The 83,476-nt window shown below is 42.2% G+C and carries 73 protein-coding genes, 1 tRNA gene and 2 pseudogenes; 35 read left to right on the top strand and 41 right to left on the bottom strand.

The features are described 5' to 3' along the window. From ACTCNA_RS02785 to ACTCNA_RS02765, 5 genes are all read left to right on the top strand, one after another. The coding region (locus tag ACTCNA_RS02785; protein ID WP_462946373.1) for a hypothetical protein at window positions 1–186 on the top strand (186 nt) is incomplete at its 5' end. Window positions 187–319: 133 nt separating this feature from the next. Further along, entirely contained in the window at window positions 320–1,774 is a 1,455-nt protein-coding gene (locus ACTCNA_RS02780; RefSeq protein WP_462946372.1) for a M1 family metallopeptidase, read from the top strand. 51 nt (window positions 1,775–1,825) lie between these two features. After that, entirely contained in the window at window positions 1,826–2,245 is a 420-nt protein-coding gene (locus ACTCNA_RS02775) for a T9SS type A sorting domain-containing protein (protein ID WP_462946371.1), read from the top strand. Window positions 2,246–2,350: 105 nt separating this feature from the next. Further along, window positions 2,351–2,752, top strand: coding sequence for a nickel-responsive transcriptional regulator NikR (gene nikR, locus ACTCNA_RS02770; protein ID WP_462946370.1), 402 nt, complete (start codon window positions 2,351–2,353; stop codon window positions 2,750–2,752). Window positions 2,753–2,830: 78 nt separating this feature from the next. Further along, window positions 2,831–4,654 carry a TonB-dependent receptor gene (locus ACTCNA_RS02765; RefSeq protein WP_462946369.1) on the top strand — a complete coding sequence of 608 codons (1,824 nt, stop codon included), beginning with the start codon at window positions 2,831–2,833 and terminating at the stop codon, window positions 4,652–4,654. A gap of 3 nt (window positions 4,655–4,657) precedes the next feature. On the opposite strand, the gene porK (ACTCNA_RS02760) is transcribed toward ACTCNA_RS02765, so the two are convergent. The 8 genes from porK (ACTCNA_RS02760) to topA form a co-directional block, all read right to left on the bottom strand. Continuing rightward, a complete protein-coding gene (gene porK / locus ACTCNA_RS02760) occupies window positions 4,658–6,010 on the bottom strand; it encodes a T9SS ring complex lipoprotein PorK/GldK (RefSeq protein ID WP_462946368.1) in 1,353 nt (450 codons plus the stop codon). Between the two features lie 112 nt (window positions 6,011–6,122). After that, complete coding sequence (gene porN / locus ACTCNA_RS02755; RefSeq protein WP_462946367.1) at window positions 6,123–6,974, bottom strand: type IX secretion system ring subunit PorN/GldN; 852 nt, start codon at window positions 6,972–6,974, stop codon at window positions 6,123–6,125. 2 nt (window positions 6,975–6,976) lie between these two features. After that, complete coding sequence (gene porM, locus ACTCNA_RS02750; RefSeq protein WP_462946366.1) at window positions 6,977–8,587, bottom strand: type IX secretion system motor protein PorM/GldM; 1,611 nt, start codon at window positions 8,585–8,587, stop codon at window positions 6,977–6,979. A 17-nt stretch (window positions 8,588–8,604) separates the two neighbouring features. Next, entirely contained in the window at window positions 8,605–9,579 is a 975-nt protein-coding gene (gene porL, locus ACTCNA_RS02745; protein ID WP_462946365.1) for a type IX secretion system motor protein PorL/GldL, read from the bottom strand. Window positions 9,580–9,602: 23 nt separating this feature from the next. Next, a complete protein-coding gene (porK, locus tag ACTCNA_RS02740) occupies window positions 9,603–10,943 on the bottom strand; it encodes a T9SS ring complex lipoprotein PorK/GldK (protein ID WP_462946364.1) in 1,341 nt (446 codons plus the stop codon). Window positions 10,944–10,965: 22 nt separating this feature from the next. Next, on the bottom strand, window positions 10,966–11,910 hold the full coding sequence (locus ACTCNA_RS02735; RefSeq protein ID WP_462946363.1) for a PorP/SprF family type IX secretion system membrane protein: 945 nt from the start codon (window positions 11,908–11,910) through the stop codon (window positions 10,966–10,968). Window positions 11,911–12,027: 117 nt separating this feature from the next. Further along, window positions 12,028–13,185, bottom strand: coding sequence for an arginase family protein (locus ACTCNA_RS02730; protein ID WP_462946362.1), 1,158 nt, complete (start codon window positions 13,183–13,185; stop codon window positions 12,028–12,030). Between the two features lie 55 nt (window positions 13,186–13,240). Next, entirely contained in the window at window positions 13,241–15,580 is a 2,340-nt protein-coding gene (gene topA, locus ACTCNA_RS02725) for a type I DNA topoisomerase (protein ID WP_462946361.1), read from the bottom strand. A 211-nt stretch (window positions 15,581–15,791) separates the two neighbouring features. Between topA and ACTCNA_RS02720 the strand changes: the two genes are divergently transcribed. Continuing rightward, window positions 15,792–18,170, top strand: coding sequence for a penicillin-binding protein 1A (locus ACTCNA_RS02720; protein WP_462946360.1), 2,379 nt, complete (start codon window positions 15,792–15,794; stop codon window positions 18,168–18,170). A 2-nt stretch (window positions 18,171–18,172) separates the two neighbouring features. Here ACTCNA_RS02720 and ACTCNA_RS02715 read toward each other — a convergent pair whose 3' ends face one another. Then, the gene (locus ACTCNA_RS02715; RefSeq protein ID WP_462946359.1) at window positions 18,173–18,691 is read right to left on the bottom strand and encodes a nitroreductase family protein; all 519 of its coding nucleotides are present in this window, start codon (window positions 18,689–18,691) and stop codon (window positions 18,173–18,175) included. 72 nt (window positions 18,692–18,763) lie between these two features. Between ACTCNA_RS02715 and ACTCNA_RS02710 the strand changes: the two genes are divergently transcribed. Continuing rightward, the gene (locus tag ACTCNA_RS02710) at window positions 18,764–19,834 is read left to right on the top strand and encodes an amidohydrolase family protein (RefSeq protein ID WP_462946358.1); all 1,071 of its coding nucleotides are present in this window, start codon (window positions 18,764–18,766) and stop codon (window positions 19,832–19,834) included. Window positions 19,835–20,341: 507 nt separating this feature from the next. On the opposite strand, the gene ACTCNA_RS02705 is transcribed toward ACTCNA_RS02710, so the two are convergent. From ACTCNA_RS02705 to ACTCNA_RS02685, 5 genes are all read right to left on the bottom strand, one after another. Next, on the bottom strand, window positions 20,342–21,460 hold the full coding sequence (locus ACTCNA_RS02705; RefSeq protein WP_462946357.1) for a helicase-related protein: 1,119 nt from the start codon (window positions 21,458–21,460) through the stop codon (window positions 20,342–20,344). Between the two features lie 303 nt (window positions 21,461–21,763). After that, entirely contained in the window at window positions 21,764–24,352 is a 2,589-nt protein-coding gene (locus ACTCNA_RS02700; RefSeq protein ID WP_462946356.1) for a beta-mannosidase, read from the bottom strand. A gap of 114 nt (window positions 24,353–24,466) precedes the next feature. Beyond that, on the bottom strand, window positions 24,467–24,655 hold the full coding sequence (locus tag ACTCNA_RS02695) for a YgaP family membrane protein (RefSeq protein WP_462946355.1): 189 nt from the start codon (window positions 24,653–24,655) through the stop codon (window positions 24,467–24,469). A 54-nt stretch (window positions 24,656–24,709) separates the two neighbouring features. After that, window positions 24,710–25,138, bottom strand: a complete 429-nt coding sequence (locus ACTCNA_RS02690) for a C-GCAxxG-C-C family protein (protein ID WP_462946354.1) — start codon at window positions 25,136–25,138, stop codon at window positions 24,710–24,712. Window positions 25,139–25,269: 131 nt separating this feature from the next. Continuing rightward, window positions 25,270–26,466, bottom strand: coding sequence for a phosphoglycerate kinase (locus ACTCNA_RS02685; protein ID WP_462946353.1), 1,197 nt, complete (start codon window positions 26,464–26,466; stop codon window positions 25,270–25,272). Between the two features lie 224 nt (window positions 26,467–26,690). Here ACTCNA_RS02685 and ACTCNA_RS02680 point away from each other — a divergent pair, with 224 nt between their 5' ends. The 5 genes from ACTCNA_RS02680 (at window position 26,691) to ACTCNA_RS02660 (ending at window position 30,852) form a co-directional block, all read left to right on the top strand. After that, entirely contained in the window at window positions 26,691–27,815 is a 1,125-nt protein-coding gene (locus tag ACTCNA_RS02680; protein WP_462946352.1) for a DNA polymerase III subunit, read from the top strand. A gap of 149 nt (window positions 27,816–27,964) precedes the next feature. Continuing rightward, on the top strand, window positions 27,965–29,110 hold the full coding sequence (locus tag ACTCNA_RS02675) for a PSP1 domain-containing protein (RefSeq protein WP_462946351.1): 1,146 nt from the start codon (window positions 27,965–27,967) through the stop codon (window positions 29,108–29,110). Between the two features lie 16 nt (window positions 29,111–29,126). Next, complete coding sequence (locus ACTCNA_RS02670; RefSeq protein WP_462946350.1) at window positions 29,127–29,600, top strand: gliding motility lipoprotein GldH; 474 nt, start codon at window positions 29,127–29,129, stop codon at window positions 29,598–29,600. A gap of 51 nt (window positions 29,601–29,651) precedes the next feature. Next, on the top strand, window positions 29,652–30,398 hold the full coding sequence (gene trmB / locus ACTCNA_RS02665) for a tRNA (guanosine(46)-N7)-methyltransferase TrmB (protein WP_462946349.1): 747 nt from the start codon (window positions 29,652–29,654) through the stop codon (window positions 30,396–30,398). A gap of 124 nt (window positions 30,399–30,522) precedes the next feature. After that, window positions 30,523–30,852, top strand: coding sequence for an MGMT family protein (locus tag ACTCNA_RS02660; RefSeq protein WP_462946348.1), 330 nt, complete (start codon window positions 30,523–30,525; stop codon window positions 30,850–30,852). Window positions 30,853–30,990: 138 nt separating this feature from the next. On the opposite strand, the pseudogene ACTCNA_RS02655 reads toward ACTCNA_RS02660, so the two are convergent. The 5 genes and pseudogenes from ACTCNA_RS02655 to ACTCNA_RS02635 all read right to left on the bottom strand — a co-directional run. Next, window positions 30,991–31,044 (bottom strand): annotated as a pseudogene (locus ACTCNA_RS02655) (VOC family protein); the annotation flags it as partial. A 196-nt stretch (window positions 31,045–31,240) separates the two neighbouring features. Then, a complete protein-coding gene (locus tag ACTCNA_RS02650; RefSeq protein ID WP_462946347.1) occupies window positions 31,241–32,599 on the bottom strand; it encodes a Gfo/Idh/MocA family protein in 1,359 nt (452 codons plus the stop codon). Between the two features lie 41 nt (window positions 32,600–32,640). After that, window positions 32,641–34,176, bottom strand: coding sequence for an SUMF1/EgtB/PvdO family nonheme iron enzyme (locus ACTCNA_RS02645; protein ID WP_462946346.1), 1,536 nt, complete (start codon window positions 34,174–34,176; stop codon window positions 32,641–32,643). A gap of 349 nt (window positions 34,177–34,525) precedes the next feature. Next, the gene (locus tag ACTCNA_RS02640) at window positions 34,526–35,383 is read right to left on the bottom strand and encodes a hypothetical protein (protein ID WP_462946345.1); all 858 of its coding nucleotides are present in this window, start codon (window positions 35,381–35,383) and stop codon (window positions 34,526–34,528) included. Window positions 35,384–35,559: 176 nt separating this feature from the next. Then, a tRNA-Pro gene (locus ACTCNA_RS02635) sits at window positions 35,560–35,633 on the bottom strand. A gap of 248 nt (window positions 35,634–35,881) precedes the next feature. Between ACTCNA_RS02635 and ACTCNA_RS02630 the strand changes: the two genes are divergently transcribed. From ACTCNA_RS02630 to ACTCNA_RS02595, 8 genes are all read left to right on the top strand, one after another. Next, complete coding sequence (locus ACTCNA_RS02630) at window positions 35,882–36,220, top strand: NifB/NifX family molybdenum-iron cluster-binding protein (protein ID WP_462946344.1); 339 nt, start codon at window positions 35,882–35,884, stop codon at window positions 36,218–36,220. Between the two features lie 31 nt (window positions 36,221–36,251). Then, window positions 36,252–36,593 carry a NifB/NifX family molybdenum-iron cluster-binding protein gene (locus tag ACTCNA_RS02625; protein ID WP_462946343.1) on the top strand — a complete coding sequence of 114 codons (342 nt, stop codon included), beginning with the start codon at window positions 36,252–36,254 and terminating at the stop codon, window positions 36,591–36,593. A gap of 68 nt (window positions 36,594–36,661) precedes the next feature. Then, on the top strand, window positions 36,662–37,531 hold the full coding sequence (locus ACTCNA_RS02620; RefSeq protein WP_462946342.1) for a P-loop NTPase: 870 nt from the start codon (window positions 36,662–36,664) through the stop codon (window positions 37,529–37,531). After that, entirely contained in the window at window positions 37,528–38,427 is a 900-nt protein-coding gene (locus ACTCNA_RS02615; RefSeq protein ID WP_462946341.1) for an ATP-binding protein, read from the top strand. Before ACTCNA_RS02620 ends, ACTCNA_RS02615 begins: the two co-directional genes overlap by 4 nt. 9 nt (window positions 38,428–38,436) lie before the next feature. Next, the gene (locus ACTCNA_RS02610; RefSeq protein WP_462946340.1) at window positions 38,437–39,657 is read left to right on the top strand and encodes an MFS transporter; all 1,221 of its coding nucleotides are present in this window, start codon (window positions 38,437–38,439) and stop codon (window positions 39,655–39,657) included. Then, the gene (locus ACTCNA_RS02605) at window positions 39,654–40,436 is read left to right on the top strand and encodes an MBL fold metallo-hydrolase (protein WP_462946339.1); all 783 of its coding nucleotides are present in this window, start codon (window positions 39,654–39,656) and stop codon (window positions 40,434–40,436) included. The genes ACTCNA_RS02610 and ACTCNA_RS02605 overlap by 4 nt, the downstream gene beginning before the upstream one ends. 53 nt (window positions 40,437–40,489) lie before the next feature. Continuing rightward, complete coding sequence (locus ACTCNA_RS02600) at window positions 40,490–40,798, top strand: type II toxin-antitoxin system RelE/ParE family toxin (protein WP_462946338.1); 309 nt, start codon at window positions 40,490–40,492, stop codon at window positions 40,796–40,798. A 14-nt stretch (window positions 40,799–40,812) separates the two neighbouring features. Continuing rightward, window positions 40,813–41,115 carry a HigA family addiction module antitoxin gene (locus ACTCNA_RS02595; RefSeq protein WP_462946337.1) on the top strand — a complete coding sequence of 101 codons (303 nt, stop codon included), beginning with the start codon at window positions 40,813–40,815 and terminating at the stop codon, window positions 41,113–41,115. Window positions 41,116–41,130: 15 nt separating this feature from the next. On the opposite strand, the gene ACTCNA_RS02590 is transcribed toward ACTCNA_RS02595, so the two are convergent. From ACTCNA_RS02590 to ACTCNA_RS02580, 3 genes are all read right to left on the bottom strand, one after another. Beyond that, a complete protein-coding gene (locus ACTCNA_RS02590; RefSeq protein WP_462946336.1) occupies window positions 41,131–41,901 on the bottom strand; it encodes an amidohydrolase in 771 nt (256 codons plus the stop codon). Window positions 41,902–42,080: 179 nt separating this feature from the next. Next, window positions 42,081–42,731 carry an alcohol dehydrogenase catalytic domain-containing protein gene (locus ACTCNA_RS02585; protein WP_462946375.1) on the bottom strand — a complete coding sequence of 217 codons (651 nt, stop codon included), beginning with the start codon at window positions 42,729–42,731 and terminating at the stop codon, window positions 42,081–42,083. A gap of 345 nt (window positions 42,732–43,076) precedes the next feature. Then, a complete protein-coding gene (locus tag ACTCNA_RS02580; protein ID WP_462946335.1) occupies window positions 43,077–44,420 on the bottom strand; it encodes a sodium:solute symporter family protein in 1,344 nt (447 codons plus the stop codon). A gap of 80 nt (window positions 44,421–44,500) precedes the next feature. Here ACTCNA_RS02580 and ACTCNA_RS02575 point away from each other — a divergent pair, with 80 nt between their 5' ends. The 6 genes and pseudogenes from ACTCNA_RS02575 (at window position 44,501) to ACTCNA_RS02550 (ending at window position 51,808) form a co-directional block, all read left to right on the top strand. Further along, entirely contained in the window at window positions 44,501–46,609 is a 2,109-nt protein-coding gene (locus tag ACTCNA_RS02575; RefSeq protein WP_462946334.1) for a S9 family peptidase, read from the top strand. 103 nt (window positions 46,610–46,712) lie between these two features. Beyond that, on the top strand, window positions 46,713–48,056 hold the full coding sequence (locus ACTCNA_RS02570; protein WP_462946333.1) for a 3-keto-disaccharide hydrolase: 1,344 nt from the start codon (window positions 46,713–46,715) through the stop codon (window positions 48,054–48,056). Between the two features lie 3 nt (window positions 48,057–48,059). After that, on the top strand, window positions 48,060–48,899 hold the full coding sequence (locus ACTCNA_RS02565) for a TIM barrel protein (protein WP_462946332.1): 840 nt from the start codon (window positions 48,060–48,062) through the stop codon (window positions 48,897–48,899). Window positions 48,900–49,099: 200 nt separating this feature from the next. Then, window positions 49,100–50,443: a Gfo/Idh/MocA family protein gene (locus ACTCNA_RS02560; protein ID WP_462946331.1), complete on the top strand. Its 1,344-nt coding sequence runs from the start codon at window positions 49,100–49,102 to the stop codon at window positions 50,441–50,443. Window positions 50,444–50,795: 352 nt separating this feature from the next. Further along, window positions 50,796–51,386, top strand: a pseudogene (locus ACTCNA_RS02555) (DUF1016 N-terminal domain-containing protein). Further along, the gene (locus ACTCNA_RS02550) at window positions 51,290–51,808 is read left to right on the top strand and encodes a PDDEXK nuclease domain-containing protein (RefSeq protein ID WP_462946374.1); all 519 of its coding nucleotides are present in this window, start codon (window positions 51,290–51,292) and stop codon (window positions 51,806–51,808) included. The pseudogene ACTCNA_RS02555 and the gene ACTCNA_RS02550 overlap by 97 nt, the downstream one beginning before the upstream one ends. 336 nt (window positions 51,809–52,144) lie before the next feature. Here the strand turns inward: ACTCNA_RS02550 and ACTCNA_RS02545 are convergent, their stop codons facing one another. The 3 genes from ACTCNA_RS02545 to ACTCNA_RS02535 form a co-directional block, all read right to left on the bottom strand. After that, complete coding sequence (locus tag ACTCNA_RS02545) at window positions 52,145–53,449, bottom strand: DUF3472 domain-containing protein (RefSeq protein ID WP_462946330.1); 1,305 nt, start codon at window positions 53,447–53,449, stop codon at window positions 52,145–52,147. A 1-nt stretch (window position 53,450) separates the two neighbouring features. After that, window positions 53,451–54,632: a glycosyltransferase family 2 protein gene (locus ACTCNA_RS02540; RefSeq protein WP_462946329.1), complete on the bottom strand. Its 1,182-nt coding sequence runs from the start codon at window positions 54,630–54,632 to the stop codon at window positions 53,451–53,453. 88 nt (window positions 54,633–54,720) lie between these two features. Beyond that, the gene (locus ACTCNA_RS02535; protein ID WP_462946328.1) at window positions 54,721–55,326 is read right to left on the bottom strand and encodes an OmpH/Skp family outer membrane protein; all 606 of its coding nucleotides are present in this window, start codon (window positions 55,324–55,326) and stop codon (window positions 54,721–54,723) included. Window positions 55,327–55,549: 223 nt separating this feature from the next. Here ACTCNA_RS02535 and ACTCNA_RS02530 point away from each other — a divergent pair, with 223 nt between their 5' ends. Further along, on the top strand, window positions 55,550–56,461 hold the full coding sequence (locus ACTCNA_RS02530) for a proline dehydrogenase family protein (protein ID WP_462946327.1): 912 nt from the start codon (window positions 55,550–55,552) through the stop codon (window positions 56,459–56,461). A gap of 57 nt (window positions 56,462–56,518) precedes the next feature. On the opposite strand, the gene ACTCNA_RS02525 is transcribed toward ACTCNA_RS02530, so the two are convergent. Further along, window positions 56,519–57,088, bottom strand: a complete 570-nt coding sequence (locus tag ACTCNA_RS02525) for a nitroreductase family protein (protein ID WP_462946326.1) — start codon at window positions 57,086–57,088, stop codon at window positions 56,519–56,521. A gap of 291 nt (window positions 57,089–57,379) precedes the next feature. Here ACTCNA_RS02525 and ACTCNA_RS02520 point away from each other — a divergent pair, with 291 nt between their 5' ends. After that, window positions 57,380–58,375: a GntR family transcriptional regulator gene (locus tag ACTCNA_RS02520; protein WP_462946325.1), complete on the top strand. Its 996-nt coding sequence runs from the start codon at window positions 57,380–57,382 to the stop codon at window positions 58,373–58,375. Between the two features lie 64 nt (window positions 58,376–58,439). Here the strand turns inward: ACTCNA_RS02520 and ACTCNA_RS02515 are convergent, their stop codons facing one another. The 5 genes from ACTCNA_RS02515 to ACTCNA_RS02495 form a co-directional block, all read right to left on the bottom strand. Then, complete coding sequence (locus ACTCNA_RS02515; RefSeq protein ID WP_462946324.1) at window positions 58,440–59,192, bottom strand: transposase; 753 nt, start codon at window positions 59,190–59,192, stop codon at window positions 58,440–58,442. Between the two features lie 190 nt (window positions 59,193–59,382). Continuing rightward, a complete protein-coding gene (locus ACTCNA_RS02510) occupies window positions 59,383–60,570 on the bottom strand; it encodes a hypothetical protein (RefSeq protein ID WP_462946323.1) in 1,188 nt (395 codons plus the stop codon). A gap of 104 nt (window positions 60,571–60,674) precedes the next feature. Continuing rightward, window positions 60,675–61,580 carry a hypothetical protein gene (locus tag ACTCNA_RS02505; protein ID WP_462946322.1) on the bottom strand — a complete coding sequence of 302 codons (906 nt, stop codon included), beginning with the start codon at window positions 61,578–61,580 and terminating at the stop codon, window positions 60,675–60,677. Window positions 61,581–61,888: 308 nt separating this feature from the next. Next, a complete protein-coding gene (locus tag ACTCNA_RS02500; protein WP_462946321.1) occupies window positions 61,889–63,109 on the bottom strand; it encodes an SIR2 family protein in 1,221 nt (406 codons plus the stop codon). 9 nt (window positions 63,110–63,118) lie between these two features. Then, window positions 63,119–63,505, bottom strand: coding sequence for a hypothetical protein (locus ACTCNA_RS02495; RefSeq protein ID WP_462946320.1), 387 nt, complete (start codon window positions 63,503–63,505; stop codon window positions 63,119–63,121). Between the two features lie 276 nt (window positions 63,506–63,781). Here ACTCNA_RS02495 and ACTCNA_RS02490 point away from each other — a divergent pair, with 276 nt between their 5' ends. From ACTCNA_RS02490 to xylE, 3 genes are all read left to right on the top strand, one after another. Continuing rightward, on the top strand, window positions 63,782–65,269 hold the full coding sequence (locus tag ACTCNA_RS02490) for a xylulokinase (protein ID WP_462946319.1): 1,488 nt from the start codon (window positions 63,782–63,784) through the stop codon (window positions 65,267–65,269). 143 nt (window positions 65,270–65,412) lie between these two features. After that, window positions 65,413–66,741 (top strand): xylose isomerase, encoded by a 1,329-nt coding sequence (xylA, locus tag ACTCNA_RS02485; protein WP_462946318.1) that lies wholly within the window; start codon window positions 65,413–65,415, stop codon window positions 66,739–66,741. 10 nt (window positions 66,742–66,751) lie between these two features. Continuing rightward, window positions 66,752–68,140: a D-xylose transporter XylE gene (gene xylE / locus ACTCNA_RS02480; RefSeq protein WP_462946317.1), complete on the top strand. Its 1,389-nt coding sequence runs from the start codon at window positions 66,752–66,754 to the stop codon at window positions 68,138–68,140. 52 nt (window positions 68,141–68,192) lie between these two features. On the opposite strand, the gene ACTCNA_RS02475 is transcribed toward xylE, so the two are convergent. Then, a complete protein-coding gene (locus ACTCNA_RS02475; RefSeq protein WP_462946316.1) occupies window positions 68,193–68,774 on the bottom strand; it encodes a superoxide dismutase in 582 nt (193 codons plus the stop codon). A 559-nt stretch (window positions 68,775–69,333) separates the two neighbouring features. Here ACTCNA_RS02475 and ACTCNA_RS02470 point away from each other — a divergent pair. The 4 genes from ACTCNA_RS02470 to ACTCNA_RS02455 all read left to right on the top strand — a co-directional run bounded on the left by ACTCNA_RS02470 (window position 69,334) and on the right by ACTCNA_RS02455 (window position 74,762). Beyond that, window positions 69,334–71,007 (top strand): substrate-binding domain-containing protein, encoded by a 1,674-nt coding sequence (locus ACTCNA_RS02470; RefSeq protein WP_462946315.1) that lies wholly within the window; start codon window positions 69,334–69,336, stop codon window positions 71,005–71,007. 101 nt (window positions 71,008–71,108) lie between these two features. Further along, a complete protein-coding gene (locus tag ACTCNA_RS02465) occupies window positions 71,109–72,791 on the top strand; it encodes a sensor histidine kinase (RefSeq protein ID WP_462946314.1) in 1,683 nt (560 codons plus the stop codon). Further along, window positions 72,791–74,140, top strand: a complete 1,350-nt coding sequence (locus ACTCNA_RS02460; RefSeq protein WP_462946313.1) for a sigma-54-dependent transcriptional regulator — start codon at window positions 72,791–72,793, stop codon at window positions 74,138–74,140. The genes ACTCNA_RS02465 and ACTCNA_RS02460 overlap by 1 nt, the downstream gene beginning before the upstream one ends. A gap of 70 nt (window positions 74,141–74,210) precedes the next feature. Beyond that, window positions 74,211–74,762 carry an archaemetzincin family Zn-dependent metalloprotease gene (locus ACTCNA_RS02455; protein ID WP_462946312.1) on the top strand — a complete coding sequence of 184 codons (552 nt, stop codon included), beginning with the start codon at window positions 74,211–74,213 and terminating at the stop codon, window positions 74,760–74,762. Here the strand turns inward: ACTCNA_RS02455 and ACTCNA_RS02450 are convergent. From ACTCNA_RS02450 to ACTCNA_RS02410, 9 genes are all read right to left on the bottom strand, one after another. Next, window positions 74,757–74,987 carry a hypothetical protein gene (locus ACTCNA_RS02450; protein WP_462946311.1) on the bottom strand — a complete coding sequence of 77 codons (231 nt, stop codon included), beginning with the start codon at window positions 74,985–74,987 and terminating at the stop codon, window positions 74,757–74,759. The two genes, ACTCNA_RS02455 and ACTCNA_RS02450, sit on opposite strands and share 6 nt — an antisense overlap. Before the next feature lie 125 nt (window positions 74,988–75,112). Next, complete coding sequence (gene rocD, locus ACTCNA_RS02445; protein ID WP_462946310.1) at window positions 75,113–76,336, bottom strand: ornithine--oxo-acid transaminase; 1,224 nt, start codon at window positions 76,334–76,336, stop codon at window positions 75,113–75,115. Window positions 76,337–76,439: 103 nt separating this feature from the next. After that, window positions 76,440–78,503, bottom strand: coding sequence for a BatA domain-containing protein (locus ACTCNA_RS02440; RefSeq protein WP_462946309.1), 2,064 nt, complete (start codon window positions 78,501–78,503; stop codon window positions 76,440–76,442). An 18-nt stretch (window positions 78,504–78,521) separates the two neighbouring features. Then, complete coding sequence (locus ACTCNA_RS02435; RefSeq protein ID WP_462946308.1) at window positions 78,522–79,502, bottom strand: isoaspartyl peptidase/L-asparaginase family protein; 981 nt, start codon at window positions 79,500–79,502, stop codon at window positions 78,522–78,524. Window positions 79,503–79,633: 131 nt separating this feature from the next. Beyond that, window positions 79,634–80,284 carry a PAQR family membrane homeostasis protein TrhA gene (gene trhA, locus ACTCNA_RS02430; RefSeq protein WP_462946307.1) on the bottom strand — a complete coding sequence of 217 codons (651 nt, stop codon included), beginning with the start codon at window positions 80,282–80,284 and terminating at the stop codon, window positions 79,634–79,636. Window positions 80,285–80,451: 167 nt separating this feature from the next. Beyond that, entirely contained in the window at window positions 80,452–80,973 is a 522-nt protein-coding gene (locus ACTCNA_RS02425) for a VOC family protein (RefSeq protein ID WP_462946306.1), read from the bottom strand. 393 nt (window positions 80,974–81,366) lie between these two features. Further along, window positions 81,367–82,233, bottom strand: coding sequence for a glycine betaine ABC transporter substrate-binding protein (locus ACTCNA_RS02420; RefSeq protein WP_462946305.1), 867 nt, complete (start codon window positions 82,231–82,233; stop codon window positions 81,367–81,369). 26 nt (window positions 82,234–82,259) lie between these two features. After that, window positions 82,260–83,123, bottom strand: coding sequence for an ABC transporter permease (locus ACTCNA_RS02415; RefSeq protein WP_462946304.1), 864 nt, complete (start codon window positions 83,121–83,123; stop codon window positions 82,260–82,262). Window position 83,124: 1 nt separating this feature from the next. Next, the coding region (locus ACTCNA_RS02410) for a CBS domain-containing protein (protein WP_462946303.1) at window positions 83,125–83,476 on the bottom strand (352 nt) is incomplete at its 5' end.

The following is an 83,476-nucleotide window of genomic DNA, read 5'->3' as shown; positions in this document are numbered from 1 at the left end:
AAAAATTCCCTTTGCCGTTTCTGCCCCGCAGGAGCGGTTTTTTTTACCACCCTGGTACAAAACTCAACCCAAATACGCCGTTTTCCCATCCTCCGTTTTTTTAAAGCTTCGGTAACGCCTCCGGTGGTGGTACCAATCATGCTGCTTATTGCCTTTAATGATTTCCGCTTTAATTCATCTACATAAATTTTACTTTATTGATATTCTGAACCTTATACTTCAAAATTTATACCGTTGGTCTATTTCGGCTAAATCCTGAGATTTTGGCAGCAAGTTGTCATACCTGACAAGAAGAACCAAAAAACCGTATATTTGATATATGATTCGCGTTGCAATTTTCTGGATTTCCTTATTACTAACTGCCGGGGTTTCCGCCCAGGAACCCGATCCGTTTTTCATTGAAAGAAAGGCAAGGGCTGAACAGGATATTTATCTGAAAAAAACTGTTTTTGCCGAACCGGAAAGTTATGCTGATTACGATTTGATTTACCAGCGAATGGAGTGGGAAGTCGATCCTGCTGTTTCCTTTATTCGCGGGGAAATTACCTCTCATTTTGTAAGTCAGCAAACAAATCTTACTGAAATTGAATTCGATTTGCATGCTGAAATGATAGTCGATTCCATTACCCAAAAAGGACAACCCATTGGTTTTTCACGCAGCCAAAACAAAATTAACGTTCAGCTGAATGAAACGCTCAGCAAAGGACAAACCGACTCGCTCTCCGTTTTTTACCAGGGCGAACCACCGTCCACCGGTTTTGGTTCGTTTACCATTGACACCCATAACCAAACGCCTGTACTCTGGACACTTTCTGAGCCCTACGGTGCCATGGAATGGTGGCCATGCAAACAATCGCTTGCTGATAAAATTGATTCAATCGATGTGATTGTCACCACCCCTGAACCCTACCGAACTGCGAGTAACGGCATTTTGGTTTCTGAAAATGTTATCGACGGAAAACGGACCATGCACTGGAAACACCGTTACCCCATTGCCACCTATCTGGTGGCCATCGCAGTTACCAATTATGCTGATTATTCCGATTTCCTGGAAACTGAAAATGGCAGTGAAATTGAAATCCTGAATTTTGTTTATCCTGAAAACGAAACAAAAGCCAAAAGCGAAACGCCTGTCACTGCTGATATAATGGCACTTTTTAATGAATTAATCGGTGAATATCCTTTCGCCAATGAAAAATATGGTCATGCCCAGTTTGGCTGGGGAGGCGGAATGGAACACCAAACCATGAGTTTTATGGGCAATTTTGGTTTCGAGCTGGTCGCGCATGAACTGGCACACCAGTGGTTTGGCAATTACATTACCCTGGGCAGCTGGCAGGATATCTGGTTAAACGAAGGATTTGCCACCTATCTTTCGGGCCTGGCTTACGAAAATATGCTCGATGGAGTTTGGTGGCCAAGTTGGAAAAGGCTGAACCACGATCGCATTACCAGCGAGCCCGGGGGAAGTGTTTTTGTTGAAGACACCACAAGCGTTTCACGAATTTTCAGCAGCAGGCTCTCCTACTCAAAAGGCGCTTACTTACTCCACATGTTGCGCTGGGTATTGGGCGACGAACCATTTTTCAATGCCATGCGGAACTATTTTAACGACCCCGAAGTAACAAATGGTTTTGCCCGCACCAATCAATTGATCAAACATTTTGAAACTGCCGGCGATACTATCTTCTTCGAGTTTTTCAACGACTGGTTTTATGGTGAAGGATTTCCGGTTTACTCGGTTGAATTTTCACAAACCGATGCCCAAAATTAAAAAATTACCCTGTCGCAAACCCCTTCACACAATTCGGTAGATTTTTTTGAAATGCCTGTTCCTGTAAGGGTTTACAACACCCAAAAAACAGATTCAGCCGATTTCAGGTTAATGCATACAGAAAACAACCAGCATTTTCTGGTTCAGCCTGATTTTATCGTTTCAGAAATTAAAATCGATCCGGATTACTGGCTGATTTCTCAAACCGCCGAGATTGTAGAGGTGCAACTAACCGAAAATCCGGGAACAACTATTGTTTTCCCAAATCCGTTTGAGAATGAAGTTTCAATAATTATGAAAGGGAACCAGTCAATGGTTAAAACCAGTTTATTTAGCACCGGTGGTAAATTACTTCAACAATTCAGCGAAAATCAAACCACCCTCGATTTCTCTCATCTCCCGGATGGAATTTATATCCTGAAAATAGAGACCTCGGAAAAAACAACGGAACGTAAAATTGTAAAATACTGAATCCGATTACTTTGCAATTTAGATTCTGAAGAATTTCCATCCTCCCTTTTTTCTTTTAATATTTTTTTTTATTTTCGTAACACGCATTTTAAATAAAGTAACACCATGTCAGTTACACGTTTTGGAGTTTCTCTCGACGAAGATTTGCTAAAAGCGTTGGATGAATACGTTTCAGAAAATCTTTTTGCCAACCGGTCGCAGGCCATTCGCCACCTGATTGAAAAAAACCTGGTGGAAAAAAAATGGAAATGTGATAACATTGTGGCGGGAGCTGTAGTTTTGGTATTTAACCACGACAAAACTGATATTCTTAAAAAATCGTCAGACATTCAATTTGATCACAAAAAATATATTCTTTCCACTCAGGGTTTTTACCTGAACGAAGAAAACTACCTCCAGATTATTGCAGTAAAAGGTCCCTCGAAAAAACTCACTGAAATTTCCGACAAGCTAATAACTATCAGAGGAATACAGCATGGTAAACTCGTAATGAGCAAAGCAGGATAAAATTTTTTTATAATAATAGTAACACAAAAAAACAAAACAGTAACACCAATTCAAGAAATTTTAAAAATTCAAATCGAAATGAAGAAATTATTCCTGTTTATATTGATTGTATTTCCGGCACTGCTTTCCGCACAGTTATCACTGAAGGACACCATTGAGATTGAAGAAGTTGTGGTTACCGGCACACCGGTTAAGATAAATAAAAATAATGTACCAATGGCCGTTTCGGTTGTCAGCCGTGCGCAAATTGAAGAAACCGACGAATCGGCGTTGCTGCCTGTTTTAAACGGGAAAGTACCCGGTCTTTTTGTAACCGAACGTGGAGTTACAGGGTTTGGCGTTGCTGCCGGTTCTGCCGGCCAGATTTCCATCCGGGGAATTGGCGGGAATCCCACAACCGGCGTGCTCATACTCATCGACGGACATCCTCAGTTTATGGGAATTATGGGCCACCCGCTGCCCGATTCATACGTGGCTTCTGATGTTGAGCGCGTGGAAGTAATCCGGGGCCCGGCTTCTATTTTGTACGGTTCAAATGCCATGGGAGGTGTCATCAATATTATCACAAAAAAACAAACCCGCGAAGGAATTCACGGAAATGCGCGTTTTACTTATGGCTCTTTTAACACCCAAAAATATATGGGTTCAGCGGGCTTCAAAAAAGATAAATTCAGTGCTTTTATATCGGCTAACCACGATAATACCAATGGCCACCGTGAGCACTCTGAATTCAAAATAAACAACGGTTACGCAAAGCTCGGCTACCAGTTAAACGAACACATAAATTTTACAACTGATTTCAGCCTGGCCGACTTTGAAGCTGCCGATCCCGGTCCTGATACTCTCAATGCATCTGCCGGAGAAAAAATTGACATTACCCGCGGATACTGGGCACTCACCATGCAAAATGAATGGGAAAAAATCTCCGGCTCCTTAAAATTATTTTACAACTTCGGGGAACACAATATTACCGATGGGTTTCATTCCAACGACCATAATTACGGTGTCAACTTTTATGAATCGCTGAAATTATTTGATGGTAACAATATTACTTTGGGCGTGGATTATATGAATTACGGCGGCAAAGCAGAAAACCTGAAAGCCATGAACGGCAACGGAATTGTTTTTGCCGACACCACCATCAACGAATCAGGTGTTTATGGTTTTATCCAGCAAACACTGGCTGAAAAACTCACGCTCAATGCCGGTTTGCGGTATCAGAATCATTCGGTTTACGGCAGCCAATGGATTCCGTCGGCAGGATTTGCCTGGCAGCTCGAAGAATCAACCACCTGGAAAGGCAGCGTTTCAAAAGGATTTCGCAGCCCGACCATGCGCGAATTGTTTTTATGGGGCCCCAACCCGGAGCTCAATCCTGAAACCATAATGAACTATGAAACAGGTATCTCAAAATCATTTTTTGATAACATGGTAAATACAGAAATAACTTTTTTTATAGTTGAGGGCGACAACCTGATTGTAACGGTTCCCATGCAGGGCTTGAAAAATGCCGGTGAGGTGGAAAACAAAGGAGTTGAATTTTCGGCAAATGCACGCCCAACCAGTAAGCTGAAAATTGAAACCACTTACAGCTACATGAATATGAAAAACCCGGTTTTTGCCACTCCGGAACATAACTTTTTTGTAAGTGCGCATTACCGCTGGAAAAAATTTCAACTCATGGGAAGCCTTCAGCAAATTGCCAACCTCGACAACGATCCTTCACCAAATGTAAACAAGGTTAATTATACACTCCTGAAAGCAAAAGCGGTTTATAATATTACACCGAACCTGAGGTGGTATGTTAGTGGTGAGAATTTACTGAACCAGAATTACCAGGTCAATCGCTATTACACCATGCCCGGAGCAACTGTGTTTTCAGGATTAGGAGTTAACTTTTAAAAATCAACGGTTTTGCAATTCATTTCTGAAAGATGACCTTACACAGCGGAATCCGATGTAAGATTTTGCTGTATCCTGATATTCGTATGTGCGGGTAGAAGTTCGAATAAAGTATGCAATATCTTTCCACGAACCACCCCTGATAACTTTGCGTTTCATCACGGGTGGATCATCGGGGCGGGCATGGTACTGAAGTTCCGGATTAAAATCGCTGACTACATCATACGCTGCCTCATAAAATGCGGTACTGGTCCATTCGGCCACATTACCGGCCATATCATAAAGTCCGTAATTATTGGGATCGAACGTACCAACCTGCATTGCAGTTGTGGTTGTGGGACTATCGGCAACATAATTGCCCCTCAGAGGTTTAAAATTGGCCACAAAACAGCCGTTCACATTTCGGGTGTAATAACTCCCCCATGGATAAACCGTATTGTTTAAACCGCCGCGGGCAGCCATTTCCCATTCAGCCTCGGTAGGCAACCGGTAATCGTGCGCAGGTGCTTCATTTAACCTGCTGCTAAACACTTTTTTCAGGTCAGTCCGCCACCTGCTAAAAGCATTTGCCTGTTTCCAGGTAACTCCCACAACAGGATAATTATCGAAAGCCACGTGCGAAAAATATTTCATCGTGAATGGGTCGTTGTAGGTGTACGTAAAATCACGTATCCAGCAGAGCGTATCGGGATATACAGGAACCATTTCGTGCATTAAAAAAGAGCTGCGGTTGGCAACCGGAACAGTTTCACCTCCTGGTGTCAGAACTGTACCCTCATAACTTTCACTTTCAAAATTATAACTGTTTTCCCGCCGTGCTGCCTGTTTGTAATCAACCCAGTAATATTCATAAATCAATTTTCGGGGATCGACTTCTTTCCTGAAGGCAATCCGTTCCTCTTCAGGAATGTATAATTCATCCATTGCCAGTTGATAATCAGGATCGTCCCATTCAATTTCTTCCTGCCAGTCAATAACAGGTTCATCGAGTGGAATGCCGTCGGGGCCTTCGGTAATCATAAAATCAGTGTAAGTCTGGCCGAGTAATTTCCGGGCAATGGAGTCGCGCACCCAGTAAACAAACTGGCGGTATTCATTATTGGTAATTTCAGTATCGTCCATCCAGAAAGATTCAACCGAAACTCTTTTTGATTTTTCAGCAATACCGCTCAATTCCTCATCGGATGGCCCCATAACAAATGAACCACGCTGGACATACACCATTCCGTAGGGTGAAGGCTCGAACCAGCTATTGGATTTTCGTTCGCCTCCGGGCAGGTACTGAACAATTTCATTCCGGCAAGAACTGAAAAGCAAGCCACTGGCCAAAATAATATAAACTATTGCTTTTCTCATTCTTTTCAATATTGCTGGAAGATTTTACTTTTTACAAGTTACGGCTGGTAAAAATTACCTGAGTTAAAAAAGGCCTTATGAAACCATAAGGCCAGGACTTAATTTTTTCATTTTAATATTCCCAAAGATCTTGCTCAAAGTTGAAAATTTCTTCTTCAATCTTTTTCGATTCGAGCATGGCTTCTTTCCCGCTCAGGTAGGCACTTATATCGCGGTTATTATACACGTTCGATTCTTTTACCACATAGCTGTTAAAGAAACGTTTGATGAAAAGCTCGTCAAACGACATGGACTGGGCCTCGTTGTATGGATTAAATGCAACATTATTAGCCAGCAGTTTTCTGGCTTCCGGGTAATATACCCAAAATACCTTTTGGCGCTGCAATTGTCCGTTCTCATCGCCCTCTCTTGTAAATTCGCGAATGGGACAAATGCCAATTATGCGTACCTTAAGGGCAGAGGCTTGTTTATCGAAATACCACTCCTCCTTAATCATGTACTGCTTAATATCGCCAGGCCGGATTTCTCCCTGGATGGTAACGGTTTCTCTTTCGCCGGTGTCAAAATCAATTCTCTCCTCTGTTGTTTCTTCGGCACCAAAAGATTCCTGTACCTGTTCATAAGTCATCGGCACTTTAAAATCGTCGTCGAGGCGGGCATCGTAAGGTGTAATCTGCCCGTTTTGAATCCCGTCCAATAGTAACGAAATCAAATTCTTCCTGCCACCCATTTCTTCGGTAGGATAATAGAGGGTCTGATTCATTTTCTCGCGTAAATCAACAACCCTCCAGATTGTTTTCGACCAAAACACATCTGCTTCGCGTACTGACGGCAAAGGCATTGGCCTTTTCTCCGAAATGTCGTTTGTATTGTATGCCCCGTTTACTATCTGGGCATTAACTGTATTTTCTGCAAATACTAAGCTGAAAATTAATGCTCCTATGTAACCAATACTCTTTTTCATTTTTATCGTATTTTTAAAGGAATTGGATCAAGATCGCGAGTTTCGCCATTGTCCCCAACTGCTCTGATATTACCAATATATACTACCTCTTCAGGATTTAACCTTCTGAATTGTTCTTTTTGATCTTCTGTAAAACGATTTGAATTTGACTCCCAGCGATTAACGTAGCCACCCGGACCAGGCACTTCAACTGTAAACTGTGTGATGGTATATTGAAAATCAAAATCAAAATCTTCCAAAACTGCCATTACACCTTGTTCTACCAGCAATCTTTCTTTTCGTATTGTACCTCCTGACTGACCGGCAACCTGTGCAACGGGGTCGGGAACTCTTTTCACGCGCCACTGGCTGGAACCAACTAACCTTCTTTCTCCGCCAATATTGGAATAAACCGACACGACAGTGTTTCTGCCCTGTTCGTCGAGTTCATCCGGGCGTACAATATATTCGTTGCCACTTTTAACTACTGTTCCGTTTGTCATTTGCACTTCCAGGTTCTCCTGGGGTATTCCTCCACCGCCAACATCAAACGGGTTATCGAGGCCGCGGTAAAATACATTCATTCGTGTGGCCGACATAGTGACACTGGGACGTGTAACCTGATATTCCTGCGAGAAAGGATAATTTCTCACAATACCGGCGGGTGTTTTGTACTTAATAACACCACTCCAGCTAAAAACGCCAGGTTCATTGGCTTCCACACGGTAGGTTGCTTTTCCGTCCTGAACATTTACCGGCCGGTTGTTAATTAATATCTCGGGTTGCTGGGTGGTATCTTCAGCAGCCAGAAAAACTTCAGCTACATATTCTTCGCCTTGCAATACAATATTTGAATTTGGAATTACCCGTGCCCCCAGTTTGTTGAATTTAAACGACCCGGCATCAATCTGTGAAAATAAATAGTTGATAAGGTTTGCCTCGGTATTTTTTACATCAATCTGAATTTTGGAAAGCAAAGTAAGAATAGCCACCAGTGGTTTATTCAGAAAACGTTCGCTTTCCCACGATTTTCTTTCGCCGCCTTCTCTTAAGTTAACCGGTGGATCGGAAGTGTCGAGTGCACTTTCAACAGTATTTATCAGTTCGGTATCGGTCTCCTCAATAAGGGCAACCATGTTACCTCTGTACTCATTAATTTTTTCTTTTAAAATCTCGGCATTCCCTTGGGTTATTAAAAATTCTGAAGGCGAATTCAAATCATCTTCTTTTTTCAGGATTAAAGTATCGCCACTTTCGGTAACCAGGTAAAAATCATTTTCTCGCAAGGGGCTCTCGTCAGATACCGGGATAGCTCCGGAATCTCTGACTAAATCCTCTTTCAGTTTTGAAAGGTATAAATACATTTGGGAAGTCAGCATTTTCACACTGTCCGCCTTATCTTTCCACTCTTTCACTTTGGTTTCATTTTCAGCATATGCCTGTTCGAAAGAAGCATATACCTGTGCATTTTTCATGTCCACTGTTTCCAGGGTCTGGATAAGGCTTGAATCCACTACCTGGAATGCATCGAGCACCTCGGCCGCAACGTTGAGTGCCAACATTGCAGTGAGGACAATGTACATCATGTTTATCATTTTTTGCCGCGGTGTTTCCGGACAATTTTTTGCACCCATAGTATAACTTCTATATGTTATTTCTTATAACTCATAGCACCCAGCATATTACCATAAATGGTATTCAGTGCTTCCAGGTTTTTATTCAACTTTTCTGCATTCTCTTTATACTTCTCGAGTTCGGAAACCGAAGAGGATAGTATTTCATTCATTTGAGACAGATCTTTGGTGAATTTATGACTGGCTTCAAACTGGCTCTTTGTCCCTTGCAATTGGTTCTCAAAGTTCTCGTTTAAGGCACTTATATTTTGGTTCAGTTTTTCAAGGTTGTTGTAATATTGTTTCGATCCCTCTCCAATATTTTTTATTTCGTTTGAGAATGTAACAGTTGCTCCATTTACAGTTTCAGCAATCTTTTTCCCTGTTTCTGAAAGCTGTGCCGAAAATTCCTCACTGCCTTTTTGCAGTGTATCAATTGTTCCTTTGCCTGTTTCCGAAAATTGTTGCGATGCAGCGGTGTAGGAGTCAACTAATTTATTCACCGATTCATTAATTGAGTCGTTGGCACGTTTATTAATTTCGGCCAGTGAATTCATTGACTCGGAGGCCGAACTCAGGTTTTTAACATACATATCGGTGGCCAGTGTTGCCGAGGAAATATCGCTGATGCCCCGTGCAGCAGCTGACAGTTCAGATAAACTCTTTCCAACTTTGTCGAGGAGTTCGGGAGATAAATCTGAAGATGCAAGCAACTGGTTGAACCCTCCTTTACTATTGTTCTGGTTCAACTCATCCATATCCATCATTTCGTATTCTTCGCGCAATTCAGGATAAACTTTCCCCCAGTCGGGCATCTCAAGTGGCGGTTCAAAAGCTGACAAAAAGAAAATTAAGGCTTCAGTTATAAGCCCGATAGTAAGAAATAAGCCGGAGTATTCCCAGTGCTGGAGTTTGAACAGTGCTCCAAGCATTACAACAGATGCACCCCATCCATAAACATAGCCCATGAATGTTTTCCAGCGTTTTGTTTTGAAAATCTCACCTAGATTCATATTGCAGTGATAAAAGTTAGTTGCTAATTAAATTCTTCTCCAAAAGTTGACCGTACACATCTAAATCCAACGTATGACTTTGTAGTGTCCTGGTATTCGAAACTGCGCGTAGAAACCTGAGTAAAGTAAGCAATGTCTTTCCATGAGCCTCCTCGTACAACTTTGCGTTTCATCACAGGCGGATCGTCTGGCCTTGCATTGTAGGTAAAAGTCGGGTTTAAATCGCTGTAATAGTTATAACCCGCTTCGTCGTATGCTGTTTCGGTCCATTCAGCCACGTTGCCCGCCATGTCGTATATTCCGTATTCATTGGGTTCGTAGCTTCCAACTTTCATGGTTGAAATTCCGCCGTCCTCAACATAATTGCCTCGCAACGGCTTAAAGTTGGCAAGAAAAACCCCGTCTTCGTCACGGGTATAGTAGCCTCCCCACGGGTACATCGAAAAATCTTTTCCGCCACGGGCTGCATATTCCCATTCTACTTCTGTGGGCAAACGGTAAGCCTGAACAGTGGGCTCTCTTTTTGAGGTTAAATAGTCGGTATGAATTTTAGTTCTCCAGTTGCTGAAAGCCATTGCTTGTTTCCAGGTAACACCAACCACCGGATAATCGTCGAAACCGGGATGCCAGAAATACCGTGTGGCCCAGGGTTCGTTGTATGAATAGGTAAAATCCCTTATCCACGCAAGTGTATCGGGATAAACGTGTACCCTGTCATTCAAAATAAAGTCTGAACGGTTTTCAATGGGCCGCAGTTCCCCTTCGCTGTCGTAAACATTTCCCTCGTAGCTTTGGGTTTCGTAATTATAGCTGTTGGAGCGTTTGGCTGCCTGCTGAAGATCTATCCACCAGTACTCATAAACAAGTTTTCGACTGTCAATTTCTTTTTTTCCAAAAAACCGTTCATTTTCCGGAACATATAAATCCTGCATTGCCATCTGGAAATCAGGATCGCTCCAGTCAATTTTTTCATCCCAGTTAATCCGTGGCGGATCAATAGGCGTTCCGTTCCGGTCTTCGGTAATCAGGAATTCGGGGTACTGATCCCCCAGCATCCGGCGTGCTATTGAGTCCCTGACCCAATGGACAAACTGACGGTATTCGTTGTTTGTAATTTCGGTATCGTCCATCCAGAACGCTTCCTGCGAAACTGTTTTGGTTGGAATACCCGACATTGCGGGATCCTGATCGCTGGGACCAATATTGAAACTTCCCCGCCGGACGTAAACCATTCCGTAAGGTTGAGATTCATTCCACTTTGGTCTCTCCTGCACTCCCATCAGCTCTCCGTTTCCCGATTGGTTACAGGAGGAAAAACCGATAATTGTGAAGAGTACAATTGCAATAAAAAGAAATTTTTTCATAGCTCAATATATATGGCTTTCTTTACAAAAATCTAATACTTTTATATTTTTTACTCCGACTGCGCTCCAGATCAATCGAATAGCTGACAAAGATTTCGTGTGATGCGAAACCTTCGTAACCGATTGCCGAAGTAACCAGATCGAACGAATATCCTACTTTTAGTCCATTTTCCATTTCAATCCCCATCAACAATGCCACAGCATCGTTTACACGATAGCTTAGTCCACCCCAAAAACGATCGTCGTAAACAAGGTTTGTATTTAAATCCAGCTGCCAGCCTGCCAGGTCTGATTTAAACATGAACGACGGGCGTAACTCAAATAACGGATCGGCTAATTTAATATTGTATCCGCCGGTTAAATAATAGTGCCTTGCCATAAACGTAACTGCCTGTTCATCGAACTTAATAACAGCCTGGTTTAAATGGGTAACCGACACTCCTAAATAATAGTTATTTGCCGACAAATACAAACCAGCTCCAAAGTCGAATGCCATTTGACTAACATCTCCCTGTGGTATTCCCGGATCGGAACCCGGCTGGGTGTATAAATCATCTTCAGGCACTTCCCATTCCCCGTTCAAACTTTTATTGAATAATCCCAGAGACAACCCAATTCCCAATGTTCCCATGCTCAAATCAGCTTTGTATGCATAATTGGCATTTATCATGGTATTATTTTCATTTCCCAATTGGTCACTAACAATATTTAAACCCAAACCACTTGGTGTGCCAAACAAATTCACGGCTCCATCAACACTGAAAACGAGTGTTTTGGGCGCGCCTGTCATACCTTCCCACTGATAACGGTTTAATATGATTCCACTTATAACATCTTCTGCTCCAGCATATCCCGGGTTTACGCCCAATTTATAATGCATATTGTTGGTAAACTGTGGATCTTGCTGGCCCATAGCCGCTAAATTAACTAATATCAGCAAATATAGTAAAGAAAATATTTTTTTCATACTCCTCAATGGATGCGGCATAAACAATTTCTCAATCCATGCTAAAGAAATAAAAAATTGTTGTTTGTAACAAACTTCATTTAACATTGGTATGCAAAGAACGGATTCATTATTTTATTATTTTGATAAACCATCCATTTTTTGAACGTACCGGAGCCATTTATGAGGTATTTCGTTGGCTGCAGCCTGGCGATAATCTTCTTCTGAACAGGCAAAAAGATGCGTTTCGCCCGCTACTGAATTCACTTCAAACCACCATCTTTTGGTTGCAGGCTCGTTAAAAAAAACCAGTGGTTGATCCAAATCGTCAATTTCAACTTTATAAACTACACTGTTATCAGCAGGTTGTAAATTTTCGTCATTTCGGGTGGTGCAACCTTCCAGAAAATACCAAATAATTTCGGCAGCCAGTTTTACGGTAATCAAGTTATTGTCTGAAGCCGGGTTGAGTTCAAACACACCGAAATTTTTCAGCCGTTCGCTCATCCCTGCATAACGGGCCAGCTGGCAGGCTTCCTCACCTCTCAAGCCGTTTGGGTTTGTCTGTGTTGCGGCTGGTGCTTCGGTGTATTTTATTGCGCCCACATCAAATGACAAAACATCGGTATTGCGCATTAAAGGTTCCGATTGAAAAAAATTCTCGCGCAGTTGCCCTAACCTCAGGTGTTCTGTTAAGCCGGGAGTTTTTTCAATCAGTTTTTGCCCCACCAGGTGATTTTGATAAGCAATGAGGTTGAATTGAAAAAGCTTTGGCAGATTTTTAAATACCCGTGTTAAATAGTTCGATGAATGGAATGCCTCTACTCCTTTTTTAATGTCGAGCATTGCATCGACAGCCGAAAGCGAGAAAAAACGATTATTGACAAAAGCATCGCAAACCCCCACTGTTAAATCCTGGCTGCCCCCAATTATAACCGAAACAATGTTCATTTCAGCAAAGTACTCCACCACATCGCGTATGGCGAGCAGCGTTCCTTTCAGGCTGCCCGTTGGTTTCAGGTTTCCCAGGTCGGCAATGTTCAGGTTGGAGTTTAACGCTGCCAAACGGTACAATTCCTGCCGAACCAAATTGGGAGTTGATGATGGTGCCGGATTATATTCTCCGTTGAAGACCGGCACACCAAACAAAACAACTTTTGCACTCGAAATAGTTGAAGCAGTAAGTTTAGTGGTGAAAGATTCGACAGATGCGCCCAGCGAATATTTTCCCAATGATTTGTCATTTGCGTCAAAACGCGAAAAATCAACAGGATCGAAATAATCGAAAACTTCCATTCATGAAAAATTTAGGCAAAAATAAGGCAAATGTTGAATCATCTGCCTTTTTGTTCTATTTCTTTTTCCTTCTCCTTCCCGATTTTGGGGCCGGTGCTTCTTCAATTATTTTTTTGCAATCTTCGAGCGATAAATCTTCAGCCTTCAGTTTCTTCGGAATTTTGTAATTCTTCTTTTTGAAAGAAATGTAAGGCCCCCATCTTCCGTTCAAAACTCTAAGCTCAGATTCTTCATCAAAAGTTTTAATAATTGCTTTCCGGTCCTTTTCGCGTTTGGCCTCAATTAATTCAATCGCCTTGTCGAGTTCAACCGTGTATGGATCGTTCTCTTTGCCGAGTGAAACAAACTTATTGTCGTGCCGCACATAAGGGCCAAAACGACCAATATTTACGGTAACTTTTTTGTCTTCGTATTCGCCCAGTTCGCGTGGCAGTTTAAATAAATCGAGGGCATCCTCCAGTGTGATTGTTTCAAGATGCTGCCCGTTGCGGAGGCTGGCAAATTGCGGCTTTTCGTCGTTGGTTTCGGAAGAGGCTTCACCAAGCTGGGCTACCGGGCCGTAGCGGCCAATTTTAACCGAAACCTGTTTGCCGGTTTTTGGGTCGGTCCCCAGCACGCGTTCGCCTTTTGAGCGGCCGGAATTTTCCAGCACATCTTCAACTATTTTGTGAAACGGCTTGTAGAATCTATCGATCATTTCATTCCAAACCTTCTCCCCTTCAGCAATATCATCAAAATCTTTTTCTACACTGGCCGTGAAGTTGTAGTCCATTATTTGTTTGAAATTCTCCATTAAAAAATCGGTAACCACCATTCCCACATCGGTTGGGAAGAGTTTCGATTTTTCGGCTCCGGTAATTTCCGTTCTCTTTTTTTCTGAAATTTTATCGTGGTTCAACGTAATAACATTAAACTCGCGCTCCGTTCCCGGGCGATCTTCTTTTACAACATAATTACGATTTTGAATAGTTGTAATGGTAGGTGCATAAGTTGACGGGCGGCCAATTCCGAGCTCCTCGAGGCGTTTCACCAGCGAAGCCTCTGTATAGCGTGGAGGTTTTTGTGAGAAACGCTGCATTGCAATAATCTCGGCCATGCGCAATGCATCATTGGCTTTCAGCGGAGGAATAATATCCTGGGCCGGTCCGCTGTTCCCGTTTTCATCATCGGTCGATTCCATGTACACTTTCAGGAAACCGTCGAAAATCAGCACCTCGCCGGTTGCTACAAATTTTTCGGGTGCAGTGGAAACATTGATGTTTACTGTTGTTTTTTCCAGTTTGGCATCGGCCATTTGCGAAGCAATTGTTCTTTTCCAAATCAGTTCGTACAAGCGCCTTTCCTGGTTCGACCCCTCAACAGTTTCATTGCTCATGTAGGTTGGCCGGATGGCTTCGTGCGCTTCCTGTGCCCCCTTCGATTTGGTTTGGTATTTCCTGATTTTCAGGTAATCTTCGCCGTGTAAATCAAGAATTTTTTGTTTGGCTGTATTAATGGCCATGTTCGACAGGTTCACCGAATCGGTACGCATGTAAGTAATTTTACCTCCTTCGTAAAGGCGTTGCGCCACAGCCATGGTTTGCGAAACCGAAAAACCCAGTTTACGGCTGGCTTCCTGCTGAAGCGTGGAAGTTGTAAACGGCTGTGAAGGTGAACGTTTGGTTGGTTTTTTGGTTACGTTGCTGACCGAAAATTCAGCCGACTGGCATTTTTTCAGAAAGTCGAGGGCTTCATCTTTTTCTGAAAACCTTTTTGAAAGTTCGGCTTTTAGTTCGGAGGTATTCCCATTTTCATCGCTGACCAGAAATTTCCCGGTAACACGATAATTCGATTCACTTTTAAATTTGATAATTTCCCGTTCGCGATCCACAATCAACCGGACAGCCACCGATTGCACCCTGCCGGCCGAAAGTGAGGGTTTCACTTTTTTCCACAATACCGGCGAAACCTCAAAACCTACAATGCGGTCGAGTACCCGGCGTGCCTGCTGGGCATTCACCAGGTTATCATCTATCGACCGTGGATTTTTAATGGCTTCCTGGATGGCTTCTTTGGTAATTTCATGAAAAACAATGCGTTTTGTATTTGAAGGATCAAGTTTCAACACTTCCTTCAGGTGCCAGGCAATGGCTTCTCCCTCGCGGTCTTCATCGGATGCGAGCCATACTGTTTCAGCATCTTTGGCCAGTTTCTTCAACTCGGTTACAACCTTCTTTTTATCAGGAGTAACAACATATTTGGGTTGATAATTTTTTTCCAAATCAATCCCAAAGTCTTTCTTTTCCAGGTCGCGTATATGGCCCATGCAGGATGTAACATGGTACCCTTTTCCTAAAAATTTCTCAATTGTTTTTGCTTTTGCAGGTGACTCGACAATGACAAGGTTTTCTTGCATAAATATATGTTCCTTTCTAAAAAAATTTCTGCAAATTAAAGAAAATGAATCGCTAAGTTCAAAATTTATTTTGTTTATTTATTTCTACCCAATTGATAATGATTAATTTATTTTCTTAAAATAAAAATATTTATCCCCGTTGTTGCGTTTAAAAAATTGGAGCCACACCAGAATGATTTATATTTGTCGGATTATTAATTCACATGAATTTATGACTGAAGAAAAAAATAATAATTATAAAAAATACATTGTCGGGTTTTGGTCAATTATCTTAACCGGAATTCTTGCCCTGGTTATAATTTTTGTTTCTATTGCAAAAGGCTGGATGGGTTTTATGCCCTCTTTTGAGGAACTTGAAAACCCGCCAAATATCCTGGCTTCAGAAATATATTCATCAGACGGAAAGATTCTCGATAAATATTTCCTTCGCGAAAACAGGACTTTTGTTGGTTACGAGAACCTGCCGCAACACTTGATTGATGCCTTAATTGCCACCGAAGATGTAAGGTTTTACCGCCACTCGGGTATCGACCTGCGGGGTTTGGCCAGGGTTGTTAAAGGACTTATAACCGGTGATACCAGTTCTGGCGGTGGAAGTACCATTAGTCAGCAACTGGCCAAAAATCTTTTCCCGCGCACCAGTTTTGACAGTTTCCGGGAACTTGTTTTCAGGAAATTTAAGGAATGGGTAATTGCCGTAAAACTGGAACGCAGCTACACCAAAGAAGAGATTATAATGATGTACCTCAACAAGTACGATTTCCTGAACCATGCAGTTGGAATAAAATCGGCAGCCAATGTATATTTCAGCATTCCTCCCGATTCACTTCAGCTACACCAGGCAGCCATGCTGGTGGGCATGGCAAAAAATTCGTCGCTCTACAATCCTGTCCGCCGCCCCGAACTGGTAAAACAACGCCGTAACGTAGTGCTCAACCAAATGGAAAAGTACGGCTTTATTACAAAAACGGTACGAGATTCAGTGAAGCAACTCCCCCTGGATCTCGACTACCAGAAAGTGGATTACCGAATTGGGCCAGCCCCGTATTTCAGGGAGTACCTGAGGCTTACACTTACCGCCAACAAACCCGAGCGAAGTGATTACGCATCGTGGCAAACCCAGCAATTTATTGAAGATTCCGTTGAATGGCAAACCAATCCGTTGTACGGTTGGTGCAACAAAAATATTAAACCCGATGGAAATAACTACAACTTATATTCAGATGGATTAAAAATTTACGCCACCATTGATTCGCGGATGCAGAAATACGCGGTTGAGTCAGTAAGACAACATCTGAAAAATGATCTCCAGCCCGAATTTGACGGAAGTATTAAATACCTCGACAATCCGCCATTCGCGAACAACATGACCAGCGAACAGGTCGAAAACCTCCTGAACAGGGAAATAAGGCGCAGTGAACGTTTCCGGGTATTGAACGAGCAGGGGAAAAATTTCAGGGAGATAAAGGAGAATTTCAAACAGCCGGTTGAAATGACTGTTTTCTCCTGGGAAGGAGAGATCGATACGCTCATGTCACCGCTCGATTCCATCAAATGGTACCTGCGCTATTTTCGTTCGTCGTTTATGGCCATGGAACCCCACAGCGGGCAGGTAAAAGCATACGTGGGCGGCCCCAACTACAAACATTTTATGTACGACATGGTAAAGGGCGGGAAACGCCAGGTTGGATCCACCGTAAAACCATTCCTTTATACACTTGCCATGCAAAATGGCCTCACCCCGTGTACAAAAGTTCCGTATGTAAGCCAGCAATTCCAGATGCCCGACGGTACAATCTGGGAACCCAAAGATTCTGAATATGACGAAGAAAACGAAGGTAAACTGGTAACATTAAAATGGGGGCTGGCACAGTCGCGCAATAAAATTTCGGCGTGGGTGATGAAACAGTTCACCCCGCAGGCTGTAGTAGATGTGATGGAGCGCATGGGCATTTACAGCCCCATCGATCCGGTACCTTCTTTGTTTTTGGGAACTTCGGATATCACATTATATGAAATGGTTGGGGCTTTTAATACCTATGCCAACCAGGGCGTTTATGTGAAACCCTACTTTGTTACGCGAATTGAAGACCAGCACGGAAATGTCATTGCTACATTCCAGCCCGAACGCAGGGAAGCCATTGACGAACAGACAGCCTACCTGATGATTAACCTGTTGCAGGGAGTAATTGATGAAGGAACCGGAATTCGGTTACGTATTTCAAACCTGTTTCGTGAAAGGGTAACGGAGGACTACGGAAGTTTCACCATGCCCATTGCCGGGAAAACGGGGACCACACAAAACCATTCCGACGGATGGTTTATGGGAATAACTCCGAAACTGACTGCTGGAGTGTGGACCGGAGCCGACCTGCGAAGCATCCATTTCCGTACCATTGCCTCCGGCCAGGGAGCCAACATGGCCCTACCCATTTGGGGATACTTTTTCAAAAAAGTGCTGGCCGATGAGTCGCTGGGATTCACCGAAGACATGGAATTTGAGAAACCCGAGAATTTCAATATCAACCTCGATTGCGACGATAATATCCAGGAAAAACGGGAGCCTTCGGATTACAATGATTTCTTTTAATCTTAAAACCTGTTCATCCTTATTTTCTCAAACTGCAGCTCCTCAAACGGTTTCCCCGCGCGTTGCTGGTCAGGGTAACCAATTGCAACTATGCTCAACACCCTGTAATTTTCAGGCATTCCCAGTAATTTCTGAATGTGTTTTTCAGATGAAAGTTCTCCAGAATGCATCCGGTTACGGATTTGAATCCAGCAACTGCCCAATTCCAGTGACTGTGCGGTGAGCTGCAACAAAATGGATGCGATGGAGCAATCTTCAATCCACACATCGTTTTTGGTTTCGTCGGCGCACACCACAATGGCAAGCGGGGCTGTTTTCAATGGCATAATTCCGTGCGGCTTGCATTCTTTCAACCGGCCAATAGTTTCCTTGTCGTCCACAAAAATGAATTCCCACGGATTGATATTTTTTGATGAAGGTGAACGAAGCGCAGCCTCTTTCAAAATGTCGAGCTTTTCTTGCTCAATGGGTTGTTCGGTGTATTTCCGGATGCTCCGGCGATTGCGCAAAATGTCTATCATTGTTTTGTTTTGATTGTGATGATTTCAAATAAAAGAAATTTTTCTAACTTCAAAATCTCAATTAATCCTGATATGATGAAAATTAAAGTATTATTACTCTTCGCCCTCCCAATTGCGCTGTTTTCATGCCAAAACAATTACTATTCGATGGACGATTTTGAAAAGGTAAAAAAAATCGATGCCCATTTTCATATTTACACCAACGAACCGGCTTCACTGGAACAGGCCCAAAAAGACAATTTCAGCCTGCTGGCTATTAACACGTTTTCTGGCGGTTGCGAACGGGTGGTGGAAGCTCATCACTGGTTGAAAGCACAGAAACAACAGCACCCGGACATAATTGAATTTTCAGCCACTTTTTGCCTCGACGGCTGGGACGAACCGGGCTGGACAGAAAACACCATTGCGTGGATTGACCGTTGCATAGACGATGGTGCCATTGCCGTGAAAGTGTGGAAGAATATCGGAATGGAATTCCGCGATGAAGACAGTGTTCTGATTATGATTGACCATCCCCAATTTGATCCGGTTTTTCAACACCTTGCCGATAACAATATTCCGCTGGTCGGTCATTTGGGCGAACCCAAAAACTGCTGGCTCCCGCTCGATGAAATGACCACGAAAAACGACAGTAATTATTTCGCCAACAATCCCCAATACCACATGTACAAACATCCGGAATATCCATCGTACGAAGAGCAAATGGCGGCCCGCGACCGGATGCTTGAAAAAAATTCGGACCTCACATTTATCGGGTGCCACCTGGCCAGCCTCGAGTGGAGCGTGGATGAAATGGCGGCGTTTCTCGACCGCTTTCCAAATGCTGCCATGGACATGGCCGCCCGCATGGGACAACTGTTTTACCAAACCCGTGAAGACCGTGAAAAGGTGCGCAACTTTTTTATCGACTACCAGGACCGCATACTTTATGGCACCGACATTATCGACCGCGGCGGAAACCCGGAAGCATTGCAGCAACGGATGCACGAAACCTGGCTCAACGACTGGGAATACCTTGCAACCGATAATACGATGACCAGCAATTTAATCTATGGCGAATTTCGCGGACTGAAACTCCCGAAAGAGGTAATAGGCAAAATTTATTTTGAGAATTGTAAGAAGTGGTATGATACTAACTGGTAAAATGAAAGGCCATACAACTCAACTAATGCAAAAGCATAAAAGAGACAGATTAATTCAATCTATTGCATTAGCCGTACATCGATTATTCCTCCTTTAACCGGATTTTACTTTAACAAAGCTCAGTCATTCAGTGAGATAAGCTGATATTTTTTCGATTTTGTTGCTACAAATGTTTTTCCAAGTCTGTTTTTTTCATATTGAAAAGTTTTAAAACCTGTTCCTGTAGCTCGTTGAGTCCTGTTATTTTAATGCTTTCGACATTTCTCCCTAAATTTAATTTTACCAGTTTAATATCCTTGAGTTCCTCTAATATGTCAGAAAATGGCAGCTTACTTTTTGTTTTTTTCGTTCCATGTTACCAGGAAAGGGAAGATTTTGTCTTCCATCTCTTTGACAATGGCGTAAGAAAACATGGAAAGCAACACATGCCCGGAGGTTTGGACTTCGTTTTGGTGATAGACCGGGCGTACCTGGATATTATTGCTTTTAAAATCGCGGAATGCATGTTCAACATGCTGTAAATTTTTGTCCTTCCAAATTGTAGCGGATTTTCATCCCCCTGTCTCCCACAAAAATAACCTGGCTGACTTGTCCAACGCGGAATTTTCCGATGCGTTTGTATTGCCTGATATGGTTTTTGTAGGCATCTTTGATGAGGTTCCCGCGGTATTCGTTATAACGGGTTGTATCAATGTCGTTCAAAAGGTTTTTAATGAACAGGGTAAACCTTTTGGCAGTTGGCGGGCATTCCAGTTTTTCCACAGCATCGAAAAAATTTATTTCCTGTGATTTCCCGGTTGTATTGAGGTAAAACTTTTTGAGCTTGCCGGGCCTGAAAAAAGTGATTAATTCGTTTTTTTCGAGTTCCGGCTTTTTCATACCCGAGCGGGTTTTTTTAGGCAACCGTTTGATTTTCTCGAATAAATCGGGATTGCCGTCACGTAACTCCCGCATCATTTCGAGGTATTTCAGTTCGGATGTTTCTTCTTCCTCACCGGAATAGGCTTTTTTACTGTTCAAGGTATTGAATAGTTCCTGGCTTCCGATTTCTTCGCCTTCGGTTAAATATTTGGCATCTTCCCCCATAATGTAATGAAACATTTGCAGCTTATTGGTAATGTTGTTTTCCAACCCCAAATGTCTGTCGGAATGTGAAGTTGGGAAGAAATTAAAAATAAAGATGTTTTTATACTTCGAACCTAACCTGTTTACATGGCCTACGCGTTGCAAAACTCTTGTTGGGTTCCAGGGCAAGTCGTAATTAATTAAAACATTGGAGCGGTGCAGGTTTATTCCTTCTGCCAGAATATCGGTGGTAATCAGGTATTTTATATCGTCCTGATGGTCGATACTATTCGGGTCGAAATTATCTTTTATCATTTCGCGTGTGATTTTTGGGTCTTCATGAATTGGTTCCCAAAGGATGTCCACCTTTTTTAATAAAGCTAAATCGTACTTTAAATCGTCAATAAACCGGGAACCATTGAAAGAGCCAAAGTTATCAGAGATATATTTCTGAGCCTTTTCATCTTCTACCAATTGTTCCAGGGTTTCCAGGTCGTCATTTGCCAGCAAGTCATATACATTCGTTTTTTTACTGATGTAAACCGTCCCCTGGTTGTACATTTCAATAAACTTTTTGTAGGAATTGATAAAACGCTTTATGCTTCGTTTGAATGCATAAAAACTGCTCTCCAACCTTTAATCCATTTTTCCAAAGTATAATATTACAGCAAAATTAACACTTTCCAAAACCTCTTGCAATACTTTAATTTAGGGGGACACTCCTTATTCACAATAAAAAATTGGGTGCTGTTTTTGAAGCAGGCACCCATTTTCTTTTATCCGTCAAGCGGTTCCAACCGCTATACGGGTTGCTGGTGAGAAGGGAACCGTTCTCTCCAAAAAGAACGGTTCCTTTTTCACTTTTTAAAACGCATCATCCAGTGTGCGCACGGTCAACACCTCGTTGAGTTGTTGTTCAGAAATTTCGGTTTCGAGATGAATGGTTCTGGTTTCACCGGGCAACATGTCGAAATAATTATCCGAGAAAAATCCCTCCTCGCTACCCAGCCGGAAGTAAACATTTTTGGCCAGTTTGTCGGTGCTCACTTCAATGTCAAATCCGTTATCGGCTTGCGAAACGGTGTATTCCACGTTGGGTTCCGGCACGTTCAGCTCTTTAAAGGGCCGGAAAAAGAAGGTATTTTTCGAAATGGTTTCGTTGTTTTCAACCAGCTCGGCTGAGAGCAACAGTTCGCGTGTATTTTTGCCATAGAGGAATTCCCGGTAGTTTTCATTGAAATAGTCGCTGCTGGAGTTGGCAGGAAGTTCAACCAGTGAGGCTTTTTCCCAGATTACGCGGCCACTGAAATCCATCAGTTTTAAAATAAGCTGTGCATTTACATTTTCGAGCCGGTCGTTTACAATGCCCACTTTCAGTTTCAAATCATCGATATAAGGGCTGACCAAAACGGGTTCAAAACCTTTTTTCACGTAATATTGCAGTGCTTTCCACTTCTGGTAATAATCGGTTGAACTCCACGAAGCTACCGGCCACACATCATTCAACTGCCAGTAAAGGCTGCCCATGGTAAACGGCATGGCGCGGCGGTGACCTTCCAACCCAAACTTGATTCCTTCGGCCTGCAACACGTGATTTACATACAAGAACGATTCAAAATCTTTGGGCTGCTTGTATTCTTTCAGCATGTAATATTCAATGGTTTCATTTCCGATGGACGAACGCTGGTGCGATTTCATCACCTCCGAGTAGATATCGTAATCCTGTGGTTCAGCATATTTTTCCACCGTGTTCATTTCGGGGAACGACTGGAACCCGTACTCGCTCATGAACCGTGCAAGGTGAGTGGCGTAGGTTTCAAAGGGTTCTTTGCCCCACCAAACGCCCCAGTAGTGTTCGTCGCCGTTTACCAGGTCGGCCTGGACTCCTAATCCTGAGGAAGGGCTTGATCCCCAGTAACTGCGTTGCGGGTCGAGCTCTTCAACTACTTCGGGCAGTGTTTCATGGAAAATATCGACATAAGCCTGCCACACTTTTTCGGGGACATCTTCGCCCTGTCTTTCGGCAATTCCTTTCCAGCCCCAGGTGTTCCAGGCAGTTAGAATTTCGTTATTTCCACACCACAAAGCAATGCTCGGGTGGTTGCGCAGCCGCTTTACATTGTCGATGGCTTCCTGCCGGATATTTTCCAGGAATGGTTCGTCGTTGGGGAACATCGCACAGGCAAACATAAAATCCTGCCAAACCAGGATGCCGTTTTCGTCGCACAGGTCGTAAAAAATATCTTCTTCGTAAACACCGCCACCCCAAACACGCAACATGTTCATGTTCGATTTTTTGGCGGTTTCAATCATTGTGCGGTAATTTTCGTCGGTAACCCGTGGCAAAAACATATCGTTTGGAATGATGTTGGCACCTTTCATAAATACAGGGTGACCGTTTAGTTTGAAATAGAACGAAGTGCCGTGTTCGTCTTCTTCGCGCACCAGTTCGAGCGTGCGAATTCCGATCCGGGTATCTTCAGAAAATGTTCGCTGACCAATTTTCATTTTCCCGGTGATGTTATACAAATGCGCTTCTCCCAAACCGTTTGTCCACCACAATTCAGGGTTTTCAATTTCAAAATCCACAGAGTATTTATTCACGCCTTCCTCTAACTGAACTTTATTGCTGGCAAGCGTTGTTCCGTCGTTCAAAACCGAAAGTGTGGCCTTGTCATTTCCTCCAGCTTCCACTTCAAAAACAGCGGTGAACGTGGCTTTTTCATCAGAAACTTCGTGCTGCACAATTTGCAGGTTTTCAATTCGGGCTTCGTCCCAGGCTTTTAACAGAACCGGTCGCCAGATTCCGCTGGTCACCAGTCGTGGCCCCCAGTCCCAGCCGTAATGGTACCCTGCTTTGCGGGTGTAAATGCTCACACGTTTATTGCCTTCCACCTGGCCACGTTCGGCCTGGTCGTTTTCGGCTCCGGGGTAAACAAATTCGTTGGCATCGTACTTTTCCAGACCAATTTTTATGGGCGATTTAAACAAAATCCGCAGCTCGTTTTCGCCTTCGTTAAGCACCTCTTTTACATCCACCTGCCACTCGCGAAACATGTTGTTGGCAGCCAATATCTGTTCATCGTTTAAAAATACATCGGCGTACGTGTCGAGTCCTTTAAAATCGAGCTCCACACGGTCGCGGTTGAGCATATTCTTATCGGCTGTAAACGTGGTTTTGTACTCCCAGTCTTCTTTGTCAATCCACTGAAGATCGAGCTCATTCAACCGATAATACGGATCATCGATAACATTATTTGCCATCAAGTCTGTATGTACCGTTCCGGGAACAGTTGCGTCCATCCACTCTGTTTCACTCGCCTGGCGAAACTTCCACCCCTCACTGATTTCTTTCTGAACCATCAGGTTGGCATCTTTTTCTTCCTGCCGGCAGCCCCATGAATTTATCAGGGCAAGTGCCATACTTACTAACAAACCTTTTTTTATTGACATTTTTCGATTTTTTTGAGGTGCTAAATTTCGAAAAACATCTTCATATATCAAACAGTTCCACAAAAAAAGCGGCAAGGGTTCAGTTCCTGCCGCTTTCTTTTGTTTCATTATGAACTACTTTTCTTTTTTTGCTGTTGAAATATTGAATGGCATGTACAGCAAACAACATTTAAACAAACCGGTTGCAATGAGCGGGATTCCAAGTAGCCCCCACCAGCTGTTAAATACTACCCCAACTATGGCAATTATTAAACCTAAAATAATTCTGATTAACCTGTCAACCGGACCTACATTACATTTCATATACTATTGATTTTTTTGATTCTAATCTGTTGAACGTAAATTTTCAGTATAGGTTTAGAATTCATCTTGCAAAATATCGCATGCTGTTTTGATAAATGCTGTACACTTCGTTTGAAAAACCGCATCCTCATGAGCCGCTGAAGCTCCTTCCGGCGTTGAAATATCGTACCCCGTAAGTTTTTTGCAGATGAGTGAACCATGCTCCTGTTTAAATTTTTCGTTGAATCGCTGAATGGCTTGTTTTGTACGGGCTTTTGCTGCGGGATCGCTGGAATCGTGTCCGTGCTTCATGCCGATAACCATGTACGAACCGGTAACGGCACCGCAGGTTTCGGCACAGGCCATACCACCTCCAAAACCGCTGGAAATTTTCAGGGCTGTTTTTTCATCGAGCCCCACCTCTTCGGCAAACAGACTAAAAACAGTTTGCGCGCAGTTGTACCGGGAGAATTGCTTTTCTACTAAATCTGCTTTTCGAGTCATTTTTTTGTTTTAAAGGTAATGGAATTTTTTGATGCAAAAAGCCCGGAATCCTTAAATTCCGGGCTTCAATTATATCGTGTCCTCTTTTTTCTTTAAGTCTCCCCCTGGTGAGATTTAGAGGGGCTGGGCTTTTATTCTCCTCTCACAGCAGCAACACCCGGAAGTGTTTTTCCTTCTAAGTATTCGAGCAATGCACCGCCGGCAGTTGAGATGTACGACATTCCGCCGGCCATGTTAAATTTATTGACACATGCCACTGAGTCGCCACCGCCAACCAACGAGAAAGCACCTTTTTCTGTGGCTGTTACAATGGCTTCGCCCACTGCTTTGGAACCTTCTGCAAATTTGTCCATTTCGAACACACCCACCGGGCCGTTCCAAAGGATGGTAGCCGAGTTTTCAATAACTTCTTTAAATTTGGCAATGCTGTTGGGGCCGACATCCAGTCCCTGCCATCCTTCCGGAATTTCGTTGGCCTGCATAATTTTGGTATTGGCATTTTCATCAAAAGCATCGGCAGCCAGCACATCGGTAGCCATAATCAGGTTCACCCCTTTTTCTTTGGCCATTTTTTCAATGTTTTTAGCCGTTTCCAGGTAGTCGGTTTCACAAATTGAATCGCCTACTTCGCCACCGTTGGCTTTCACAAAAGTGTAGGTCATTCCGCCACCCAAAATCAGGTTGTCCACTTTGCTGAGCAGGTTTTCGATGATGGTAATTTTCGACGATACTTTGGCACCGCCCATAATAGCAGTCAGCGGGCGTTTGGGTTCTTTCACCACTTTGTCGAGGCTTTTTACTTCGCTCTCGATGAGGTAGCCGAACATTTTGTCGTTGGGGAAGAATTTGGCGATAACTGCTGTTGAAGCGTGCGCGCGGTGAGCGGTACCAAAAGCATCATTCACCCAGCAGTCGCCGTTTTCGGCCAGTTCTTTGGCAAAATCTTCATCACCTTTGGTTTCACCAGCATGGAAACGCAGGTTTTCCAGCATCAGCACTTCGCCCGGTTTCAGTTCACCGGCCATTTTTTTCACTTCGTCGCCAATGCAATCAGGAGCCATTTTTACTGTAGCACCATCAAGCAGTTTCGAAAGGTGATCAACCAGGTGACGCAATGAAAATTTATCTTCCGGCCCGTTTTTCGGACGCCCGAGGTGCGACATAATCAGCGGAGAACCGCCGCCTTCAATTACTTTCCGGATTGTAGGGAGCGCTTTCTGCATGCGGGTATCGTCGGTGATTTCAAATTTATCATTTAAAGGCACGTTGAAATCAACGCGAATCAATGCCTTCTTTCCTGAAAAATCGTAGTTGTGAATTGTTTGCATAGTATTCTATTTTTTTGGTTTTCTAAAAGTAATCAAATATAAAAAATTAATTCCGCAAGATACAGTCTCGTTTTCAACCATCTGATAATTTAATGTTCGGGTAAAATAAAAGCGCCCAAATTCATCATCAATTTACAGTCCTGAAATTTTCGGATCGTAAAATTACTTTGAAATTTAAGAAATGGAAGTTCGATTATCAATTGCAGAAAGCTTATTTTTGGTGAATGTTTTTCAAAGATGTAATCGGTCAGGAAGAAATTAAAAAGCGTTTGATCCGCTCGGTAAAAGAGGAACGGATAAGCCATGCACAACTGTTTACCGGCCCCGAGGGAACCGGGAAACTGGCTTTGGCTCTGGCATTTGCACAGTATGTTTCGTGCCGTAACCGCGGCGAAACCGATTCGTGTGGGGAATGCCCGTCATGCCGCAAATACCAAAAAATGGCGCACCCCGATTTGCATTTTGTGTTCCCGGTTTTTCCCACCAAAGAATTCAAAAAACCGGTGAGCGACGATTTTTTGCCCCGTTGGCGCGAAATGGTTAAAAAAAATCCCTATTTCACACTTAGCCAGTGGCTGGGATTCATAGAAAATGAAAATGCGCAGGGATTGATTTACGAGCGGGAGAGTGATTCCATCATGCGGAAACTGAACCTGAAATCATTCGAATCGGAATATAAAGTGATGATTATTTGGCTGCCCGAAAAAATGCATCAGGCCTGCTCCAACAAATTGCTGAAATTAATTGAAGAGCCACCCAACAAAACACTTTTCCTGCTGGTTTCCGAAGATGAAGAATCCGTAATTACAACTATCCGCTCGCGGGCACAGTTGTTAAAAGTTCCGTTTATCGATAAAGACTCGATGAAAAGCGCGCTTGAAAAAATAGAGGGAATCGATAAAGAACAAATACCCGAGGCCGTGCACCTGGCCAGCGGAAATTACATCAAGGCGCTGGAATACCTGAACCCGGACGAAGACACGCAGTTTTATTTCACCAAATTTCAGGAGATGATGCGTTTTGCCTACAAACGGGAGGTGAAGGAGCTGGTGGATTGGGCCGAGGAAATGAGCCGCATTGGCCGCGACCGCCAAAAATCGTTCTTCAGTTTTGCACTGCGGCTGGTACGCGAATATTTTGTGATGAACATGAAAAAGCCCGGCCTGGTTTACCTGAACAACAAAGAAAAAAACTGGGGAAAAAATTTCGCGCCTTTCATTAACGAACGAAACATCGTTCCGTTTGCCAAAGAATTCGAACTGGGCATCAAACACATATCCATGAACGGAAATGCCCGCATTATTTTTCTCGATACCGCGCTGAGGATGGTGCGGTTAATCAAAAGGTAATTCAGCACATCATGCACCTTTTTTATAATCAATTTAAAAAGAATCGTTTTCAACCTTAAATTGGTATTAATCATTATTTTTGTGAAATGTAATGCTGTTATTATGCTGTATATTTTTTAAAATTAACACATTACCCAGAACTGATTTTTATGGCAAACGTGGATTTGATAGAAAGGGGAGTATGCAAAAAACATCGGGATAACTGTGCGAAACTGCACGTTACCGATTGGATGAAAGATGTGGTGAGTACCGGCAATACCGATGATATTGTTGAAGTACGTTTTAAAAATACCCGCAAAGATTTTTACAGGAATGTAAATAATTTAAAACTCGAAGCAGGCGATATAGTGGCTGTTGAAGCCAACCCCGGACACGATATAGGCATTGTTTCGCTTACCGGTGAGCTGGTGAGCGAGCAGATGAAAAAGCACAAGGTGACTACCGTTAACGGCGAGCTGCGGAAAGTGTACCGCAAAGCCAAACCGCAGGACATCGACAAATGGAAAGAAGCCATCTCGCTGGAATACGAAACCATGATTGAATCGCGGAAGATTGCCTCCGATTTAAAACTGGACATGAAAATTGGCGATGTGGAATACCAGGGCGATCGCACCAAAGCCATTTTTTATTACATCGCCGACGGGCGGGTCGATTTCAGGCAGCTCATAAAAATCCTGGCCGAAACTTTTCATATCCGGATTGAAATGAAGCAAATCGGGGCACGCCAGGAAGCCGGACGGATTGGCGGAGTGGGGCCCTGCGGGCGCGAACTTTGCTGCGCCACCTGGATTTGCAACTTCGTATCGGTAACTACAAATGCCGCCCGCTATCAGGATATCTCGCTCAACCCGCAAAAACTGGCCGGGCAGTGTGGAAAGCTGAAATGCTGCCTCAACTTTGAAGTGGATACCTATATGGATGCACAGAAAGATTTTCCTCCCACCAATATTCCGCTCGAAACGGAGTTTGCTACCTTCGAATTTATTAAAGCAGATATTTTTAAAAGAATTTTCTGGTACTGCCAAAAAGACGATACTCCTTCAACCCTGATTGCCTTGCCGGTTGAAAAAGTGAAACGGGTTATAAAAATGAACCGAAACGGGAAAAAGCCCGAAAAGCTTATTTCTGAAACACTGGAAGTGTCGAAACAAAAAGACGAGATTTTTCACAACACGGTAGGTGAAGAAGATCTCGATCGTTTTAACCGGCCTAAAAAGAAATTGCGTAAAAAGAAAAAGCGCAATTACAACAAAAATAAAAACCAGAACAGGAACCGGAAACCCCGAAAACGTTAAACAAAATTGAACGGCCATGTATAAATTTCTTATTCGTTTTTTTGTATTCGTTTTTGCAGCAGCGGCGGGCATTTCGTGCGACCAGACGCAGGTTTTCGGTAAATATAACGCCATACCTGATGCACAGTGGCACAAAGATTCGCTGGTTGTTTTTACCATTCCGGTAACCGACACGCTGCAAAACCACAATTTGCTGGTAAATGTGCGAAACGAAACAACATACAATTACAGCAACCTCTGGCTCTTCGTGGAGATTGTCCAGCCCGATGGTGAAACGATGAAAGATACGTTTCAAATAGTGTTGGCCGAACCTTCAGGGAAATGGCTGGGCGACGGAATCGGGAAATTGAAAACACGTCAGGCTATTTTCCGGCGAAATGTTTATTTCCCGGTGTCGGGCGAATACACTGTGAAGATTCAGCATGGCATGCGTGAAGAGACTCTCCGCGGAATTCACGATGTGGGGTTCAGTGTTGAAAAAGTGAATTAAACCACCAGGCGGGTAATTTTTTAAGTAAAATAGTAAAAAGAGTATCGAGTTGTGAGCAAAAACAAGCTGGCAAAGTTTGAAGAGATGAAAACCTTTGAACATGTTGTTCAGGCTCCGTATAATGCTGTCGGGCATAACGATTTTCATCTGAAAGGGGAATGGGCGAGCCGATTCTTTAAAAATGAAAATCCCATTGTTTTGGAGCTGGGCTGCGGCAAAGGAGAATACACCGTGGAGATGGCCGGACGGTTCCCGGGGATAAATTTCATCGGTGTCGATATTAAAGGGGCGCGGCTGTGGAAAGGTGCCAAAATTGCCTTGCAAAAAGAGTTGAAAAACGTGGCGTTCCTGCGTACCAACATCGAAATTATCGGTCAGTTTTTCGGTCCCGGCGAGGTGGAAGAAATCTGGCTCACTTTTCCTGATCCGCAAATGAAAAAAAGCAGGAAGCGGCTCACTTCCGCCTTCTTTTTAAATAAGTACAAAAGTTTTCTGAAGAAAGGTGGCATCATCCACCTGAAAACCGACAGCAATTTTCAGTTTACCTATACCCGTGAGCTTGCGTGCAAAAATAATTTTGAAATTCTGGCTGAAACCGATAGCCTTTATGAATCGGACATTCAGAACGAAACATTGCAGATAAAAACATTTTACGAAAAGCAGTGGCTGAGCCGCGGGATAACCATAAAATACCTGGCTTTTCAGTTAAATAATGCCGGGCTCGAAGAACCGGAAATCGCAATAGAAAAGGATGAATACCGGAGCTTTGGGAGAAGTGCGAGGGAAATGAATGAGTGAAAATTACAAACAGCAAGCACCAAAAATCAAATAAATTTCAAACATCAGTGCGGTTTGAACAATTGAAATTTATGGCTTGGAATTTATTGGTAATTTGGGATTTGGTAATTGGTATTTCAATAATATGAGCGATTTTTTTGAAAAAGTTTACGAAGTGGTGAAGTTGATTCCTCCCGGGCGTGTAACTTCCTATGGCACCATTGCCAAGTATTTAGGAACGGGCGGCGCGGCGCGCATGGTGGGGTGGGCCATGAATGCTTCCCACACCCATGCTGATTATGTACCAGCCCACCGGGTGGTCAACCGCAACGGCCTGCTTACCGGCAAACGCCATTTCGACACTCCCGATGCCATGAAGGAACTGCTCGAAAACGAAGGTGTGAAAGTAAAAAACGACAAAATCGTTGACTTTAAAACCCACTTCTGGGATCCGATGCAGGAGTTGCGAGATTGACTTTGCTTTTTGTTTTTTAAAATTACCCTCTCCCGCTGACAGTAATTTATCAATCTCGAACTTTTTCATTTGCATTAACGCCTCAACAACAGCCTGCCCTTTTTCAGGGTCGTTTATGAGTTTTTGCAAAACGGCCGGAATGATTTGCCACGAAACGCCGTATCTGTCTTTCAACCAGCTGCATTGCTCCCTGGATTTAACTTAAGTATATTCGTTTTTGCTGCTCGTTTAAAATTGGCAAAACATCACATCAAGCTTCTCAAGTAATTTATTATCATCTTCCATTCTGTAAAGATAGCAAACAAATATTAAGCCGTCAATTTATTTCATAACACACCCTAAGTTCAGGTAACCCTGAACTTACCCGAAATTAAAATATCTGATACAATTATCTGTCCTCTGATCCCGGTACAGGTACTTTTGCTTTTTCGATGTAGCCAATGTCGCCCATAATGTAAGTATCCGGTCCGAGTTTCAGGTCGGAGTTCATCATTTCTTCAAAGGTTACTTCTTTTCCGGTATATGCTGAAACCCTTCCCATTATTGCTGCCATAGTTGAAAGGGCAGTCTGTTCGGCATAATTCATCGCAATGTCTTCGCGGATGGCAGTAACAAGGTCGATGTGTTCCTGCACATAAGGGCTGGTTTCATGATCTTCGAAAGTGGCAATATCATTGCCCTGGTCATCAAAGATGCGGGCTGTACCTCCCTGCGACGATGTGGCCATTGCTTTTGTTCCGTGGAAAAGTTCGTAAACACCATTTGAACAACCGTTTATCTGGCGGCAGGTGCTAAGTATTTTTCTTCCGTCGTCGAGTACAAAATCAACGGCAAAGTTATCGTACTGGTCGCCGGTTACCCTGCGTTGCCTTGAACCGAAGCCCAATGCTTTAACCGGGTATTTACCCATGTACCAGTGTGCAACATCGATGTTGTGAACGTGCTGTTCAACAATGTGGTCGCCCGATAACCAACACCAGTTTACCCAATCGCGAATCATCCATTCCATTTCGCTCCAGTCGGGATTGTTGTTACGGTACCAAAGTTGCCCGCCGTTCCAGTAAACATCAGCCGATACTATGTTTCCAATAGCATTATTTTCAAGTTCTTTCAGCAGATTAATGTATTTGTGCTGGTGGCGGCGTTGAGTTCCGGTAACTACTTTCAGCCCTTGCGAGTCGGCCATTTTTGATGCAGAAATTACCTGGCGAATACCAACCGGGTCAACAGCAACAGGTTTTTCCATGAAAACGTGTTTCCTTGCTTTCACGGCAGCTTCGAACTGCTCAGGGCGGAATTTTGGTGGAGTGGCGAGGATGATAACATCAACACCGGCATCGATTACTTTTTCGTAAGCATCGAAACCTACAAAACATTTTTCATCCGGCACTTCAACACCTTTTTGTTCTTTCAGTTTGTTTTGAAGGTCGTCAACACGATCCTGAAAAACATCGCCCAATGCTACCACTGTGAGGTTTGGCCCGGCATCGAGGAAATTCATGGCAGCACCCGATCCACGGCCACCGCAACCAATTACACCAGCTTTCAGTTCCTTTCCTTCCGGGGCGGTTTGCCTCAGCGGAGGATAAACAATTTCGTGTGGCTGCCAATCGTAGTTACCACCACCTGATGAAGAACCTCCTCCTGATGAACAAGAAGACAAAGTTCCAACTCCCATAGCTCCGGCAGCACCTACTGCGGCTGCTCCGGCTAAAAATTTACGTCTCGAAAAATTATTTTCACTCATAACAGATATGTTTTTAGTTGACTTTAGGATTTTAAAAATAGTTATTTTTTTCCGGTTTTCTCATCAAATTCGCAAACAACTCTAAAACTTATATAATTACAGTCGGATAGCCACCATATACTTTTTGGCATTTGCGGGTCGGTTTTCAGCCATTCTTCGGTTTTTGTATAATCACGTGCAGCGCTCCTGACTTCACCTACAGGGCTTCTGAACGATCCACCCCTGATAACCCGCTCTTCACCCGAAGATGGGCCTTTCGGATTTATCGCTCCATCAGTAATATTTTCGTAAGCATTTTCAGCATACCAGTCGGAACAATATTCGGCTGCATTACCGAGCATGTTTTTGAGTCCGTACGGATTGGGCTCAACCAAATCGGGCTCTTCGGTTTTTCCTGCGCTGTTTCCAGCGTAAACTACATAATTATTAATAATGTCGCTTTCTTTTCCGAAGAGTTTTCCGAAGAAACCTTTTTGGGAAAAGTCTTTGGGTTCTCCTTCAAAGAAGAAAGGTGTTTCTGTTCCTCCCCTTGCCGCGTATTCCCATTCGGCTTCTGTGGGCAGTCGATATGTTTTCCCCGTAACTGCTGATAACCATTTGCAATAAGTTTCGGCTGCATGGTAAGTCATAGTTATGGCAGGCCGTTTGCCCAATCCCCAGTTTTGGTCGGGTTGGCCGTAGGGAGGAGTAGGTCCTGAAATGGCATCCACTCCGTCATCTTCAGTACGTGAGCCTTCGGTATCGGTTGAGCGGCCTTCTGCAGCAGTGGCTTCGTAAAATGCGAGGAACTCATCCCATGTAACTTCTACTTCGGCCATAAAAAACGGACTAATTTCCACTTCTTTCTGTGGCCCTTCGTCGGGGTCCCGCATTTGTTCTTCTTCGGGGCTGCCAATTTTAAATGAACCACCCGGAATGGCTTTCATGTTGAAAGCGATAGTTGTGTTTGGTACTGTTTCGGTAAAATTTTCATGTTGGATGACCTGGGCCGGTTCGGTGAATACTTCAAGGTTTTCGCCGCCCGTGCTTCCAAATTCTACATTTTTGGCATGCAGCGCATTGGGATCGTAGTGGCCGACATGCAGGTGGCAGTTGATGCAGCGTAATTCGTCTTCTTTTTGAGAATAGTAAAGGTGGGCATCCTGTCCTTCTTTTGTTAAAGTGAGCGGGAATAAATTCTGATGGCAATGCGTGCACGATTCTTTAAACACATGGTGCTGGGCATATTCAAGTGTCGATTTTTGTTCCCAGTTAAAATCAGCGCTGTCTTTAAAAACTACCCCGTAAATATCTCTTGCGCCAGCTATCATCTTTTCTTTCAGGTAACCTTCTCCTTTGGGAGGAAGGTGGCAGTCAACGCATCGTGCCTGAAAGCCCGACGGGTTATCGTAGTGTGTAGATAATTTCCATGAGTCGAAAACATGCGGGTGAACATGGCACACCTCGCACGATTCGTTGGTGGAGGTATATTCCAGTGCCTTATTGGTGTAAATGGTAAATAGCAATCCAATTACAAATCCTGCAAAAAGTACAAGCAGCAGCTTCTTCCTTAAGTATTTCCCCCGTTTCTTCAGCATTCTTAAATGGTTTTGTAAATTACAGGCTGTATAATTTCATCAAAAATCCCAAAAATAATAATTTCCTGAAGTATTGATGAATGATCGCTGTTTTAAAAGCTTATTTAGAACCAATCAAATCTCATCATGGCAATGTAGTTGCCACTTTTATTAACCTTTTGACGTTGTATCTAACAATTCTACCCAACGAATAAAGTGAATTTTTTTGTGCTGTAAAACATATTTTTTTAATCCAACTTTAATAACCAGAAAAATAATGATTACGATTTACAGCATAAGTTTTCAAGAACAAATTTTAATGCTACCAAAAATTTCAATTAAACAAATGAAACTTCAAACAGGTATTGAACTATTTGACACCAACACATACATAATTCTTAAAAACGCTCATTCGCAACAGCCCGGTCAGCAAATTATACAGAGCAAATAACTCCAGCGAAAAAGGCAGGTAACCCAAGTATCCTGCAAGGGGCATTTCAAAAATTTTGGGCTGGTTCAAATAAGGCAGTTCGTAGGTCCATTGGGGCCATGAATAGTAATTCCACAATTCCCAGAAAAAACCACATATCACCACACCAATCCAGAGATTCCAAACCGGCCGCCAGTTGCCGCTTTTCGTATAGTGAAGCAAGGTTTTAAACCCCAACCAGTAATTTACCGGTCCAACAATAAAATAGACCGATATCCAGACAAAAGGAAAAAATATCCGCGGGCATGCCACGAACAAAAACAGCATAACCCACCCGGAAATAAAAAAGAACAGGGGCAGATTTTTACCGGTTTTCCAGCGGAGTTTGTTTAAAGCCAGAAGCCGGAAGGTTGACACAAGTTCCGCTGTAACAAATACGGCTGGCAGCACAGTACTGAAATTCAGCGATGCATACAACGCATACGCAACATCACTAAAATATTCACGGCCGGTGTAATGCCAGTTTTGCAGCACGGTGTTGAAAAGTTCGAACAACCACCAGAGCGGTATTGAAAATACAAACAGTAGAAGAAACCCTGTTTTACTTCTGCTCACCAGCGAAGTTCCTTTTCGCATAAAAACAAGTCCGTCAACCGCGAGGATGTAACCCAGCCACAGCGGGAAAAATGCAAGGTGTGTTCGTAACCCCTCCAAATACCAATTTAAAAACCAGAATATGACTGCCAGTAAAAACCCCAGCCATCCGTGGAGCGGATAATTTCTTTGCCTGTTCCTCATAACAGGAAAAATACAAAAAATTCAGGATTTATTTTTACTGAAGCTCAAAAACAATATCCGGAATAACCTGTGCACACCGGGATCCGATAAAACGAGTTGATTAACTCAAAGCACTCTCCTGTCGGGCAACAAAAAAAGGATTAAACTGTATATCAACAATTTAACCCTTTAAAAAGTCGGGGTAGCCGGATTTGAACCGACGACCTCTTCGTCCCGAACGAAGCGCGCTACCGGGCTGCGCTATACCCCGCTGCAAACGCCGCAGCTTCAGCAATGGTGTTTTTTAATGCGCTGCAAATTTAACCTTTTTTATACAAATTGAAAGTTTTCAAAAAACAAAAAAGTAATTTTGGGAAAACAATCTTCATAATCAAATAAAACAACCACACAAAATAAACATTTGTTCTTTTAATCATTTGCTTATTATAAACATTATTTCTATTTTAGCGCCATAATAATTTGATTCAGTAACGCTTAAAAATTAACAATAATAGTCATATGAAAATCGCAATTACATCAGAAAAAAAGGACCTGAGATCGAAATTTGATTTACGGTTTGGGCGTGCCGCATGGTTTTGTATTTACGATACCGAAAACGGTGAAGCCATTTTTACAGAAAATGAAAATAAAGAAGCCAACGGCGGAGCAGGCACCAAAACGGCCGAAAAAATGGCCGAACTAAACGTAAGCCAAATTATCTCCGGAGATTTTGGTCCCAAGGCAAAAGCACTGCTCGAAAAGTTTAAAATTCAAATGGTTATCCTCGATGAAGGGAATAAAACCATCAATGAAATTATTGAACTACTCAAAAACAAAAGCACAATAACTTCAAATTAAAAATTCAAAATATCAAATAAATTTTACATTCATGAAGAAAAAAATTGCCGTACCAGTTAACGACAACTCTGTCCTTGATGCCCATTTCGGGCATTGCAAATTTTTTGTTTTGGCCGAAACGAACGGAGAAGAAATTACTTCGGAAGAAATTGTTCAACCACCACCTCACGAACCCGGAGTGTTACCTGCGTGGCTGGCCGAAAAGGGTGTAACCGATGTACTGGCAGGCGGAATGGGCAACCGTGCTATTCAGCTATTCAACCAAAACGGAATTAACGTTTTTGTAGGTGCCCCCCAACTGGAAGCCAGGGAACTTATTTCAGGTTTTCTGAACAACTCCATCCAATTCTCGGCCAATTACTGCGACCACTAAAAACCGGTTCACTAAACAACTTCAACAAACTAACCATTTGTAACCGGAACAATGCAAGAGATAAAAAAATGAAAATAGCAGTTGCAAGTGGAAAGGGAGGCACCGGAAAAACAACCGTTTCGGTAAACCTCTTCTATTTTATTTCGAAAGAATGGGACAGCAATGTCAGGCTGGTTGATTGCGACGTGGAAGAACCCAACGATGTCCTCTTTTTTAACAACCCGGCCATTCAAAGCCGGGAAGAAGTTTACCATCTCATTCCTGAAATTGATACCGAAAAATGCACCTTTTGCAAGAAATGCCAGGAATGGTGCGAGTTTAACGCCATTACAATAGTTCTCAAACTCAATTTTGCAGAAGTAGATGCAAGCCTCTGCCACTCGTGTGGAGCATGCAGCGTAGCCTGCGAATTTGATGCAATTACCGAAATTGAAAAACCTCTGGGAACAATCACCGGTTACCAAACTGGTTTTGGAAAAGGATTAACCGAAGGATGCCTGAATGTGGGATCGTCGATGCAAACCATGCTGATTAAAAAATTGAAAAGCAGTGTTGATGATAAAGATTACCTTACCATTTTGGATGCACCGCCCGGAACAAGCTGTCCTGTGGTGGAAACCGTTGCCGATGCCGATTACATTATCCTGGTTACCGAGCCAACTCCCTTCGGGCTGCACGACCTGAAAATCACCGTTGAACTGCTGGCCGATCTCCAAAAACCGTTTGGGGTTATTGTAAACAAAGCAGGACTGGGAAATCGCGATGTATATGCATTCCTCGAAGAAAACAACATTGAACTATTGGGTGAAATTCCGTTCGACAGGAATTTTGCCGTGAGCTACTCGTCGGGCGATTTACTCCAAAATATCCCCGATAAAACAACCCGGGTTTTCCGTGAAATCATTCAAAAAATAAAAAGGAAGGAGGTGGTAAAATGAGAGAAATTACTATCCTCAGCGGAAAAGGCGGAGCCGGGAAAACCAGTGTGGCAGCAGCTTTCGCCTCGCTGGCAAAAAATGTGGTGTTTTGCGACAACGACGTGGATGCCGCCGACCTGCACCTCATCCTTCATCCGGAAATTAAAGAAACGCATGAATTCGACAGCGGGACCATTGCAAAAATAAATCCTGAAAGCTGTACCAATTGCGGGTTATGCGAAGAACACTGCCGTTTTGATGCCATTCACCCCAACACAAACGGCATGCCCGAAGTAAACCCGTTTCAGTGCGAAGGATGCAGGTTATGCGAGCGTATTTGCCCGGTTGATGCTATTACTTCGGTCCAAAATAACAACAACCACTGGTTTGTATCCGGCACACGATTTGGCCCCATGGTACACGCCCGAATGGGTGCCGGTGAGGAAAACTCGGGCAGGCTGGTAACAGAAATCCGCAAAAAAGCCAAAGAAATTGCAACGGACAAAAAAGCCGGAGTTATTATCAGTGATGGCCCGCCGGGAATTGGCTGCCCCGCCATTGCATCGGTTACCGGAACCGATATGGTTTTGCTCGTGGTTGAACCTTCACGCTCGGGCATGCACGATGCAAAAAGATTATACGAACTGGTAAAATCCTTCAACATTCCTGTGGTTGCTTTAATCAATAAATTCGACATCAACCTTGAAATTACAGCCGAAATCGGGGTCTTCCTGGATGAAAACAATATCCCGTTGCTCGGCAAAATTCCATTCGACCCGCAACTGGTTGAATCGATGGTAAAAGAACAAACCATTGTGGAATTTTCACCGGACAGCGATATGAGCCGGGAATTTGGAGTGATTTGGCAAAAAATAAATGAAATCAAAAAAAATGATGACCTTTGTTGCAATCAATAAAAGTAACAAATGGGGCTACCCAAAAAAATATCGAACCACAACTTTCGCTCGTTTTTGTGGCATGCGGCATTTCTGGCCATGGCCAAAAATTTTATGGATGTTGACACAGTGATTCCGGCCATGCTGGTTGAAGCCGGTGGAGGTGCAATCCATATTGGAATCATGACGGCCATTATGCTTGGTGGCGCGCAGTTTACCCAACTGTTTTTTGCCCCGTGGCTGAGCAACAAAACCTACAAAAAAAATTACCTGCTTTTTGGCATTAACACCCGTGTGTTTGCGCTGGCCGGACTTGGCGCAATGCTTTTTTTCCTGCAAAGCAGCACGTCGGGATTCATGCTTGGGTTGATGTTTCTTTTCATCACCCTTTTTTCGTTTACCGGGGCCTTTGCCAACATCAGCTATTTCGATATTCTTGGAAAATCAATCAATCCTGAAAAACGAAAAATATTCTTTTCCACACGGCAGATTATTTCAGGAGTAATTGTTCTGGGAGCGGCATTTCTGGCACGTAAAGTGCTTGTCATTCGTGACTTTCCGGTGAATTATTCCTTCATGTTTTTTATTGGAGCCACGCTGCTTCTAATTGCATCTCTGGGATTCTGGAACCTGAAAGAGACCGTTCCTTCCACGCTGAAAATTTCGAGTTTGAAAGGTTTTATCCACGTGCTGAAAAGCGAAATAAAAAACAATAAAAAACTGATTTGGTTTCTCGGTTTCATTAATACACAAGGAATCGCTGTTTCATTTTTGCCTTTTGTGGTGCTTTATGCCAAAGAGATTTTTGCTGCAAAAAGTACCGACACCGGAACTTTTCTGTTGTTTAAAGTCATCGGAATAGTTTTTATCAGCGCGCTGGTATTGATGGGCGCTAAAAAACTAAAGTACAACCTGCTGCTATACAGTAATGTGGGCTTGTCACTGATACTCGGAATGATGCCACTTTTTATCACTGATATTTCGTGGCTGAAATACATTTTTGTGATGGGGGGCCTGGTTTATGCGCTCTACACCATGACCATGAATGGCCTGCTGCTCGAGATTTCGGGCAACGAAACCCGCGCACTTTACACTGGCTTTGCCGGGGCCGGAAATATTCTGCCGGCACTTTTCCCGCTTGTTGCCGGAACCATTATCGAACTACTCGGGTTTCAGGCCTTTTTTGTGCTGTTTATAATTATTATTTCTCTCGCTGCTTTTTTCATTTTTAAAATCGACTGTAAACGATGAAAATTACAATTTTAACAGAAAACGCTGCAGGAGGAAAACTTCTTGCTGAACACGGCATCTCCTATTTTATTGAGATTGACGATCAAAAAATACTGTTCGACACCGGGCATTCCGATGTATTTTTGAAAAATGCCCGGCAGCTGGGAATTGATATCGAAAATGAAGTTGAAAAAGTGGTGTTGAGCCATGGACACTGGGATCATGGCGACGGGCTTAAACACCTGCAAAACAAAACACTCATCACCCACCCCGGTGCTTTCGCCCACCGGTTTCGAAAGCGCGATTTGTTGCCCGTAGGATTATCGATTGGCAAAAAAACGCTGCAAAAAAATTTCAGCATAACAGAATCACGCGGCCCACTTCAAATTACTGATCACCTGTGGTATTTGGGAGAAATCCCCCGAAATAATGATTTTGAAGCACAATCCACTTCTTTTGTGGATGATTTTCAGCACGATGATTTTATCCCCGACGACTCGGCACTGGCAGCAGTTGTGAAAAACCGGTTGATTGTAATTACTGGCTGCTCGCACTCCGGCATCTGCAACATTACAGCGTATGCAAAAAAAGTAACCGGCATTTCGGATGTAAGGGCAGTTCTCGGCGGATTTCACCTGAAACAAAACGACGAGCAGACACGCAAAACCATCGAATATTTCAAAAATGAAAAGGTGGATGAAATTTACCCGTCGCATTGTACCGAGCTGCCTGCACTGGCGGCATTTCACGCAGCATTTGGAAACCCGCAACTCAAAACCGGGATGGTGCTGGAATTATAGGGACCGGCGAATTTCTGCAAACTTCTTGTTTTGTTAAAACAAAATAGTTATGTTTGACGTTAGTAACGCAACAAATAAGCATGATTGTTTCTTTTGCATCAAAGGATACTGAAAAAATATGGTTTGGTCAAAAAGTAAAAGGCTTACCAATTGAAATTCAGCAAACAGGAAGAAGAAAGTTGCGTATGATAAACAATGCGCAAAATTTAAACGATTTAAGAATTCCACCATCTAACCGGCTGGAAAAATTAAAAGGGAATCAAAATGACTTTTTCAGTATCCGAATAAACAAACAATGGAGAATTGTTTTTCGATGGCAGAACAATAATGCTTATGGTGTTCATATAACAGATTATCATTAAAATGGAGAATTGAAATGGAAAAACTGACAAATATTCACCCGGGAGAAATTCTGCTTGAAGAGTTTCTGCTCCCTATGGAAATATCAGCTTACAGGCTTTCAAAAGACACACAAATTCCACAAACTCGTATTTCTCAAATCATAAAAGGGAAACGCAGAATTACTGCCGATACAGCACTGAGATTGAGCTCTTATTTTGGTAATTCGGCTAAATTTTGGTTGGGGTTGCAGGATGACTATGACCTTGAAGAAGAAATAAATAATAAAGAGGAGCTATTTTTATCAATAAAAAATAATGCCCCACAGCAAGTTGAATAACATAAAAACCATTTATCAATTATTCATTCCAAATTCATCCCTGTCATTCAGCACCGGAAATTTTTCCCTGAATTTATGAAGTTCATCCAGCGAAATCTCGAAAGAAGTCACCTGCTCGCTGTCGCCCAGAAAACGGGCTTTTCCTTTGGCATCGATTAATACAGAATCTCCCAGGTAATCCAGTCCGGCCCCGTCCGTTCCAACGCGGTTTACACCAATGCAGTACGCCTGGTTTTCAATGGCACGGGCCTGCAGCAACGTTTTCCAAACCTCGTGGCGTGGTGCCGGCCAGTTGGCCACGTAAATGAGCGCATCGTAATTTTCGGTATTGCGGCTCCACACCGGAAATCGCAAATCGTAACAAACCAGCGGACAAAACCGCCAGCCTTTGTACTCCACGATTAGTTTTTCAGAACCTGCCGAATAGTGCCGGTTTTCTTCGCCCATTGTAAACAGGTGGCGCTTGTCGTAAATTTCGATTTTGCCATTGGGAAAAACCCACACCAGACGATTAAAAACTTTTTCGTTGTCTTCAATTATCAGGCTGCCGGTTACAGCACTATCTTTTTCGCGGGCCAGTTTTTTCATCCACTGCACAGCAGGACCATCCATACTTTCTTTTAGTTTTCCTGGATACATGGAAAATCCGGTGGAAAACATTTCAGGCAAAACAACCAGATCGGTTTTGTCAACCGCCGCAAGTATTTCCGAATACTTTTCGAGGTTAGCCTGTGGCTGTTCCCAAATAATGTCGGGCTGAACGAGTGTGATAGTTAGTGTTTCCATGATTACAATGCTTCAGTTAAAAATAAACTCCAAAAAACAATAATCAAATTACAATTAAATTCCAAAAATCAATCAGCAAATTACAATCAAATTCCAATAACTCAAATGCAAAACTCCAAAGATGTTGAATTTCATTTGTTTAAAAATTGGTGCTTATTTGGAAATTGAAATTTTGAGATTTAAAATTCATTTATCACTGTCAAGCCCAAATTTTCAAACTTATCCATATTCATCAACGCCTGCGGAGCTTCGGCAAGCGAAATGTTTTTGCCCACCAGTTGCTGCGGTTTCAGTTTGCCGGAGCGAATCATTGCAAATATTTCATCGTAGCGAAATGCCTGCATGCCGTGGCTGCCAATTATTTCCAGTTCATTGGCCACCACCTGGTCCATCGGCACTTTCGGGTGTTTGTGGTCGCCGGTCATAAGCCCCACCTGAATATGTTTTCCGCGTTTGCGGAGGCAGGCCACCGAGTTGAAACAGGTTTCCTGGCTGCCCAGCGCATCGAGCGAAACATGGGCACCACGGCCGGTAACTTTTTTAATTTCCACATATTCGGCAAACGAGCCCCAAGCTGTGAATCCCGGCTGAAACTGGTTGTCGCACACCTGCTGATTACCCGGCAGGCACTCCGGACGATGCCCGCAGCCGCCCACAAACGGAACGGTAACCCGGTCGCCGTACTTCCAGTTTTGGATGCCCTGACCAACTTCCACCACAACACCTGCCAGCTCGTGCCCCGGAACATGTGGAAGCGCAATGTCAGGATCGTGGCCCATCCAGCCATGCCAGTCGCTGCGGCACAAACCGGTGGCTTCCACCTTTACAATTACACAGCCTTCCGATATTTTTGGGTCGGGGACTTCTCGAACTTCTCCACTGGCCCCTGAAACTGTTCGTAATAAACGGCTTTCACTTTAATGATCTAAATCGTTAGCTATTAAAAATATGCTAAATTATCCTCATGGATTTTGAGATATAGAAATATAAAAGGTACAAAAAAAAGTTACTGGCAAATAATACTCTCTGAATTACGGGTTAATCTGATTTAGCCCGGATTATTCACAAATAATCCTCCCGAAGCCTCGGGACGACTAAGATTCAGTAATCCCGAATTCTCGGGACAACTTCATCTAAGTCGGGATTAACCTGAACTTTATTCATATTTTCAAAATTTATGAATAGTTCAAGTTAGAATATTTTGTCCGTAATGGAATAAATAGTAAAATTCCATTCACAATAAAAGCTGTAATAATCACAATATTTCCAATCAACGGGTCTCCCCAGACATTGATAATTTTCCCGGTGAGTGCTACAAAACCACCCGCCAGGATTGCCGCTGTTAATTGTGGTTTTACCACTTTTAGCTTCAGCAGGCCGGCCAGCATGGGCGCTACAAAAGCCCCGGAGAAAAACGTGAGCGCCAGCAGCAGTGATTGCAAAATGGAGGTCACAAAAAGTGCCACAACAATGCTTAATCCTCCCAAAACAACAATCAATATCCGCGTTAATTTCAGCGAACTTCTTTTATCCGGGTTGCCCGAAATTAGTTCGCTCAAAATCAGCGATGAGGTGAGCAGCGTCGTGTCGGCCGACGACATAACAGCCGAAAGCAGCGCGGCGAGAAACAGGCCGTAAAACCAGCCGGGCAGCAATGTGTGTGCAAATGCCAGGATCTCTTTCTCGCCTGATTCGCCCGAATAAATTCCCAAATAAGTCAGCAAAAAGGAAATGGGTAATAAAATGAATGCCACTGTCAAAATACTTCGTGTGGCTGTTTTTTCATTTTTGGCACAAAACACACGCGAATAAATATCGGGTCCCACCACAAATGTAACCGAATAGGTAAGCATTAGGATAATTAAATCGAGCACCGAAAACGAGGCATTAAAAAGCGAACTGAAATGAAGGGTTTCAAAAGTGCCGGCACCGTTTTTTTGCAGCGAAACAAAGGTGAGTGCCGACAGTCCGAACACAATTAAAACGGACTGCAGTGTATCGGTTTTCAGGATACTCATCTGACCGCCAATCAGTGTGTACAAAATAAAAACAGCCCCGGAAATAATGGCCGCCTGGTTGTAGCTGATCACATCCAGACCGGCAATGATTTTGGCCGCGGCAATAATCTGGGCAGCTACAATTCCAAGCCATGCCACCGGAATAATCACTGCGGAAATTGTTTCGGCCCTTTTCCCAAAAAAATGCCCCAGTAATTCAGGTAGCGTGTATTTCCCATAACGGCGCACGTATTTTGCCAGCGGGGTCAGCACAAACAAACCGAGCGCGGCACAAAACAAAAACCACAACGCCGGCCAGCCTGTTTGCTGGCTCAGTTCAATGGTTCCCAAAATGGCAGAACCTCCCAGAATAGTGGCGAGCAGACTTCCCGAAACCGGGAGCCAGCCTGCATTTTTGCCTGCCACGTAATAATCCGACGGGCTTTTTATTTTGAAAGCCGAATAAACGCCAATCAGCAAAATGAGTATGAAATAGATAATTATGATAGTTACCGGCTGCATATCGTTATCATTTTGAATGGGCAAATATCGGAATTTCTAAAGCAATATTGTATTTTAGCTACCAAATTGAAAATCTAATCATGAAACGAATCATTTTTCCGCTTGCTGCGATATTGTTAATTTTGGCCTCTTGTAATTCAAAAAACGAAGTTGTGCCACCAGTTGCGAAAAAAATTCCAAAAGAACTAACCACGCACGGTCATACCCGGGTTGACAATTATTACTGGATGAACCAGCGCGAGAATCCCGAAGTGATTTCGCACCTCGAAGCAGAAAATGCTTACAAAAAGGCGGTGATGAAACACACCGAAACATTGCAGGATGAGCTGTTCGACGAAATTAAATCGAAAATTAAGCAGGAAGATGAATCAGTTCCCTACAAAAAGAACGGTTTTTTTTATTACACCCGCACGGTTCCTGAAACAGAATACTATTTGGTGTGCCGTAAAAAAGGTTCGCTCGATGCCGAGGAGCAGGTGATGCTGGATGTGAACAAAATGGCCGAAGGTCACGAATATTATCAGTTGGGCGGTTCTTCTGTCAGCCCAAACAACAAATTGCTGGCGTTTGGCGTGGATACAGTCAGCCGCCGCAAATACACCGTTCATTTTAAAAACCTGGAAACGGGTGAAATTCTGGAAGATGCCATTCCGATGACCACCGGCGGAGCGGTGTGGGCCAACGACAACAAAACCGTTTATTATGTATTGAAAGACGATGTGACGTTGCGATCGGAACGAATCATGAAACACGTGTTGGGGACTCCCGTGGAAGACGACGAGGAAGTTTTTTACGAAGACGATGAGACGTTTTCTACCTTCATTTACAAAACCAAGTCGCAAAAATATTTGATTATCGGCAGCGAGAGCACATTAACTTCGGAATACCGTTTCCTGGATGCGGATAATCCCGAAGGCGAATTCAAAATTATACAGCCACGCACCCGCGAGCTGGAATATTCGGTGGATCATTTTGGCGATTACTTTTACATTCGCACCAACCTCGATGCACTTAATTTCCGGTTGATGAAAACGCCGGTAACAGCCACCGAAAAAGAGAACTGGGAAGAAGTGATTCCGCATCGCGAAGATGTGTATTTCTCCGATTTCGAAATTTTCCGCGATTACCTCGTGGTTTCCGAACGGAAAGAGGGACTTACCGAACTGCGGGTAATGCCGTGGGAAAACGGCGATGAATATTACATTGAATTCGATGAGGAAGTGTACACCGTGCGCCCCAATGTGAACCTCGAGTTCAATACAAATGAATTGCGTTTCAGTTACACCTCGCTCACTACGCCCAACTCCATTTTCGATTTCAACATGAAAACCCGCGAACGCAAGTTGCTGAAAGAGGAAGAAATTCTGGGCGGTTTCGACAAAAATGATTACGTCACCAAACGGATTTACGCGCCTGCCCGCGATGGGGAAAAAATTCCCATGTCGCTGGTTTACAAAAAAGGCCTGGAAAAAAATGGAGAAAATCCGGCGCTGATTTATGGTTACGGTTCCTACGGTTACACCATCGATCCTACTTTCCGGCTTTCCATCTTGCCCCTGCTCGACCGTGGTTTTGTGTATGCCATTGCGCACATCCGCGGCGGACAAATCAACGGGCGCAAATGGTACGAAGACGGGAAACTGCTGAACAAAATGAACACCTTCACCGATTTCAACGACTGCGCCCAGTACCTGATCAGTGAAGATTACACCAGCGAAGAGAAACTGTTTGCCAAAGGCGGAAGTGCCGGCGGTTTGCTAATGGGTGCCTGCATGAACATGCGTCCCGACCTTTATAAAGGTATCATAGCCAACGTGCCGTTTGTGGATGTGGTGACGACCATGCTCGACGAAACCATTCCGCTCACTACCAGCGAATACGACGAATGGGGAAATCCGAATATTGAAAAATTCTACTACTACATGCTTTCCTATTCTCCGTATGATAATGTGGAAGCCAAAGATTATCCGGCGCTGCTGGTTACCACCGGTTTGCACGATTCACAGGTGCAGTATTGGGAGCCGGCAAAATGGGTGGCCAAACTTCGCGAATTGAAAACCGACGACAATCTCTTAATTTTCCACATCAACATGGATTACGGGCATGGCGGGGCTTCAGGAAGGTTCCAGTGGATAAGAGATACCGCACTTGAATATGCGTTTATTTTTGATCAGTTGAAATTAAAATAAAATTCTGTTGTGCAACATCGTTATTCACGTCAAAAAATAATTATTTTTGTAATCACCGTGTTCGTACACGGCATTTTCAATCCTGTAACTAAATTGTAATAAAATGAACAAATTTATTTTTTTTATCGCGGCACTATTTGTTTTCGGTGCATGTGCCACAAAAAACGACGATGGTTGGACTGAACTTTTTAACGGAAAAGATTTATCGGGCTGGAAACAGCTAAATGGCGAGGCAAAATACGAAGTGGTGGACGGAATGATTGTGGGAACTACCGTTTTAAATACGCCAAATTCTTTTCTTGCTACAGAAAAAAACTATTCCGATTTTATTTTTGAAGTGGATTTGCTGGTGGAAGAAAACATGAATTCCGGCATCCAGTTCAGGAGCGAAAGCAAACCTGATTACATGAATGGACGTGTTCACGGTTACCAGTGTGAAGTAGATCCATCAGACCGTGCGTGGAGCGCCGGTATTTACGACGAAGCCCGCCGTGGTTGGTTGTATCCGCTTAGTTTGAATCCTGAAGCTCAGCCGGCTTTGAAAACGGGAGAGTGGAACCACTACCGAATCGAGTGCATTGGAAATAATATTAAAACCTGGCTCAATGGTGTGCCGGCTGCTCACCTGATTGATGATATGACAAAAGAGGGTTTTATTGCTTTGCAGGTTCATGGAATTGGAGACAACGAGGAAAAAGTAGGTCATCAGATAAAATGGAAAAATATTCGAATTAAAACTGAAAACCTGGAGCCTTCTCCAAGTGAAGGCATCTACGTGGTAAATCTGGTTCCGAATACATTGGCCGATGCTGAAAAAGAAAAAGGTTTCAAATTGCTGTTTGATGGTAATTCAACCGATAATTTTAAAAGTGTAAACGGCGATGATTTTCCTTCGAAAGGTTGGAAGGTTGAAGATGGAGTGCTGACAGTTGTTGGGAGCGGTGGCGATCCGGACAAAAAAGGTGGCGATATTGAAACACGTGAAAAGTTTGGCCCGTTTGAGCTGAAATTTGATTTTAACTTTACTGAAGGTGCCAACAGCGGAATAAAATACGGATTGGGCAACAACGGACCGACAATTGGCCTGGAGTACCAAATTCTGGACGATGAAAATCATCCCGATGCCAAAAACGGAATCGATGGAAACCGCACACTGGCTTCATTGTACGATTTAATCCCTGCCGAAAAACAAGGCCGTTTTGTAAAAGGACCTGGCGAATGGAACCGCGGTCGCATTGTTCTTTATCCCGATAACAGGGCAGAACACTGGCTCAACGGTCGGAAAGTGGTTGAATTTACACGTGGAAGCGAAAAATTTAATGAACTGGTTGAAGCCAGTAAATTTGCCGGTAAAGAAGGTTTTGGAATGGCCGAAGAAACTCCAATTCTTATCCAGGATCATAACGACACAGTTCATTTTAGAAGTCTTAAAATAAGGGAGTTATAAACCATGACTAACAGAAGAAATTTTTTAAAAGCTGCCGGAATTGGTTTGGCAGCAGCAACGGTGCCCGGGCTGGCAAATGCCACCGTTCCAGGAGCAACTGGCAAAAAAAATAAGTTTGATTTTCAGTTGGGAGTTGCATCCTACTCGCTTCGGAATTTCAATCGTGAGCAGGCTCTTGACATGACGGTGCGTTGCGGAGTCGATCGTATCTGTTTTAAAAGTATGCACCTTCCGCTCGACTCGGATCAAGCTGAAATTAAAAAAGCAGTTGCCGATTGCAAAGAAAAAGGAGTTACACTTTATGGCGGAGGCGTGATTTACATGAAAAACAAAGAGCAGGTCGATCAGGCTTTTGAATACGCCAAAACCGCCGGAATGGACATTATTGTCGGAGTTCCGAACCACGATTTGCTCAATTATGTGGAAGAAAAAGTGAAAGAATACGACATCAAACTCGCTATTCATAACCATGGGCCGGGCGATGAGTTGTATCCGAGCGCCGAAAGCGCTTACAATCTTATCAAAAATCGCGACGAGCGTATGGGATTGTGCATCGACATCGGCCATACAAAACGCATTGATCGCGATCCCGAGCAGGATGTGAAAGATTTTTCTGACCGTGTTTTTGACATTCATATTAAAGATGTAACAGCCGCCAAACCCGAAGGGAAAACCTGTATCATTGGCAGGGGTGTCATCGATTTTCAGTCATTCCTGAAAGCTGTGGATGAACTGGGCTACAAAGGAACACTCGCGCTTGAATATGAAGCCGACGGAAATGATCCGCTTCCCGGAATGATGGAATCGTTTGGCTACACCAAAGGGGTGCTGACTATGTTGTAAGGGATTAAAAGTATGATTATAAAAATGTATACGAATTTATAACCTTCAATATTTAGGTATTTTACTGTAGTGCTTTGCAGGCAGATGAAATATAAAACTCACCCTGATACGTCTTGCGACGTATCGTCCCTCTCTTCTTGAAGAGAGGGAAAAGAGGGAGAGTTAAAATCATTAAAATTGAAAATCTAAAACAGAAAAATATGAGTTCAAACAGAAGAGATTTTATACGAAAAGTAACAGCTGGTGCCGCCGGAGTTGCAGTGGGTGGTTCGGCAATGGGGATGTCGGCAAAAAGTTACAGTAAAATTATTGGAGCCAACGACCGGATAAATGTTGCAATTGTTGGATTGGGAAGACGACTGGGAGCTTATTACGCTCCGGTAAGCCGGAAAGAAAGCAACGTGGAACTGGCTTACCTTTGCGATGTCATGAAAAGCCAGCGCGAAAAGGCTGCCCGCAAATTTTCGGAATACATTGATTATAAACCAAAACTGGAAAACGATATCCGGAACGTAATTGATGATCCGGACGTTGATGCCATTTTCAACGCCACGCCCGACCACTGGCACACACCCGGCTCGGTGATGGCCATAAAAGGCGGTAAACATGTATATGTTGAGAAGCCATGCAGCCACAACATGTTCGAAAATGAAATCCTGGTTGAAGCCGGGAAAAAATACAACAGAGTGGTGCAGATGGGTAACCAGCAGCGTTCGTCGGGCCACACCAACGAGATTATAAATGAGATTCATAACGGCGTAATCGGTACGCCCTACAAGGCTGTGGCATTTTATACCAACCGCCGCGGAGAAGTTCCGGTTCAGAAAAGAGTTCCGGTGCCCAATGGACTCGACTGGAATCTGTTCCAGGGACCGGCACCGCGCCGCGAATACACCGAGGAAACATGGGACTACAACTGGCACTGGTATGGCTGGGATTACGGAACAGCAGAGTCAGGAAATAACGGAACGCACGAACTGGATGTTGCACGTTGGGCACTTCAGGTTGATTTTCCGATGCACGTGGATGTGGAAGCCGCAAAACGTCATTTCATGAACGACGGATGGGAAATGTACGACACCATGTACGCCACGTTTAAATTTGCCGGCGATAAAGTCATCAACTGGGATGGTAAAAGCCGCAATGCCTACGACACGTATGGCGGAGGCCGCGGAACAATTATCTACGGAAGCGAAGGGGCTGTTTTTGTGGATCGTGGAAAATATATTCTGTACGACCGCGAAGGCAAAAAAGTAAAAGACAGCGAATCGTCATCCAACGAAGCCGGAACGGCACTTGGCGGTGGTGGCGACATGACCACAACCCACGTAATGAACTTCTTCGACGGAATACGTGGCAAGGCTAAACTTACTGCGCCCATAGACGATGCCAGCGTCAGCATGGCCATGGTACACTATTCCAACATTGCCTACCGCATTGGCAAAGGATTCGATATTGACGAACGGAACGGCCGCATGTTCGACCGCCATGCCATGAAACTGTGGAGCCGCGAGTACGAACCGGGCTGGAAACCTACTGTTTAATTTCTGAATAAAACAGATTCATGATTAATATTTCCCCGGTTGATTTCAGCCGGGGAATTTTTTTATTACTTGCTTATTTAACCAAAGTTGTCTAAATTTAACCCTGAACATCAACCGAAAACCATTGAAAGAAACACCCGCCATAGAATTTCAAAATGAATTTGCCGGATTCCCGGAAAATCTCACCGCGGTTGGGCGGTATTTCCAGGAAAATTTACGATCAGTAAAGCCACCTAAATATGAACATATCCTGCAACCAGTTGGGGGGTGGAATTGGAAAATAGGAACAGATAAATAAGTTAACGCCAAGCTTGAAAATCAGGCAATACACAAAATAACTATCTTTACATTTATGAAAAAAGATATACAAAAAAATCAAAATAACCTGATTGACAACATTAAAGAAATTATTTTCTCCGCAAGAAAATCAGTAGCAATCAATGTAAATAATGAGTTAATTACAGCGTACTGGAATATTGGAAAAATAATTATCGAGAATGAAAAGGTTAATAACATTGACAATTCATCATCAAGACAAATAATCCTTGAATTATCCAAATAATTAACCGAGGAGATTGGAAAAGGATTTTCAAGGTCGAATCTTTTCAATATGAGAAAGTTTTACATGGAATACCCCGATGTCCAGACAGTGTCTGGACAATTAACTTGGTCTCATATATGTGAACTCCTGATTATCGAAGATTCGCAAAAGAGAGGATTCTACGAAAAAGAAACAATCAACTCATCTTGGTCAGTCCGAGAGTTAAAAAGACAAATTGATAGTTCTCTTTATGAAAGACTACTTCTTTCAAAGGGAGAAACCAACAAAAAGGAACTTTTGGAACTATCTCAAAAAGGGCAACAAATATTAAAACCTCAAGACATTGTAAAAATCCTTATGTTTTTGAATTTCTTGGAGTACCGGAACAAAAACCAATTTTAGAAAAGGAATTAGAGAAAAAATTAATCCGGCATATAGAAGACTTTTTATTAGAGCTCGGCAGAGGGTTTATGTTTGTTGGTTCACAACAAAGAGTAACAATTAACAACACACATTACTATGTAGATATGGTTTTCTACAATAAAATTCTTCGTTGTTATATTTTGATTGAGTTAAAAACCACCAAACTACAAATAAATCATGCCGGACAATTAAACACGTATTTGAATTATTTCAAAGCAGAGGTCAATGACAAAGATGACAATCCGCCTATCGGTATAATTCTATGTGCAGAGAAAGACGAAATTGCAGCAGAATATATTCTGGAAGGGTTAGAAAATAATGTATTTGCCTCAAAATTTACATACGTTTTACCCGACAAAGACGAACTTATTAGAGAATTAGAAAATGTAATAAAAGAATAAAAGCCGAGAGTTAACAATGTGTAAATTTAATCGCGGGCATGGCACTGATATTCAACCATTTAAACCGCTTCAATCTCGGTGTTTTAGGACAGTGAATCAGCCCGAAAACCGCACCTAAACTTACACGTAACCGTTGCTGATAATCTGAATAAAATCTTCCAATTTGCAAATTAAAACCACTAACTTTCTGTAAATTTCGAAAAAATATGAAAAAATCGAGAAGGGAATTCATAAAGAAATTGGCCATAGGCACTGCCGGAATTACCATAAACCCTGAAGGCTCGAAACCTTCAAGGTTTAAATAATTGACACCGAAGTAATTTGAACTAATTCTATTTATGGTAATTTGCTGAAATCGATTTCGGGTGCTTCATTACTTTTTTCCCTTTCAAAAAACGAATCGATGGGCGTTGTTTCGTTGAAGAAACCGCAGTTTTTCAGGAAAAAAGAGCTGTTTTCGGCACCTCCGGCATAATCGAGCCGGTTCCCTTTTCGAGCCGTGTTATCGGCTGTAAATTTCGCTTTTGTGATTTCAGTCCACTGGTTACTTGCGTCGTAAAACCACTGACTTGAGTAGTGACCTTTGCGTTCCATGTTTCCGGTATCAGGAATGAAATTTTCGAGGAAGGAGTGCAGCCGTGTTAAATGGGTATCGGTTTTTGGCCTTCTGAAGCTGGCAATCAACCGCCATTCATTTTCTTCGGGAGCAAAAAACCAGGCAGTGAAATCGGTTTCCCCGTTTCCGGTCGGTACACCTTTCAGCAAAAACCGGTACGTGTTTCCGGCTTTCCAGTTGTAACGCAGAAAACTTTGTCCGCCCGAGCCTTCATTCCCGAACTCGCCGGTGTAAACGTCTTTCCCTTTTTTCAGCAATACGATTCTGTCCTCTTCGGGAATTTCTTCCGGGTTGTCGGTTTGAAAAGGGCTCCAGACCGAAAACAGGATTCTGCGTTCGGTGGGCGAGTTTACCTGCATACCAAAGTATCCCTGGCCAAATCCGCAAGCCATAAAATACGAACCCATCACATCGTTATTTTCAGGCACAGTCACTTCATTGTAAAAATACCGTATGTTCTCTGCATTCCCGGGCAGCTGGTAGTTCAGGTGAACCGACGGGCCGCGGCGCCCCCAGTAGAATTCGTCTTTCACAAAATGAACCTGGCCCTGAGTGGCTTCGCCACCAATTAAAAACGACTCAATTTCGGGGAAGGTTGCTGCTGTTTTTTCAACGCCTTCAATTTCAATGAAATGATAACCGGGTTCATCAATCCCGAAGGTGCCAATGGCAATGGTATCGGCAAAATTATTTTCAACTATACTGTTTTTAGAAAATTTGCCGCACGAAACCTTTATGGTTGATGGCCCTCCGGGTGAGCGGGCAACCATCCCGAGGTGGAGTTTTCCGGTATTTTCTACCCTGAAATAGGTACGGATTTTTACATTTTCATCCGACCAGTTTTGAATACCTTCCGGATGAATCACTTCCTGGTTTTTCGATGAATTGTCAATCACCCAGCTGTTACCGGATGGGAGAATTGAATAGGAATAGCTGGTTTTTTCCGCTGTCTGCGATCCGGTTTCACAGTTGGCAAACAGTGTGGTAATTAAAAATAGTGTGGCGAATAAATTAAGTGTTTTCATTTTATCGAGATTTTTTAAGTTTTTCAATTTGTTCGTCGAGACTGGCTTTTGAATAGAATTGGTCGTGGCTGAAATTCAGAAATTTTAAAATTTTAAATGCATTGAATTTCTGAAAGAAACGGGTTTGAAATGATTTAAGCGAAGAGCAGTTTTGGTTTAGATCCTTAATATCTTCCCGGAAATTATCCTCAATTAAAAAATTGCCAACTGGTAGCGGGAGTTTCATCAGGAAAAGTTTGTAGTCTTGTTTTTCTACCAGGAAGAGTTGGTCCTTTACATCAAAAAAATCCTTCAAATCACCGAAGGCTTCAAAGTTGTAGGTTTGCGTGAGATCTTCTTTTCCTTCCATCCATTTTCGAAGAATGGGGCCCGTGCCAAATGGTACGCGGTTCGAGAGCCGGGCCGAAGGAAAAACCCTGGTTGTGTTGATTTGGCCAACCGGGCCGATTTGAGCCAGGTTTTGCAGGAAGTAAAAGTCTTCGCCTGCCTGCCTGCGGTTCATCCCGCCGCGTTTTACATACGCACCGGCAGTGACCGCGAAAGCAGAACCCACAGTAAACATGGGGTAAGGGTAACCGGTGTATTCCAGTGCTTTTTTATAGTACTCCATGTATTTTTCGTACAACCTGATTCCTTTAAGGTGTTTCCCGGTTAATTCTGCAGTTTGGTGCTCAAAGGCAATGGTTGCGCCGGGAACTTCAGGATGGCTGTCAAAATAATTTTCAATTTCAACGAGGTAATTGTTTTGCACCAGTGTATCGGCATCGAGCGAAACGAGAATTCCATCCGGTTTGTTAACTTCATTGAAGCGTCTTACGGCTTCGTCCATCCCACTTTTGCGTGCAAGGCCGGCACCGGCCCACTTCTTTTTCAGTTCAACCGGGCCAACAGTAAAAAAGGAAATTTTTTCGGTATCGTTTTCAGGAACCCACTCATCAATTTGTTGTTTTGTTTGTGCATTGAATTTCCGGATTTCTTCGGGTGCTGTTTCAGCATGATTGATGAGCACGATGACTTCAACATTTGATTTTGGGGGTTTGCAATTTTTCAACGAATTGAGCGTATCCAGTATTTGAGGTTCGCGGAAACACGGGATAACAATGCTAATGCCGGTTTTATCGGTAGGGGATTGCTGGATTAATGCTTTGTTGTTATTTTTTTTCAGGTACCGGCTGGCAAACATACTTTTTAATTTTTTTTTGAAGCTTGCAATTTCCGCAAAAAAAATCCGGGTATTGATCCCGGATTAATTACGATATCTTTCTGTAAAATTAATCTTCCTGTTCGCCTGAGTAGCGTTCATTTAGTGCCTTCAGTACTTCGGCTGTAAGGTTGTTTGCTTCATTTCCTATCAAAATTTCGGCACCGTTAAAAATATAGTCGTATTTTTTATTTTGGTTGTATTCTTCGAGGTAACCCAGCAAACTGTCTAAAATTTGCTCGTTGTTGGCAGCCTGAATTTCAGAAAGCTTTGCAGACAGTTCTTGGTCGAGCTGCATAATTTCCTGCTCTTTGCCTACCAGGCGGTCGCGTTCCTGAATGGCCCTTTGCTCGGTCAGGAAACCTCCGCGTTGCAGTTTTTCCTGAAATGCAGCGGCCTCTTTCTCAAACGTCTCCCGTTTTGTACCGTATTCCGAATTGTAAGCTTCCTGTTTTTTGGTGAATTCATCGTGCAGGTCTTGTGCCAGGTCGTAATTCAAAATTATTGAATCGGCTTTTACATAAGCAATTTTCAGTGATTCTCCACTCTGTTCTGCGGCCAGTTCTTGCTTAACAGCTTCTTTTACCGGTTCGTTTTTACCCGTAAAATACAAAATGTACAAAACGGCCACTGCAACCAACGACACAATTCCAATTATTGAAGATGTTCCTTTCATTATCTGTCAGCTTTATTTGTTTTTAAAACGCAACAAAGTTAATTTTTTCGGTTAAAAGCAACAGCGGTAACTGCTATTTTTTTCTTGACCTAAAAAGCAGTTTATATTTAATAAAACCTGTGTTAAATCATAACCCGGCACTGATAAACATCATTGAAATAGACATAATACAAATTGTATTTTTACCATAATAAATCAATGATGTTGAACTTTAAAGCTAAAAATGTTGAATAAACTAATTGCTAACGTTTTGCCCTACATGCCCGAAAAGTTGGTTTGGGTATTTTCGAAAAGATATATTGCAGGTGAAACAATTGAGGAAGGTGTTCTTGGTTCCAGGTTGCTCAACCAGCAAAATATTGATGTAACAGTCGATTTGCTGGGCGAATTTATCCAAACAATGGAAGAAGCCCTCGAAAATAAAAACAAATACCTGGAGATAATTGAGCGCTTTGCATCTGAGGAAATTACCGGCCATTTTTCGTTGAAACCTACCATGTTCGGCCTTTTAATCGATAAAGAGGCCTGCTACAGGTATATCCGGGAAATTGTGGCACTTGCCAGTCAAAAAGGAACATTTGTGCGTATTGATATGGAAGATTCGCAGTGTGTTGATCTGGAACTGGAGCTTTTCAGGAAACTATATCCTGAATTTCCTGCCCATGTGGGGTTGGTAGTACAAGCCTACCTGCGCCGCACTTTAGATGATTTGAAGGAACTGAATAAGTTGAATTCGGCTGAAAATCCACTGAATTTCAGGCTGTGCAAGGGAATTTATATTGAGCCTGAAAAAATTGCCTACAAAAATTTCAATGAAGTACAGCAGCATTATTTGGAAGACTTGGAGTTTATGTTCGAAAATAAAATGTACGCTGCCATTGCAACGCACGATAAATATTTGGTAGATAAATCACTTGAATTGATTGAGAAGTTCAATGTTGACAAAAGTATGTACGAATTTCAGATGCTTTACGGGGTAACACCCGATTTGCGGCAGTCAATCATCGATCAGGGGCTCCGCATGCGGGTGTATGTTCCGTTCGGAAAACAATGGTTTAACTACTGCACACGCAGGCTGAAGGAGAATCCGAAAATTGCTCAGCATATTATAAAAGCTCTTTTTGTGAGAGGGTGATTTTAAGGTTAAACAACTAGTAAAAGGATGGCGCGAGCCATCCTTTTTTCGATCCAATCATTTTCTGATAATCAATTCATCCAGTGGCCGTTTGGGTACATGGTGTACCTCATTTTTATCGCGCCAGTACTTAATTTTGTTATCCTTAGCCGTTTCCAGCTCTACTTTTTCAGCTGGTTTCCCGAGGGCAATCACCCATAAAATTTCAAGGGTATCGGGCAGTTTGAAGATTTTAGCCACTTTGCTCTTGCTTACCGTGCCAATAATACAGCCGCCAAAACCGTCTTCCACCGCACCGAGCAGGATGCTTTGAATAGCAATTCCGTCATCGCAGTGCACTCCATCAGCCAGCGATTTGTCTTTCAAAACGGCAATATAAGCCACCGGTTGTTCGCCTTCTGCCGGGCCGTTCCAATCTTTTAAATAACCGGCCCAGCCAAGGTGCGGAAATATGAGTTTATTGATTTTTTCGTCGGTGCTGAAGGCAAATTTTAAAGGCTGCAGGTTTCGTGCGCTTGGCGAAAAACGGGCCAGCTCTATCCATTTTTCAATTTTATCGGGGCTTATTTTAACAGTGGAATCAAACCGGCGGTAGCTGCGGTTTTTCATTATAAGGTCGCGTATCATTTTTTATTGTTTATTTGTTTTGTGAGTTAAAGTTACAAATTGATTTTTGAAATCAGGGAATAACCATTATTTTTAAACTGAAAAAGGATAAGGGAAAGTTACCTGAAAATAAGAAGTAATGCTGACCAAACTTAACCACTCTGAAATGGTAACTGCCTTATCCTTTCTCTTTTAACGCCACTTTCATTAATCTATTGTTTTGCCTGGGGCAAATGTCTGTTAATTCATATTAATTTTTAGTTTTGTAGAACAGAACAGAACAGTTGGTGTTCTGGCATTTTAATATTTATTATGACAAATTTTAACTTCAAAATCGACGACAACTCCAACGTCCTGAAATTTCAGCAGTTGGTTGATACCATTGTGGATTCCATCAGCCGGAACCAGTTGAAAGAAGGCGATATGTTGCCGTCGGTTAACCAGATAATGAAAGAGAGCCGCCTCTCGCGCGATACTGTTTTTAAAGCCTATGCCGAATTGAAAAGGCGGGGAGTGGTGGAATCGGTTCCTAACCGTGGTTACTTTGTCACTCAAAAAATTACAAAGGTTTTTCTGTTTCTCGATACGTTTAAGGCCTACAAAGAGGTTTTGTACGGTTCGTTTCTGAAACACCTTTCCAAAAATATCAGTGTCGATTTACATTTTCACCATTATAATATTGGCGTTTTTGAAAAAATTATTTTTGAAAGCCTGGGAAAATACAGCAAGTACATTATCATGAATTTTGACCATGAAAAAATACCTGGTATTATTCACAAAATTCCGGATGAACAGTTGCTTGTCATCGACTGGAAAATACATGCCAAAAGTGAGCAATCGGCTGTTTATCAGAATTTTGGCGAGCCTGTTTACACCTGCCTGCAACAAAATCTGGAGCGCATAAAAAAATACAAACATTTTACCTTTTTTTATCCCCCCTTCACTTATCATCCAAAGGTAGCCATCAATTATTTCAAAAAATTCTGTACTGAAAATAAAATAGAACATTCAGTTGTTTTTGAACCGGAACAGTTTATTGTAAAAGAAGGTGGTTTGTATTTGCTGGTTAGCGACCGCACCCTGGCATGGTTTCTCGACCAGTGTGCCGACAAGGGATTTGAACCGGGACACGAAGCCGGCGTAATTTCATACAATGAAACACCCATGAAGAAATATGTGAAAAACGGCATTTCGGTTATTTCAACCGATTTTGAACTGATGGGCCAGAAAGCCGCCGAATTTGTCACTTCAGGAAATGCCGTGCAATTTGAGGTACCAACAACGTTGAAGTTGCGTTCCTCACTTTAAGAACAAAGGAACCGTTCTTTTCTTTCAGAGAACGGTTCCCTAAGACTTTCCTTGGTTTTATCAGCTATTCAAGTATAATTTCTGTTCGCTCCTCGTGCAATACATTGTGGTAATTCAAAAATTCCTTTTTCCCTCCAAATAATTCAAGGACAAAATCCCTTGCCATGCTGGTTTTTCCTTTTCTGTTTATCGCTTTAAAAGAACTGTATTTGTATTGTCTGAAGTTATCTATAATTCCATGCTTTTCAGGATTATAATGGGTATAGAATATCGCATATTCCAGGTAATCCTGATTTTCTATGAGAAGACGTTTGTATTTTGGATCGAAAAGATTCCCAACCCTGTTTTCCTGATTGTTGATTGCCATGGCGTAAGTAATAAACAGCCGTTTAAATTGGTTCGAAACTATTTTGCCGATTTCTGTTTCATTAGTTAATAAGGAACCGTTCTCGGGAAGAAAAGAACGGTTCCCTTCGTTCTCTCGGACGCTGTTTTGAGAAGAAATGGAACCGTTCTCTTTTTTGAAAGAACGGTTCCCTCGGTCGTGTAGAGCAACGGAACCATTCTTTTTAGAGAGAACGGTTCCCTTGTTCTTCAAATGTATTTCATCCCTCACTTTTATTATCAAATGAAAATGGTTGGGCATTAACGAATAAGCAAGAAAATGAACATATTCATTCAAAAAATCCTTCAATAATTTGAGAAAGTAATCGTAATTTTTGGGCAGGTAGAAAATATTCTGGCGGTTTGCTCCCCTGTTAAAAATGTGGTAATAATTTCCTCCCAAAATGGGTGTTACGGTTTTTATCGAAGGCATTTTTTATTTTAAAGGTAGAAAATATTTTCCGGAATCGGAGCAAAGGAACCGTTCTTTGAAAGAAAAGAACGGTTCCCTCTCAGAGCAGCGTAAAGGAACCGTTCTTTGAAAGAAAAGAACGGTTCCCTCTCAGAGCAGCGTAAAGGAACCGTTCTCTTTGGAAAGAACGGTTCCCTCAGAGCAATTTCGATCACGAGAAACCGATTTCATTGTATAGTTGAAAAATATTTTCTTTTCCAATTTCATTTTCGATGGCGGTGTAGAAATTTTTGTTATTCAGAAAAAAATATTCATGAAGATGAGATGCATATTTTGCCATTTTCTCAACAGTCCAGTTAAGTTTTCTTAAACATGTAATACCATCAATTACTTCGTAAAAATCTTCAATCGGATTGTGAACGAGGTGGCCCCACTCCAGTTTATGATTATACTTTTCAATAAAACCGAACGACCAGGGTAACCCTTCATTACTGCTTAAGCTTAAATTCCATCCGTCTTTTCCGTATTTTTCACCTTTCCAGTTCCACTCATTCTTATATTTTTCAATCAACTCAATACTCCACGGAATTTTAGTGTTGCCTGACATTTCTATAAAATGCCAGCGGTCTGAAAAGTGATTGAAAAATTCCTCGGACCAGGGTAAATGTTCGTTTTCCGATAATTCAAGCCAGTCAAGTTTGTCTGCGTATTTTTCAATAAATACTATAGTGAAATCTTCTTTATAAAAGGAAACCAGCTCATAATCCAGCGAAGTAAAGCTTTTCAGGAGAGGCAAAAATTTATCACTTACTAATTTTGGATTTGAACTCATCAACCTAAAATTCCACGAATCACGAAATTTATTAATCAGTTGTTTTGTGAATGGCAAAGCCGGATTACCGCTTAATGTTGACCAATTTAACAAGGTGGCAAAACCATCCAACAACTCCTCCGACCAGGGTATATTTTGGTTATCGGAAAGTCCTTCCCAATCCCAGAATTTGCGAAACTGGAACAAGTTTTCTTCAGTAAACTTAGCATTGCTTCTGCTCACATCAGACCAATCTATTTCATCGCTATGTTTTTTCAGATACTCATCTTTCCAAATAAATGCAGGATTATCAGACACTTCTTTCCACGAAATAAACGATTCATATTTTGGAGTTATCGTTTCCCATGGCACCGATTTGTTGACAGAAAAAACTGACCAATCCAATCCTTTTTCCAGTTTTTCAATCAGCTCAGGAGTCCAGTTTATTTCATGATTGAACGAAATATAATCAAAATTAGATTTTCGTTTGGCCAGTAAGAACAACTCCTCTGGGATGAATGAGTAGTATTTTTCTATGAGAGTTGTAATAGGTAGTCGATTTGAAATAGTTAAATAGTATTTACTCATAAAACAACTATTTTGAAGGGCTATTCTTTATTTAATTTTCCTTGGTTTTAAGTTTGTTTTTCGCAATGAATTGATGTAGATATAATGCAATAATTTTTCGACGATTATCTACCCAATAAAAAATCATTGTATTGCTCATCGTCATCAAAGGCATCTCTATCAGAAAATTGTTCAAAATCACTATATTGTTGGCTTCGATAAAACAGTAAATCTTCATATTTACTATCTAAGTCCTTGCAATAATAATAATCTTTTAAAACAAGTTGTTTCCATTTATCTATATCTTCCACCATAACCTTATCTATTCCAAAACTTTCATTATATTTTAATCTGTAATAATTAGAATCTTGCAAGATTATTTCTTTTTTAATTGTATATCCGTTTTTATCAATTGACCACGAATTTGAATAACCCTGTCGAGAACAATATACAATTGAATTTAGAACAAAGTTTTCCCAAACTAAAATATTCTTTAAGTGAGGGTTATAAAATAGAATTTTTTTCTCAATGTCGCCATACTCAATTTTTATTGAATTGTTTTCAGCGAATTTTTTTATATCCATTAAGTTTTGAGTATTGTTAACCGCTAAAACAAATTGATGAATCTCAAAAACAGGAATAATCTCATATTTGATAGAGTTATCATCAATCGTAATACGGAAATAACAATTAAATTTCATTTGAAAATCTAAAATTAATTTTAAAATAGGTTCGCTCTTTTTTAAAATAATACTTTTACCTTCATCTTTAACAAACTCGTATGCTTCTTTTATGGGTATTGAAATTATTAGCGTATTAGAGGCAACCTCAATACTATAATTTTCATACCTGATAGTTTTAACATTTTTAATCATTTCATTCAAATAACTAAATCTTTCTATAGCAATTCCAACATTATAAAATGTTAACTTTTCCTTTAAAAGGTGACCTTTATGAAAAAAAAAATCTTTGTACTTTTGATTGTAATAATCAAAATCATTAATCAAATTTTCAATTCCTACATGTATCATTTTAAATGTTTTTTAATTATTAATTTTCTTATTATCGATATTTATATAGGTTCAAGATTCTTAAAATAAACATAAAGCAGTTTCCATTCTAATTCATTTTGTGCCTCTCAGTAACTATGCTACTTCAGTTTTTTCCTTTATTAAAGTGATTTTCGTGATCAATTAAACTTAAAAAAAACTTTTCAGTCTTTCTTTAAAACAGTCTTCAACTATCTCGTCTTCTACTCTTTATACATCCTATAAAATAAACTTATTAGCAATCTGAAGGGAATTTTCAGTTTTGGCAATTCCTTGGTTTTTTATTAAGTCTAATGATTTATTTTTGCTTTTTGTTTCCATTTATTTGGTAAAAAAATATCTATAATGTCTTTTCTGCTTAACAGTGATTTAAATCCATTCCCGAAAAGAAAGTGTGATGCAGTAGGTGCTTTTATTAACTTTTCAGGACAAAAATCCCATCTATAAAATCCTAACCCCAATTTGCTCATCTTTTCCCATAGCTTAACAAATTGATCCTCTGTTTTCCAATAATCTATTATGAGTATTTTTAAATTTCCATTCTTTTCTTTTATGACTTCTTTTATTGCTTGATTGATATGTATATCTGAAAAAGAATAACCAACAATGATTAAAAAATCACTACGAAAGCAATCATTGTAAAATGCATTATAATATTGTTGGTGCGGTGAGAACAAAATCCTGGAACTTTTATTCATGCCGGTTAAAATACTTGATCGTAATAATATTTCTCCGGTTTGACTTATCTGTTCCTGGTAAACTTCAGGCATAGTAAATTTACTGTCAGTTTCATTAAATATTCTTTTCCCTTCATGGTTAAAATGAATAGATCCGTGTAGATTGTAATAACAGTTTCTTAACCGGAGATTGTTAATTTTTAAAGAATCAAGTTCTGGCTTTTTTACTCTGTCAGTTGAAAATCCCTCAAAAAATTTCAATCTTGTTGATAGAAGAGGAAGTCTGTCGTAATTTGTTGTATAAAAACGTAACCAGGGGTTTTTACAGGCAATAAGAAAGTTTTTAAAAGATTTATTTAATTCTTCAAAATTTTCTATGTTTTGTTCATATTCAGAGATTTTTTCAGCAATTAGTTTTATGTAATGATCATAAATTCTTTTTAAATAACCAGCACGAGTACTAAAACAATTTACTACATCATCTTCTGTTGGGTAAAAATACCCATTTTCTTTTTTTATGTAGATGTTTTCAAAGTCAAATAATTTGTTCTCAAAAGTATCATCCAATTTGGTAAAAACGGAATTGCTCAATTGAATTTTACTTTCCCTTTTATCGATATAATTGTAAATGGATTCAACTAAATTAATTATGTGTTCGAAGTTAATATCATAATTGTTTTTTTCTTGTAATAAATCGAAAAGACAGTTGCCTACTGGAGTTCCATCTTTCGTTTTAAAAGTTTCATCAATTTTCAACATGTTAGTCAGTTCATTTGTAGTTGGAGCATTCCAATCTAAAACTGCACCTGCCCCGGTTAGAAGAGTAGTTATCATAGTTAAGTATTATTTATTGATTGTTATACGGGAATTAAACTGAAAAAATTCATCCTTAACTCCAAAACTTATGGGAAAATCCTTTGACTCCCATCCGAACCAACTTTCATTTAGTTCTGATTTTTCAACCTTTTTTTCTGAATTCTGATTAATTATTTCAATCAATCCTTTTGAGAATTCATGAAAAACTGACAAATCAGATAATTCAGGCGAACTACTTATGTAAATATCAATACCATCCTCCTTGCTTTCAATTGTAAAATTAACACGATATTTATCCATGAAAGTATCGGTAGGTCTTTTAAAATAATCTTTTCCAGATTTATTATTTGATTCTAATATCTTTTGCAAATCAAATCCGTATGTTTTCAGATAATCAAAAATAATTTTTTTCATATTTTCAGGTTTTAAAATTCCCAATTTACAAAACCAATCCCACAAAATAAATCATTGTTGAAAAAACGATGGTGTATTGTTGGCTTGGTGATGAAAACAAAAGTGGAAGTAAGCACCAAAGGAACCGTTCTCTGAAAGAAAAGAACGGTTCCTTTAAGAGAACATGTTTTATAACATTTTTTTGTATTTTGAATCCATGTAATTTGCAGCTACTTTTGGTACCATACCAGAACAGAACAGTTCAATTTGAAATAGTAACCTAAATCATTATAAAACATGTACCTACTTGGATTTGATGTGGGAAGTTCTTCCGTAAAAGTGTCGCTTTTAAATGGTGAAACAGGAAAATGCGAGGCTACTTCTTTCCATCCGAAAGAAGAAATGAAAATTACTGCTCAACAACCCGACTGGGCAGAACAAGACCCCGAATTATGGTGGAAAAACCTGAAACTGGCCCTGGCCGATGTGTTGAAAGAGTCGCAGGTGAACCCTAATGATATTGAATCCATAGGTATTTCGTACCAGATGCACGGGCTCGTGATGGTGGATAAAATCAAACAGGTGATTCGGCCGTCGATTATCTGGTGCGACAGCCGTGCGGCATCCATTGGCGACAAAGCTTTTGAAGAAATTGGCGGAGAACGCTGTTTGTCGAGCCTGCTGAATTCACCCGGTAACTTTACTGCATCGAAACTGAAATGGGTGAAAGACAACGAGCCGCAATTGTTTGAAAAAGTCTGGAAAATAATGCTTCCCGGCGATTACATTGCCATGAAGCTCACCGGCGAAGCTCAGACTACAATTGGTGGATTGTCGGAAGGAATAATGTGGGATTTTCAGAAGAATAGCCTGGCGAAGATGCTTTTCGAAAACTATGGTTTTTCAGAAGATATCATCCCTGATATTGTCCCCACGTTTGCCAGCCAGGGACAACTTACAAAAGAAGTTGCGGCAGAATTGGGTCTTTCTGCAAAAACGAAAGTCAGCTACCGTGCCGGCGATCAGCCCAATAATGCACTGTCGCTGAATGTGCTGAATCCGGGAGAAATTGCCGCTACTGCCGGTACATCGGGTGTGGTTTACGGGGTGAGCGACGAGGTGAAATATGATCCGCAATCACGGGTAAATACATTTGCCCATGTAAACTACAGCAAAGATGATCCGCGCCTCGGCGTGCTGCTTTGCATCAACGGTACCGGTATTCTGAATGCCTGGCTGAAACGTCAGGTGGGGGACAGTTTATCGTACGAAGCGATGAACGAACTGGCTGCAAAGGTTCCGGCCGGTTCAAAAGGTGTAACAATTCTGCCTTTTGGAAACGGGGCCGAGCGCGTGCTGAACAACAAAAATATAGGATCGGTTTTCAGCGGAATAAATTTTAATATTCATGATAAAAGCCACCTGTTGCGTGCTGCGCAGGAAGGCATTGTTTTCTCGTTTAAATACGGTATGGATATTATGCAGGGGATTGGAATCAACGCTTCTGTTATTCGCGCAGGAAAAGCCAATATGTTTTTGAGCCCTGTATTCAGGGATACGTTGGCTGGTGTAACCGGTGCAACCATCGAATTATACAATACCGATGGTTCGGTAGGAGCTGCCCGCGGAGCCGGAATTGGCTCGGGATATTATGCATCGCCTGCTGAAGCATTTTCAAACCTCACCAAACTGGAAACGGTTGAGCCTGACAATTCGAAGAAACAGGAATATGAAGATGCTTATAAGAAATGGGCATATCAATTAAATAAAGGATTAAAAAAATAAGCTGAAATTTAAACGCTAAAGCTATTTTTTTATCGGAAAAAATCTAACACCCGGCTTAAGCCGGGTGCAAAAAAAAATCTATGGAAACAGGCTTTAGCCATTAAAAATTAAAAGTTTTTATTCATTCATAAAAATTATACAAGATGGAAGTATTAAAAGGAAACAAAGAGTATTTTCCGGGCATTGGCCAGATAAAATACGAAGGCCCGGATTCAAGAAACCCGCTGGCTTTTAGATGGTACGATGAAAACAGGGTAGTTGGCGGAAAAACACTGAAAGAACACCTGCGGTTTGCGGTTGCCTACTGGCATACTTTCTGCGGAACCGGCGAAGATCCATTTGGACCCGGTGCACAGGTATTTCCGTGGGACGGTGCTTCCAATCCGTTGGATGCAGCCAAAGAACGCATGGATGCTGCTTTTGAATTCATCACAAAAATTACCATCCCGCATTACTGTTTTCACGATGTGGACATGGCCGGCGGCGAAGGTTCGGTTTTCGATGTAGAGAAACGGCTCGGAAAAATGGTGGAAATTGCCAAACAAAAACAGGCTGCTTCGGGGGTGAAGCTGCTTTGGGGAACGGCCAATGTTTTTTCTGACCCACGCTACATGAACGGGGCTGCTACCAATCCCGATTTCAATGTGCTTACAAACGTGGCTGCACAAATAAAAAATGCCATTGACGCAACCATTGAACTGGGCGGCACCAATTACGTATTTTGGGGCGGTCGCGAAGGTTACATGACTTTGCACAACACCGATACCAAACGCGAAATTGAACACCTGGCCAAGATGCTTTCAATGGCCCGCGATTATGGCCGCAAGCAAGGATTTAAAGGTACATTTTTGGTCGAACCCAAACCCATGGAGCCAACAAAACATCAGTACGATTATGATGCGCAGACAGTAATTGGCTTTTTGCGTCATTATGGTCTCGATAAAGATTTTAAACTGAACGTGGAAGTAAACCATGCCACACTTGCGGGCCATACTTTTGCGCACGACCTGCGTATGGCTGCCGATGCAGGACTGCTCGGTTCAATCGATGCCAACAAAGGCGACTACCAGAACGGTTGGGATACCGATGAGTTTCCAACCAATGTGTACGAAGTTACCGAAGCCATGATGGAAATCATACAGGCGGGTGGTTTCACCAACGGAGGTATTAATTTCGATGCAAAAACACGCCGGAATTCTACCGACATGGATGACATTTTTATAGCACATATTTCAGGAATGGATGTTTTTGCACGCGCCCTGATTATCGCCGATAAAATATTGAATGAATCGGACTACCTGGAAATGCGCAAAAAACGTTATGCTTCGTTTGACGGTGGCAGAGGTGCCGATTTTGAGGCCGGTAAACTCACCCTGGAAGATCTGCATGAAATGGCCAAAGAAGTTGGTGAACCCGAACGTATCAGTGGAAAACAGGAGCTGCTCGAGCAGATGATTAACTGGTATATTTAATTTGTTTTAAATGAAGAATAACCGGTTATATATCATCGCAATTACATTTGTAGCTACCCTCGGCGGGTTACTTTTTGGATACGACACGGCTGTAATATCCGGTGCTGAAAAATCAATTCAGGCCTACCTGGTCGAAAGTCAGGGGCTTAGTTCCCTGATACACGGCCTGACCACATCGAGTGCCCTCATTGGTTGTATTATCGGCGGCCTTTTGTCGGGCGTTCTGGCATCTGCTTTAGGAAGAAAAAAAACACTTTTGATTGCAGCCTTCTTGTTTTTTCTTTCGGCAATGGGCTCCGGTTACCCGGAGTTTATCTTCTTCGAAAAAGGAGAACCTTCAATCGGGCTGTTGCTCATGTTTAACTTTTACCGGGTTATCGGCGGAATCGGAGTCGGCCTGGCATCGGCAGTAAGTCCCATGTATATTGGCGAAATGGCTCCTGCCCATATTCGCGGACAATTGGTTTCGCTCAACCAGTTCGCCATTATTTTTGGTATGCTGGTGGTTTATTTTGTGAACTGGGGAATTGCCAACGGGCAAACGCTCGAATGGATTAATACCATTGGCTGGCGGCGAATGTTCCTTTCGGAAACAATCCCTGCGGGTTTGTTCGGTATCCTGTTGTTTTTTGTGCCGGAAACGCCACGCTATTTGTCGCTTGCCAACCGCGACGACAAGGCACTGGAGATTCTGACACGAATCAACGGAACAGAAAAGGCAAAACTGATTATGGCTGATATCAAAAGCAGCCTAAGCCACCACTCATCACCAAAGCTGTTCTCTTTCGGAAAGAAAATAATTGTGATTGGTATTTTGCTTTCCGTTTTTCAGCAGTTTGTTGGTATTAACGTAGCGTTGTATTATGCCCCGCGTATTTTCGAAAGTATGGGGGCTGCAAAAGACGCTTCGCTGTTGCAAACTGTGATAATGGGACTGGTGAATGTGATTTTTACGGTGGTAGCCATTTTCACGGTGGATAAATGGGGGCGCAAACCCTTGCTTATTGTGGGTTCGGCTGGTATGGCAATAGGTATGTTTGCCATTTCCGCACTGGCATTCATGAAAATCATCGGAATAGGCACTCTTGTGTTTATTATCATCTACACCGCTTCTTTTATGATGTCGTGGGGGCCGATTACCTGGGTGTTGATTTCTGAAATATTCCCCAATAAAATCAGGGGAAAGGCAGTGGCTATTGCTGTTGCAGCGCAATGGGCGGCCAACTATTTTATCTCCTCCACTTATCCTGCTATGATGGAATTTAGTGGAGGTTTCACCTACGGATTTTACGGGCTGATGAGTATTATATCGCTCATTTTCGTTTGGAAAATGGTACCCGAAACAAAAGGGAAAACATTGGAAGAAATGGAAGAACTTTGGGATAAGCCGAAAGATTAACAGCATGAAAAAACCGGAATTTCAATTTGAAACTCCGGTTTTTTTCACTGTTTTATTTTGAATAACGTTCTGAAATTACTTTCCAGTCAATAATTTTCCAGAAATCCTCGATATATTTCGGACGCGCATTTTGTTTGTCGAGGTAATAGGCATGTTCCCACACGTCGCAGGTAAGCAGTGGGGTTTTGCCGTCACGAAGTGGATTCCCGGCATTGGCCGTTTGCACGATTTCGAGCTCACCGTTTTGGTTTTTTACCAGCCAGGCCCAGCCCGATCCAAACAACGTGGCTGCTGCATTCGAGAACTCTTCTTTAAATTTTTCAAAGGAGCCAAACTTTGCTTCAATAGCCTTTTTTAGTTCGTCTTTGGGCTCTTTGCAGCCGTCAGGACTAAACTGGAAGAAGTAAAACGTGTGGTTCCAAACCTGGGCACCATTATTGAAAATCCCGCCTTCAGCTTTTTTGATGATTTCTTCAAGCGACGCATTTTCAAAGGGTGTTCCTTCGGAGAGAGCATTTACTTTGGTAACATAAGCCTGGTGGTGCTTGCCATAATGGAATTCTATGGTTTTTTCACTAATGTAAGGTTCCAGGGCATTTTTGCTGTAGGGTAATTTTGGTAATTCAAATGACATAATTTTTTAGTTTAAAAGTGAATAATTGTTTTTTGTTTTTCATCATGTTTAAACGTTTTGTTAGTTAAAAAGATTAGCTTTTCAGGTAATTTTAATTGAGTTTAAATAAACAGTGCTCAGTTGAAATTTCAAATGTTTTATTTCACTCACTAATTTATATTGCTTTGTTAATCAGTTTAATTGGTGGTGGCAGGTTGGAAATGAATATTTTATTTCTGCTGTTTATCCTGGGTAATCTGCCTGTTAACTGTATTTTATCTTTTTGCCGAACCTCATATTTTGCTTAATTTTCCAAAATAGTGTTGAAATTTTATACAGTTGTATAAAAATTAAACAGCGAGCTTAACTGATTGTAAGTCAGTGTTCAGATTCTTTAATGAAACTATGTGTAAATAATTTCAACAGTTTTCATTGATTAATTATTAAATTATTTTTAGTTAATCATCTTAAGGTTAGTGTTTTGTGTTAGTTTTTCCCTTTGGTATTATAATTGGATTAGCGGTATTGAATAGTTTTTTTAAAACTAATTCATTTTTTTGAAGAATTAAAAATTAGTGCCATGAAGAATAAAAATATTTTATACGCCTGCTTGCTAATAGTGCTTTTATTTGGCCCAACAGGTATAACTGCTCAAAATACCGCTGAAAATAAAGTTTCGGTATTGACAACTTCTGATTTAAATACCCTTTCCAAAACATTAATTGAAGAATATTCAAAAGTAAATACGGACGTAACTTTTCAAATTGAGTCAGCACCTGGAAGTGATTTTGAAGAGTTGATGAACAAGGAATTTGATTTGGGCTTTACTTCAGGTAAGGCAAGCAAGGAAGTGGATCAGTCCTTTTTAAAACTGTTAATTGGTCGCGAAATAGTTGTTCCTGTAATTAATGCTCAAAATCCTTATTTTGATGAAATTGAGAGACAAGGTATTTCAGCGACAAAATTAAATGCAATTTTAACTGGCAATGAACCAAGCGACTGGGGCACTTTGTTGAAAAACAACGAAACTAATTCTACTCCGGTTTTTGTTGCTAATGAAGTTTCGGTATTTGACGCAGTGGCTTTTTTTACCGACGTAAAACCTTCCGTTTTTCAGGAATTGACAGCACAGCCGGCCAGCGAGCTGATTAAAATTGTTCAGGGTGATAAATTTGCCATCGGTTTTTGCCGGCTGACTGATGTCCTGAATTCAGAGAAAGATGGACTAATTGCCGGCATCCGGCTTTTACCAATCGACCGGAATGGCAATAATGCGATTGATTTCACCGAGAAGATTTATGGCAGCCTCAGCGATTTCAGGCGCGGAGTGTGGATTGGCAAACATCCGGGTGAACTTGTCAGCAATATTTACACCATTATGCCTGCCGTTCACCAAAACGAAAACGTTACTGATTTTGTGAGCTGGGTATTAACCGGCGGACAACAGTTTCTTGAAAATTCAGGTTACACAGAGTTGGTTACTAACGAGAAGCCTGCGAAACTTAATAAATTACAACCCCAACAGCTTGCTGTTGAGCCGGTTGATGAACACAAAGCCAATAACAGGGTAACACTGTTCATTATCGCTTTTTTTGCCGGGATCGGATTGCTTATATTTATTCCGCCTTTGTTGAGTGCTGGTGTGGAAGAAGGTATGAGAACTGCCCCAGTAAAAATGCAGGGGCCACTGACAGAAAGCTCTCTCCAGGTGCCGGAAGGATTGTACTTTGACAAAACGCACACCTGGGTGTACATGGAAAGAGATGGAACCGTCAGATTGGGAATTGACGACTTTCTGCAGCATGTTACCGGAGCATTCACGCGCATAAAAATGAAAAATCCGGGAGAGAGAATTAAAAAGAACGATCCGGTAATGACATTGATTCAAAATGGCAAACAGATTGTGCTGTATGCACCTGTTTCGGGCACCATCCGGCAGATGAACGAATCGCTCGTCGGCGAACCGTCGGCAGTGAACAGCTCGCCGTTTAAAGAGGGGTGGGTTTATGCCATTGAACCTGCCAACTGGCTGCGCGAAATTAAGTTTTTAAAAATGGCACAGGATTACAGGGAGTGGATAAAAGGTGAGTTTACCCGGCTCAGGGATTTTTTTGCCGAATCGGTACACTCAAATTTAACCGGCCATGTAATTTACCAGGATGGAGGAGAATTTTCCGATGCCGTTTTACAAGACCTCTCTCCTGAAGTTTGGGAAGATTTCCAGAAGCATTTTATTGATGCTTCAAAACTATAATGGAATTGAAAGATAAATGGTGATTGGTACCGGAACTTCTGCTGTCTGATTTTTTGAGAGAGAGTGAAGTTCTGTTGATATGTGTATATAAGTAATCAGAAATGACAAAATCGAAAAAGACGAACCAAAAACGAAATAAGTTAAAGTCATTTGCATACAAATATTTGCGGTTTAAATCGTCGATATACGCGCGTGTGATTTACACAATCACCATTTTATCGTTTATACTTTACTTTGCGTATGGTGCAATTTTTAATTCGGTTTACGGCGAATATCTCGACACGATAATCAGGCAGCGTGGCAACGATATCGGTTCCATTATTGAGGGTTCGCTGTATTATTCCATGCTGAAAAACGACAACGATGCCCTTCAAAGCACCCTCGATATTATCAATAATATGTCGGGTGTCGATGAGGTAAATCTTTATGACCAGGATAACGATCTGGTTTATACTTCAGTTTATTCCGATACGCTTGTACACAGCGACCCGGATTGCAAGAGCTGCCACACTGATTTCAATGAAATGTTTCCGTACACCGAAAAAACGTACCGGATTATTGATTTTGAAACGGCCTGCAACATGAGTGTAACGAACCAGGGGCACCGGCAGCTGTTCATTCGTTCGCCTATTTTAAACGAACCCTCGTGTTACACCGCTGCCTGCCATGCCCACAGCCCGGATGAAGAAGAGCTAGGCTCGCTCATTATAAAAGTTCCGCTGCACTCACTGGATTCGGCCGTTTCAAAATCGTCAACCGAATTTTTTCTTTTGGCTGCTTTGGCTACTTTTCTTTTGGTTACTTTTTTAATTCTGTTTACCAACCGAAAAATTCGCAAACCGCTGAGCGCCATTATAACAGCCAGCGAAGCCGTGGCCAGTGGAGACCGTAAGCGCCGTCTGGAAATTAGACCCAACCTGCTCGACGATATGAAAATGGTTTCCATGGCATTCAACACCATGCTCGATAACCTCGATTCCGCCAATAAAGAACTCGAAAACTGGTCGCACCAGTTGGAATACAAAGTACAGAAGAAATCTGAAGAACTTTCTGAAATTCAGAATGAACTAATTCATATTGAACGTATTGCCTCGTTGGGAAAACTTTCGTCGTCGGTTGCACACGAGCTGAATAATCCGCTTTCTAGCATTTTAACCTACATTAAACTGATTTCGAAAAAAGTAAACCGGCTCAATTTGAATCCCGATTTATCCGGTTCGTTGCTTAAGCATTTAAAGGTTGTTGAGGCCGAAACAAAAAGATGTGGCGAAATTGTGAAAGGTTTGATGGATTTCTCGCGGAAAGACCAGGAGGATTTTTCAAATAACCACATGCACAATATTTTGAAGGAAACCTATGAGTTGATTGAACACCAGATGAAAATGAAAAATATCAACTTTTACACGGAACTGGCTGCCGGAAATGATTTGGTTTACTGCAACGAAAACCAGATGAAGCAGATTTACCTGGCCCTGCTTGTAAACGCCTCGGAAGCAGTGGACGAAAACGGGGAAATACTTATAAAAACGAGCAACCCCGACGAGGAGCACCTTAAAGTTGATATTGTTGATAATGGGGTGGGAATCTCGCCCGAGGATATTTCACACATTTTCCAGCCATTTTTCTCGGCCAAAAGGCAATCGAGCGGAATTGGCCTCGGCCTGGCCATCGTTCACGGAATTGTGCAAAGCCACAAAGGAAAAGTGGATGTTGAGTCGGAACAGGGAAAAGGAACAACGATGTCGGTAATTTTACCGCTGGCAAAAAAATTAAAAATTGAATAATGACAAACGCAATTTCACTTTTAATTGTTGATGACGAGGAATCGGTCAGAGATTCACTCTACAATTGGTTTATTGAAGATGGTTTTAATGTGAAGTGTGCCGAAAATGCAAAGGAAGCACTTACCATGCTCGAATCGGAAAACTTTGACATTATTTTGGCCGATATTAAAATGCCCGGCATGGACGGGCTGGAAATGCACCGGCGCATTAAAACACTGAGCCCCGAAGCCATTGTAATTATTATGACTGCTTTTGCATCGGTTGAAACAGCTGTTCAGGCGTTGAAGGACGGAGCCTACGATTATATTACAAAACCCTTCGACCCGGACGACCTGTCTCATTTAATCCGGAATGCAGCCACACAAATTGAGCAAAAGGCCGAGGCTGAAAATTTCAAAAATAAGGAAACGAACCTGGAAAACATCGAGGATATTGTGGGCAACAGCCAGCCAATGATGCAGGTGCTAAAAGAGGTGGAGAATGTTTCCCAGTCCAACTCATCGGTGATTATTACCGGCGAAAGCGGAACCGGGAAAGAACTAATTGCCAGGGCCATTCACTCCAATTCGTCGCGTAAGTTTTTCCCGCTGGTGACGGTGCATTGCGGTGCATTATCAGAAGATTTGCTTGAAAGCGAACTGTTTGGACACGAAAAAGGGGCGTTCACCGGTGCCATGTTCAACCGCAAAGGACGCTTTGAAATTGCTGACGGCGGAACAATTTTCCTGGACGAAATAGCCACCATTTCAGGGAAAATGCAGATCGAACTGCTGCGGGTTCTCGAAACCAAAAAATTTGTGCGCGTTGGCGGTAATAAGGAAATCAAGTCTGACTTCAGGGTAATTTGTGCCACCAACAGGGATTTGAAAAAGATGGTGGAGCAGGGGACTTTCAGGGAAGACCTCTACTATCGCCTGAATGTGGTCAATATTAACATTCCTCCATTGCGCGAACGGCCCGGTGACATTTCGCTGCTGGTAAACTATTTCATTAAAAAATACTGTACCAACATGAGCCGCGATCTCATTTCCATTGAACCTGCTGCCATGAAACGGCTGGAACAGTACGACTTTCCGGGAAATGTGCGCGAGCTGGAAAATATGATTGAACGCGCCATTGTGGTTGGTAACGGAAAAGAAATCAGGATCAAAGACCTGCCCATGAAAGCGAATGCGCCGGTTGATTCTTCCGAAAGCCTTTCGGAACTGGAAAGGAAACACATTTTGCAAACGCTCAATAAATTTGACTGGAACATAAGCCGGTCGGCCAAAGTGCTGAAAGTTGACCGCGTTACATTGTACAATAAAATTAAAAAATACGACCTGAAAAATCCGGACGGGAACAAGTAGGTTTCTCTGAACGAAAATTACCGGAAGAGTTACAATAATTGATTTTCATTATCCGTAAAGAATTATTTTTTTGAGTAAACAGCGTATATTATTCATTTCATTCGGGCAGTTTGGGAGCGATTTTTTGGAGAAAGTTGCTGCTGCTGTTAAATCAGAATTTGGGGTACCTGTAGGTTTCGATATTAATTACGGTGTGCTGACCAGCTTTTATGATCCCATTCGCCGCCAGTACAATGCCAACGGGCTCATAAAATTTATTCATGAAAAATATGGCAACAACGGCTCAAAAACCATCGGGCTTTTCCAGGTCGATCTGTTTATCCCAATTCTTACGTTTGTTATCGGGCAGGCTGTTTACAAAGGAAATGTGGGAATTGTGTCGCTGTATCGCCTGGAAAATGAACTTTACGGATTGAAAAACGATGAAAACCTGCTTTTTGAACGATTTTGTAAAGAGATTATTCACGAGCTGGGGCACACGTTTGGTTTAACGCACTGCACCTCTCCCGTTTGTGTTATGCGTTCGAGCACCTACATTGAAGAAGTGGATGAAAAAAATGCCCGGTTTTGTGCTACATGCAAAAAACAACTGGACCAGGCACTCCATGGCGAGCCGTTATAATTTCTCTTTTATGGGCAATATTGAATCTCCTGAAATCTGAAATGTTCTGTACTTTTTGTTTTTGGACAAAAACGGCAGTTGAAAAGCCGGAAACCCGGCAATGAATTCCGGATCGAAATACCCGGTGGTGTAACCGGCTTTTGCCTTTATGGAAACCAGCTCCACGTTATCTTCATTCTGTGGGGTAACGGTTGTGGCAAGCACCCTCATTTCGTTGCCTTTCACAAAAATGTCATTTCCGTTTTCAATGGTTTGCAACTGGCTTTCCCTGAGCGAAGAAAGATCAATCCGGAGTAATGTATCAATTGAAAAATGGAAGAAATCGGAAATGGCAATCAGTTCACCTGAGATTAAATTCCCATCTCTTTGAATGTTGTTTTGATAATGCGGATGGCTTCCATCATTTGCTCTTCGGTAATTACCAGTGGGGGAGTGAACCGGATAATATTCTCGTGGGTAGGTTTGGCAATCAGGCCATTTTCTTTTAAGGCCAGGCAAATATCCCACGCCGATTTTCCATGGACCGGCTTGATGGCAACGGCATTCAGCAATCCTTTTCCTCTTACCGTTTCAATCATTTCCGATTTTATGGATTTCATTTCATTCCTGAAAATTTCGCCAAGCCGTGCTGCATTTTCAGCCAGCTTTTCTTCCCGGATAACGTCGAGCGCCGTCATGGCTACTTTCCCGGCAATCGGGTTTCCGCCATAGGTACTGCCGTGTTCGCCCGGTTTAATGGTGAGCATAACTTCGTCGTCGGCAAGAACGCATGAAACCGGGTAAACGCCACCTGAGAGTGCTTTCCCCAAAACGAGGATGTCGGGACGCACATTTTCGTGGTCGCAGGCCAGCATCTTGCCGGTGCGTGCCAGGCCAGTCTGAATTTCATCGGCAACAAACAAAACATTGTATTTTTCACACAGTTCCGAAGCTTTTTTCAAATACCCGTCTTCAGGCACATAAACGCCTGCTTCGGCCTGAATGGGTTCCACCAGAAAACCTGCCACATTGGGATCTTTCAACTCTTCCTCCAGCCGTTCCGCATCGTTGTAAGGAATGTTTACAAACCCTGGCGTGTACGGCCCATAATGGCTGTAGGCATCCGGATCGGACGACATGGAAACAATGGTGATGGTACGCCCGTGGAAATTACCGTCGCAAACCACAATTTTGGCTTCGTTTTTCGGAATTCCTTTTACTTTGTATGCCCACTTGCGCACCAGTTTGAGGGCTGTTTCATCCGCTTCGGCTCCTGAGTTCATGGGTAACATGCGGTCGTAACCAAATAATTTGGTCATGTATTCTTCCCAATCGCCCAGCACATCGTTGTAAAATGCGCGGGAAGTGAGCGCAAGTGTCGAAGCTTGTTGGGTAAGGGCTTCGATAATTTTCGGATGGCTGTGTCCTTGGTTTACAGCAGAGTAGGCCGAAAGGAAATCGAAATAGCGTTTCCCTTCCACATCCCATACAAAAATGCCTTCACCCCTCGATAACACCACAGGTAGGGGGTGGTAGTTGTGGGCACCAAATTTTTCCTCTTTGGCTATGTAATCTTTTGATGATAATTTAGACATGATAGATTTTTTAAAATTTGGTTGCAGATTTACAACTTCCAGGGAGATTTTCAAAATTCCCGGTAGTGTTTAAAAGCACAGAAATTAATTTCGGTTTTCAAAGCTAACTTTTCCAGAAACGGGCGATTAAAACTTCGCTTAAAATGAAAAACAAGGCAAATAAAATGCACCATTTCCAAAGCTGTTTTCCTTTGCTTAGTTCATTGTAAATTTCCGAGAAATTTTCCGTTACATTTTCAATTACCGAAGCATTTTCGAGATTGGTTGCTTCCAGCCTGTTTTTTAATTCTTCCGTCTCAAAAAAACGGAAGTCCGATTCCTGGCGGTCGTAATTGAAAGCGAGTGCCGCAATGGTTTCGTCGTTATTTTTTACCAGGTAGTGGCCAGCGGTTTTAATCTGGCCTCCCAAATCGAGGCGGGTGCCTTGTTCGGTAATGTTAACGCCGGGAATAAACCGGTCGCCGGTTTCACGGTTTTCAATTTCGGGCGATTCTTCCAGGCCGACATTACTCCGTGCAGGCAGCAGATAAGTATTGTCTGTGCCCAGCGTTTGCGAAATTTGCTGATCGGGTAAACTGTTCAGCACAATATTGTAAAGCGATGGCACAAACAAAATATCGCGGGCAAACGATTCATTCTCTTTGTTCAGCGGAAAAGCAAAAGTCCACACTTTTCCTTTCCCGTATGGCATAACCGACAAGGCTTTGTCGCCATTTTGGAACCACAGTAAATTTGTTTCGGCAGTACGTGTGTTTTCCTGAAATTTTAAATGCCCGTTTATTTCCGGCAGCAGCGCGTTGTCTTCTCTTTCCCTGAAAACATCCCTGAAAAACCGGTTTTCGAAATCGATGCCCGAAATTTCCTGACGGGAGGTATCGGTGCCGTTAACAGTTGCCGCCCCAAACCGTGATAAAAATGTATTGTTGAACGAAGGATTTTCACCTTTGTGCGGGAATAGTACCACAGACGACCCATTCTCGGTGGCAGCAGCGAGTTGGTTTAAAAAGCCGGAGGAAAAGCTTTCGGGATTTACCAGAAAAATGGTATTGTACTCTGCCAGCCGGCTGATTTGCAGGCTTCGCATGTTCATCTGGTCAAGTTCAACATAGTCGTCGTTTTCAAAAAGTGCCGCGATGTAACCCAATCCTTCCTGCGATTCCTGACTATTATTGAAAATGGCCAGTGCCTTGAGTTTTGGCTCCACGTAATAGCTGAGGTACCATGTGTTGTCGTGTGTAAACGGGTAATCGGTTATTTCAACTCTGCCCAACTGAATGCCTCCTGTAACGTTGGTGTATTTCAGGCTGGCCGTAATTTCATTTTGGGCATTTACCGAAAAATTGGTAATTGATTTTAACGAATCGTTGAGGTAGAGGTTTAACGGAAGATTTTGGTAATCTTCGTTCGAACTGTTTTTAATTTTTACGTAAATATTCTCTTCCTGTTTTAAACCGTGGGCAGGCACTTCCACCCAGCATGAATCGATAAAAAGGTTGTTCACCTGGTTGGGGGTCATCGGAAGAAAGTAGCTGAAAGTAGATTCATCTTCAAAATTTTCAGGATCAGTTATGCTGCGCTGAAAATCGGAAATGAAATAGAGCGTATTTTGAGCACCTTCCTCGTTGTTCCGGGTTTCAATATTCAGCCTGTTATAGATTAACGAAAGCGGGATTACCCCGGGGGAGGGACTGATGTCGGCCACCTGGCGGATAAACTGTTCCTTGTTAAGCAGGTTTTGGTGGCGCGGTTCAAGGTCGTTGGTAAACAGCCTGAATTTTGTACCAGGAGGATAGGCCTGTGCGATTTCGGCGGCCTTGTTGCGGGTGCGTTCCAGTAGTTGGCCTTGTTCCGACAGGGCGTTCATGCTGAACGAGTTATCGACGTAAACTCCCACAATATTGTTTGACGTTTGCCGGGTTTCGTTTCCTACAGGAATGTAAGGTTGTGCAAAAGCAAAAACCAAAAAAACAATGGTGAGAATTCGTGCAATAAGCATGAGGATTTGCTTGAGGCGCGATTCTCTTTTCGATTCTTTTTTTATGTTTTTCAGAAATCCAACATGGCTGAAATAAACTGTTTTATAACGCCTGAAACTGAACAGGTGTATAATAACAGGTATAATTACTGCGAAAAGTGCGAAAAGAAATGTTGGATAAAGAAAATTCATAGTTCTTGTCTGATGTTCTTATTTGTTTTTGAAGATGGCGATTTCTTTTTCACCGGTTGATTTCACAAAGCCGCGAAACATTCCGCTGGTGTTGAAATCCATGGCAATGTTTCCGTTGGCATCGAGTCCGATGACACCTCCCGTTCCGTTCATTTCGCTGAGCTTCCTGATTTCTTCGCGGCAGGCTTCTGCTACACTCAGGTTTTTGTATTCCATGAGCGCCGAAATGTCGCGGGCAAACCCAAGCCTGATATAATATTCGCCGTGACCAGTGCACGAAACAGCGCATGTTTTATTGTTGGCATAAGTGCCGGCCCCGATAACAGGCGAATCGCCAATGCGGCCATACTTTTTGTTGGTCATTCCGCCGGTTGATGTCCCTGCACAAAGATTCCCGTAGGTGTCGAGGACGGCACAACCAACTGTGCCGGTGTTGTCTTTTTCGGTGCGTTCCCGTTCCCTTTTTTGCAGTCGTTTTAACGATTGGTAGCGCGATTCAGTATAAAAGTATTTGTTCTTCACAATTTCAAGCCCTCTTTCTTTTGCGAATTGCGAAGCTCCCTCACCACTCAGAAAAACATGTTCTGAATGCTCCATTACTTCGCGTGCTGCCTTAATCGGATTTTTAATATCGCGCACTCCGGCAACGGCTCCTGCATTCAGTGTTTTGCCTTCCATAATGGAAGCGTCCAGCTCGTTTTTGCCCTCGCTGGTAAAAACGGCCCCTTTGCCGGCATTAAACAGCGGCGAGTTTTCGAGAACCTGGATGACCTCTACAACAACATCGGGGGCTTCAGCGCCTTCTTTCAATCGTTTTTCCCCGAGCTGGAGAGCTTCGTTCAGGGTGGCTTTGTATTCAGCCTGCCGCTCCGGGCTCATGGCTGATTTTGACATTACACCAGCTCCCCCATGAATAACAAGGGCATATTTTTGTTGTCCGCTGGTGTTGAATACAGATGCCCAAAACAGGGCAATTATCAATAAAAATTTAAACTTCATTTTTACTGTTTTTTGGAAACAATACAAAAATGAAATAATTAAATTAAATGACAGCAATTTGCAGGGATACTTTTTTGCAGTTTGCACCTCAACTTTTTTGGAAGCAGTATTTTTCAGGTTGAATGAATTATTTAATTGAGGATGTAAAGCACTGAAAAGAAATGGGAAATACTACCGCCCAGCACAAACAGGTGCCAGATTCCGTGTCCGTATTTCAGGTTGCGCCAGGCATAAAAAATTACACCCAGTGAATAGCAGCCGGCTCCGATAAATAAAAAGGTAATGCTCGAAGCAGGCAAATTATTTATCATGGGCACAATTGCCACCAGAAACATCCAGCCCATGGCAACATACACACCAACCATAAGTTTACGAAAACGGGTGAGGTAGATGGAGCGAATGACAATTCCAATCACTGCCAGTCCCCAAACAATGCCAAAAAGTGTCCACCCGAGCGGGCCGCGTATGGTGGTCAACACAAATGGGGTGTAGGTTCCGGCAATGAGCAAAAATATCGCGGAATGGTCGAACCGGGCAAAGAGGTTTTTAATTTTGGCTTTTGTAAAACTGTGGTATAACGTGGAGGAGAGGTAGAGTAAAAACAGCGAAGCCCCGAAAATGGAGAAACTAACCACATGCCAGGTGTTTCCTTTGTTAACAGCATAAACGGTTAAAATTACTAGGCCGGCGATGCTAAGCAAAGCCCCAATTCCGTGGGTGATGCTGTTGAAAATTTCTTCTTCCAGGGTTAAACTGCGGTAATGTGATTTATTTTTATTCATATAAAAACTAACTGTAATAACGTTTCAAACAAATTTATATTTTATTCGGGATTAGCAAGATTTATCCGCTCAAAATATGCATTTCGCCCATTATAATAACAATTGGGAATGTATTTGGTTAACACGGAATTTAAAGCTGGTGGCGTTAAATTGGTTTGCTGAAATACTTAAATCGAACCTATAATTTCGATGAAAGTACCATCCGGATCCTGAACAAGAATGTATTTTCGGCCATCCTCGAGAACGGAAGGTTCTTTGCTCAATATTTTGATGTTATGACTATTCATTCTTTCAATAAACGGGGCAATATTATTCACGAAAAGGGTAATGTACTGCATCCCTGTATCGTCGTGAATATATTTTTGATCCGGGTGATTGGCTTTTTTTCCAAAGCTCATCAGTTTCCACTCGCTGGCCTGTTGGCTGTCTTCGAGCTTCAGTATTTTAACATTGAGCGATCGTCCGTCCGACAGCCCAAGCTTTTTGGCATTTTCGCCATCAACACCAAATGCCCCGGTTTGGGTCATTCCAATTACATTGGTATAAAAATCAAGCGATTCATCGAGATCGGAAACAACCACGCCTACACTTATGGTAGGATTGCTGAATTCTTCAGGTGCAGGGGCCATTTGGGCAATTGCATGTGTTGAAATAAAAATCAGGATGATGGCAGTAAATAAATTTTTCATGGATTTTGATTTTAAAAGTTATTATCAGCAGCTAAAGTAATAAATTTCTTTTGGAAAAATTATATTGAATTTTTACAGTAATTGCTGAGATTATTTTTATCCGTACTTCAGGTTTTGGATGTTTTATCGTACATTGACCATTCAATTTTGAAATGTGTTTTATGGAACTTCCTCACTATTCACACATCGATATTATTGCCCACCAGGTAATTGTACGCGATTTGAAAAAGGTTTTGCTGCGGCGGTATTTTAAGTCGAAACAATAATAACCTTTCCTGGGATCTCAAAAATTAAAAAAGCAATGAATTTTTGCACATAAAAAACCCGGAAGAAAAAAGCTCCCGGGTTTTTTAATTCAAACTAGTGATAATCTGATACTATCTTTCTGTCTTGTTATTCAAACCAGCCGTCAACCATGTCTTTGTTGGCTTCGTACCATCTTGTTGCTCCGGCTTCTTCGCCTTCCATGTCAATGGCGCCCATCAGGCTGTAAAGCTGCTCTTCGCGCAGGTTGAAGTTTTTGAAGAATTGTGCCGCTTCCGGCATATCTTCTTCAAAGCCGGACCTTGAAACTATGGCACAAACATCTTTTGGGTAAACATCTTTTGGATCGTCAAGGTATTTAATATCAAAGTTTGCCCACATGAAATGGGGTTTCCAACCGGTGATCACGATCCATTCGTTGTTGTTCACCGCTTTTTCAAGGCTGGCTACCATTGCCGGGCCACTGGATGTAATCTGTTCAAAATCGAGATCATATTCTTCGATGGCTTTTAGTGTATTGGCGTGGATTCCGGCACCGCTGCCAATACCAATTATTTCACCATCAAATTTGTCAACATGATCATTTAATTCGGTAATCGAATTGATGTCAACATAAGAAGGTACAACCAATCCGGTAGTTCCGCCACTGAATGATTCCCCGAGTTTTACAAGTTTGTCGCCATAATCTTCCCAGTAAGGGGCATGAGTATGTGGCAACCATGCATCCATGAATACATCACCTTTTGAGTCTTCTTTTGACAGCTCGCCGTATATTAATCCCGGTTCGAGGTTAATAATTTCAACATTATACCCGTTGTTTTCGAGGGCAACTTTTGCCAAATGGGTGAAAGCAATTCCTTCTCCCCAGTTCGGGTATAATATTGTTACTTCTTTTTTCGATTCTTCTTTTGAACCTGATCCGCCACCGCATGAGCTAATGGCAAAAACAAGTCCTGCCACTACTAATAAGCTCAGCAATTTTTTGAATTTCATCATAATTATTCGTTTTTTAAGGTTACTACTTATTTTTTACTTCCTATGGATTGTGTAATCCTGTCGAGGATCATTGCTAAAACCACAATTCCCAAACCGGATTCAAATCCTTTTGCAATATCATTTTGCTGAATTCCTTGGTAAACAATACTTCCCAGACCTCTCGCGCCTACCATGGAAGCAATTACTACCATAGAAAGTGCAAGTAAAATTACCTGGTTGATACCTGCAAGAATTGTAGGCATAGCCAATGGTAACTGAATTTTAAACAGAATCTGGTTTTCGTTGGCCCCGAATGCCCTTCCGGCTTCAATTACATCGCCCGGAACATTTCTGATTCCGAGGTTGGTTAACCTCACTGATGGCGGCAATGAAAAAATTACCGTTGCAATAACACCAGGAGTATTCCCCACACTGAAAAAGAAAATAGCCGGAATCAGGTAAACAAAGGCGGGCATAGTTTGCATGAAGTCGAGAATGGGACGTATTATGGTATCAGCCGTATTGCTTTTAGCCGACCAAATTCCAAACGGAATACCGAGTATTAGTGCAATAATGGTGGAAACAAGTACCAGTGTGGTGGTTTGAATGGCTTCTTCCCAATAGCCCATTGCGTATATCAGCAATAACCCGAGAATGACAAAAATTGTAAGGCCGTACGCTTTTTTCAGCCCCGATTTGGTAAACATTTTGTTGCCGGCTTTCACATAGTATGCAATTAAGGCAATTAGTACAAGAATGACAACAACTGGTATCGCAAGAAACAAATCATTCATGTTTTCCACCAGCCAGGAAATACCATCGTCGATGGCACTCCAGAGAAAGGATAAATTCTGTTCAAGTGAATTAATCCCTTTTTCGATATATTCTCCTATTGGTAATATCTTTTCCATATTATAATTCGTTTGCTTCTCCAATTAATTTATTCATCTCTTTGTCATTAAAGCGGGTTGACTCTATAATTAACGAAGTTTGTGTGACTAATCCAAGTAATCTGCCATCTTCTTCGTCAATAACCGCCAACGGATGATGGTGACCGGTAATCAGCGGCAACATTTCTTCAACTGTGTAGTGTTTGTAAACACTTGGAACTTCTGTATGTAAGGCGCTCTCCACAGTTTTGGCTTTCTCTTTTTCGAGCTTCAGCATATCTTCGAGCCACACGTAGCCCAAAAATTTTTCCTCATTGTCTTCCACCGGAAGAACATCTACCCCTACATCACGCATTTTACGTATTGCCCCTTTG

This window comes from Tangfeifania sp., assembly GCF_055108615.1.
Note: the sequence above shows the minus strand (reverse complement) of the source record. Positions and strands in the feature narration are given on the sequence as shown.

What these genes read in the sequence shown, in the direction of transcription:
- trhA (WP_462946307.1), bottom strand. Translation starts at nt 80,284, where the DNA reads ATGAATAAAAATAAATCACATTACCGCAGTTTAACCCTGGAAGAAGAA.
- ACTCNA_RS02730 (WP_462946362.1), bottom strand. Translation starts at nt 13,185, where the DNA reads ATGGAAGTTTTCGATTATTTCGATCCTGTTGATTTTTCGCGTTTTGAC.
- ACTCNA_RS02515 (WP_462946324.1), bottom strand. Translation starts at nt 59,192, where the DNA reads ATGCCTTCGATAAAAACCGTAACACCCATTTTGGGAGGAAATTATTAC.
- ACTCNA_RS02765 (WP_462946369.1), top strand. Translation starts at nt 2,831, where the DNA reads ATGAAGAAATTATTCCTGTTTATATTGATTGTATTTCCGGCACTGCTT.
- ACTCNA_RS02690 (WP_462946354.1), bottom strand. Translation starts at nt 25,138, where the DNA reads ATGACTCGAAAAGCAGATTTAGTAGAAAAGCAATTCTCCCGGTACAAC.
- topA (WP_462946361.1), bottom strand. Translation starts at nt 15,580, where the DNA reads ATGCAAGAAAACCTTGTCATTGTCGAGTCACCTGCAAAAGCAAAAACA.
- ACTCNA_RS02435 (WP_462946308.1), bottom strand. Translation starts at nt 79,502, where the DNA reads ATGAAGTTTAAATTTTTATTGATAATTGCCCTGTTTTGGGCATCTGTA.
- ACTCNA_RS02575 (WP_462946334.1), top strand. Translation starts at nt 44,501, where the DNA reads ATGAAACGAATCATTTTTCCGCTTGCTGCGATATTGTTAATTTTGGCC.
- ACTCNA_RS02530 (WP_462946327.1), top strand. Translation starts at nt 55,550, where the DNA reads ATGTTGAATAAACTAATTGCTAACGTTTTGCCCTACATGCCCGAAAAG.
- ACTCNA_RS02545 (WP_462946330.1), bottom strand. Translation starts at nt 53,449, where the DNA reads ATGAAAACACTTAATTTATTCGCCACACTATTTTTAATTACCACACTG.
- ACTCNA_RS02525 (WP_462946326.1), bottom strand. Translation starts at nt 57,088, where the DNA reads ATGATACGCGACCTTATAATGAAAAACCGCAGCTACCGCCGGTTTGAT.
- ACTCNA_RS02630 (WP_462946344.1), top strand. Translation starts at nt 35,882, where the DNA reads ATGAAAATCGCAATTACATCAGAAAAAAAGGACCTGAGATCGAAATTT.
- ACTCNA_RS02460 (WP_462946313.1), top strand. Translation starts at nt 72,791, where the DNA reads ATGACAAACGCAATTTCACTTTTAATTGTTGATGACGAGGAATCGGTC.
- ACTCNA_RS02620 (WP_462946342.1), top strand. Translation starts at nt 36,662, where the DNA reads ATGAAAATAGCAGTTGCAAGTGGAAAGGGAGGCACCGGAAAAACAACC.
- ACTCNA_RS02590 (WP_462946336.1), bottom strand. Translation starts at nt 41,901, where the DNA reads ATGGAAACACTAACTATCACACTCGTTCAGCCCGACATTATTTGGGAA.
- ACTCNA_RS02715 (WP_462946359.1), bottom strand. Translation starts at nt 18,691, where the DNA reads ATGATAGACATTTTGCGCAATCGCCGGAGCATCCGGAAATACACCGAA.
- ACTCNA_RS02415 (WP_462946304.1), bottom strand. Translation starts at nt 83,123, where the DNA reads ATGGAAAAGATATTACCAATAGGAGAATATATCGAAAAAGGGATTAAT.
- ACTCNA_RS02680 (WP_462946352.1), top strand. Translation starts at nt 26,691, where the DNA reads ATGTTTTTCAAAGATGTAATCGGTCAGGAAGAAATTAAAAAGCGTTTG.
- ACTCNA_RS02675 (WP_462946351.1), top strand. Translation starts at nt 27,965, where the DNA reads ATGGCAAACGTGGATTTGATAGAAAGGGGAGTATGCAAAAAACATCGG.
- ACTCNA_RS02780 (WP_462946372.1), top strand. Translation starts at nt 320, where the DNA reads ATGATTCGCGTTGCAATTTTCTGGATTTCCTTATTACTAACTGCCGGG.
- ACTCNA_RS02495 (WP_462946320.1), bottom strand. Translation starts at nt 63,505, where the DNA reads ATGAAAAAAATTATTTTTGATTATCTGAAAACATACGGATTTGATTTG.
- ACTCNA_RS02535 (WP_462946328.1), bottom strand. Translation starts at nt 55,326, where the DNA reads ATGAAAGGAACATCTTCAATAATTGGAATTGTGTCGTTGGTTGCAGTG.
- ACTCNA_RS02705 (WP_462946357.1), bottom strand. Translation starts at nt 21,460, where the DNA reads ATGTACAACCAGGGGACGGTTTACATCAGTAAAAAAACGAATGTATAT.
- ACTCNA_RS02685 (WP_462946353.1), bottom strand. Translation starts at nt 26,466, where the DNA reads ATGCAAACAATTCACAACTACGATTTTTCAGGAAAGAAGGCATTGATT.
- ACTCNA_RS02505 (WP_462946322.1), bottom strand. Translation starts at nt 61,580, where the DNA reads ATGATACATGTAGGAATTGAAAATTTGATTAATGATTTTGATTATTAC.
- ACTCNA_RS02610 (WP_462946340.1), top strand. Translation starts at nt 38,437, where the DNA reads ATGGGGCTACCCAAAAAAATATCGAACCACAACTTTCGCTCGTTTTTG.
- ACTCNA_RS02580 (WP_462946335.1), bottom strand. Translation starts at nt 44,420, where the DNA reads ATGCAGCCGGTAACTATCATAATTATCTATTTCATACTCATTTTGCTG.
- porL (WP_462946365.1), bottom strand. Translation starts at nt 9,579, where the DNA reads ATGAATCTAGGTGAGATTTTCAAAACAAAACGCTGGAAAACATTCATG.
- ACTCNA_RS02660 (WP_462946348.1), top strand. Translation starts at nt 30,523, where the DNA reads ATGAGCGATTTTTTTGAAAAAGTTTACGAAGTGGTGAAGTTGATTCCT.
- ACTCNA_RS02560 (WP_462946331.1), top strand. Translation starts at nt 49,100, where the DNA reads ATGAGTTCAAACAGAAGAGATTTTATACGAAAAGTAACAGCTGGTGCC.
- nikR (WP_462946370.1), top strand. Translation starts at nt 2,351, where the DNA reads ATGTCAGTTACACGTTTTGGAGTTTCTCTCGACGAAGATTTGCTAAAA.
- ACTCNA_RS02735 (WP_462946363.1), bottom strand. Translation starts at nt 11,910, where the DNA reads ATGAAAAAAATATTTTCTTTACTATATTTGCTGATATTAGTTAATTTA.
- ACTCNA_RS02465 (WP_462946314.1), top strand. Translation starts at nt 71,109, where the DNA reads ATGACAAAATCGAAAAAGACGAACCAAAAACGAAATAAGTTAAAGTCA.
- ACTCNA_RS02710 (WP_462946358.1), top strand. Translation starts at nt 18,764, where the DNA reads ATGATGAAAATTAAAGTATTATTACTCTTCGCCCTCCCAATTGCGCTG.
- ACTCNA_RS02470 (WP_462946315.1), top strand. Translation starts at nt 69,334, where the DNA reads ATGAAGAATAAAAATATTTTATACGCCTGCTTGCTAATAGTGCTTTTA.
- ACTCNA_RS02520 (WP_462946325.1), top strand. Translation starts at nt 57,380, where the DNA reads ATGACAAATTTTAACTTCAAAATCGACGACAACTCCAACGTCCTGAAA.
- ACTCNA_RS02695 (WP_462946355.1), bottom strand. Translation starts at nt 24,655, where the DNA reads ATGAAATGTAATGTAGGTCCGGTTGACAGGTTAATCAGAATTATTTTA.
- ACTCNA_RS02645 (WP_462946346.1), bottom strand. Translation starts at nt 34,176, where the DNA reads ATGCTGAAGAAACGGGGGAAATACTTAAGGAAGAAGCTGCTGCTTGTA.
- ACTCNA_RS02500 (WP_462946321.1), bottom strand. Translation starts at nt 63,109, where the DNA reads ATGATAACTACTCTTCTAACCGGGGCAGGTGCAGTTTTAGATTGGAAT.
- xylA (WP_462946318.1), top strand. Translation starts at nt 65,413, where the DNA reads ATGGAAGTATTAAAAGGAAACAAAGAGTATTTTCCGGGCATTGGCCAG.
- ACTCNA_RS02670 (WP_462946350.1), top strand. Translation starts at nt 29,127, where the DNA reads ATGTATAAATTTCTTATTCGTTTTTTTGTATTCGTTTTTGCAGCAGCG.
- ACTCNA_RS02625 (WP_462946343.1), top strand. Translation starts at nt 36,252, where the DNA reads ATGAAGAAAAAAATTGCCGTACCAGTTAACGACAACTCTGTCCTTGAT.
- porN (WP_462946367.1), bottom strand. Translation starts at nt 6,974, where the DNA reads ATGAAAAAGAGTATTGGTTACATAGGAGCATTAATTTTCAGCTTAGTA.
- ACTCNA_RS02510 (WP_462946323.1), bottom strand. Translation starts at nt 60,570, where the DNA reads ATGAGTAAATACTATTTAACTATTTCAAATCGACTACCTATTACAACT.
- ACTCNA_RS02440 (WP_462946309.1), bottom strand. Translation starts at nt 78,503, where the DNA reads ATGAATTTTCTTTATCCAACATTTCTTTTCGCACTTTTCGCAGTAATT.
- ACTCNA_RS02490 (WP_462946319.1), top strand. Translation starts at nt 63,782, where the DNA reads ATGTACCTACTTGGATTTGATGTGGGAAGTTCTTCCGTAAAAGTGTCG.
- porK (WP_462946364.1), bottom strand. Translation starts at nt 10,943, where the DNA reads ATGAAAAAATTTCTTTTTATTGCAATTGTACTCTTCACAATTATCGGT.
- ACTCNA_RS02605 (WP_462946339.1), top strand. Translation starts at nt 39,654, where the DNA reads ATGAAAATTACAATTTTAACAGAAAACGCTGCAGGAGGAAAACTTCTT.
- ACTCNA_RS02420 (WP_462946305.1), bottom strand. Translation starts at nt 82,233, where the DNA reads ATGATGAAATTCAAAAAATTGCTGAGCTTATTAGTAGTGGCAGGACTT.
- ACTCNA_RS02475 (WP_462946316.1), bottom strand. Translation starts at nt 68,774, where the DNA reads ATGTCATTTGAATTACCAAAATTACCCTACAGCAAAAATGCCCTGGAA.
- ACTCNA_RS02775 (WP_462946371.1), top strand. Translation starts at nt 1,826, where the DNA reads ATGCCTGTTCCTGTAAGGGTTTACAACACCCAAAAAACAGATTCAGCC.
- ACTCNA_RS02570 (WP_462946333.1), top strand. Translation starts at nt 46,713, where the DNA reads ATGAACAAATTTATTTTTTTTATCGCGGCACTATTTGTTTTCGGTGCA.
- ACTCNA_RS02650 (WP_462946347.1), bottom strand. Translation starts at nt 32,599, where the DNA reads ATGAGTGAAAATAATTTTTCGAGACGTAAATTTTTAGCCGGAGCAGCC.
- ACTCNA_RS02540 (WP_462946329.1), bottom strand. Translation starts at nt 54,632, where the DNA reads ATGTTTGCCAGCCGGTACCTGAAAAAAAATAACAACAAAGCATTAATC.
- ACTCNA_RS02720 (WP_462946360.1), top strand. Translation starts at nt 15,792, where the DNA reads ATGACTGAAGAAAAAAATAATAATTATAAAAAATACATTGTCGGGTTT.
- xylE (WP_462946317.1), top strand. Translation starts at nt 66,752, where the DNA reads ATGAAGAATAACCGGTTATATATCATCGCAATTACATTTGTAGCTACC.
- ACTCNA_RS02700 (WP_462946356.1), bottom strand. Translation starts at nt 24,352, where the DNA reads ATGTCAATAAAAAAAGGTTTGTTAGTAAGTATGGCACTTGCCCTGATA.
- ACTCNA_RS02595 (WP_462946337.1), top strand. Translation starts at nt 40,813, where the DNA reads ATGGAAAAACTGACAAATATTCACCCGGGAGAAATTCTGCTTGAAGAG.
- porM (WP_462946366.1), bottom strand. Translation starts at nt 8,587, where the DNA reads ATGGGTGCAAAAAATTGTCCGGAAACACCGCGGCAAAAAATGATAAAC.
- ACTCNA_RS02425 (WP_462946306.1), bottom strand. Translation starts at nt 80,973, where the DNA reads ATGAAAAATTTATTTACTGCCATCATCCTGATTTTTATTTCAACACAT.
- porK (WP_462946368.1), bottom strand. Translation starts at nt 6,010, where the DNA reads ATGAGAAAAGCAATAGTTTATATTATTTTGGCCAGTGGCTTGCTTTTC.
- ACTCNA_RS02565 (WP_462946332.1), top strand. Translation starts at nt 48,060, where the DNA reads ATGACTAACAGAAGAAATTTTTTAAAAGCTGCCGGAATTGGTTTGGCA.
- ACTCNA_RS02640 (WP_462946345.1), bottom strand. Translation starts at nt 35,383, where the DNA reads ATGAGGAACAGGCAAAGAAATTATCCGCTCCACGGATGGCTGGGGTTT.
- rocD (WP_462946310.1), bottom strand. Translation starts at nt 76,336, where the DNA reads ATGTCTAAATTATCATCAAAAGATTACATAGCCAAAGAGGAAAAATTT.
- ACTCNA_RS02615 (WP_462946341.1), top strand. Translation starts at nt 37,528, where the DNA reads ATGAGAGAAATTACTATCCTCAGCGGAAAAGGCGGAGCCGGGAAAACC.